Source organism: Ornithinibacillus bavariensis (genome assembly GCF_018333235.1).
Taxonomy (GTDB): domain Bacteria; phylum Bacillota; class Bacilli; order Bacillales; family Amphibacillaceae; genus Ornithinibacillus; species Ornithinibacillus bavariensis.
On the sequence record NZ_BORP01000004.1, the window covers coordinates 57,672 to 173,014 of the forward strand.

The following is a 115,343-nucleotide window of genomic DNA, read 5'->3' on the forward strand; positions in this document are numbered from 1 at the left end:
AACAAATTAAACCAAAACACAAAAAAACAAGCCTTAGCTTGTACAAAATGGTGGCTCGGGACGGAATCGAACCGCCGACACATGGATTTTCAGTCCATTGCTCTACCGACTGAGCTACCGAGCCTTATTGATTTTTAAAATAATAAAATATATATGGAGGAGGTAGAGGGATTCGAACCCCCGCGCGGTTTGACCCGCCTGTCGGTTTTCAAGACCGATCCCTTCAGCCAGACTTGGGTATACCTCCGAGTATAAATGGTGGACCCTGCAGGACTCGAACCTGCGACCGATCGGTTATGAGCCGATAGCTCTAACCAACTGAGCTAAGGGTCCTTACTTAATATGGGGCGATCGGTGGGAATCGAACCCACGAGTGCCGGAGCCACAATCCGGTGCGTTAACCACTTCGCCACGACCGCCATGATGTTATTACTATGATAGAAAATGGTAGCGGCGGAGGGGATCGAACCCACGACCTCACGGGTATGAACCGTACGCTCTCGCCAGCTGAGCTACGCCGCCATTTTGTAATTGGCTCCACAGGTAGGATTCGAACCTACGACCGATCGGTTAACAGCCGATTGCTCTACCACTGAGCTACTGTGGAATATTATTTATCACAGTACCTAAACAGTTTTTGATTCAGTAGAAAGTAGTGATTTCTCATCGTACTACTGATTGATGAGCACCCTCACTCGTCAACATTCTTACACAATGCTAGAGGACTACTTTACCGCTGAACTACTGTGGAATTAAGATAGATTATTTCCACTTTTATGACCACCTATTTCAGTGGCACAAAATATAATTTAACATAATTCGAAGTACATGTCAACAATTAACTTTTACAAGATATGTATTAAAACGACAATAAATAATATAGCATCTTTCTAATTTTTTTTCAACAATTATTTGCAAAAATTTGTTTCTAATCCATGAAATCCTTATCGCACCTTAATCTTTAAATAATGATGGACAACAGCATTTTCATATTCGCCATATATTTCATACATAAATGTCCCAGATGTGGTTGGCGCAGTAAACGTATATGTATTCAAATCAATATCAACTTTATCCAATCTTTCATAATCTTTCAATTGGAAAACAGTTATATGATTAGGTTTTTGGTTGAGGAAATCAAGTGTTACTAGATCTTTCTTTTTGACCTTTAATGTATCAAGCATATTATCTATATCATCCGGAAAAACATCCCCCATCATTATAGTTGTACCATCCTCTTGATCAAAAGTGCTTGTTCCATTTATAACCTTTACCTTTTCTTTTCCAACGACAGCATAGATGCAAGGGAATTTAGTTTCCTTGCATTTTTCTATTGAATGAATAGTTTTTCCTCTATCAAAAACTACAACAGTAGCTACTATGACCACTAATATGATTAAAGGTATAATCCAAATTTTCCTCATCAAGCCTCCCCCTTTTCTCTCCATGCTTCACCTAGATGGTCTCTAAATAACCACATGTTAAATATTTTTTCTTTGAACTGATCTTTCTTTCCAAATATAAGCAATATTATTTGATAAATATTTTAATTTCATCTTTGTATTTCGCCACTAGTTCATTTAATACTTTGTTTCCCTGTTCGTTATATTCATCGATGTCATCAATGTCACCTTGAAATTCACCTATTATTTCTTGTACATATGCATTCATATAGGCCATACTCTCTGAAGTCGCTTCAATATATTTCTTATAATAATCCTCAGGCTCCATTCCAAGCTTTTTAGCTTGTGAATCAGCAAAATTACGAATCACCTCTGCTACTGGAGAAGCATCTTCTTCAGCGGGATAGGTAGCATGCTCCTCAATTATCTCCTGAACTTCCTCCGCGACATCGATTTTCAATTTTTTAGCTTCTTGTATAACCAATACTGCCTTCACTGTACCCTCAATCGCATCCATTATTTTTTCATCAGGATATAGAAAGCGTAAATCACCAATTGTAATTTCTTCTCCCCTAACTATTGCTACTACATCCTCATTTTTGTATCCTGTTGAATTGGAGCATCCAACTAGTATAAAAAACAAAATGAGTAAGGATAACTGACAAAGATTGCGCATTGACTTCCAACTCCATTCAATCACAAAAATGATCATTTATATTGATTATAGTGTTATCGCTACGGAAGCTAAGGCTAGAATAATAGAACTAAAAATATAAATCTCTGTTATCTAGGGGAACCTCCCTCAACCATCATGGAAAATAACAGCAAGACAACGGAACTTTAATCATTAATAATTTCCTACACAAATTTCCCATGAGTGCTACCTTAAACTTTATCACAAAATTCCAAATAATTACAATAGAAATAGTGGTTGCTTTTATTCTCGATTTAGATGCCATTATGGCATCTAATCTTTAACCCACTTATCAAATTTCCATCTATAAATTTCCTTAAAATAATTTTCCGTCCTCAAATTAATAATTACTCAACGGTTTCCATTTACTTTATCTGTTATGGAATCACTTAATGCTTTACTTAAAATCTCCCCTGGTAGACCGTCTATTTCACATAGTTTTTCCGAAATAAAGCCCCTATTCGTTAGGATCATCCTGGAAGGAATATTGTTGGGATCAATGATGGCGGTTAGTCGGGTTAAGGCTGTATTTCTTGCTTGTTCTATAAAATAATCGGCTATTTTGCTACCATAGCTATTTCCCCAAAACTCAGGTAAAAGCATATAACCTAATTCCGCTTCAACAGTATTCTCTTCATTTAAAATCAAACGGCCTAGACCGAGAAAGACATTATCGGTAGTTGACACTTTATATGTACCAAATAGTTCATGTTTTTTATTAAGCTCTAATATTTTCTTATAGTTTGTGTGAGCTTCCTCTAATGGTATAGCTCGCTCAGTTATCATAGCCATTACCGATTCATTTGAAACTAGACTAAAATAATGATCGAAATCATCCGAATGAAACTTCCTAAAATAAAGGTTTGTCATTTAATATCTCCTACTCTCTCTGGTCTATTTTCCCATATATATTTCGTATAAAGTTTGTCATGACCACATCATAATCTGGATAATGATATTCCAACTCAAAAGCTACTTTTTTCGAATATTGTCGAAACATATCACAGCATATCTGAAATGATTGCCATGTCTCTTTATAGCCAACTAATGAAAAAGTACTTAGTAACCTATCAAAAACCTCTTTGGAAATATGCTGATCGATAAATTTGTAATATTTTCCTAAACTAAAATTAAATCCCTTCCTTAATCCAATTTTCCATGACATCATACGTAAAAGCTCTGGGCGAAGTATTTGATTAAAATGATCGATAGCATAAAGTATTTCTTTACGATACAATCCTTTAGCCACATATGTAGATACGCTCCAAAATTCATTACAGCAATCAATAAACTCCCGTTCTGACGGTTTTTTAATCCAATATCTCTCATCACTTGTGACAATCTTATTGGAGATACGATTATCCTTATCAATTAAGAGTTTTACTAAACCATCCGATTCCGAAAAATAGTGCTCGATTTCCTCAAGGGGGATTAATGTTAAATCTATCTTAATGCCATCTTTAAAATACATGAGGTAGCTATACCAACTTCCTAATTCGGATGGATACAACTCCATGTTCTCTGGCTTTTGAAGAAAAAGCAATTCCCCGAATTTATTTAACCAATCATCATTCCTCTTATAAAATTCCATATCTGTTACAAAAAAGGTTATATCATAGTCTTGAAAGTCATCCTTAAGGATATTTTCATTTGTTCTAGAGCCTTCCAATACAGATAATCTGATTAAATCATCTTCTTCTACAATTAAATTAAAAAGATTGAGTATTTCATTTTCGTTACGCAATTTAAATACCCCCAATTCTACCTACATAATATTCTGACATAATCATTCCAGCTCTACAAGTGTATCTTCCAACTATATTTAGGTACGAGTAAGGTTCAATTGTAAAAAATAAAAATATAAACAAAACTAATCGTCTTACGCTATAATCAGAATATCTATATTTTCAAACGGATGATAATAGAGAAAAACTAACATTAACTCTAGGAGAGAAGAAATGAAACAATATATTGGGGACGGAATGCTCCTTATTACTGCTATTGTTTGGGGAAGTGGTTTTGTTATTACAGCAATAGCGCTTGAATATTTAACCGCTTATCAAGTCATGGCTGGACGCTTTGTAATAGCGAGCATTATACTAGTACTTTTATTCGGCAAGAAAATTATAACTTTTACAAAGTCTGTAATTTGGAAAGGAGCAATATTAGGCTCCATCCTATATGTCGGTTTTGCCTTGCAAACGGTTGGACTGGAATATACGACACCATCTAAGAATGCCTTTTTAACTGCAGTAAATGTAGTTATTGTTCCAATTATTGCTTATATGATATATAAACGAAAAGTGGATCGCTATGAAATTTTTGGATCGATAATTGCAATTATAGGAATTGGCTTTCTATCCCTTCAAGGATCAATGACAATTAATTTAGGGGATGCACTTTCACTTGCTTGTGCGGTAGCTTTTGCATTTGATATCTTTTATACGAATCATTTTGTTAAAAAAGAAGATGCACTTTCGCTAACGATTATGCAATTCATTACCGCTTCTATTATTGGCATGGTTGTCCTCCTTATTCAAGGTGATGTCCCAACTACGTTTGAAAAAGAAGCCATATATTCAATTCTATACCTCGCAGTGTTTTCCACGACCATTGCATATGTTTGTCAAAATATAGCTTTTCGATATACTACCGCCACAAAGGGCGCTATCATCCTATCACTGGAATCATTTTTCGGTATGATTCTATCGGTAATCTTTTTACATGAAATCTTAACCGGTCGAATGGTAACAGGTGCAATACTAATTATGGCAGCTATTCTAATCGCAGAACTAAAACCAAATTTTCTAAGAAGGGATCCCTTAAGAAATACATAAAAAGAATCAGCGATAGTCTACTTCATCGAAATGTAGTAGACTATCGCTTTTTTTACAAATATGAAATTTAACATTACTTATTTCAATAACGTCCCCTATTGCCTTCAAAAGAAAAGGTTCGGAATTCCTCAATACATTTAAGCAATAGATTTTTATTATCGAATCCAATTTCTTTAATGTTTCCTGATAAATTTCTTAGTATCAACTGTTAAATGGTAAGAAGAGTATGGTTTTGTTCAAGTCTCATCCTAAAATGATTCATTATTCTTATTTGGTTCTCCGATAGCTTCTCTTTATCCCAGTACATATGCATTAAGCTATATTCAAATACTTCTTTTAAACGGATAAAAAGTGGAAGCTTATCGATCATTTCTGGGGTTAGAGAATTTTCTTCTTGATAACCATCAAGGATTGCTTTTGTAATAGTTTCCCCATATTCAACAATGTTACCTCCACCAACGAATGAATATTCTATGGCACTATATATGGGAACTGCTAAATCAAAGATATAAAAATGCCTTTCACAATCTTGGAAATCAATCATTGTCAAATTTACATTTTCATCAACTAAAATATTTTCTCTGCATAAATCACCGTGTAGTAATCCATAATTCGAATGATTCTTCGGCAAGTTTTTGATTGCTGACAATGTTTGCTCTGCTATATCTCTTATAGCAACTTCCTCTTCCGGTATATATTTTAGAAAGGCATATTCTTCATTATCATACCAATTGTTAATGTATTTCAGTGGATGTAATTCTTCAAATTTCTGAGAAAATTTGTGCAACCTACCTATTTGTCTCCCTAATTCTTTCAGTACACTGGAATTCCACCTATTTCTTGGCAGATGTATTCCTGGAGCTGATTGATATAAAACGGCCATAAACTCTTTGTTGTTCACTGTTATCGTTTCAACAACCTTTTCATTTATCGATGCTATTGGTGGTGATACACATAACCCCTCTTTAGATAAAAAGCTTGTATAATTAACTTCTTCTAATTGTTCATCATAGCTTTTGTAATTCGTCATTCTGAAGTAGTAATATCCATCTTTTGCAATGCACTGAAACATCTCATTTGTTACTGGTTCAATCTTAATAAAATGTAAAGGGTATAATTCATTAAGTGAAGCGAGTATTTGTTCTTCCATTATCATTCTTCTCCTCTTTCATCCTTCATCCCTAAACGTTTGCCGTTGATATAAACGGAGGAGACAAACAACTAGAGTAGCTTTGAATGTAAAGTCTCATCCTTATTGTAATAATACAGCTCACACAGTTCATCATCTTCGAATACTTGAAGCATTTTTTCAAAATCATTCGCAACTTTGTAATCGAATAGTTTTTCCCTGCTTGTCCAAAATACTTCACCCTCGCTTGAGGATTTTAAATTACCTTTAAATAGTTTTGTTTTATAAAGTAAAACAATATATCGTTCATTTTCAGCAGTTTGAAATTGTTTAATGCCACAGAGTTTTGGTGATTCGATGGTTAGCCCAGTTTCTTCATACACCTCTCGAATAACTGATTCGGAGAAAGATTCCTTATCATTTACATGTCCACCAGGAAATGTAATACCTGGCCAATTTGGGTTTAAACGATTTTGGACAAGTACATTACCCTTATCATCGTAGACCATGCACATATTTGTTATGATCACTTTTTCACTTCTGCTCATAAAAACCTTCCTTATTGTAAACTATTTAGTACTATTTCACCTTAACATAAGATTCTGATAGCTTAAATGAAAATATTTATGAAAAACGATAAAAAATCACACAGCAATTTCGCTGTGTGATCATCTTAATGTTCCCCTAAAACACCCTGTGCAATATTTACCGCATGGTCACCGATGCGTTCTAGATTGGAGATAATATCGACGAAAACAATTCCTGCAGATACACTACATATTCCTTCATTCATACGAATAATATGTTTTTTTCGATAGGTTCTTTCCATTTTGTCAATCTTATCTTCCTTCTGCATTACAGCAAGTGCTTCTTCTCTGTCCTCTTTATCTAAAGCACGAATAGCCTGTCTTACAGTTGACATTGTCAGGTCAAACATATTATTTAAATCTTCCTGTGCCTGATCAGTCATAACTACCTTATTCGAAATTTTATAATCAATTAGTTCAATAATATTTTCAAAATGATCACCGATTCTTTCAATATCACGTACCATGTCCATTAATATCGTGTGCTTTTCACTCTCGAATTCCGATAATGAGCCACCCGAAATATCAATTAAATAATCGGTTATACTACGATCCAAGCTATTCAGTGCACCTTCTATTTGCATAGCCATGTCTGAGTGCTTTGCTTGGTTTGTTGTTAAATAATTATTTGTTTCCTCCAGTCCTTGATGGGCGTATTCCCCCATACGAACAATCTCTGCTTTCGCCTGATCCAATGCAAGTGCCGATGATTGCTGAATAAAGATTGGATCTAAATGCTGTGGCTTATATTCAATCATCGTGTCTTGTCCAGGGATAATCTTCGTGACAATCCAAGCCAAACCGCCTATGAACGGAAACTGTATAATTGTATTAAACACATTAAAGCTTCCATGAGCAAATGCTATTGTCATTTTTTCATCGAGTGACAGTGCCCCTTGTAAAAATTCAATATAGTGTGTAAATGGTACAAGTAAGGTTAAGAAAATAGCAGTCCCTACGATATTAAAAATGACGTGTACACCAGCAGCTCTTCTTGCAGCTACAGATGCTCCTAATGCGGCTAAAACAGCTGTTATCGTTGTTCCAATATTATCACCGAACAGAACTGGTAATGCTGCATCTAAATCCATCGCACCTTCTGCATATAACCCTTGAAGAATACCGATGGTTGCACTAGAGCTCTGTACTATAAGTGTGAATAGTGTTCCGACTACAACTCCTAGTAGGGAATGCTCACTCATACTAAGTGTTAAATCCTGGAATGCTTCCAATGTTCGCAAAGGCTTCATCCCACTACTCATTAGTTCAAGTCCAAAGAATAGCGCTCCGAATCCAAATACAGTTTGACCAATAGCAGTAATCTTCTGATTATTAAAGAAGAAGATTAATAAAGCTCCAACAGCAATGATTGGTAGTGCATACTCTCCAATATCAATACCAATGATAAATGCAGTAATCGTTGTTCCGATATTTGCACCCATGATAACTCCGATTGCTTGTCTTAATGTCATAAAACCCGCATTTACAAGCCCGACCGTTAGAACAGTCGTTCCTGAACTACTTTGGATTAACATGGTAACAATCATTCCGGCTAAAACCCCAAGAAATGGGTTACTGGTAAATTTATCTAATATATCCCGTAATCGGTCTCCCGCAGATTTTTGCAGTCCATCCCCCATAAATTTTATTCCGAGGAGGAAAATACCTAATCCACCGATAAATTCAAAAATTAAATTTTGAATATCTATCCCCAATGACAGCCGCTCCTTTAATAAGTATCAAGTTATAATAAATAGGACATCCTCATTATTATTGTAAATACAAAGTTAATTGTAAAGTAATTATGAAAAATCTTTACATAAAATTTACATAAGAATATTCTGCAAATTTACACTTTATTTAACAAATGTAGACAAAAAAATAATTCTTAGACAAATTGTCTAAGAATTATTTTTTGGCTCCACCAATATTTTAGTACCATCAACCTGAGTAATTTTTACTTCAGTACCCTTTTCAATCCATTGGCCATTCGATACCGCACTATAATCTTTCATGCCAACGCGAATTGTCCCAACTGGTCGCATATCGTTTAAGGTAATTGCAGTTTGATTTAATAATTTTTTATATTCCTCATTCATTGAGTTGTATCCTGCTTCACTCGTTAACTGATCCTTCAGTGTAATTTTATTCCACATTTCACGACGCTTAAAAACCTTTAAGAATAGTAGCGATCCCCCAGCACCAAGTAAAACACCTAATACTGCATACAGTCCTGCAGCAAAATTTGGTGCAGGAAGTGCAACTGCTGCGAGCATACTTACTGTTCCAATTGTTGCTAGTGTACCATCATTCAATACTTTTCCATCAATAATAATTAAAAGGATTCCGACAAAATAAATGACAAGCATAAGAATAAGGGAGTTCGTTTCCAAATATACTGAAAAATAAACGGTAATAAAACCAATACCTAAAATGGCGAAGATACCCCGCATATTCACTAATACTTCCCCAACTAAAAATAATGTAGCTAATCCTGTTATGACTAAAGCAATCCAATCTTGAGAAAATATATCCATTCCCTTTCTCCCTTTCAACATGTTCTGTCTCTTTATACGATTAATCGTTCAAAATAGTTTCATTATTGGAGGAATAATACATGAAAAAATTAATTATTACCATTCTCATTATACTATTTATGGTCAGTATATATAAAGACATTTATTACGGGACGGATCTCTCCTCTAAAAATAAGCTTGTTCCAGCTCCAACAGAAAAATTAAATGTGGTGTCATTTGAGGCTGTAAAGGTGAAATTAGGACCTGGCGATACAGTACTTACTGTTGTCGAACGACTAAATCCGGAAAGTTCTGATTTAGATATCGAAAAAGTCCTGAATGATTTTTCCTCTCTAAATCCAAATAGTGATCCAGAGCGATTAAAAATAAACCATTTTTACTTCTTCCCTAAATATTAGCTTGAATCCAAAAAGAAAGAGACTGGCTATTAAGACCAGTCTCCCTATCTAAACAAAGGGTAATATGAACAGTGTTATCAAAATGGATATAGCACCTGCTGCAATAGCGATGTTACCTAGCGTGTTGGCATTTCGGTTTCTCGCAATAAACCCAACAATAATACCTGCTCCACCTAAAAGGATTGGTGCCCAGAAGAATGAAGCAATAGATAACGCTAAGGCAATCCATCCCATAGCAGAACTAGCTTGTTCCGTGTCATCATCGACTGCTACACTTCTGCGATAATCATCAGCAGTTAACTCAGCTGCTGTTTCCTCATCTCTTCTGGAATAATATCCATCCCTATACCTGTCTTCCCCTCGTAATGGAGCATTCTCTACATCTTTTGTACGATTTTTATCGTCCATGATTGACCTCCTTCTTTTTGGTGAGGTGCATCTATAGTTTGTGGAGAATGACGGATTATATAATGCTACTTTTTTCCATCTAAAAAGTTAGGGTAGTTTGCAGGTTATTCTTATAAACAAGTTGAGTTCTTTTATATAATTGCATAAAGTGGAGTGGAAGGAGTTGTTAGCATGTCATTTTTTATTAAACAAATTATTTTAACAAAAATGAGACAAATTACTTCAGAGGATATTTTGAAGTATGCAAAGGAATATGGATTTAACCTAAGCTCTGAACAAGCGAAGGAAATTTCCAAATATGTTCAGGGGAATCGAATTGATCCTTTTGATAAGAAAGAAAGAGATAAAATGCTAAATGATTTAAGTCGGATAACGGATCCACAAACAGCTAAAAAGGCTAATCAGCTATTTCACGAACTAATTAAATCGTATGGCGTTGAGGACCTATTTAATGAAAGAGGCTGAGACAAAAATATTTTATCCACAATTAATCGAATAATCTGCTTCGGTAATAAACTAGCTTCAAGAAATATTTGTCACTTTCACTTCTAGTAAAGGCGTAACCACTACTCAAAAAAGGATTACGTGCCTGACCCCCAAGCGGCTGGTAGGCCACAGACCGACAGAATGTCGGTCATGAAGGAAAGTCAAGGAGGTCATAGGAGGTATTGCCCCTAGCATTACGACCTCCTTTTGAACTTTTGAGGCTCACCGATACCTTTCCACCTGAAGGACGAGAAAAATATCGGAAGCCTTACCTCGAACCCAGTAAGAGTCTTTCCTCTTTCTAGAAGTAACACATGAATTTCTATGCTGAACAGCAAATCTATTCATTTTTTGAGTTAATTACTTTCATTATGTCTCAGCCTATATAAATCATTGATTTTCAATTAGTTCTTTTAAATTTGCATCAAAGTTACCATTTCGAAGCATGTCAATTTCAAATTTATATGGAGGCTTTTTATTTTTCTTATCTTCACCTACATAAGGAGTCTCCAGTATCTTTGGTAATTCTGCTAATTGCGGATGGTTGATGATATAATGTAATGCATCAAATCCGATATGTCCGAAGCCAATATTTTCATGTCTGTCCTTCTGTGCACCGCAAATGTTCTTACTATCATTTACGTGAACAACCTTAATCCGATCGACACCAATGATTTTATCAAATTCATTTAGCACACCATCAAAGTCATTTACAATGTCATATCCGGCATCATGAACATGACATGTATCGAAACAAACGGATAACTTATCATTATGTGTAACACCATCGATAATTTGAGCTATTTCTTCAAATTTCCTACCAACCTCTGAACCTTTTCCAGCCATGGTTTCCAGTGCAATTTGAACCTGTTGATTCTTTTCTAACACTTCATTCAGACCTTGAATAATTTTTTTAATACCGTCTTCTGCACCAGCACCAACATGGGCTCCTGGATGAAGTACAATTTGCTTTGCACCGATAGCTTCAGTTCGTTCAATTTCCATCTTTAAGAAATTCACACCTAACTCAAAGGTTTCAGATTTTACAGAGTTGCCGATATTGATAATATATGGCGCATGAACAACAATATCCACAATACCATTATCCGCCATATGTTTTAGTCCTGCATCAATATTCAGTTCTTCGATTGGTTTTCTTCTCGTATTTTGTGGCGCACCAGTATAAATCATAAATGTATTGGCACCATACGAAACTGCCTCTTTACTTGCCGCTAATAGCATTTCCTTCCCACTCATCGATACATGTGATCCTATTTTAAGCATTCCTTACACCTCTCCTATTACTTTTTTTTCTGTCTACTCTGTTTGGTTAACTTTCTCTTAATTGCTTCCTGCTGCTTTTTCATTTTTTTCTTATATCCTGGTTTGACTTGCTTTGGCTTTTTAACCTGTTTCCATGCTTCTTTTTCAATGGTTGTTGTTGTCTTTGGACGAAGGTTCCGTTCGTTCCATGCTTTTGCATCCTTCCATTCACCATTACCTACATCATAAAAAACAAATTGTAAGCCTTTTTGCTCCAATTTTTCTATGAGTTTAATGTCCTCTTCGCGATATAAGCTTACTGCAGTACCTTCCATACCAGCTCTTGCCGTTCTACCAACTCGGTGGATATAAAACTCTTCTTCCTTAGGAAGCTGTGCATTTATCACATGACTAACACCTTTGATATCAATTCCCCTCGATGCCAAATCAGTTGCAACAATATATTGATAACGTAAGTCCTGAATTTCCTTTAATGCCCGCTTTCTTTCTCTTGGGGTAAGACCACCATGAATCAGCCCAACATTTAATCCTTTCTCTAATAAATCAGCATGTAATGAATTTGCATTTTCTTTTCCATTGGTAAAGATAATAGCTAAATATGGATTAATGGTTTGTGATATCTCGTAGATAATCGATGCCTCATCTCTATGTTTAACTGCAATAAGCCGATGCTCCATCGATTCAGGAGAAAGCTCATTAGCAATCTTCACATGTAATGGATTTTCAAGATACTTCTTAAAGAAATGCTCTAAACGCTGGGGAATAGTTGCAGAAAATACCATTAACTGAATTTCTGGCTTACATCGAACAAGTAATTGATCTACATCATCAATAAAGCCGAGGTCTAACATTAAATCAGCCTCATCAATAACAAAGGCTTTTGATGAAAAAATGGACAATGCTTCATTTTTCACTAAATCTAGTATCCGTCCAGGTGTACCAACAATGAAATGTGGCGGTTCCTTTAATTTTTCCATCATTTTTTGTTTGTCTGTTCCACCAACTAATAGCTTTGCCTTCCATACCTGTTCTTTATTTGCAAGCTTTATGATTTTCTTTACTTCATTGTATAGCTGGGTAGCTAACTCACGAGTTGGTGCGGTAATAACATATTGAACCTCATGTAAATTTTCATCTAATTGGTTAAACAACGGGAGCAAGAATGCATGAGTCTTCCCTGAGCCTGTTTGTGATTGTCCAATTACACTTTTCCCCTTCAAAACAGAAGGGATAACTTTTTGTTGTATTTCCGTTGGTTTTTGAAATTCTAATTTCTTAATCACATCTAACATAAGCGGATGTAACATCATATTTCCAAATGAATTATTCATGAAATTTCTCCTTTAATACTTGCCGTAAGAACCTTTGTAGTCTTATTGATACTGAAATGGATCCGTATTAACTTCGGAAAGTCTAATCTCTATTTCTTGGGATATCGAACCCATTTCCCTAAGCTTTCTATCTAAATAGGTTTTGGTACCAGCCTTCATGACATGCTCGATGTAATGTCCTGCATCAATTACCGCTAGCCCCATTTCCAGAGCTTCTTGTGCCTGGTGAAAGGTCATATCACCTGTTATATATACATCGGCTTTCTTTTGCACAGCTGGATAGAGATATTTTTCCCCACTTCCACCGAGAACTGCAACTCTTTTAACCTTCTTGGTTAATTCACCTATAACTCGTACATGACTCATGTTATAGGCACCTTTCACCTTTTTAGCAAAATCTCGTAAAGTTAATGCTTCCGGTAAAGATCCAACTCTTCCTATTCCGTATTTTTTACCAGGATTTTGTAACGGATAAACATCATATGCTACTTCTTCATATGGATGAGCAGTAATCATAGAATTGATGACTTTTTGAAGGATTGATTCTGAAACAATGGTTTCAATCTTCGTTTCATTGACTCTCTCTAGTTGATTTTGCTGACCAATGAATGGGGTTGTCCCTTCAAGAGGCATGAAGGTTCCGGTGCCAATTGATTGAAAGGTACAATGACTATATTTCCCAATATGCCCTGCTCCTTCTTTACTAATTGCATCTACTACATTCTCTACATGGGTTTCGGGTGTAAAAACAGCAATTTTAAATAGTGATTCTTGATTTACATCGGTTAGGATCTCTTTATCCACTAACCCCAATAAATCAGACAACATATCATTAACACCACCCTCTGCAACATCCAAATTGGTGTGTGCTGCATAAACACTAATATCATGTTGAATGAGCTTTTTAATAATTCTTCCACGCCAGTGATCAATATTTAATAGCTTTAATGGTTTAAATAATAGAGGGTGGTGGGCAATGATTAAATCAACCCCGTTGGCAATAGCTTCGTCCACAACTGGCTCTAACACATCCAATGTAATCATTATTTTCTTCACTGGCTTGTTATAAGAACCGACCTGTAATCCAATGTTGTCCCAGTCATAGGCATAGTTTTTAGGTGCCCAGCTCTCAATAAGCTTAAAAATATCCTTATTGGTGATTGTTTTTTGCATCCTCTAGCACCTCCTCTATCCATTCCAATTGTATCTTAAATTTGGCCATTTTAGTATGATCCTTTGTTTTTGCTTGGCCCATTTGTTTAAGCACTCGAGATAATTTGTCCTTCTCAATCTGCCACTTTTTATAAAATAGAGGTAATCTTTCCTTTAATAATATAGGTCCAAAAAAGATTTCTCTATCTGTTAACGGTTTTAAATTAGTTGATTTCTTACCAACTATGATTTCGTAAATATGTCCATTCTCTTCTAGTATGACTTCATCTTGTATCTGATAATCGTTTTCCATATACCATTTACGTACATTTTTTTCATCCACATTAGGTTGAGCGATTATAAGTTCAACCCTACCCAGTTTATCCTGACCTTGTTCTAAAATTGTTCGAATAAGGGAACCACCCATACCAGCAATGACAACTTGCTCGACTTCATTTTCCTTTAATACTTGAAGACCATCTCCAAGACGTACATCAACGACATGAGTCAAATTGTACTTAGAAACCGTTTCCCTGGCACTAGATAATGGACCTACCCTTACATCTCCTGCTATTGCCCGTGCTGTTTCATCATTCATACATACATAGCACGGTAAATATGCATGATCTGAGCCTATATCAGCAAAATTAGCTCCTATTGGCAAGAAAGAAGCTACCGTTATTAAACGCTCTGACAGTTTAACATCTTCCGTCATAACTAACCTCCGCAATTAAGTAAAACTTCAATCAATAGGGTTATGGTTTCCCCACTGAAGAAAGAACAATGGCTAAATTCGTGACGTCCTGATACATGCCTTTTTGACCTACAGCCTATAGGCCAGAAAAAATCGGACGATTACAGACAGCTTACCATTACTTTACGTATCGACTATTTAATAGCAAGGATAAAATCCCCGTTAAACAATGCGATTCAATAAAAGAAAAGCTTTCTGATTGTGGACAGAAAGCTTACTTTTTAGCTATTTATTTTTTCTCACTTAAATACTTCGCAATAATGGAAATCTCATCATCAGATAGTTTTCCCTTTTGTGCAGGCATACCACCATCAGTTCCATTGGTGATTATATCTTGAATTTCATCTAAGGATAACTCTGCCCCAATTTTATTAAGTGCTGGACCTGCCGCACCAGAGAGATCCTGTCCATGACAAGCCAAGCAGCTTGCAGCATTAAGGATTTCTTCTGGATCTTCCATAGGTGCTCCATCGGTTTGTTCTTGTTCTTCACCACCTGACGCAATCTGATCCCTTTGGCCAATACCTACTGCTGAGATAATAATTACAGCTAGTATCCCAATAATAGCAATTATTGCGTATGGGATTACTGGGTTTCGTTTCATCAGTATTTCCTCCTTATGTATCCCCGGAATACTTAGTATTCCTCATAGCTATATCTATTCTATATTAAAATCTTAATAGTTAAAAGAAAAAAGATGTGAAAAGTTTACGAACAAAGTGATAACCATAGCCAAAATGCCAGTATATATCAAATATTTGTTACGCAATTTTTGACCTAAGAAAAACCACCCAACAAAATTAAGTATCGTAATTGCAATAATCATATATTGATTAAACTTTAATAAGTTAGCAATTAAGACAGTCGCAATAAATAGTTGAACTAAGAGTAAAATTAGTGCGATATGAATTAATTGACTTTTCTTCTTATAATTATGGCTATATACCCAAATTGCATACCCAATAGAAAGAAGTAAAATACTCAGTTGCAAAATAAAATTATATTGAGTAAAATAAACTACAAGAAATGAAAACGGTACCATCATAACAAGTAAAATTATCTGGAGATACAGTAAAAGCATTCCTTTTGATTTCTTTTCAAGCAGTGTAGATTCTTCCTCCCCTTGTGTATATAGGGCAAGTAAAAAATCACATTGTACTTCCGGAAGTAATTTATGTTCCTTCCAGTATTTAATTTCTTTCACGATGGTAGCTATCCGTTCATCTGCCATTATTATCACCCCACTGCAGATAAAAAGATAAAAGAAGGAAAGTCATTGCCCTCCTCTCTCGGCCAATGACCAACCAATTATTAATCTAAAAAGTCTTTTAACCGTTTACTACGACTAGGGTGTCTTAGCTTTCGAAGTGCTTTCGCCTCAATTTGACGGATTCTCTCACGAGTAACGCCAAATACTTTACCTACTTCTTCCAATGTTCTTGTACGCCCGTCATCTAGACCGAAGCGTAGTCGAAGCACATTTTCTTCTCGATCGGTTAAGGTATCTAGAACGTCTTCTAGCTGTTCTTTTAATAACTCATATGCTGCATGATCGGAGGGAGAAATAGCTTCCTGGTCTTCAATGAAGTCACCTAAATGGGAATCATCTTCTTCACCAATAGGAGTTTCCAACGAGACTGGCTCCTGTGCAATCTTTAATATTTCGCGAACCTTATCTGGTGTTAAATCCATTTCTTCACCAATTTCTTCTGGTGTTGGTTCCCGACCTAAATCCTGAAGCAATTGTCTTTGCACGCGAATAAGTTTATTAATGGTTTCAACCATATGAACAGGAATACGGATTGTTCTTGCCTGATCTGCAATCGCTCTTGTAATCGCTTGACGAATCCACCAGGTTGCATACGTACTAAATTTAAAACCTTTACGATAGTCAAACTTTTCAACCGCTTTAATTAGTCCCATGTTTCCTTCTTGGATAAGATCAAGGAATAGCATTCCCCTACCAACATAGCGCTTGGCAATACTAACTACTAAGCGAAGGTTTGCTTCTGCAAGTCTCTTTTTAGCCTCTTCGTCACCTTGCTCAATGCGCGTAGCTAGTTCAATCTCTTCAGAAGCAGATAACAAATCTACCCGACCAATTTCCTTTAAGTACATCCTTACAGGGTCATTAATCTTAATGCCTAAAGGTACACTTAAGTCATTAACATCAAATTCCTCTTCACTTTCAATTTCCTTCATTTTAGGGTCATCATCTGATTCACCTATCACATCTATACCTTGATCACCTAAATGTTCATAAAATTCATCCATTTGATCCGGTTCAATTTCAAAATTAGATAAGCGATCTGCAATCTCTTCGTAAGCAAGAACACCTCGTTTTTTTCCAATTTCAATCAGCTGTTCTTTAGCTTTTTCTAATGTTAACTCTGGCTCATTTTCTTTTGTTTGTGAAGGTTTGTTGTCAGCCATGAGTCCCCCTCCTTCCTAACTACTTCAATCAATTTAAGTGTTTAACTTGTCTTTGTAACTCTATAATTTTTAGAGCAATTTGAGCTGCCTTTATTGGGTCTTTCTGTTGTTCGGCTAATCTCTGCTCGGCTTTAAGCTGTTTTAAATTTACCCCAGTACTACTTTCATTTTGAATAATTCGGATGTAGTCACTGACTGCTTTATCACTGATATCTGATTGGGCATCATCTAGCGCCAATTCAATAACTAATTTTCTAATTTTCTCGTCAACTAAACGCTCAATAAATATGCTAACATCCTCGTTGTTACCTTCTTCATAAAAAGCATATAAATAGGTTGCGATAATCTTATGCTCGTCAATATTAAAGGAGGCACCTATTTCTTCTTGTACCCTTTCTGCAATAGACTGGTTTTGAAGCATATAGGATAATAGCTTTCTCTCCGCATTATGGAATGCTGGAAGTAATTTACTTGACTTTTGTACATTATTAGTATATCTGTCTTTTTCCCGCTTATCCTTTTGGATACCCGTTTTTTGCCGATACTGGTTTATTTCATGCTGTAATGATTCAACTGTAATATTATATTCATTACTTAGTTCCTTAATATAAAATTCTCGCTCAACCGGGCTTTCAATTTTGGCTAATTCCTGTAAGATTTCAGTTACATATTGAATTCGGTCGCCTTCAAGACTTAAATTAAAGTCCTTCTTCTTATATTGCATATAGAAGCTCATAAAGGTTTGACTAGCCTCAAGAACTTCTCGTTTAAATGCATCCCCACCATATTCCTTAATAAAGCTATCTGGATCTAGTCCATCCTTGATACTAGCAATTTTCACTAGGCAACCGACTTGTTCCAGTAGCTGTGCCGCTCGATAAGTTGCTTCGATTCCAGCTTTATCACCGTCATAACAAATGATGACAGTATCTACATAGCGCTTAAGCAATTTTGCCTGTATTTCTGTTAATGCTGTTCCCATTGTTGCTACAGCATTTTGAACTCCTGATTGATAGGCAGAGATGACATCAAAATATCCTTCAAATAATACAACTTCATTCGATTTTCGAATATGTTTCTTCGCTAGGTCAAAGTTGTAAAGGATTTTCCCCTTTTGGAATAGCTCTGTTTCTGGGCTATTTAAGTATTTTGGTTCACCGCCTTGAAGTGCCCTAGCCCCAAATGCGATTGTTTTTCCTAAGTGGTTGCGAATTGGGAAGATAACCCTTCCCCTAAATCGGTCAGATATTGATCCATCTTCACTACTTCTACTTAAAAGGCCAAATTTTACAAGCATCTGCTGATGAAAGCCTTTTTTCTCTAAAAAGGTTGCAGTAAAATTCTTTGTATTCGGAGCAAAGCCAAGCTGAAACGTATCAATCGTTTCATCAGTAATACCCCTCTCTTGGAGATATTGATAGCCAGCTTTACCATCCTTTGTAAATCGGATCAAATGATGAAATAGTTTTGTTAACCACTCATGTGCAGAAAGTATTTGTTGGTTTTCACTTGAAATCGGAGATTCTCTACTCGTCGCATCAACTGGCAAATCGATATTAGCTCTTTCTGCTAAATACTTAATAGCTTCAAAAAAGGAGAAGTTCTCCATCTCCATCAGAAATGTTACTACATTTCCACCTTTTCCACATCCAAAGCAATGAAAAATCTGTTTTTCCTGTGTTACGGAAAAAGAGGCCGTCTTTTCCCCGTGGAACGGGCATAGTCCAAAATAATTTCTACCTTGTTTCTTTAACTGTACGTATTCGCCAATAACATCAACGATATCATTTGATGTGCGAACCTGTTCAATTAATTCCTCCGGTATTTGATTTGCCATATTTACCACCATGCTTATAAAGTAATAAAGATTACTGTATTACTATAATTTCGATAAGCTATGCATAAAATCCTTCAAATTTCGACAAGTTTTTTATATTGGTCGAAAAAAATTCCTTCTATGCATGTAAAACATTATTAGAAGGATAAGAAGTAATCATAAATTAAGTCTTGTATAATCAAAAATCCTTATACCTTATAACTAGACTATTTATGTATAAATTAAACATATAAAATTAGTCTATTAATACTATTCTACAAAAAATTTCAGATTCCTTCTTAAAAATGAATGTTTTATTTTTCTGAATATCTATACTTCACACATACTGTACTATTCTATACAATATCATCTATTTTTACACAAAAAATTATTATAATACATTTTATAAAAAAATACTATACCTTTATGATTTTTTTTTGCGATTTCTTTCTTTGGTGTAGCCAAAAGCTTATTCTAACGAAGAAACCCACAAAGATAGGAGCATTCTCCTCTGAACTTCTGCAACCTGTTAAGTAGATAGTGGCGCGTTCAACGAGTCATGCTCCTAACGTATTTTTATTCATTTATTAATCGTAATATTTGGTTCGCTGTTTCCTCTACTGCCTTATTAGAAACATCAATTACTCTGCAGCCGATTCTTTCCATTACTTTATGAAAGTAATCCAACTCTTCTTGAATTCTTTCTATATTAGCATAGGAAGCTTGATCCCCAAGACCTAATGCTTTTAGTCGCTCTTTCCGAATATCGTTTAACTTTTCAGGCTCGATTTTTAGACCGATACATTTCTTCGGGTCTACTAAAAATAATTCTTCAGGTGGCTCTACTTCAGGGACAATCGGAATGTTCGCAACCTTATAGCGTTTATGTGCCAAAAACTGTGATAGTGGCGTTTTTGACGTTCTTGATACGCCAATAAGTATAATATCTGCTCTACCAATCCCTCTTGGATCACGACCATCATCATACTTAACAGCAAACTCAATTGCTTCTACTTTCTTAAAATAATCCTCATCTAATTTATGGACCAAGCCCGGCTCCATTCTTGGCTTCTTTCCAAAAGCCCTTTCCATCGCTTGTAACATCGGCCCCATAATATCGATTGCTTCGATATGTAAACTAGTTGCTTTTTTTTGTAAATAATCTCGAAAACTTGGATCAACTAGTGTAAAGCCAATAATACCATTTTCTTCTTTTGCTAGATTTAAGGTTTCATCAATTGTCTTGATGTCTTCCACGTATGGTATACGTAGAATTTCATAATCATTACTGAATTGACTTAATCCCGCTTTAATGACCAATTCGGCTGTTTCGCCAACTGAATCCGATAAAATAAAAACTGATTTTTTACGATTCACAGGCATCCATCCCCCTAAGGTTAGATATGATTATCTGAAATTAGTTCTACAAAAACTTTGGTAATGGTGGTTTTTGTAACCCTACCAACTACTTCTAAGCCTTGTGCAGTATCTTTAACAACTGGAAGACCATCTATTTGTTTCGAAATTAACTTGTTGGCAACATCAATAAGAAGGTCTTCCTTTCTGCATACTGTAATATTCGGCATTCTTGTCATAATAATATGAACGGGAACAGTGTTTAAATCCTGTTTTCCAATTGCTGCCCGTAGCAAATCCTTACGTGACACTACTCCTGTTAAGCATGAGTTTTTATCTACAATAAAGAGTGTGCCAACATCCTCTAAGAACATCGTAGAAATAGCATCATACACGGATGCACTTTCATTTACTACAATTGGCACGGATTGATATTCGTATACTTTGAACTTTTTAATCTTCTCTGTTAACAATTCAGAGCCTGTTTTTCCGGTGTAAAAATAGCCTACACGTGGTCTAGCATCCAAAAAACCCGCCATTGTAAGGATAGCAAGATCTGGTCTTAATGTTGCCCTTGTCAGGTTTAATTTATCTGCAATATGCTCACCTGTAATAGGTCCATTATTTTTTACAATTTCTATTATTTTTTCTTGTCGATTGGATAACTCCACGATTTCACCACCCAACAATTTAGAAAAGCATCGGGCACCTACTAGTCGAATAGAAAGATGAGTAATTCTTGAGTAGGATTTACCCTATTCGAGACTCTATCATTATTCACTACCGCCCAAAACTAGACATCTATTAAAAATAGACATACTATTAACCAAAATTATAGCCTATTTACACAGGAAATGGAAATTAGTATAGCAACATTTCAAAAGATTGTTGAAAATAACTGATAACCTTATAGCCATTAATGACCCATCAATTCTTTCAATTGAATTAAAAATGCTGCTTCCACTCAATAGCATTCAAATCTGCAAAGCTGTTTAGTACCAGAGCTATTCGGTTTAGTAATGCTAAGCGATTATTCTTTAATTTTTCATCATCTGCCATGACCATATTATGATCAAAGAATTCATGAATAGGATCTGTTAATGTTTCTAATTCATGAAATGCACCTTCAAGATCCCCTTTTTCAATAAGCATCCTATAATTAGATGCAACTTTTTCATAAACAGCAAATAATTCCTTTTCAGAATCCGTTTCAAAATACTGAGGCTGAACCTCTACCTCCTCCGTTTTTTCAGCTAAGTTTAGAACTCTTCCTAGTGCTTCTTGAACAGGTTTGAAGGATTCCTCATTACGTTTTGCAGATAAAATACTTGCCTTTTTCAAAATAGTTGCAATAACACCTATTTCACCGCTAGTTACAGCCTGTATGATATCTTGCTCTATACCGCTTTCCTTAAGAACAAAAGCAACTCGCTGCTGGATAAAGCCACGTAAATCATCAACTACAGTCTCTTTGTTAAAGTGTTCAAGATTTAAATTTCTATATAGTTCAATCGCAATTCCAAATAAATCAGCAACGGAAATATCCCATTTTCTTTCCGTTAATATTCGTAGAACACCTATTGCTTGTCTCCGTAGTCCATATGGATCTTGAGAACCAGTAGGTCGTAAACCAACTCCAATACAGCCTACAATCGTATCTAGCTTATCAGCTACACTTACGATGGAACCTACCAACGTTCCAGGAATCTCTCCATTAGCACTAGTTGGCATATAATGTTCTCTAATCGCAACAGCAACTGCTTCATCCTCGCCAAAAATTCTTGCATATTTTTCGCCCATAACACCCTGTAATTCAGTAAATTCATTAACCATATTCGTCATTAAATCGAATTTGCTCAATTCAGCAGCTCGAGCCACCAATACCGTAGTATTGGAATCAGTTGCTAATTTTTCCGCAATTTCTTTCGATAAACGAACCACTCGGTTTACTTTATCACGTATCGTACCTAGTTTTTCTTGGAAAACCACATTCGATAATTTATTAATATAAAATTCAATTGAATTCTTTTGATCCTCTTCAAAGAAGAATTGCGCATCTGATAGCCTTGCCCGTAATACTTTCTCATTTCCTTTTCTTACGGTTTCAATCGCATGGGCATCACCATTTCTAACTGCTACAAAGTAAGGAAGTAGCTTCCCATCTCCTGATTTTACTGGAAAATATCGTTGATGCTCCTTCATCGATGTAATCAGCACTTCTTCAGGAAGGGTTAAGAACTCCTCTTCGTATGCCCCTAAGAAAGCGGTTGGATATTCCACTAAATTACGGACCTCATCCAATAATTCTGGATCGATTGGAACTTGATAGCCATTCTTTTCCTCAATTAATTTAATACCATCAATAATCATCTTTTCGCGTTCCTGATGGTCGACAATCACGTAACTTTTCCGTAATTGTACTTTATAATCTAACGGATTTTCAATTGTCAGTTCGCTTCCCAAAAAACGATGTCCATAAGAAATATTTCCAGTTGTTACTCCTGCAATCTCAAAAGGAATAACTTGATTACCATAAAGTGCTACGATCCAGCGAATAGGTCTTGCATAGCGTAATGTCTGCTCTCCCCAACGCATATTTTTTGCAAATTGAATCGATGTAATAATTTCGTCAAATCCAGGTAGAAGTGATTCTGTAGGCTTACCCTCGATTACTTTATTGACAAAGATATACGTAACTCCTTTGATTTCCTTTGTATATATGTCATCAACTGTTTTTCCTTGACCTTTTGTAAAACCAATAGCAGCCTTTGTCCAATTGCCATTCTCGTCTTGAGCAATTTTAATCGCCGGACCTTTTGCTTCCTCTTCAATCGTTGCTTGATTTTCAGCAATATCGTGGATTAAAACGGTTAGTCTTCTCGGTGAAGAGAATGTTTCAATCGAAGCATAATTAATACGGAGTTCTTCTAACCAATTTTTTGTTTTCTCTGCCAATTGAAGTTCTGCACCATCAATAAATCGTGCCGGTAACTCTTCTAATCCTATTTCAAAAAGTACATTCTTAGCCATTATTTAGCCTCCTTTTTTAGCATTGGAAAGCCTAGTTTTTCTCTTTCAGCCACATAGGATTTAGCAATACTTCTTGCTAAATTACGGATTCTTGCAATATAGCCTGTTCTTTCTGTTACAGAAATTACTCCCCTTGCATCTAAAAGATTAAAGGTGTGTGAACATTTCAAGACATAATCATATGCCGGGAAAATTAATCCTTTATCCATCGTTTTTTTAGCCTCGGTTTCATACTTGGCAAATAATTCAAATAACATTTCCACATTAGATTCTTCAAATGTATACTTGGAATGCTCATATTCTGGTTGTTTAAAAATATCATGCACCGTAAATCCATCTGTCCACTCTAATTCAAAAACATTTTCTTTGTCTTGAATATAAGAGGCTAGTCGTTCAATCCCATATGTTAATTCGACAGCTACTGGATTTGCTTCAAGTCCTCCGATTTGTTGGAAGTAGGTGAATTGCGTTATCTCCATACCATCTAACCATACTTCCCAGCCTAGTCCTGCAGCTCCTAATGTAGGGTTTTCCCAGTTATCCTCAACAAAACGGATATCATGCTCTAAAGGATTAATTCCCAAGGCCTTAAGAGACTCTAAGTAAAGCTCTTGAATATTATCAGGAGAGGGCTTAATGACAACCTGGAACTGATGATGTTGATATAGCCTGTTTGGATTCTCTCCGTATCTACCATCTGCAGGTCTTCTAGATGGCTCTACATAAGCGACTCGCCACGGTTCTGGACCAAGACTTCTTAGTAATGTCATAGGGGACATTGTTCCTGCACCCTTTTCGACATCGTAAGCTTGCATTAAAATACAGTTTTGTTCAGACCAATACTTTTGTAAGGTTAAAATCATGTTTTGTATATTCATACTTTATTTCCCTCCATTTTATTTTTACTTTAATTGAGAACTATGCACTCTTTTATCCATGAATAAGACGATATTTGGAAAGATGTTACCTTGAGAACATGATCTCTAACTCGATAAGTAAGTGTCCACTTATCCAAATAACTAAATAATCATAAGACCTTTTTATTGGTGGAAATTTTTCAGAAAGTTTAAAAACCCGTCCCTATGTCTACAAATCAATTCATAGACATAGGGACGGGTTACATTTCCGCGGTTCCACCCTATTTGCTCTATTACAAAAATAAAGCCACTTGTATGTTGGTGATGCTCCAGAGTGCCTTCCCTACTGCTCTATTATCCAGCTTTCACCCCCCTGGACTCGCTCTAAATAGATAATCAGTACGTACTCTTCTCTTTCGTCACATCGCATATGAAATATATATCATATTACTTTAATAAGGCCTATATTGTCAATATTTATGCTAAGCTATTGTAGCTTATCCAACTGATTCAGGAATTTTCTAGATTTCAAAAAATATCCGCCGTAACGGTCATAATACGTGTCCAATATTTTTCGGATTAAGTCACGATTTTCTTTTTTAACTGAAATTGTTCCAACACGCTCGAGTCCATATGTAGAAAAAATATAGAGAAGCTTTACAACAGGTTGTGGCAATGGAACAGCATCTGAATCTACAGCTGTGCAGTTCGGGCATAAAATCCCACCTTCCACAAACGAAAAAGAGAATGGACCATTCTTACTACCACAATTCGTACATCGATCAACTATAGGAGCAAATCCACCTGCACGATATAGCTTTATTTCATACATCATTATGGGAATCTCAACATCAGCTTCTTCACTAATCCACTCAAAGGTTTGCATTAATTGGTCAAAAATCTCCCCGTTTGGTGTCTTGTCATCTAGAAGCTTGTCAGTCATTTCCATCAAATAAGCCGCATAGGCAGTCTTCACAATATCTTCCCTTATTGCACGAAAAGAGTTTATAATCTCTCCTTGTTGGATATTGCTTAAATCTTTACTGACATAGACAAAAAATTGACCATAAATGAACGGCTGCGTAACAGCAGCCATTCTACTCTTTGGTTTTTTTGCTCCCTTAGCAATTGCCGAGAATTTACCAAGTCTTTTACTAAATATCGTAACTATTTTATGTGTTTCACCATATTCTCTCGTTTTTATAATTAATCCATCAATTTTTTCTAGCATACAGATTCCCCTTCTTTATTGCATGCTATAAGTTAGTGTCCACCGGTAAATTATCCAGATTTGCAGCAGAGCTTCCCTCGTCTGGTAGCTCATTATAATCATTTTCTAACTCTTTCATAAGTAAATAGGTCTCAATATTTCCTGTTTGACTAAATAATTTCCATACAAAGTCGATCACAAGAAAACACACCTTTCTTTGTACTTCTCTTTTGAAGTATCTTTTTGAAGTTAGAACAAAGTTTACTTGCATGTATTTCTGGACATCTTTCAATGATCCAGTATGTTTAGCCTTTCCATACAGTCATGAATCATTAGTTATAATTTTTTCCAACTTTAATATTCGTCATCACGGAACCCATATTCATATAGCTGGCTTTGTTTATTTCGCCAGTCCTTCTGAACCTTAACCCAAAGCTCTAAATAAACCTTTGATCCCAGTAGTGCTTCAATATCCTTTCGGGCGTTTTTACCAACATTTTTTAGCATACTACCTTGTTTACCTATCAATATTCCTTTTTGCGATTTTCGTTCCGTCACAATGACAGCCTGAATGAAAATAGCGTTGGATTCTCTTTTTTCAATATTTTCAATAACTACCGCTATGGAATGCGGAATCTCTTCTCTTGTAAGATGCAATACTTTTTCCCGAATTAGTTCACTAATAATAAATCTTTCCGGATGGTCAGTTACTTGGTCAGCCGGATAGAATTGTGGTCCTTCTGGCAGATACCCTTTTAAAACGTCCAAAAGTCGATTTATATTATTCCCCTCAAGGGCAGATATTGGAATAATTTCTTCAAAATCATACTTTTCACGATATAGCTCTATTAACGGTAGTAGTTTATCTGGATGTACAAGGTCTATCTTATTGACTACTAAGAAGACTGGACTGTTAACACGTTGAAGTCGGTCAATAATAAATTGATCACCTCTACCATAACCTTCTTCTGCATTGATCATGAAGAGCACTGCGTCAACTTCATTTAAAGTATTCTCAGCTATTTTTACCATAAAATCACCAAGACGGTGTTTAGGCTTATGTATTCCCGGCGTATCAATAAATACGAATTGTGCATCAGATTGAGTTAAGACACCTTGTATTTTGTTTCTTGTTGTTTGTGGCTTGTCACTCATTATAGCAATTTTTTGTCCAATGACTTTGTTCATAAAGGTTGATTTACCAACATTTGGTCTTCCAATTATAGCGATGAAACCTGATTTGTAATTTGTTTCCATGTAGTTCCTCCAAGAAGTATAGCTTTTTTAATATAGAATCGTTCTTTGTTTGGTCTATTATACTATAAAATCTTTCAGGTTTCATGCTATCGACAAAACCTTTGAAAAGATTTAATGCTTCGATAAAAAATGAGTATGCTTAAAATTTTTATTCGACAATTATAAAGCACTCTATTATATGCAAAAAAACATAAAAAAACACCGCTTTTGCGGTGATTAAAATAATTTCGGCAAAAATAATAATAAACCTACAACAAATGCAGTTACAGCCGCGATAAATACTCCAGCAGCTGCCAAATCTTTAATTTTTTTTGCTGCTGGATGTATCTCTGGCCTGAGATAGTTAATAATTTCCTCTATTGCTGTGTTCAAAATTTCTGCGGTCATTACTAATCCAATGACAGTTATCGCTATCATCCATTCTATGAGACCAAATCCTAATAAGAATCCAGCAATAATAACTAGAATGGCTGAAATAATATGGAATCGAAAATTACGTTCTGATTTAAAAACTTCCTTTAAACCGCTAAATGCATAAGTAAATCCAATGGATTTCTTTTTATCTGCCAAGATTGTACTCCCCTAAAATCTCTTCTTGCTTACCAAACATGATTTTCTCATCCTCTTTTGTCATGTGGTCATACCCTAGCAAATGTAAAAATCCATGAACTGCTAAAAAGCCTAGTTCTCTTTCAAATGAATGATTATAATCCTTTGCTTGTTCCTCTGCTCGTTCTACAGATATGATAATATCTCCTAAGACTACTGGAAGATCTTCACCGATAATCGCCATTTCCCCTTCCACGGATTCTTCAAGGGCAAATGAGATAACATCTGTTGGTTTATCTAAATTTCGATAGTCTCGATTAATTTCCTGAATTTCTTCATTCGTAACAAAAGTAACAGAGACCTCAGCATCATCTGATATATTTTCTTTCTTTGCTGCTAGCTTTAATATGCCTTGAACTAGTTCAAGATGATTTTCTGTAACAGTACTCGTATTATCTTGAAAATCTATTTGCACTTAATTTGCCTCCTTTGTTGGATACTGAATTCTTGAGTGAAAGATTCCTTTTAATGTTTCACAAATCGTTTGATGGATAATTTTAATTTCTTTAAATGTAAGTGGACAATCATCCAGCTGACCATCCATTAATCGATCATTAACTATACTAGAAACTATTTCTTCTATTTTCTCTTCCGTTGGTTCCTTCAACGAACGGACAGCCGCTTCGACCGAGTCACAAATTGAAATTATCGCAGTTTCCTTCGTTTGTGGTTTTGGACCTGGATAACGAAAATTTTCCTCACGGGCATCCTTATTATTTTCTTTCTCTTTAAAATAAAAATACTTGAGTAATGTCGTACCATGATGCTGCATGGCAACATCAATGATTTCCTTTGGCATGCGATTTTTCTTTAATAGTTCAGCACCATCATAGGGATGCCTAATAATGATTTCTGCACTTTGTATCGGTGAGATGACATCGTGTGGGTTTTTAATAGACAATTGGTTTTCAATAAAATAATGGGGTCTTACTGTCTTTCCAATGTCGTGATAATACGCTGCCACACGCGCTAACAACCCATTTGCACCAATTGCATCGCAGGCTGTTTCACTCAGATTGGCGACCATGATGGAATGATGATACGTTCCTGGTGCTTCCGTAAGAATTTTCTTTAGTAATGGTTGATTCGGACTCGAGAGCTGCAGTAATTTTATATCGGATAATATACCAAGCCCAGTCTCAAAGAATGGTAGTAGGCCGATCGTTAAAACTGCTGATAAAAATGCAGAAGCAATACCAAAGCCACCCAAGATAATTACATCACCCAATGAATATTTTTCAAAGGACAAGAATACAAATAGTAATATAGCAATAATATTAACAATAGTCATGCCTATTCCAGAACGAACTATAGCGAGACGATCCTTTACATTCATTAAGAAGATGTTCGCACCAAATTGAGAGAATAAGAAATAAATGACTGCTTCGATATTTAAAGAACCTGGTATTTGACCATTAAAGATAATTCCACCTAATAATGCATATAATATGGACAAGACAATCGCCAAACGATCCGTAATTAATTGTTTTACTAATAGGACACCAGTCGCTATTGGAACAATAAAGAAAAGCTGGTTAGCCTGCGTCGTAAAAATACTGATAACCTTCATGATAGAAACAACAAAAAAACTTATTAAAATAATGGAAGCAATCTTGCCTTTATCCAGTCTTTTTTGATTATCGATCCGATTCATTTCAAAACCAATAATCGAGCAAATTAGTAGTATAAATAATCCTAGTCCTATTACCGGAAATACATTTCGGTCCTCATTTAATAAGCCGACAAGCTGAAGTTTCTCATACACTTCATTTGTAATCGCTTCTCCTTCTCTAACGATTACTTCTCCAGCATTAATCATGACTGGTTCAACATTACTGACCGCTTGATTGCGCGCCTCTGCAGTTTTCTCTTGATCATAAAACGAGTTTTCAACAATAGCAAATTCGCTTAATTCTGTCAGTGCATCAATCATATTATTATCTAGTGGTGAATACTTGATATTTTCTTTTACATTTTCAATGGCACTAGTTTTATTTTTTGTGCGAACGCCAATATGGTATTCATCCTGTAAGTACGAGATAAAAATATCCATTCCTCGTTTACGTTCGACTGCAGGAACATCGATTAAACGCAAGAATACACTGTCATCAACCTTTTCAGTGATAGAATTAGATAATAGTTCCTTTAGTCGTAAAACCTTTTCCTGGTTAGATAATTTTACTGGTCCATCAGAAGACTTCGCTAGCTCTTTCGTCTCAGTTTCCAGTTTGTTAATTGCGGTAAAAATCTCTTCTACATATCCAATTTGTTCTTTCGCAACATCCTCTGAAATATCAAATCGATCTTCTACGGATTCAGATGCTTCTCTTGTCTTTCTTAAAGTTTCTTGTTTATTCTCTATCGTAATTGGAGACCGTATTGTCTCTCGTGCATTTGTTAGTGGCTCAATATCATATGTTTCAGTATGGACATTATTAAAGGTTAGAAAAAAGAAATATACAGCTAAACCTAGCACAGGTATGAATATTCGTATCCACTTTGTTCGAACATTAAGTAAAGAATCAAATAAGTTTTTAAACATTTTCATTTTTCACCCCTCTACCATGTTGTTCTGATTGTAAAAATAAAGAAATAAGACCCTCCCCTTGGGTCTTATGTTATCTCATGATTGCTGCTTTTCATATGCATCAATTATTTTTTGAACTAATGGGTGTCTCACAACATCTGTTTGGGTAAGATGTATAAAGGAAATACCTTTAATATTTGCAAGTAATTTATCCACTACTTGTAAACCCGACTTAATTCCTTTAGGTAAATCGATTTGTGTAAGATCCCCTGTGATAACCATTTTAGATCCAAATCCTAAACGCGTTAAGAACATCTTCATTTGTTCAGGTGTCGTATTTTGTGCTTCATCTAATATAACAAACGCGTCATCTAATGTTCTACCACGCATATAGGCAAGTGGTGCGATTTCAATTGTCTCTCTTTCCATTAACCGTAGAGTATGCTCAGCACCCAAAATATCATTTAACGCATCGTATAACGGTCTTAAATATGGATCAACCTTTTCCTTTAAATCCCCTGGTAAAAAACCTAAACTTTCACCAGCTTCTACAGCTGGTCTTGTTAATATAATTCGCTTTACATAACCATTCTTTAGTGCTTGAACTGCCATGACAACAGCTAAATAAGTCTTACCAGTACCTGCTGGCCCTATACCGAAGACTAAATCATTTGCTTTAATAGCTGCAACATAGCTTTTTTGACCAAGCGTTTTTACTCGAATGGATTTTCCTTTAACATTCTTCGTGATTACATCTTCGAATAAGGTTTCAAATTGATTTATTTTACCATCCTTAGCTAGCTCAATTGCATAGACAATATCTCGTTCTGAAATGGTAATTCCTTTTCTGACAACCTGGAGAAGTGTTAACAGTACATCCTGTACGACCGCTATATCAACATCCGTTCCAGAGACACTAACTTTCTCTCCACGTGTCACGATTGAGACATTTAGTTTATCCTCCATATGTTTTAAGTATCTGTCATTGTTTCCAAAAAGCTCAAGCGCTTCTTCTGGATTAGTTAGTTCAATATCAATAGCGTTTAAATTTTCTGGCATAATCAATCTCCTTGAGTGATGGGTTGTGCTTTAGCAATATTTTCTTCAACTGTCATATATAAGTATAGTTTTACTTTACCATTCTCAACCGATTCATGCAAAATTTTTTCCGATACTATCTTCGCCTCTGGTCCCAATTGAAGCTGTAGCTCCTCCTTGGCTTGTTTGATACCTGCTTCCACTGCTTCCTCATGTGTCCGTACAATTTCGTGGTATTGTTTTTCGCTTAAGGTTGTCTCTTTAATGAATATAGGTAGTTCCCATCTTAAGAACTTAATCGGTGTTTGATTAGAATCATAATGTATTGCTTCAAATTCAGGTTTACCAAAGCCCCAAACTGGAAAAGTAAAATTATTGAATCCCAAAAAATACTTCTTTTCTTTTTTACCTGTAAGAAGTTCATAATTTTTCTTCAGAGGAATGGTAACATCGACCTCATACCACGTACTAGCAATAATTTCACCCTCGGCTGCAACCTTAACAGGCTTCTTTTTATCCTTCCCATCTTCGTTTCCTGCATTATTATCTACTTCATTTAATATTCCTGAAACTAATACCTTACCAGGCTCCACATAATCATTAATAGAAACTATTGGGAGACCTTTAGAGACGTACATTCGTTTAATAACACCTTTCTTAGCTGCCACAATATTCCTCGGACCCTCTACCTTGTCCTCTTTTACGACAATCTTTTCTACGCCCTCTAAATGATATGTTGTCCCTTTCTGATGAACACCCACCCATAATAACTCTGGTATATCCTCGGTCAACTTTTGCTGAATCTTTCCAGGAGGATCTAATGTAAAAATCCATGCTCCAGGGTGAACACCATATTCATTTAGTTGTTTGGATATCTTTTCTTCAATTTCCTTTGGAAGCTCGCCAGTAATTTCAACCTTCCAAATAATATTCGACATGAATAAAATGAAAAATATACTAGCAATAAACGAGAGTACAAATTCTTTTCTTCTAAAAAAACGAGAAAATAAAAACGGAAAACCTTTTCGTTCACGAAACGAAATTTTATACTGAAATTCACGTCTAATTCGTTTGACCTCGCGTAAATCGGATAATTTTACGTTTCCACTACAGGTTTTTTTGTTTTCTCTCTTAATATTCCAAACAGTTATGCCCCTACGAACACATTCCTGAAAGAACATTTCTGGCATGTGTCCTGATACAACAATTGTTACAAATCCCCTAATAAATGACCCTTGTATTTGCTTCATCTCATCCTCCTGGTTAGTAATATGATCAGGATTTATGATTCATCATGATGACTTGTAGGAGGTCATTTCATTCTACGCGGGAATGAATTTAACCTCCGTAATTTTACCCTCTAATAAAATTTCTTCAGGGAGCATCATTTTTAGCACAAATGATGAGCCTTTTATTTGAATATATCCCTTTGTAGTCTTTAATCGTAATTCATTATCTGTAAAGACAGAAAGGCCTTTATGGTTTTCAATATATACATGTAACTGGCCAATTATCGTCATTCTAGGTAATTCCATGACAACATCGGAAGGCAAGGAAAGATACTTAACTAGCCAGGGTCGTAATCGTTGTTGTAGTTTACTCACAAAAAGAGCCCCCCCTCACATACATATTTATGAAAAATAACATAAGATAAGAACCAAAAAACCCAAAAGCATTATGATATGCTTTTGGGTTTTTTAGTTTAGGATGACTGCTTTTTTCTTTCTGAAACCACACTGCGATAAGGTTTTCTAGCACGTGGTGATCCTAGAACCTCTGACATAATGATTCCATTAATTAAGCCTTCTCGATTAAGCCCTGATTTTACATCTCTTTTAAATTGCATTTTATTTTTATTACCTGATGAAGATGCACTATGCTTAATCTCATCCTGTATTTCAGTTCCTAATGAAATATCCATTTGATTAATTTCAGCAAGTGAGACATCTTCACTAATATTCATGCGATTTTTTAATTGTTCCATTTGGTTTTGCTCTTCCATGTAAATATTAGTTGTAGAAGTCGTATATACGGTGGATCTCGGTTCCTCTTCTATCTGTTCTTTTTCAACATAAACTTTCTCACCAGAGGATTGATAAACCGTTTGTTTTGGCTTATGTTGACCTTCTGAAGGGGAAGGCACTGGTGCTTGTCTTGCTGGTTGTGTTGGATTCTGTTGTCTTGTTGGTTGCTGTTTGTTTTGTTGGCTTTTATTTGCACCTGTTAATACTCTGATAATTCCCATCACAATAATAGCAACAACAACAATATTACCCATTAAAAATTCAATTAAATCTTCCATGTGTTTCCCCCCTTCAAGGTATGGTAGGCCAGATTATTTTTACTTATTATCTTCATTGTTTTCTTTTGAAAGTCTTCCGATAGAATCACGCATGTCTGTATCTGCATTTATATTTTCATAATTTAAGTAGTCCATGACACCTAACTTACCGGAACGTAAAGCTTCAGCAAGTGCAAGTGGTACATCTGCTTCTGCCTCAACAACCTTAGCACGCATTTCTTGTACACGCGCAACCATTTCTTGTTCTTGAGCTACTGCCATAGCACGACGCTCTTCGGCTTTAGCTTGGGCAATCTTTTTATCTGCCTCCGCTTGGTCTGTTTGTAAAATAGCACCAATGTTTTTACCGATATCTACGTCTGCAATATCAATCGACAGAATTTCGAAAGCAGTACCTGCATCTAATCCTTTAGCTAGTACAGTGTGTGAAATCATATCTGGATTTTCTAATACTTTTGCATGTGTTTCAGAACTACCAATTGTACTTACAACACCTTCCCCAACACGAGCGATGATGGTTTCTTCACCAGCACCCCCAACAAGTCGGTCAATATTAGCTCTTACGGTAATTCTAGCTTTTGCTTTAACTTCAATACCATCCATCGCAATACCAGCAATAAATGGTGTTTCAATCACTTCTGGGTTTACACTCATTTGCACTGCTTCTAGTACATCACGACCAGCAAGGTCAATTGCTGCAGCACGTTCAAAGGATAGTTCAATATTAGCACGGTGGGCAGCGATTAAGGCATTTACTACCCTGTCCACATTACCTCCAGCCAAGTAGTGGCTTTCTAATTGATTTGTTTTCACATCTAGACCTGCTTTATGTGCTTTGATTAATGGATTAATAACTCTGCTTGGTACAACACGACGTAAACGCATACCTACTAATTGTAAGATGCCAACGCGTACGCCTGCAGCTAATGCACTAATCCACAAAGTTACTGGAATAAAAGTAAATAAGATTGCAACGGCAATTAAAATAACTGCTATTAGAATTACCGGCATAATCAATGATGCTGTTGCTTGATCCATAATATTTGTCCTCCTAATAATGTATTTATTCTTATAGGTTAGTAAATAACCTTATAATTCTCTTACAACTACTCGAACCCCTTCAACCTTAACAACCTTAATTGGTCGATTAATTGGAATGAAACTCCCATCAGAGACAACATCGACTCTTTCTTCACGAATAAGGGCTACTCCCGAAGGTCTTAATGCTGTAGCACTAATTCCTTCCATTCCGATAAGGTCTAAACGATTTTGGTTCGAAACATAGCCTAATTCGGTAGTCGTCCGTTCGCGTAAAATGACGTGACGGAAAATACCTTTATCAAGGCCAATTCTTCTAAATAATATAACAGTAGCAATAATTGCTACTAAAAAGGCGATAGCAACACTCATTACCATTTCTGATATATTGGCCCCTGACATAAATAACGATCCGATGATCGCACCTACACCGAGAATGCCCAATATACCACCTGGAACAAAGAACTCTGCAATAATCATTGCAACACCTATTAGTAGTAAAATGATAGCTTCCATACCAGCTAAGCCGGCTACAACATGCCCGTAGAAAAATAATACTAATGAAATAAGGCCAATCGTTCCCGGGACACCGAATCCTGGTGAGTAAATTTCCACTATTAAACCTAAGCTAGCTAAGGATAAAAGAATAGGAACAACAATTGGATTCGTGATAAATCTAGCAAGTCCTTCTGCAAACGAAACTTTATTCTCTACAACCCTTGCATTAGAAAGTCCAAGTTCATAAAGTAGTTCGGTTCGATCATCAACGATTCCCTCTGCATAGCCAACCTGAACCGCCTCTTTTGGAGTTAAGGTTAGAAATTCACCCTTGGGTGCATTTAGTTCTGGTAAATCAATACTGGAATCAGCCATCGCTCGGGCATAAAGTGGGTCCCTGCCGCCAGCTTCTGCAGCACTCGTCATCGCTTTTAGCCATGCTGATTGAGCCTTCTTATCAGCTGCTGTGCCATCACTATTAATAATCCCGCTAGCACCCATGGTTGCCCTTGGCGTCATATAAATAGTATCCGTATGTAAAGCAATATACGAACCGGCAGATAATGCCTGACTAATAATAAAGGAAGTAGTTGGTACTTCTAAATCAGCGATTAGGGTTCCAATATTATCAGCAGCTTCTACACTACCACCCGGTGTATTAATTTCAAAAATAATATGGTCTGCTCCGTCTTCTATTGCTTCTTTCGTTGTACGAGCTAAGAAGGCCTCTAAACCACGTTCGACATTATGTTCAATTGGTATAACATAAACTAATTTCCCTCCACCTTCCGTATCTGCATGGACGAAAATATTTCCTTGATTCAGTAATAAAGACAGAACTACCATGATGAACAGAAGATAAATTGTCAAACGTTTCCTTGGCAATATATACACCCCCTTTATTCTGTTATTTATACGATTAATATTGGTTTTAGGTTTCATAAATTTTCATTAATAAACTCTATAAATAAATAGTATCATAGAATACGCTAGCAAGATAGGGAATTAAGCGACAAGTCCAAAGAGAAGAATATTTTTTTTGCACGGATAAACTAAAAAACCCTTGCGAAATCGCAAGGGTTGGTCGGGAATAATTTAATTCAATAGCTCTTGAACTAATTTATTAATTTTTGAGCCGTCTGCCTTACCTTTTACCTTTGGCATAACTTGACTCATTACTTTACCCATTTCTTTTTTTGAAGATGCACCAGTTTCTTGAATCGTCTCTAAAACAATTGCCTTAAGCTCCTCATCAGAAAGCTGTTCTGGCATATATTCTTGAATAATTTTGATTTCCATTTCAAGTTTTTCAACAAGATCATCGCGTCCAGCTGATTTAAATTCTTGGAGGGAATCTTTTCTTTGTTTTAACTCTCTTGATAAAATTGTCAAATCTTCGTCTTCGGATAATTCACTTTTACCAAGTTTTATCGATTCGTTCTGTATTGAAGCTTTTACCATGCGAATAACACTAAGTCTTTCTTTGTCTTTATTCTTCATTGCTTGCTTCATATCGTTGTTTAACCGTGATAATAATGACATCTTCTAGCACCTACTTTAGAATTTACGCTTTCTAGCAGCTTCAGATTTCTTTTTACGACGAACGCTAGGTTTTTCATAGTGTTCACGCTTACGATATTCTTGTAGTGTTCCACTTTTAGCTACACTACGTTTAAAGCGACGAAGAGCATCTTCAAGAGACTCGTTTTTACGAACGCGAGTTGTATTTGACATGCTAATTTCCCTCCCTCCGAAGCAAAAAACAGATTATAAAGGCATATGAGTGCCATATGCCTTTTGTAATTATAATATATTCATCTATCATCGGTCAACTGATTATTTTTTTCTTTTTTAATTCAATAGTCCGATGAACCTTGACTGCCGTTTACAATTGCAATACCAGAGCTAGCACCAATACGTGTTGCACCAGCGTTTATCATTGCCTCAGCTGACTCAACTCCTCTTACGCCTCCCGAAGCTTTAACTCCCATTTCAGGTCCAACGGTTTTGCGCATTAAAGCAATATCCTCCACTGTTGCTCCACCACCCGAAAATCCAGTGGAAGTCTTTACAAAATCAGCACCTGCTTCTTTCGCTAATTTACATGCCCTTACTTTTTCATCCTCTGTTAAAAGTGAGGTTTCTATAATCACCTTTGTTAATGCTTGTCCTTTTGCTGCATCAACCACTGCCTGTATGTCCTGCTTAACAAACTCATCATTATTGGACTTTAATTCGCCAATGTTAATAACCATATCTACCTCTGTGGCCCCGTCAACAATTGCCTGTTTTGTTTCAAAAACTTTGGTCGCTGTTGATGTTGCTCCTAATGGAAAACCAATCACCGTACACACCTTAACAGGAGTATCCTTTAATTCACTGTAACATAATGAAACCCAATGGGGATTGACACAAACAGAAGCAAATTCATATTGCTTTGCCTCATTAACAATCTCCAAAATGCTTTCCTTAGTAGCGTCAGGTTTTAATAAAGTGTGATCAATATATTTCGCTATGTCTTTAATCATTTTTTACTTCCTTTCGTAAGATGTACGTACCTCTTTTCGTATCATAGCATTTTCAAGTAGAAAATGCTAATTTAGGACTATGAAATTTTTGTCTAATTACTCATAGCAGCACAGAAATTAGGAGCAGTAGGATAATGATGTTTGATGTAAAGTGCATAGTTTTTCTTCGGGCATATTCCGAGAAAGCTAGTATGGTTTTGCCTATCGGGCTTATTTTCCGCATACACAAGCTTCAATTAGGAAACAGTGCTTTAATATAAATTAACAGATCTTCGTTTTCTTAAAACAAAAAAGCAAAGGGACATATCTCATCCCTTTGCCATAGCTAGTTATCTAGTTATGCATTTGCCTTCATTCTTCCATGAGTTGCATAATCCATAATTCTAACAAATGTTCCTTCATTATATGGATAACCAGTCTTTGTTAGCTTAACACGTACGATTTTACCGATCATATCATGTGTACCTTCAAACTGAACCTTCAAGTAGTTGTCTGTATAACCAACTAACATATTTGGATTATCTTTATCTAGTACACGTTCTTCTGGAATCACTTCAAGTACTTCATTTTCATATCGTGCTGCATACTGTCTTGCTAACTCATCGTTTAAATCGATTAGTCGTTGCACACGTTCATTCTTAACGTCTTCATCTACTTGATCTTCCATCCTTGCTGCTGGAGTTCCAGTTCTTCTAGAGAATGGGAAAACGTGAAGCTCTGAATAGCCAACTTTTTTAATAAAGTTGTATGTTTCCATAAACTCTTCCTCTGTTTCACCTGGGAAGCCAACAATTACATCAGATGTAATTGCTAAATCTGGTAGTGCTTTACGGATTTTTTCAACCTTTTGATAGTAGAAGCTTGTAGAGTACTTTCTTCTCATACGAGCTAGAACAGAATCAGAACCAGATTGTAATGGAATATGCAGATGACGGACGATTTTTTCAGATTGATCCAATACCTCAATTACTTCATCTGTAATTTGACTTGCCTCAATCGAAGAAATTCGAATACGCTCAAGTCCATCTACCTTTGATTCTAAGTCTCGTAGAAGCATAGCAAAATTATAATCATTTAAGTCCTCACCATATCCAGCAGTATGAATTCCAGTAAGAACAATTTCTTTGTATCCAGCATCAACTAATTTCTGTGCTTGTGTTAATACACTCTCTGGATCCCTAGAACGAAGAAGGCCTCTAGACCAAGGAATAATACAGAAAGTACAGAAGTTATTGCAGCCTTCTTGTATCTTTAAGGAAGCACGGGTTCTATCGGAAAATTCCGGAACATCCATTTCTTCAAATACGCGGTTTTTCATGATGTTGGACACACCATTAATTGGTTCTCTTGTTTTCTTGTGCTCTTCAATGTACTGAATCATATTCTTACGGTCTTGTGTTCCAACCACAACATCAACACCTGGGATTTCTAGAATTTCACCTGGTGAGGTCTGTGCATAACATCCTGTTACACAGACAATAGCCTCTGGGTTATTACGTATAGCTCGACGGATAACCTGTCTGCTTTTTTTATCACCAGAGTTTGTAACGGTACATGTATTTATAACATAGACATCAGAATCATGATCAAAGTCTACGCGTTCATAGCCTTGTTCCATAAACATCCGCCAGATTCCTTCTGTCTCATAATGATTTACTTTACAACCTAATGTATGAAAAGCTACTGTTGGCATGATGTGCCCCCCAATTCTTCTAAATGATAGGATATACTTGATAGTGCATATAATGCTGCTGTTTCCGTTCGTAGGATTCTTGGTCCTAACCGAACAGGGATAAAGTCATGTTGCTTGAGTGATGTAACTTCCTCCTGTGAAAACCCACCCTCAGGACCGATACAAATCAGAATATGATCATCATTTTTCACCTGATTGATAACCGAGCTAAATGAATGAAATTCATTCGTTTTTGCCTCTTCTTCATATGCAAACAATTTTATATCGTATCGTTGACCCTCTTGGATTAGCTGTGATAAATTCATGGCTTGTCTTATTTCTGGAATTCGATTGCGATGGCTTTGTTCACTAGCTTCTTTTACAATTTTTGAAAAGCGAATTAATTTCTTATCGGTTTTTCTAGCATCCCATTTTACTACAGATCGCTCAGCCTGAAAAGGAATAAATGCATAGGCTCCTAGTTCTGTTCCCTTCTGCAGGACTAGCTCTATCTTATCACCCTTTGGCAATCCTTGAGCAATTGTCACATTAACTGGCAATTCCGTATTAGACTCTAGCCATTCTAAAACCTCTGCAGTCACACTGTCCGTATTTAACTCTGTTATTTCGCAAATTGCAGCACTTGCATCAAGCTTATTACAAATTATCTTATCCCCAGCTTGCATCCGCATAACTCGGATAATATGATGGGCATCATCGCCCTCTATGCTAATTGTATTATTTTGCCAGTTTGCTTTCGGAATAAAATACCTTTGCATATGTAGCACCTACTTCTTTTGTGCAATAATTGACACCCAGTCTTCCAGCTCATTTATTTCCACTATGGTAAATCCTTGGTTTTCTAAATCATCGATAACCATTTGCTTTTTTGCTTGAATGATTCCAGAGGTAATAAAATAACCACCAGGTACTAAATTTTCTTTGGCATCTTTTGTAAATTTAACGATTATTTCAGCTAATATATTGGAAACAATTACATTCGCTTTTCTATTTACACCATTTAATAAGTTGTTTTGCTTTGTATGAACAACTTGATCAACCTTATTAAGCTTAGTATTTAATTCAGTACTATTTACGGCTACCTCGTCTAAATCATAGGCATATACTTCATTCGCTCCTAGAAGTGCTGCAGCTATACTTAGAACCCCAGAACCACACCCAACATCAATCACTAGATCATTTTTTCGAATGTATTTTTCTAATGCTTGTATGCTTAGAATCGTAGTAGGATGAGTTCCTGTTCCAAATGCCATTCCAGGATCTAATTCAATAATAACTTCCTCACTAGATTTCGGTGTATATTCTTCCCAGCTTGGTGTAATAGTAATCTTATCTGTTATTTTTGCAGGCTTATAGTATTTTTTCCAAGCCGTTGCCCAGTTTTCTTCATCTACCTCATTAATAGTAACGGAATTGGAACCAAGGTCAATACCATAACTGCTTAAATTAGTTATTTCTTGCTTAATTTCCTCAACAGTTTCATGTAAAAAACTATTAGATGGCAAATATGCTTTCACATAAACCCCTTCTGGCGGATAATCTTCAATACTTAGTTCAAAAATTTCTCCAAATACCGATTCTCTTTCCGTACTTAAATCTAATGGGTTTTCGATTACAACACCATTTGCACCCGATTCATGCAGAATATTAGAAATAGGTTCTATTGCTTCATTCGTTGTGTGTATACAGATTTCTGACCACTTCAAATGAATCACGCTCATTTCTTATAATTTTCATATTTTTTATGTATGGGGGGTGTTATAATTAACACCCTTATTCCCCTTTAAAAGCCTTTTTGAAACGTTTAAATAGTGAATCCTCTTGTTCTTCTGTTGCTTCATTTCCGGCAATTTCATTAAATTCTCTTAAAATATCCTTTTGTCGTTCAGTTAGGTTTGTTGGCGTAACAATTCTAACTTTAATATGTTGATCACCTTGGCCATAGCCTCTTACATTAGGAGCACCTTTTCCTTTTAAACGAAAAGTCTTTCCTGTTTGTGTACCAGCAGGAATCTTAAGTTTTACTTTACCATGTACTGTCGGAACTTCTACTTCATCTCCTAGTGCAGCTTGAGCAAAGGTTAATGGAAGCTCACAGAAAATGTTGTCACCTTCGCGAGTAAAGAAATCATGGTTTCTAACTTGGATAACCACGTACAAGTCACCGGCAGGTCCACCGTTTTTACCTGGCTCACCCTTGCCTGCTATGCGGATTTGTTGACCATCATCAATACCAGCAGGAATTTTAATATGGATTTTTTTATTCTTTTTGACAGTTCCATTCCCGCCACATGTTGCACATTTTTCAGGAATAATCTTACCAGTTCCATTGCAATAATGACATACTCGACGATTGACTACTCGCCCAAAAGGCGTATTCTGCTCGGTGTTTAGTTGACCAGAACCATGACAATGGGAACAGGTTTCCGCTTTGGTTCCCGGTTTAGCACCTGAGCCATGACAAGTATCACATTTCTCTTCTTTTGGTACGGAAATATCGGTTTCCTTTCCAAAAATTGCTTCTTCAAAATCTAAAATCATTGTATATTGTAAGTCTGCTCCTTGCTGTGGTGCATTCGGGTCTCTTCTACGTCCGCCACCACCAAAGAACATGTCAAATATATCACCGAATCCTCCAAAATCTGCAGAACCACCAAATCCACCAAAACCTTGGCCACCATTCATGCCCGCATGACCGAATTGATCATATTGAGCACGTTTTTGATCATTTGACAGGGTTTCGTATGCTTCTTTTACTTCTTTAAATTTATCTGCAGCATCCGCCTCTTTATTTACATCTGGGTGATATTGTCTTGCAAGCTTACGGTAAGCTTTTTTAATTTCTTCTTTTGAGGCACTCTTTTCCAAGCCTAAAACTTCATAATAGTCACGTTTTGCCACTATAAATCACTCTCCCGAATCACTTTCACATAAAGGTAATCATAACATTAATAATATTATGATGGCAAATGGTCAAGCTTTTGTTGCTATAGGTTATGCCTTGAGGCTCTATCTCGCTTCCCGTTAACTATTTGTTCTCCTGTCCTCTAAACACTTAGTCACAAGCAGGATAGTCTCATTATAATTCTTTTTTCGAGTGGCACTTAGCAACGTTGGATTACACTCAACGGGGTTTCCGCGTTTGAGACTACAAATATCGCCAAAAATTATCTATCAATATTCCCGCGAGTTCACATACATTCAAATCGCTAGAAACCACTCATCAACTATTTAACAAACTATAAAATATTCTCGAGAAAAAAAGCCAAAGCCAAGAAGGTCCTGACTTTGACTTTTTCACTTTTCATATAAATTTATTTATTATCATCGTCTACTTCTTGATAGTCCGCATCTACTACGTCATCAGAAGCCTTTTGATTTGGTTGATCTTCTGCTGCTTGATTTTGTTGTGCCATTTGCTCATAAAGCTTCACAGACAATTGTTGAACTTGCTCAGATAATGCTTCTTTTTTCGCTCTAATCTGCTCAATATCATTGGATTCTAGTGCTTTCTTCAATTCGTCTTTTGCAGCTTCAGCCTTCTTCTTTTCATCTTCAGAAACTTTATCAGCAAGGTCTTTCAATGTTTTTTCGGTCGTGAAAATCAATTGATCAGATTCATTACGTAAATCAACTTCTTCTCGACGCTTCTTATCTGCTTCAGCATTTTCCTCTGCTTCTCGAACCATGCGGTCTACTTCTTCATCAGATAAACCTGAGGATGACTTAATAGTAATAGATTGTTCTTTATTTGTTCCCATATCTTTTGCACGAACATTTACAATACCATTCGCATCAATATCAAAGCTAACTTCGATTTGCGGAATTCCCCTTGGTGCTGGCGGGATATCTGTTAATTGGAAACGACCAAGCGTTTTATTATCCGCAGCCATTTCGCGTTCCCCTTGAAGCACATGAATGTCTACAGCTGTTTGGTTATCAGCTGCCGTTGAGAAGATTTGTGAATGACTTGTTGGTATAGTTGTATTACGTTCAATTAGTTTTGTAAATACACCGCCCATTGTTTCGATACCTAATGAAAGTGGTGTAACGTCTAGTAATACAACATCCTTAACGTCCCCTTGGAGAACTCCACCTTGTATGGCAGCACCTAATGCTACAACTTCATCAGGGTTAACTCCTTTTGATGGTTCTTTTCCAATCTCACGTTTAATTGCTTCTTGAACTGCTGGAATTCGAGTTGAACCACCAACAAGTAATACTTTGTCGATATCGTTAGCAGTTAAATCAGCATCACGTAATGCTTTACGAGTAGGAATCATTGTACGTTCTACTAATTCTGCTGATAGCTCTTCAAATTTCGCACGAGATAAACTCATTTCCAAATGTAAAGGTCCTGCTTCTCCAGCAGTAATAAATGGAAGAGAAATTTGTGTTTGAGATACCCCTGATAAGTCTTTCTTTGCTTTCTCAGCAGCATCTTTTAGACGTTGCATTGCCATTTTATCCTTAGAAAGATCAATACCATTTTCTTTTTTGAACTCTTGTACTAAGTAATTCATGATTACATCATCAAAATCATCGCCACCAAGCTTATTGTCACCAGCAGTAGCAATAACTTCAAATGTACCATCACCAATATCAAGGATTGATACGTCAAACGTACCGCCACCGAGGTCATATACTAAAATTGTTTGGTCTTGATCTGCTTTTTCAATACCATATGCTAGTGCTGCAGCTGTTGGTTCATTGATTATACGTTCTACCTCAAGGCCAGCAATTCTACCTGCATCTTTAGTTGCTTGACGCTGAGCATCATTGAAATATGCTGGAACAGTAATAACAGCTTTATCTACTTTTTCTCCAATATAATCTTCTGCATATGATTTTAAGTATTGAAGAATAATAGCTGAGAGTTCTTGTGGTGTATAGTCTTTATCTTCCACTCTTTCTTTGTAATCAGTTCCCATATGACGTTTAATGGAAAGTATCGTATTAGGGTTTGTTATTGCTTGACGCTTTGCAACTTCCCCTACTTGACGTTCACCATTTTTAAATGCTACAGCTGATGGAGTAGTTCGGTTTCCTTCCGGGTTAGGGATGACTACTGCTTCCCCACCTTCCATCACTGCAACACATGAGTTTGTAGTTCCTAAGTCAATTCCGATAATTTTACCCATAGTCTATTTCCTCCTTGATACATACAAAAAACGTTTATTTATTAACCTTGACCATTGCTGGTCGGATTACGCGATCTTTTATGAGATAGCCTTTTTGTAAATCCTCTACTACGATATTGGATTCAAAATTATCATCCTCCACCTGCATGACTGCTTGATGAAGATTTGGATCAAATTCCTTTCCAACCGCTTCAATGATTTCTACGCCCTGTGATTTTAGAGCCTCTACCAATTGTCTGTATACCATCGAAATCCCATCTAGTAGATTTTTATTTTCGTCAGTTACTTCAACCTGTAACGCTCGCTCAAAGTTATCAATAGCAGGTAATAATTCAGTCACAAGATCCTGTGCCTTGTATTTCCGATCTGCTTCCTTTTCTTTTTGTGAGCGTTTCTTAAAATTATCAAATTCTGCTTGTGTTCTTAGAAATCGTTGATACAATTCTTCCTTTTCCTGCTTCAAATTTTCTATCTCTTGAACGAGATCATTCATCTCTTCCTCTGAAGATTCTTCTATAGGAGCATCGGATGTATCTGTTGCTTCCTCTTCATCTATTTGCTTCTCTTCTGTCAGATTTTCTTCTTCCATTTGAGTGATATCTTTTTCCGCCACGCTTTAGCACCTCCAACATCCATCATAATCATACAGTTGCTGTATGATCTTATCAATTATTTACTTACCGTTGTTTTTATACCATAAGTACAATACATCTGTCATTTCATTTGATAATGCATTTAACAATGTTATAACCTTACGATATTCCATCCTCGTTGGTCCAATTAATGCAATGGTCCCCATTTGTTCATCACGTAATTGATAAGAAGCTGTTATTAAACTAAAGTCTTGAATAGCCTCTAATTCATTTTCCCTACCAATAGTAACCCTTATTCCCTGTTGTGGTACCTTTAATAAGTTGACCACTTCATCCTCATTTTCCATCATACGATAAAAAGAACGGATTTTGTTAATATCATTAAATTCTGGCTGTGTTAATAGATTGGTTCTCCCACCAATATAAAGCTTAACAGGTTGTTCGCTAAAAGCCGATTTTAAATAGTGATATGATTTTTCAAAATCCTGTACGTACTTTTTCATCAGAGAAACCACTTCTGTATTTAATAGCTCTGGTAATTTCGCAAGGGATACCCCTTTCAATCGTTCATTCAAAATGTTTACCATTTTTTCTAAATCTGATGCACTTATCTCATTCGGAATACTGAAGGAATGATGCTCCACATGACCTGAATCAGTAATTAGAATAGCAACCGCAGTATTTTCAGACAATGGTATGATTTGCATCTGCTTAACTCTCGTTTCAAAAATCTCAGGGCCAAGTATTATCGAAGTATAGTTCGTTAAGTCGGATAGCACCTCTGCTGATTTTTGTACAAGCTTCTCAAAGTCAATAAACTCTCCTTGTAGCATACCCTTTATGATGTTTAAATTAGTTTTATCAACTGATGGTGCAATTACATGGTCCACATAATAACGATAACCTTTTTCAGAAGGAATACGTCCTGAGGAGGAATGGGTTTTTTCAATATATCCCATTTCTTCCAAATCAGCCATCACATTCCGAATGGTTGCAGCACTGTAGGAAATCTCATCTTTTTTCGAGATAGCACGTGAGCCAACTGGGTGAGCTGATTCAATAAAATCATCTATAATAACTTGCAAAATTAGTAATTGCCTATCTGTTAACATAAATGATCACCCCTGTTAGCACTCTCTTCCTCCGAGTGCTAATTATAATAATAAATTACCAAATCCTTATTTTTTTGTCAATGCACATGCTCGAGGTCTAGCTTGTCTAAAAGAAAATAGGAAAATACCTCATTTCCAAATAATAGTCCCTGGTCTGTCAAATGGATGTTATCCCCCTCTTTTACTAACCAGCCTTTCTGTTCAAGCTCTAGGATTTGCTGTTTGTATAATCTTTCATATGAAAAACCATACTTTTGATGGAAGTCATTCTTATTTACACCTTCAAGCTTCCGTAGCCCAAGGAACAATTCCTCCTCAATTTGTTCCTTTAACGAGATATGATCTATTTTTAGGATCGGATTCCCATCCTCCATAGCTTGCTTTATATATGCCGGTAATGGCCGAATATTCAATGTACGCTTACCGGGGAGATAACCACTCGCACCAGCACCAAATCCATAATAATAATCATTGTTCCAATACGTTAAATTATGCTTACTTTCAAACCCTGGCTCGGCAAAGTTACTAATTTCATATTGTGCTTTTCCGTTTTCATGCATTTTTGTCTTTAAAACTTCATACATTAGAACTTCTTCTTCCTGTGTAGGACGATGGAGTTGTCCCTTCTTATACCGATTATAGAAAATTGTTTTCGGTTCAATCTGCAGGGAGTAAGCTGAATAATGTGGTAAATCAAATGAGATTGCTTCCGTCACTGTATTTTCAAAATGCCGGGCAGTTTGTTTTGGTAAGGCGTATATTAAATCTAAGCTTATATTAGTTAAATCATGTTGCTTTAAAATATCTATGGTTTTATAAACATCTTTAATACGGTGTACCCTGCCTAATTCAGCAAGCATCGCATCATCAAAAACCTGGACACCTAAAGATACTCGGTTTACCCCATAGTCCATTAATAGCTTTGCTTTTTCTTTATCAAAGTCTCCTGGATTTGCTTCAATAGTATACTCTTCACATGCCGAAATATTAAATTTTTCCTGAACAAGCTCCAAAAGACGCTTTAATTGTTGATGACTTAATGCCGTTGGCGTACCCCCACCGATAAAAATAGTTTTAACAGGATTATTTTTCCCAGGCAATTGCGTATTTATTTCCTTTGCTAAGGCAGTTAGATAATCATCAGCGGATTTCTCATTATAAAAGAACTTCGTAAAATCACAATAATGACAAATATGCTGGCAAAACGGAATATGGATATATACAGAATTAATCATTTTAAATTCTCCTAACAGTAGGTTTAGAAAAAAGAAAAGGAAAAACTTATAAAAGTTCTCCCATTTCCTTTCTATTCTTCATTCATTTTTAGAACAGCCATAAATGCTTCCTGTGGTACTTCGACAGATCCAACCATTTTCATGCGCTTTTTACCTTCTTTTTGTTTCTCTAGTAATTTACGCTTACGCGATATGTCACCACCGTAGCACTTCGCTAAAACGTTTTTTCGCATTGCCTTGATTGTAGACCTGGCAACAATTTTATTTCCTATTGCCGCTTGGACTGGCACCTCGAATTGCTGTCTTGGAATGAGTTCTTTCAGCTTTTCTACGATCATCTTTCCTCTATCATAAGCAAAATCTTTATGTACGATAAAGGATAGTGCATCAATAGTCTCTCCATTAAGAAGAATATCCATTTTTACCAATTTTGATGGTTGATAACCAATCAATTCATAGTCAAATGAAGCATAGCCCTTCGTATTTGATTTCAATTGGTCAAAAAAGTCATAAACAATTTCTGACAGTGGAATATGATAAATGACATTAACGCGAACATCATCTAAATACTCCATGTCAATAAACTGACCACGTTTACGTTGTGAAATTTCCATCACTGCTCCAACATACTCATTTGGCACCATAATGGAAGCTTTCACATATGGCTCAAGGATTTCCTGAATCTTTTGCGGATCAGGCATCATTGACGGGTTATCAATTTTTAACATTTCACCATCTGTTTGCTCTACCTCATAAATTACACTCGGTGCAGTAGTGATTAAATCAATCTTAAATTCCCGTTCAATACGCTCCTGAATAATTTCCATATGTAATAAGCCTAAAAATCCACAACGGAACCCAAAACCTAACGCCTGAGAGGTTTCAGCTTCGTATTGAAGTGCAGAATCATTAAGCTCTAAGCGCTCCAACGCTTCACGAAGGTCATTATATTTATTAGAGTCTACGGGATATAATCCGCAATATACCATCGGATTTAATCGTCTGTACCCTGGAAGTGGTTCATCAGCTGGGTTAGTTGATAATGTAATGGTATCACCAACATGGGTATCACTAACGTTCTTAATCGATGCTGTTAAATAACCAACATCCCCCACAGATAGCTCTTTAAGTGGTAAAGCCTTAGGTGTAAATACTCCCACCTCGTTCACTTCAAATTCCTTACCAGTTGCCATCATCTTAATCCGGTCGCCAACCTTAACAGAACCCTCTTTAACACAAACATACGCTACTACGCCGCGATAAGAATCATATAAGGAATCAAAGATAAGCGCTTTTAAAGGTGCCTCCGGGTCCCCTTCTGGCGGCGGAACCGCTTCAGTAATACGCTCTAATATTTCCTCTATACCAATATTTGCTTTAGCAGAAGCTAAAATACAATCATCAGGATTTATTCCGATAACTTCTTCTAATTCTTTTTTTACACGCTCAGGATCAGCACTTGGCAAATCAATTTTATTAATAACCGGAATTATTTCTAGGTCATTATCTAATGCCAAGTAAACATTTGCTAATGTTTGTGCTTCGATTCCCTGTGCGGCATCTACTACTAGAATTGCCCCTTCACAGGCTGCTAAGCTTCTAGATACTTCATATGTAAAATCGACATGTCCTGGGGTATCTATTAAATGAAACGTAAAATCTTCTCCGCTCTTACTTGTATAATGTAATTGAACGGCATTTAATTTAATGGTAATACCACGTTCTCTTTCCAAATCCATCGCATCAAGAATTTGGTCCTTCATTTCCCGCTTGGTAACCGTCTGGGTATTTTCCAAAATTCGATCCGCTAGCGTTGATTTGCCGTGATCAATATGAGCAATAATAGAAAAGTTTCGCACATTTGCTTGTTTTCTCGCCATACTTGATGTTCACTCCTATTGCCTTTTACCTAATGTAAAAAACAAAAATTCGCCGTACTTTAATCCATAAAAATTGGAGAATAATACGATAATTGCTAGGATGATTATAGCAATTGCTATCTTTACTTTCAAGAAAGAGTTATTTAATTAATAGAAAGAGCTACTATCCAGTAAGATAATAGCCCTTAATTCAATATAATACACATCTTCGTTAACCCTAAAAGAACAGCTGTGAAATCGAATACAAAATTTCAACAATTGTATCATAGAAGCCTTTTACAATGGTCTCTAGAAAAGATGCAGTTTTCTGACTGAGATGATTATCATTGGACTCGGAAAGTTCTTGAGCAATGGTTTGTTGATTTACATTTTCTGTCTCACTTGGTTGTTTCGTTGATGTATGTCCCACTTCTTTAGCAGCTTCTTGAACTCCTGTTTTGACAGGCTGAACAGAGTCACCTGCTCCGGTATAATCAATGCCCACAATTGCTCCGATTAGAAAACACACTACCAGTAATAATGAGACAGATATAAATCTAAACATAAATACGAACCTCCCTTATTCCGAATTCACTTTCTCCGCATCCCAGTAGTATTCACTAAACACATCTGCTAGCGCATCCGCTGAACGATATAATTCTTCTAGGCTATTATCGACTCCACCGATTTCTACTGTTAATGCATTTTCATGAAGATCTTGATTGAAGACCCCATCTGTTCCTGCACCTTTTTTAGGCGGTAACACACCTCGACTTAATCCTGGATACTTTTTCTCCATAATTTTATAAAGTTTACTCGCTATTTCTAAATTCTTTTCATAATCCTTATTTTCCCCACCGATAACAAATGCTATCTTTGCATAAGACTCACCATTAATAACTTTCGTAGTTTCCTTTTTTCGCTGAGAGTCTCTATGAATGTCAAAGATATACTGAATATCTTTATTGCTGGCGAATGCCTCTTGAACATTACTGCGAATCGCATCATAGGATTGCCAATATTCCATTTTTTTCTCATCTAATAATTTCATTGTATCGGTTTTCTCTACCGTATTACCTATACCAAGGTTAGACAGCGCACTAGCAAATCGATCACTTACCTTCGTAACATTTACTTCCCTATGCTGTGCATAATTAGGGTTTGTCACACCAGGTAAATGTGGTAAAAACGATTCATAATTATGTGTGTTATAAATGTAAACTACTTTCTTATCTCCAGTCGTTGGATGCCCATCTGGAGCTTTTTCTGGCTTTTCATCATCGATGTCCTCATCGACAACTGCATCTCGATCTCGCAAAACCTCTTCAAGCGGTGGCGATGACTCCACTGAGAGATTCGTATAATTTGTTCCTTCCCCCGCTATAAAAATCTCACTATCATATATAGAGAATCCTGGAAGCTCATTACCAAGAAGACTTCTTGGATCATCCGGTTTTATACTTGTTGCAATTTGGAAAATTGTCGATGATAGATTTGGTATCTCTGCTTCAGGTGGTACCGCTTCTTCAAACAAGCGATTCTCCATTCCAAATAAATATAAGAAGGTAGTTCCCTCAATTTCGCTTGTCCAGTTTGTCAATGTATTAGTAGGTATTTTTAGTGCGGGAGAAATGGTTGTAAATAATCCGATTAATGCAAATAAGCATAGTACACTAATTAAATATAAAATACTCTTTTTAACAACTTGAAATCGATTTGTAGCATTTGGACCAAGCATCATGTTCCACCTTCCTTGTTGGTCTATAGTTAAAATCTATGACGAAACAATGGAAGGTAGAACCAAAAACTCTCTTAAATTTATAGGAAATACTAGAATATAATTTATCGCGAGTAGGAAGCAAAGTTTGTTACATCAACAGCTTCATGTAATGCTGCATTTATACCATTTGCAATTAAATGAGACATATCAATCATAAAACCATCCACTTCCTTAGGAGTAACCATCATATTATAGCCGGATGGGGTAAGAACCTCAGAAATAAGACGACGCTTTTCTTCTTCTGAAAGGGTCCCAACAATTCCCAAAAACGTCTGTCGTTTATCTTGTTCTGGCAGATCCTCATCTGTATATTTCTTCCTACCAAAACTCATATTAGTTGGTGCCAGTGCTTTCGATGGACGATCCTTCTCACGCCACTCTCTACCGAAATGCTTTAAAATATAATCAATCGTGTCGCTTGTTATTGTGACAGCATCAACTACTGTGGGTACTCCTATAGCAATAACTGGAACCCCTAATGTTTCTTTACTTAATTCCTTTCGTTTATTTCCAACTCCTGAACCAGGATGGATTCCTGAATCGGATAGCTGAATGGTTTCATTAACACGTTCAATCGATCTTGAAGCAAGCGCATCAATGGCAATAACAAAATCCGGCTGAAACTTCTCTACTATTCCATATATAATATTACTTGTCTCAATCCCTGTTACCCCCATTACACCAGGTGTTACTGCACCGACTGGACGATATCCTTCCGAGACGGATTCATGCTCCAGCCTGAATAAATGACTTGTTACAAGAACCTTTTCAATGGTCATAGGCCCTAGAGCATCAGGGGTAACATTCCAGTTACCAAGTCCTACTACAAGCCCTGTGCCATCTTTAGGAATATTGTTTTTTTCTAGTAGATTCTCTAGTTCGCGAGCCAATATTTTTGCCGCATTTTCTTGGCTCTTCGTGTCTTGCTTTTTAACTCCATCAGCATAAATAGTAATGTAGGAACCAGGTTTCTTCCCTAATAATTCTGCACCACTTGGATCAATATCCACATATGTTATTCTTATACCGTTTTCCTCACGATTTTTATGGTGAACACCGTTTATCTGGTCTGATTTTGCCTTTTCTTTTTCAACATACATATCTTTCGCTTCCACTGCTAAATCTGTACGAACCTGAAGTGTATAATCATTTTTCTCCATCAAAATTTCATCCTTTCAACATATAACCATTATTGCTCATACTAGCTATAGCATTATCGTTCACAATTTCGCTTTAAAACATACAGGTAGGACAGAGACATAAAGATATTTATTGAAAACAGGCTCTAACTTTGGTAAAATGACTCTTGTTCAATATTTATGAACGCCGATGTGTTTTTAGGAGGTGAAACAATGGCTAATATTAAATCTTCAATTAAACGTGTTGATGTAAACAATAAAAAACGTGCGCAGAACCAATCTGATAAATCAGAAATGCGTTCACAAATAAAACTTGTTGAAAAATTTATTGAAGCAAACGATGTTGAAAATGCAAAAACTGCATTAACTGCTACAATCAAAAAAATTGATAAAGCAGTATCAAAAGGACTTATCCATAAAAACGCTGGAAATCGTCAAAAGGCTCGTTTAACTAAAAAAGTTAACGGTCTTGGTGCGTAACGTAATCTGGACGTAAAAAAGAGGATGCTTGGAGGGATTAACCCAACCGAACATCCTCTTTTTTTTGAACGAGGTGATACAATAATAATTCAAATGCTATATCCTTTTCCATCCTTCCTTGTTTCATCATAGCGTCCGTTTCTGCTAGCTGGTCCATAATAAATTGTAGTCTATTAACCGTGAATTTCCCTTCTCTACTCTGTGCAACCTTTATTACATAAGGATGTACGCCTAATTGTTTTTGCATTTGTGCTTGGCTATATCCTTTTTGCTTTAATAGCTTAACACGAAAAATCGTTCGGAATTGAAATGCTAATAGGGCAATTAATGCTATTGGCTCTTCCTTCATTTTCTCTAAATCCTTGTATATTCGTATTGCCTTAGCTAAATCACCATCTATTACTGCGTCAACTAAACGAAGACCCGAACTGTTTACTGTATGGGATATTAGTTCTTCTGCAATTTCTTTTGTTACCGTTCCTCGTTCTCCAACATATAGGGCAAGCTTTTCCAATTCATTTTCAATAATATTCAAATCGGTCGAAAGCTCTCGTTCAATAACTTCAATCGCATCTTTTTCAACTTGGATAACTAGTTGCCTTGCCAAATTCATTATCCATTCTGCTAATTCATATTCCTTTACAGGATTACATTCTGCTACTAATGCTTTCTTTTTTAAAGCTTTTGTGACCTTTTTCCGTTCGTCGAGTTTTTCGTATGGTACAATAAGAACTAATGTAGAATAATCAACTGGCATTTCCAAATACTTCTCCAGATATTCTACTTGATGCTCAAAAGGAAGCTTGTCTGATTTCGCAGTTAAGAAATTTGCGTTCGTTGCGATAACTAATTTATGCTCTCCAAAAAAAGGATATGTCTCTGCATCCGCTACAACCTCTTGAATGGATGTTTCCAATAAATCATAAATCGCTATGTTCTCTTCATGTATATCTTTTTCCAATAAATCCTTAATTTTTTGGATAAAATAATTTTCAGTGCCATATAATAAAATGACTTCTGGAATATTTTTCTGCTTTATTTGTTTAATTGCTTCTCCATATGTATTAGCCATTGCTATTCACTCCATAAGATTATATACTTTATGGTAATGGCTATGGTTTCGAATAGCAAGAAAAACCTGAGAGGGAAATTTGGGATATAAATTTCCCTCCCTATCTATATAAACGTTTAACATAATGCCCTAGGAACATGATGTTAAACGATGTTTTTCTTTCATTTATAGCATGGCCTTCTACCCAAGAAGTATAGTTGTTAACTCTTTCTAATTTTGGGTATGCATACTGAAAAATGACTTTTTTGTATCATTTGTGGATTTTTTTATGTAATTAATTTATACTAAAGGGTGAAATGGGAGGGTTAGCTATGAATGAATTTGAAAAGGATCCACAATCTAAAAACAACGATGTTGTCGATTCCATCAAAGGGTTCGGGTTTTCTTTAATATTCTTTCTAATCATATTTTTTATTGGTGTAACCATAAGTGTAATTGGTTCCTAATACATAGTTTTACGAAACAAAAGAGACTTGGTTTGTTACCGGTCTCTTTTGTCTTTTATTGAATCCTTTTTATTCTATGGCTTGAACCGATAAAAGGTTCCTGTGTCTTCAGTAAATTGGTAAATAATCGCACCTTCTAAGTCTGTACGGAAAACATGAATATTTTCTTTTTCCAATAGTGATATAATTTCATTTGAAGGGTGACCATAGCGATTATTTTCACCTACTGAAATCAGGGCATATGTTGGGTTTATTGCGCTGATATAAAACGGGTCAGATGAGGTGTTACTGCCATGGTGAGCAATTTTTAAAACCTCTACCTTTAAATTGGGGTAGTTTCTGATTATTTCTCTTTCTACATCTTTATCAATATCACCAGTGAACAGCCAGCTTTTATTCCCAAGCTCCGTAAATATAACAAGCGAGTTTTCATTGGTGCCCTTTTTATCTACCCATGGCGAGAGAATTGTAAACGTACTTCCACTTAATTCAAAGGAGTTTCCTGCTTTTAATCGCAAAATATCTGTTCCATTCCGTTGCCATTTTTTTTCAGTGCCTTCTTCAATTTGATAATATTCACTGATTATAATCGTGTTTACATCAAAATCCTCTAAAAGATAGTTCACACTACCTGCGTGATCGATATCCTCGTGGCTAATAACGATACCATCAATTTCTCGTATTCCCTTATATTGCAAAAATGGTTTGATTATTCTCGTATAATTGGTTTTAGAGGGCTCCATTGTTTCAAAAGTAAAACCTGATCCAGCATCAACTATTAAAACCCCTTTTCGATAAGGTAGCTCAATAACAAATGCATCACCTTGCCCAATATCTAGCATGGTCACCGTTCCATAAGGGGATATATATGGACGGAATGCAACGAAAAATAAAACAAGTGTAACCAGTATTCCATAAAAAAATGCAAGTCGATGGACCCCTTTTTGAACAAAATACATCATCATTAAGTATAATCCATAATATAAAACAACAAGAATAGCAGGAAGAGAACCTGTCCACCAAGGAAAATAAGCTAACTGATTGACGACTTCAAGTGGTAACAAAAATAGATATTGGTGGATCATCGTAAATAACCAATCTAGTGAAGTTGCTACGAAGGGTATAGGGGAAATTATAAATAAAATAAACATGAATGGTATGACAAAGAAGGAGAAATAAGGTACGACAAAAACATTAAGTAGTATAGAAAGAGGATTAAACGCATAAAAATACATCAGCTGTAGTGGAACAATAATCATTTGTGAAACAAAACTAAGCCTTACCAACTGCATAAAAAGAGACTGATCCTTCCCAATCCATTTTCTTGAGAGGATAATACCGAAAGAGACTAGAAAAGAAAATTGAAAACCAACATGATAAATCAAATATTTATCCAACAGTAATAATATTAAAAATGTAATACTTATAATATCAGTTACTGAAAAACGAATCTTAATCTTTTGTATAATAACAACAAATAAAACCATTAACGTTGCTCTCCATACAGAAGGTTCCCCTCCTGCTAGTACAGCATAGATGGGCAAAAAAATGAATATCAAGAGCTGTGCTTTCTCCTTCGTCAGAACACTCAGCCTGAACGTCAAAAAGTAATAAAAACCAACTACTAAACCGATGTGTAATCCTGATATTGCTAATATATGGGATAAACCCCAGCTTTGAAAATGTTCCGTAGTCTCCTCAGGAATTTGACTATCATCACCTAAAACCAATGCATTAATCCAAGCACTCGTCTTATCCGAATATGCTTCAGTTATATAATTCTTCAAATTTTCCCGTAAGGAATAAAGAAAAGTTTTACTAGCTTTTCCTTGGCAAATCATATCTTGACTAGAATTAATTTTCATTTCATACTGGATTCCATTTGCAGCGAGATATTTTTGATAATTAAATTGACCTGGATTAGTGTTCCCCACAGGAAGACTTACTTCCCCTGACAGATGGCATGAAGCACCCAGTTGTACATCGAAAAAGTCTGATTCATTTTCATTTTGCTTAAAATAAATAATTTTAATTAGTTGATTTGTTTTATCTTCACGAACATTAAATTGAATCACTTTTTCTGAATTTGATATTGGGGTAATTATTTGACCTGTAATACTCATTTCTAAGGGTTCAAAAGGAGATGAAACGATTTCAATCGGAGGAAAATAAACGGTAAAAAATAGAAAGGCGGTTAGGGATAGGGTTAAAGGAATCTTCCCTAACCGCCTCGTAACATTCAAATACAATAGCCATAGCAAAAGAACTATACTAAAAACAATGGAGTCAAAAATCACAGTAAATGCACTAAATAGTACAGAAATTGCAGGTATATGCCAATAACCTTTCATACTTAACGATACCTTTTTATGATAGATGAAATAATTCTTGGGCTTTTTCCTTGAGGGCAGTAGCTTTTGAAGTATCTGATTCCACTAGTTCTAGCAGTTCTTTTACAACCGATGATTTCTCTTTATAAAGCATATCTAAGGCAAGATAGTCTAACTCAACCTTTTCCGTTTCTACTCCTGCTTCCTTAAATAGCTGTACAGCATAAGGATGGTTTTTATAGTCCTCAGCATAATAAACCTTTTTAATGCCACTTTGAATAAGTTGCTTACAACATTGCAAGCAAGGAAAATGTGTTACATATATATCTGCATTTTCGGTAGGAACACCGAACTTAGCACATTGAAGGAGAGCATTAGCCTCGGCATGTACCGTCCTGACACAATGACCATCAATCACATAGCAGCCTTCATCCACGCAATGTACATCACCAGATACACTTCCATTGTAACCCCCAGCAATAATCCTTTTGTCACGAACGATGGTTGCTCCTACCATTAATCTTGTACAGGTACTACGTAACGAAAGTAAATGACTTTGTGCCATAAAATATTGATTCCATGAGATTCTTTCCATCATAAATTATCCCCTCTCTATTAAATCTAGTTTACCTTGCTTGGATTTAAATCGTCAATCTACTAAGGAATTTGAATTTCCTCCTTTAAAGCATCTAATGTTTTCTCACCAATACCAGAAACCTCTAATAAGTCTTCTACTTGCTTAAAATACCCAAATTCTTCTCGATATTGAATAATTGCCCTTGCTTTTGATGGACCTATTCCAGGTAATTGTTGTATTTCTTCTTCTGAAGCATAATTTATTCTTACTTTTCCTTGTTTTGACTGTTCAGAAGTACCATCCGATTCCATTTCCCCATGCTTTGGAATAATGATAATCATTTCATCTAACACCTTTTGTGCCAAATTAATCATCTGCTGATCGGCATCTTTTGTAAATCCACCTGCAGCGTCAACAACATCTTTTACTCTGGCATCGGAAGGCATATCGTATACACCAGGTGACATAACCTCACCTTTAATGTCTACCATTAATTGGCTTTCGTTAGATTCCAAATTCGTTTCATTTGGCAAAGAAGTTTCCTGTTCTAATGGGATAATTGTTGTGGATGGCTTTTCTCGATTAATCATAAAAAATAAGACAATTAAAGCAGTAATACCAATACCGATTGCAAACAGATTTTTACGAAGCAAATGTATCATTTCTATCACATCCCAGTTATCTAGTCCTATCATCATACCGAATGGAATAGATCCTGGCAAAAATACAAAAGGACGAGAAATGGCACTATCTCATCCTTTTTTGAGCTACTATAAAAATTCTCTCTGCTTCTTCTTCAGAAAAATCATTTTCTAATATAAAGTCTCCGCAAATATCTAAAATTTCAAATCCGCATTTTTTTAATAATTCCTCATACACAGATATAGGAAAAGTTTGTTCGTGGTGTGTTTCATCAAAACGTTGATAACTACCCCCATTCGAACTAAAGAATGTGAGATCATGATACATCTCACCTTCCTCTTCTCCTTCATAACAGAACCATATATAAGCACCTTCATCTGTCACATCTGCAAAAGTTTTCCCTACTAGGTTCTCTTCTACATGTACTAGGGAATGAACATCAAAGACGAACAACCCGTTATCTCCTAGCAATTCAGCAATATTATTAAAAACGATTTGAATATCTGACTTGGAGGTTATATAGTTGATAACATCACAGTAGCTAATTGCAAGATCAAAGTTTGACAAGCCTTGTAGTTCCCTTAAATCTTGATGTATCCATTGTACCCTTTGATGATTATCACTTGCCTTTTGTTCGGCTATGGTTAACATATCCGTTGAAGCATCCACTCCAGTAATTTCGAAGCCTTTACTTTTTAGCTTTACGGTAATTTCACCTGTACCACAGCCAAGATCCACTATTCTTGGATTTTGCAATTGATAACGGCTAATGATTTTTTCGGTCAGTTCTACCCATTTATCATAAGGGGCAGCTGTCATAAATTGATCATATAGCCTTGCCATAAGTTGATACGTCATTCCTGCCCGACCTCAAGGGAAACAGTCTGGGCGTCTCCCCATAAGCGCTCAAGATTATAATACGCTCTTTCTTCCTTATGAAAAATGTGACAAACCACATCACCTAAATCAACAAGTACCCATCTAGCTTGCTCGAAACCTTCTAGACGTTTCACTGGAATATTATTTTCTTCCATCTTTTCTTTTACTTCTCTAGCAATAGACTGTACCTGACGCTCATTTGTACCATGACAAATAAGAAAGTAATCGGCTACTAATGAAACCTGTGCCAGATCAAGAGCAATAATATCCTCTGCTCTCTTATCATCGCACGCTTCTGCTGCTAGATTTAAAATATCCAACGAATTATAACTCAAATTTTTTCCCTCCATCTAAACGTTTCGTTAAATCATTATATGCATGAAATGTATCAGGATAAATACGACTTTTTTTCCTCATTAAAAATTGTATAGTATTCCGAGATACCATCCAAGTCGTTCGAATTAATTCTTTTTCTGCCATCTCCCGAACCTCATCAAGCCCTTCAAAGCTTCTACCAGGTTCAATATAATCCGCTACAAAAACAACCATTTCCATTTTAGACATATTTGCTCTTCCGGTCGTATGATAGTAAATGGCGTTTTTAATATCTTGATCCTCAATACCATATTCCTGTTCAATCAAAAGTGAAGCTACTGGTCCATGCCATAACTCATGATGATATTCAAGTAGATCCTTTGGGAGAGAGCTAGCTTCAATTATTCTTGCCATCACTTCTAGGGAACGGTACTTACAATAATCATGAAAAATTGCAGCAAGCTCCGCTTTTTCAACGGAAACATCATATTTACTAGCGAGCTTAACAGCGGTTTCGGCAACTCGTAAAGTATGTTCGAATCTAGGCTTTGTTAAATAAGGTTCAATGATTGCAATTGCTTCATCTTTTTTCATAGAGACCATGCTCCTTAATATAATGATGTACAGAGTCCGGAACTAGGTACTTAATAGACTTCATTTCCTGTAGACGCCCTCGAATTAAACTAGAGGAAATATCGACCATTGGAATATCTACCTTTTTAACCGGATAATCCGTATCCATTGAGTAGCCAGAGCGTTTTACTCCTACAAAGTTCACTTGTTTGATTAACTCGTCAATCCTATACCAATTTGGTAGGTACTCGACCATGTCCGCTCCAATGATAAAATAAAAATCTACCTCTGGGTAAGCTTTTTTTAAATCGATAATGGTGTTAATGGTATAGGATTTTCCTGTTCTGTCAATTTCTATCGTATCCAAAGAAAATTTTTCATTATCAGCAATCGCTAGTTTCAGCATGTCAATTCGGTGATCTGCTTGTACAAATGCATCATGTTTGTGCGGTGGCTCGTACGTCGGAATAAACCAGACTTGGTCCAGTTTTAAGGCACAAAGTACTTCTTGAGCTATAATTAAATGTCCCATATGTGGCGGGTCAAATGTTCCACCTAAAATTCCGATCCGTTTCATCATGAACTCCTTTACTCATTTACGGCAGCTGTATTTGTTTATTTTCTTCTGATTCTTTATATAATACGATATTATTTCCGATAATTTGAACAATTTCAGCATGAGTTCCTTCTTGTAATTGCTCTGCGATCGTATCCTTATCTTCCATGCAATTCTGTAAGATACTTACTTTAATTAGCTCTCTTTTCTCCAATGCCTCATTAATTTGAACAATCATGTTGTCATTGACACCAATTTTCCCTACCTGAAAGATAGGTTTTAAATGGTGAGCTTTGGAACGTAGAAATCTTTTTTGTTTTCCTGTTAGCATCTGATCACCCTTCGAGTAAAAGTTTTAAATCACGATTCATATTTTCTAGACTTGGCCTTATACCTGTCCATATTTCAAAAGCATATTGTGCTTGATATAGCAACATCGTATGTCCATGATGAATATTGGCACCTTTATCATTAGCTTCTTTTAAAAACTTGGTCCAAAATGGTTGATATATGATATCACTAACATTTACCTTTTTAGGTAAATGGTGAAGCTGTATTGGTACCATATCCTGATTCGGCAGCATTCCAACACTGGTAGTCTGCACAATCAGCGAATAGTTTCCGATGTGTTCTTCTGCTTGTTTTAAACCAATAACTTCAGTCGTTGTCGATTTTTTACGAAGTTTCGCTATAGCTTCTGCCTTTTCCTTCGTACGATTAGCGATATCAATGAACTGAAAACCGCATTGATTTAAAGCTACATATATACCCCTTGCTGCACCACCAGCTCCAAGGATAAGAATTTTAGACTTCTTTTTCTCCATAATCTCTGGAAAGGACGACTCTAATGAGCGTACATACCCAATACCATCTGTATTATACCCAATTAAACGCCCTTCTACATTTATTACAGTATTTACTGAACCTATTTTAGCAGCATTTTCATCTAACTCGTCCAGGTAAGAAATTATTTTTTGCTTATATGGTACTGTTACATTAAACCCATCATAGCTGTCGATGATTCTTGTGATGAGCTGTTCAAATTCATCAGGAAGAACCTCTACTATTCTATAGGTTCCTTCGATATTTGTTTGCTGCATAAACCTTTTGTGTATCCAAGGAGAAAGGGAGTGCTTAATCGGATAACCAATTAATCCAAGCCGAAGTTCCATTATACCCCTCCTTAGATTAACGATTTTCGTACAGAAACTGCTACTTCCTTTGGACTATGAACCACTATTGTTGTATTGCTACCATTAACGGTTACCCAGCCTAAGCCCGGAAAGACAATATCGGTTTTCTCATTTTCTAGTTTAAATGACTGTTGAGTAAATGGCGGTAACGTTTGTAACGACTCTTCATCTGGAGGTGATAATAACTCGCCAAGATGATTATGATATAATTCATCTGCCTTTTCTAATTTCGTACGATGAATCGGCAGCTGATTTGCAAAGTAACAAACAAAGGATTGTCTCTCCCCTTTAATAAAATCAAGTCGAGCTAATCCACCAAAAAATAATGTCTGTTTGGCATTTAATTGATATACTCTAGGCTTTATTTCTTTCGTTGGTGTTATTATTTTTAAATCATGGTCAGAAATATAATGCGCCATTTGTTCTGAATTCACAATTCCTGGTGTATCAATTAACGATGTCTGATCATCTAAGGGAATCTCGATAAATCCTAGTGTTGTTCCTGGAAAATAGGATGTAGTTATTACATCACTTTCTCCAACAGTCTGCTTAATCAATCGATTTATGAACGTTGATTTACCAACATTTGTTGTTCCTACGATGTACACATCCTGTTTTTTACGGTAGGCGTCTATTTGCTCTGTTAACTCATCAATCCCATAGCCTTTGACTGACGAAATGAGAAATACATCTTCAACTTTAAGTCCAATATCTTTTGCAGATGTGCGCAACCATTGTATAAGTTTACGCTGGTTAGTAGACTTTGGCAATAAATCCATTTTATTACCAACTAAAATGATTGGATTGTTTCCAACAATTCTTGGTAAGCTTTTTATCATCGTCCCGTTCACATCAAAAATATCAATAATATGAACAACAAGACCTTTCTTTTCGCGAATGGAACTAACCATTTTAAGAAAATCGTCGTCTTCAATGGATATGTCTTGTATTTCATTATAATGCTTTAACCTGAAGCACCGCTTACAAAGTATATTTTCTTTTTCCAATGATGATTTTGGTATATATCCTAGGCCGTTTGGATCTTCTGTTTGAATTTCCACGCCACAACCCATGCAATGAATAACTTCCAAGCACTATTCCTCCCAACGTATCATGCCTTTTTTACGAAAATAATTCATGATTTTACGTTCTATTTTTCGGTTAAATTGCGTGATCTTTTCATCTGTTTGTACAATCGGAACTACTAGAATGGTGTAAAGGCCTGCTGAATTACCACCTAGCACATCTGTTAGTAACTGGTCCCCAACTACAACAATTTCCTCTTTTTTCAGTTCCATTTGTCTTGAAGCTGTTTTAAATGCCCTTGATAATGGTTTTCTGGCACTAAATACAAACGGTGTTCCAAGAGGTTCTGAAAACATTTTAACTCTTTCTTCCTTATTATTGGAAATGATAGTTACTTTAATGCCATTATCCTTCATTTGTTTAAACCAATTTATAACTTCTGGAGTTGCCTCCTTCACATCCCAAGGAACTAGTGTATTATCTAGATCCGTAATGATACCTTTTATCCCTTTCTCTTTTAGGGTTAAAGGATCAATCTCGTAAATACTTTTAACATGTTCATTCGGTAAAAAACGTTTTAACAATTAACGACACCTCTCCAATGTATCAAATTACAACCTCGTTGTATGAAAAATCCTTTTCATTTGGTTTATCTGCCTATTTTCTTTCATTGGTATTTTTTATAACCGAACAGCATCTCTATTATATTAACCTATCTTATGTTTAAGAAATAGTATTTTCGGTTAATATGTTTAATAAGATTTCATAAGCGACTATTATACAAAATAGCATATTTATGCTGGATTAGATAGAAATATGTAGATTCAACATTTATATTGCAAAAATCGTTCGACAAATTCCTTCATAACTCGTCTTGTGGATAAGTATATTCACATTATCAACAGCATTATTCCAAGGTTTTTTACCATTAATTGCAAGTTATTCACAAGTTATCTACAATCACCTGTAGATAACTGACACCTTGTCCTAGCAACTATTTCGTGTTACGTTATAAATATCTTTAATCTAGTTCAGTGAAAAAAACAGTTCATTATAGGAGGGCTAAAATTTATGAAACATTTGTCAGATGAATTATTGATTGAATCGTACTATAAAGCAAATGAACTAAAACTAAGCCCTGATTTTGTTTCACTTATAAAAGCTGAAATATATCGCCGAGGTTTGAGTCACAAGATAAAGTATACAAGCTAACAGCATTCGACATACATCAAAAATTGCACGATACTATTTTAACTCTTACTATCTTATAGGATAGTAAGAGTTTTTCTTTTTAATAGCCCGATATAGAAAAAATAAAATGCCTACTAGATAAATATTAGTATATTACTTTATAACTTCCCCTCATTTATATTAAAATGATTATATGAAATTATTAAAAAGAAATAAATTATTACAAATAATTTCCCTCAATCTTTTTACCTGTAATACATGCTAAATTAAACAATCTGAACCACCTTAATTGTCACCGTGCAAGTCTACCTATTCTATTATTTTTTCTCTTTTTAATTGAAAGGTCTTGTATTATGAAGTATTCTATCAGTTAATGGAAAAAATGTTACTAGATTCGTCTTTTATACATATATCATTTAGGCGCTATATTATTTAGGAGGTTTTTAAATAGATGTTAACTGCTGTTTTAATTCCGCTTATATTTGCATTTTTTGTTCCATTTATAAGCAAATATAAGCAAAAAGTACATACTGGTGTATTTGTTTTGATAATACCGTTAGGGATTTTCCTGTATTTTATTCAATTTATAGGAAAAGATTTTGCTCCTTTTATTCATGAATATAGTTGGATACCCTCATTAGGTATTAATTTTGATTTCTATTTAGACGGACTTAGCTTACTTTTTGTCCTCTTGATTAGCGGAATCGGTACGTTAGTGGTCCTATATTCCATCTTTTATTTAGATACATCTGAAAAATTAAGCCACTTTTATGTATATCTACTTATGTTCATGTCTGCGATGCTTGGGGTAATATTGTCCGATAATGTGTTTGTTCTTTATACATTCTGGGAGTTAACTTCCATATCGTCCTTCCTATTGATAGGATATTGGCATCACCGGGAGCGCTCCCGTTATGGTGCACAAAAATCCATGCTTATCACCATTTTTGGTGGATTAAGTATGTTGGGTGGGCTTATTTTCTTATCCGTTATTACGAATACGACTAGTATTCGTGCAATGATAAATAGTATGGATGAGATTTTAAATAGTAATTATTTACCGCTTATCATGGTGTTAATTTTATTAGGCGCATTCACAAAGTCAGCACAGTTTCCATTTCATATTTGGTTACCAGATGCAATGGAGGCTCCTACACCTGTTAGTGCCTATTTGCACTCTGCAACGATGGTTAAGGCTGGCATTTACCTAGTAGCCCGGTTCTCACCTATTTTTCATGCGTATGAATGGTTCTTTATTACCGTTAGCTTAATTGGAATTGTAACACTTGTCTGGGCTTCTTACATGGCGGTAAGACAAACTGACTTAAAGGCAATCCTTGCATTTTCAACAGTTAGCCAATTAGGTATGATAATGGCCATGTTGGGCTTCGGTACAGAAGCAGCGGTATTTGCAGCAGTATTCCACATCCTGAACCATGCAACATTTAAGGGTAGTCTATTTATGATTGCTGGTATTATTGATCATGAAACAGGAACAAGAGATATTCGTAAACTAGGTGGTTTATTAACCTTTATGCCGATGTCCGCAACACTGGCACTCTTTGGAACATTTTCTATGGCAGGGGTTCCACTTCCATTCTTAAACGGATTCTATAGTAAAGAACTATTTTTTGAATCAACAACTCATTTAAACATAACTAGTAATACTTTTGCGGCAACTTTTGCAGACATCATCCCATATCTAGCTGTTTTCGGTAGTATCTTTACCTTTGTGTATTCTATGTACTTTTTCTTTGGAGTATTTATGGGACAGAAAAAACTCGACCTATTACCGAAGAAGCCACATGAGGCACCTCTTGGGATGTTACTATCACCAATCGTACTAGTTCTTGGAGTCATCATTATTGGATTATTCCCTAATATAGTAAATGGAACATTATTAACACACGCAGCAAAATCTATCAATGGTAATGTAGACTATCATGCTATTCAATTCTGGCATGGATTAAAGCCTGCATTCTTGATGTCGTTAGCAGTTGTTGGGATTGGAACTATCTTGTTTCTTACCATTAAAAAATGGCGCAAGATTTATTCGGTAATACCAGGTAAATTAAGTTTTAATGAGTTATATGATAAAACAATTGATATCACAGATCGATATGCTAAAAGGATTACTAATTTCTATATGACAGGCTCCCTTAAGTTGTATATGTCAATTATCCTAGGTGCAATTATCGCTTTTTCATTTCTCATCATGGTAACTACTGATGGATTTAGTCATATTACATTTAATGACCTGGCAGATGTAGAATGGATTGATATCACTGTTATAATCGTAATGGCATTGGCAGCTATTTGTACAATTTTTGTAAATAACAAGCTAAGCCTAATTATTATTACAGGAATTGTCGGGTTCGGTATATCCATATTGTTTGTAATTTTCCGTGCTCCTGACTTAGCCTTAACACAGCTAGTAGTAGAAACTGTCTCTATGGCTCTATTCCTGCTTGCATACTATCATTTACCAGAGCTACGAAAAAGAAACGAAACAATTACCACGTCAGCTTCCAATGCTATACTCTCGCTTGGAATTGGTACAATTATTACGATGGTTGGTATTGCGGCACATAGCTCGGATTGGTTTGAAACCATTTCAGATTATTTTGTTGAAACTGCCTATTCATTAGGTGGTGGACATAATATCGTTAACGTAATTCTTGTAGATATGCGGGGACTTGATACTTTATTTGAGATTACTGTGTTGGGAATAGCAGCTCTAGCCATTTATGCCCTTATAAAGGTGAGAAAGAATAAGGAGGCAGAATAGTGGAGTATATTGTATTAATACTTTCTGGAATTCTATTTGCGACTGCCATTTATAATATTTTACAAAAACAATTACTGCGAATCATTATTGGAACGGTTCTAATCTCACATGGTGCCCATCTAGTTATTTTGACAATGGGTAAGTTAAAGAGGGGACAACCACCAATATTAGATGAATCTGTGACGAGTTATACAGATCCGCTTCCACAAGCGTTAATCTTAACATCAATTGTTATTAGTTTTGGAATTACGAGCTTATTACTTGTTCTAAGCTATCGCACTGCAAAAGAGAATAATACTGATAATATGGAAGAAATGAGGGGTGAATCGAATGAGTAATTTAGCAATTTTGCCGATTATCATCCCTATGTTATCCGGTATCATCGTTGCTTTTACGAATAAAAATGTGAAACGAACACGTATACTAACAAAGCTCTTTGTGATCATTAGTTTAATAGTAACAAGCTATGTTACCTATGTTGTTTTCACTGAGGGATCAATTATATTAGAAACTGGGGACTGGGTTGCACCATATGGAATTATTATGGTAGCCGATGAACTATCCATTATCCTGATTCTAACGACAAATATCATTGCAGCAACTGCAGCGTTTTATGCACCACATTCCTTATCTTTAAAACAAGAAAACCATTATTTTTACACTTTCTTTTTCCTGTTAATTACCGGCGTATCTGGTGCATTTTTAACTGGGGATTTATTTAACTTATTCGTATTCTTTGAAGTATTGTTAATGGCTTCATATGCACTAATCGTACTAGGTGGAGAACGGGTACAGCTTCGAGAGTCGATAAAATATGTATTAATTAATCTATTTTCCTCGATGCTATTTGTCACAGCAGTTGCACTTCTATATGGGGTAGTTGGAACTGTTAATATGGCACAAATAGCAGAACGGGTTGCAGAAGTTGATCAAAAAGGTATACTAACAACAATTGGTGTGTTATTATTCTTTGTTTTTGGGACAAAAGCTGCTCTATTTCCATTATATTACTGGCTACCAAGGCCATATATTGTACCAAATCCAGTTGTTTCTGCTTTATTTGGGGCTCTTTTAACAAAGGTCGGTATATACTCGATCCTTCGGGTGTTTACACTAATTTTTACACATCGTCCAGATATTACTCATGAAGCCTTTATATGGATTGCAGGTTTATCAATGTTATTTGGTGTAATCGGTGCTCTGTCTACGAATAATATCAAACTAATCATTGCTTATAATATTATTCCTGCCATTGGATTCATCATTATGGGTATTGGAATTTTTAATAAAGATGCTCTTAGTGGTTCTATCTATTATTTCGTACACGACATGATTATAAAGTCTGCCTTATTCTTATTGGTTGGCGTTATTTCTTATGTAGCAGGTACTTCCGATTTACGGAAAATGAAAGGGCTAATCCATTATTATCCTGTTTTAGGTTGGTTACTCTTTATCAGTGCCTTTGTCTTAGCAGGAATTCCACCATTCAGTGGGTTTATTGGGAAATTACTTCTACTAAAAGGTGCTCTATCCAATGATGAGGTTGCGATTACCATTATTGCATTACTTTCAAGCCTTTTAATCCTCTACTCTGTAATGAAAATATTTATTCGTGGCTTTTGGGGTGAAAAGGATGCAACCTTTAGTTTGACAAAGAAACCGGCACAAGGGCAAATCATCCCTATCGTTTGTTTATTAGCAGTATCTGTGTTTCTCGGTATAGGTGCTGAATATGTGTATCCTGCCATTGATGGTATCGCAGAATATTTACTTGATCCCGAAATCTATATAGATTCTGTGTTAAAGGAGTAATCGACTATGGCGTTTCAAATCGTAATTAATATTATTATTGCAATAATGTGGATGTTTTTAAGTGAATCCTATACCTTTCCAAGCTTCATTGCCGGGTTTATTTGGGGATTTTTGTTAGTACTCTTATTAAACCGATTTTTTTCAGCTAATTTTTACGGAAGACGTGTTATGAAAATTATTAAACTAATGCTGATTTTCATAAGAGAATTACTCCTATCCAATTTAAGTATTTTAAAGCTTGTTTATACGCCAAAGCCAGAAATTGAACCAGGAATATTCGCTTTACCGCTTGAAGTGAAGAGCAATTGGGAAATAACCTTATTGGCACATCTTATTACGCTTACACCTGGGACGCTTTCTGTTGCTATATCCGATGATAGTAAGACTTTATATATTCATGCAATGGATATTGACGAAGTAAATAAATCTGTTAAAGACATAAAGGATAGCTTTGAAAAAGCAATCCTGGAGGTGACTAGATAGATGAAGGCTGCAATTCAGTTAACTGAAAATATAATTGAAATTACCGTTATCGGCTGTTCGATAATTATAGCAATATCCCTTGTACTACTTTTATATCGAATTTTAAAAGGACCGACAAATCCAGATCGTGCCGTAGGCCTTGACACAATTGGTATTAATTTAATGGCCTTGACCGGATTAATAGCTATTTACCTCTCAACACCGTATTTAAATGATATCGTCTTATTAGTAGGTATAATAGGGTTTTTAGGGACACTAGCAACAGCAAAATATGTGGAAAAGGGTGTTATCATTGACCGGGACATGGATTGATCTAGTAATAAATATAATTATTATATTATTTTTGGTTATTGGCGCTTTCATTACACTGTCAGCTTCCATTGGTATTATTCGCTTTCCCGATATTTATACAAGATTACATGCAGCAACCAAGGCTTCTACATTAGGTGTTGCCTTTATATTAATAGGTGCATTTATCTATCTATACGCAAAAGAAGGTATCATAAGTGGAAAACTACTAATTGGAATTATTTTCATAATGATAACAGCTCCAGTATCCGCCCATATGATTGGAAGAGCGGCACATCACAGTGGTATAAAGCCGATTACGAAAAATCGCACAGATGCTTATGAGGAAGCAATACAAGAACGTAATTAGATCATAAAATTTAGGATAATATACTCGTCATCTAACTTTCAAGAGGTGGCGAGTATTTCTTTATTTTGATGCTCGTATTTGTTTTTCATGGACAGACACAAGACACGCTTCGACGACATAGTGTGTTTATATAGGCTAAAGCCCAGCCTAGGCAGGAGGTGTATGTGTTTGTCCGGAATCATGAGTGTCCTTGCATTGCTAATCAAGGAAGCGCTATTCTTTGTCTCTTACGTAAAAAATCACGCATTCCCACAGCCCCTCTCATCACAGGAGGAAGCAAAATATATTGAGGAAATGCAAAACGGGAGTGAAGAAGCAAGAAATAAGCTAATTGAGCATAACTTAAGACTTGTCGCACACATAGTTAAGAAATTTGAAAATACAGGGGAAGATATGGAAGACTTAATCTCTATTGGTACCATAGGATTGATAAAAGGAATCGAGAGCTTCTCTGTTGGAAAAGGAACGAAACTTGCTACTTATGCAGCACGCTGTATCGAAAATGAAATATTGATGCATTTACGGGCTCTAAAAAAAGTTAAAAAGGATGTTTCTTTACATGACCCTATAGGGCAAGACAAAGAGGGAAATGAGATAAGTTTAATCGATATTTTAGAAGCTGAGAATGAAAATGTTATTGAGTACATCCAATTAAATATGGAAATCGAAAAAATGCAGGATTATTTTTCCATTCTAGATAAACGCGAAAAGGAAGTAATTATTTATCGTTATGGATTGAATAATAAGAAAGAATTAACCCAGCGAGAAATCGCTAAAAAACTAAATATTTCCAGAAGCTATGTTTCCAGAATAGAAAAGCGGGCTTTAATGAAAGTCTTTCATGAGTATTACCGTAAGGAACGTAAAGGATATCAAAATTAGCCAATAGTTAGCACATGGCATTCGCATAGATTGAGCGAGTGCCATAATTATAAAAATTATAAAAAAGAGATATAAGGGCAACCCTTACATCTCTTTTAACATATGCATAATCATTTCTGAGGCATTTTTAGCAGCTTTTTCTAAAAAGGCATCAAAGGATATTGACGATTCCTTTCCTGCTATATCCGAAAGTGCACGAATAACTACAAATGGGCAACCATATTGGTGACATACTTGTGCAATCGCAGCTGCTTCCATTTCTGATGCTATCATGTTCGGAAATTTGCTACGAACATCCTTGACGCGTTCTGGATCCTCCATAAAGGAATCACCTGTTGCGATTAAGCCAATTTCACCGTTTATGTCTATCGTTTCAATTGAATGAATGGCACTTTTTACTAAATCTGGATCTGACTTAAATGTTGGAGGCATTCCTGGTACTTGTCCATATGCATAGTCAAAGGCAGTCACATCAACATCATGGTGAACAACCTCAGAGGATACTACAACATCTCCGACCTCTAAGTTTGAGGAAAAACCACCTGCGGAGCCTGTATTAATAATACAGACTGGTGAAAATCGTTCTAATAAAATGGTAGTGCTCATCGCTGCATTTACTTTTCCAATACCTGATTTAAGTAATACAACATCCTTGTTGTTTAATTTGCCTTTAATAAATAGACTATTTGCTATCGTTGTTTCCTCTTTATCTGTCATTTCATTTTTTAATAGCTCAATTTCTTCATCCATTGCTCCGATGAGTCCAATTGTCATGATGATTTCCTCCCGAAATAGTACTATACGTCTTATTTTTTATCGTTATTCTTTAGTCGTTCAACTAATGTAGGCTGCCATCCTTGATTATCAATCCAGCTTATATATACACGATATATCTCTGATTCGGCTTTATTAGTTACGGTTCCTATTGCCTTTTGGTCTCCGCCATTTCCTATGAACCAGGTAATCATATCCCCTTCTGCAAGTCCTGTAGCTAATCGAATAGCCTGCTCCATTTCCTTCCAATCTTGAGAGTCATCATCAAATTGGGTGGTATGTGGTCCTGTTTGATTGGTACCGATTGGGGACCAGTTTGCTGTATATGCCTCTATGACATTATCACTACTATCTATTGGATTTGCTGGTTCTGTTTCTACATTTTCATTTGCAAAACTTTCATCAGTTTTATCTGTATCATTTTCATTGGATTGCGATGATTCTTCTTGGTTTTGAGAGGAGTTTTGTTCTGTATCCTCAGTTTCATCATCCGTAGTACCTGCGTCGTTATCTGCTGTCTTATCGTCTACAGTTGTTTTAGGTGCTGCAATATCATCTTTTGGTTCTTTGTCAGGTCCAAAAATCCATAAACCAATGAGAAATACAACAAGAAAACTAGCAACAATGATTAATGTAGAGATTAGCTTTGTATTTTTTCGTCTTTTTTCAAATTTATTAACTCGACTATTTCTATCAAAACTACTCATTTCCTCTTCCCTCCCTATGTATACCTTATTATAGTACCATAAATTATATGCTACTAATTATATCAAATACGTTACCATCTATGCTTAAGAAGATATTCTTGCAAGACGTGGTAGAGAAAATTGAAAAGCGGGGTATTCCCCCGCTTCTAGTGTGTTATTCAACATTTACTATTTTTACCTGAATCTCTCCACCAGGAGTTGCAACCGATACTTCTTCACCAACCTCATGGCCTAATAAGCTTTTAGCCATTGGAGAGTCATTGGAAATTTTCCCTTCAAATGGATCTGCTTCTGCACTACCTACGATTGTATATGTTTCTTCTTCACCGTCTGGTAATTCCTTAAAGGTAACAGCTTTACCTAGTGACACCATATTAGGATTTAAATTATCATTTTCAATAATAACGGCATTGCGGATCATTTTTTCTACCTGAGCAATACGAGACTCAACAAATGCTTGTTCATCCTTTGCTGCATCATATTCAGAGTTCTCAGAGAGGTCACCAAAACCACGCGCGACTTTAATTCTTTCTACTACCTCTTGTCTGCGTTCTGTTTTTAAATAGAGAAGCTCTTGTTCTAATTTCTCTTTCCCCTCTTGTGTCATATAATAACTTTTTTCTACAGCCATTAAAAACAACTCCTTTTTCTATCTACTGCTAGATCAAGCTATTTATTAGCTTGGCAATATAAGTACTAAAAAATATAGCCATTTTAAAAGTATACTATCCATAACTATGGCAGAAATCACCTTAATTTTCAATACTTTTCTTCAAACTATTTTCATTATTTTTTGACAATATCTTTTCGATTTTTGTCGCCATGATATCAATTGCTACATGATTTTCTCCGCCTTCAGGAATAATGATATCCGCATAGCGCTTTGTCGGTTCAACAAATTGGAGATGCATTGGACGTACCGCATTTAAATATTGATCGATTACAGAATCTAAGGTTCTTCCTCTCTCTTTAATGTCTCTCAGTAATCGCCGGATAATGCGCAGATCAGCGTCCGTATCCACAAATACCTTTATATCCATTAAATCGACTAATCGCGGATCCTCTAAGATAAGGATTCCTTCTAGTATAATAACGTCCTTTGGTTCTACTAATATAGTCTCTTTTGATCGATTATGGACTTTGTAATCATATACCGGCTTTTCGATTTGCTGACGATTTAATAATTTATGTACATGTTTAATTAATAAATCATTATCAAATGCCAATGGATGATCATAATTTGTCTTTAATCTTTCTTCAAAGGGTAAATGACTCTGATCTTTATAATAATAATCTTGTTCAATTACAAGAATTGTTTTGTCACTAAATTGCTGGCAGATGGATCTTGTTACAGATGTTTTACCACTTCCACTTCCACCTGCAACACCTATTACTACTGGTTTATTTTGCATTCCTATTCCCCTTCCTGATTATTTTCTATAACTAATTGCTACTCCATCACCAATAGGTAGTATTGTTGTTATAAACATTGGATGATTTGCCAGCCATTCATTATACACTCTTATTTTTTCAACCATTTTGGTATAGCGAGGATGCTCAAATGCTGGATCCATTACATACCCTCTAAATAGTACATTATCAGTAATAATAAATCCATTTTTTGCGAGTAGTGGTGCTGCTAATTCAAAAAAATTTTTGTATTGTCCTTTTGCTGCATCAATAAAAATACATTCAAAAGTTTGCTCAGCATCTGCCAATTCGACTAACTTATCAAGTGCATCCCCGTAAAGCACATGAATACTATCTTGTTTACCTAATTTCGTTATATTTTCAATTGCTTCCTGGTAACGTACATCATCTCGTTCTATTGTGGTAATGGTTGCTTCAGGGCAAGCCTCATTCATTCGTAAGGCGGAATAACCGATTGCTGTACCGATTTCCAATATCCGTTGTGGTTTATTTAATCGAATTAATTGCATAAGAAAGTTAATTCCGATTGGATCCATAATCGGAATACGGTCTAATTTAGCCTTCTCTTCAAGTTCTTTCACCCATTTATCAGACTCTGGTAGATGTCTTAGTAAATATTCCTTTGAATGTTCTTCCATATTATAACCCTCATTCGTACTTATCCTTATAGGATGTATAGTTTATGCAAAAATTACACTATCTAATTATAAGCCACTGTGCTTTTACCAAAAAAACGGGAAATGTGAATATTACTTCACACTTCCTCCAAGTTTATTTAATGTATTCAGCTTTATAAGCATTATGCTCCTCTAGTGTCTTTGAATAGTAAATATTGCCTTGTCCATCATGCAAGAAATAATAGTAATCGGTTTCTTCTGGGTTGATTGCCGCTTCTAATGCATTCTCAGAGAAATTAGAAATTGGTCCAATTGGTAATCCATTAATTCGATACGTGTTAAATGGCGACTCTACTTTTGTATCAGAAATTAATACCTTGGCCTTATGTCCACCAATTGCATATAAAACAGTCGGATCCGTTTGTAGTCGCATTCCAACCTTTAAGCGATTATAGAAGATACCTGAAATTTTCTTACGTTGATCCTCCGTAACTGCTTCTTTCTCTACTACAGATGCCATCGTAACTGCTTCATGAATAGATAAGTCTTTTTCATCAATAGCATTTAAGTACTTGCCAACCACTTCTTGAGATTTATCCAGCATATTTTCTATAATTAATTCTATTGGAGGATTTTCTTCGTAGAAATCATATGTTGCTGCGAATAAATAACCTTCTAAGGAATACCTTAATTCTGGGTTTAAAATATCCTCCGTTAATATTGGGTATTTCTGCATTAATTGCTTAATGTACTCTGGATCACTTGCTTTATCAATAAAGTCCTTTTCCTTCATTGGTAATTTCTTAGCATATATAGCTGCAATCTCTTCAATCGTTAAACCTTCAGGAATGGTCACCCGGTAAACAGGTTCCTTAATAATACGTCCATTTTTTAATGATTCAATAATTTGGTCATAGGTCATGGATTTCGTAAACGTATACTTTCCTGCCTGAAACCCCGATTCATTTTTAAACTTTATATAAAAGCGAAATATAAGTCCATTTTTAATGATATCATTCTTCTCTAATATATCCGCAATATTAGAAGTCGAGGATCCCATAGGAATTTCAATCTGAACCCCTTTTTCATTTCCTGGGTCTACTGGCTTGAGAGCAGATTTAACGTATAAAAAGCCAGAAATTCCACCAATTATTAGGATAATTAAAAGACATGAAATCACAATTGCTACTACCTTTCGTACGGTACGAGCTTCTTCTCCCCTAGCAATTAAATTATCTTTAAAACTACCCTTATCTTTTCTATTAGACATAGTCATACCCCTCTCATCCGCTATATTATACTAAAAAAAGACATGATGTGCTAGGAGTTTATAGTAGCTAGTGATAAGGAAGGTAGAAAATAAATAGCAGTGCTCTTCTGAGTATTTCTCAATAGTTCTCAAAAAAATAGTAAGTGCAAGCTTACTGCACCTACTATTCCCATTTCTATAATTTTTATTATTCGCTTAGCTCTTCCTCTTCAGCTAGCGTATTAAGCATTTCTTCAACGATTTCCCATTCTTCATCTGACTCTATAGCAAATAGGGACAAATCATCGTCATCTTTTTCCTCATAACGGAAGGCATACACTTCTACTTCTTCATCATTGACTTGTTCTGCCGGTACTACTGCAATATAGGAGCTCCCGGTATCTTCGACGTCAAAGGTAAACAATACTTCAAATAAATTTTCAACACCATTTTCGTCTGGAATGATGATGCGCTCTTTTTCTTCAATAGCCATTAAAATCATTCTCCTTTTCATTTTTGGTCTAGATATCCCTGTAAAATCATCATAGCGGCCATTTTGTCAATTACCTTTTTTCGTTTTTTTCGACTTACATCCGCTTCAAGTAATACTCGTTCTGCTGCCATGGTTGTCAGCCGCTCATCCCATAATACAGTAGGTAGTTGATGTACCTTTTCAATATGATCTGCATATCGCATGGAAGCTTCTCCACGTTCCCCTATGGTACCATTCATATTTTTAGGTAGCCCTACAATAACCTTCTCTATTTTATGTTCTTCGATGATTTCTTTCAATGGTATATCTGCAGACTCTATACTATTTTCATCCCATTTAATCGTAGTTAATCCCTGGGCTGTCCATCCCAGTTCGTCACTTACGGCGACTCCGATTGTTTTGGAGCCAACATCCAACCCTAATATCTTCATCTATCGATCCATGGATTGCTTTTCTAGATAGTATTTAACAAGCTCTTCGATTACCTCATCACGTTCAATTTTTCGGATTAAATTACGTGCATCGTTATATCTTGGAATATAAGCCGGATCGCCCGATAGTAAATATCCAACAATCTGGTTGATCGGATTATAACCTTTCTCTTGAAGTGCCTCATGGACAGTAAGTAGTACTTCTTTTATATCTCGATTAAATGGCTCTTCCGAAAAGTTGAATTTCATTGTTTTATCGATTGAACTCATCACGACACCCCATTCCACATTTTACCTCTAGTTCTATTCTAACATGTTTGGAAGATATATTATAATATTTTATTTGATAGAATGAAGACTATTCTCTATAAAATCATTAAGTGCGGTGATTTATTTATTGTTGCTACGTGTGCTATTGGGAAAAATATGTCTTAGTTAATTAATTTCATACAACTTTGTCTAAAAATATTTGTCAATGCGATGCGATGTGAACCCCTACCGAAAAACGTCTACTTAGACAGTACATATTTTTTTCAAAAACACTCTATTTAACAGATTCATTCACATAGTCTTTTACATATGCTAGTGCAGCTGGAATTTTAGTTGCATCTTTTCCACCAGCTTGAGCCATATCAGGACGTCCACCACCGCCACCACCACAAAGCTGGGCTGCTTGTTTAATTAAGTTTCCTGCATGTAAGCCTTTGGCCATTAAATCTTTGGAAACCCCTGCTGCTAGCTGCACTTTTTGATCATTATCGGTTGCTAATAAAATGATAGCAGAACCTAGCTTTTGCTTCAGATCATCAACCATAGCGCGCAATTGATTCATATCTTTCACATTGACCTTTTGTGCTAAGACCTGAATTCCATTTACTTCTTCTACTTGGTCAAGAATTGAAGAAGCTTCTAGATTAGATAGCTTTGCACTTAAAGAGTCATTTTCCTTTTGCAATGCTTTCATTTCATGGAAAAGTGATTCCACACGGTCGACTACCCTTTCTTCATTGGTTTTTAATAACTGGGCGGTTGAATGTAATACTGCTAGTTTTCCAGAAAGGAATTCAAAAGCATATTTGCTAGTTACTGCTTCAATGCGACGAGTGCCTGCCCCGATACCCCCTTCTGAAACGATCTTAAACAAACCAATTTCAGACGTATTACGAACATGACAACCACCGCAAAGCTCTAAGCTGTACTCACCAATGCGAACAACACGAACGATTTCTCCATACTTTTCACCAAATAGAGCCATCGCACCCATTTCTTTTGCTTCCTGCAGATTTTTATAGGAAATATCCAGTGATATTGAGTTCCATATTTTTTCATTAACAATATGCTCAATTTGTTCTAGTTCTTCTTTTGTTACAGCATTAAAATGAGAGAAGTCAAAGCGTAATCGTTCGGGTGTAACTAGTGATCCTGCCTGATTGACATGTTTACCTAATACATCCTTTAATGCTTGATGTAGTAAATGTGTTGCTGTATGATTTTTTATCGTTAAGTTGCGTAGTTCTTCCTCTACTTCAGCCTGTACAGTGTCCCCAACATGTAATTCACCATTGTCAATAATTGCAAAATGGATATTTTGTTGCTTCGGTGACTTTTGAACATTGTTCACCAATGCCTTTCCTGTGTGGGAGGAAATTATGCCGTGATCTGCAATTTGTCCACCGCTTTCCGCATAGAAAGGAGTTTCTTCTAAAAAGATTAGCACCTCATCCCCAGCACCTGCAACGTCTACGAACTCACCATCTTTTATCATTGCAGCAATCTTTGTTTCTATACGTAATGTATCATACCCAACAAATTCGCTCTTCATGTCCAACTTTCCTAAAACTTCATCTTGTACATGCATGGAATCTACTTTTTGTCTTGCGTTTCTTGCACGTTCCCGTTGTTTTTCCATTTCAGCTTCATAGCCAGCTTCATCTACAGTAAACCCGAGCTGTTCTACATATTCTGTAGTCAATTCTTTTGGGAATCCATACGTATCGTAAAGGCGAAACACTTCTTTTCCAGGAAAAATGGTGGAACCTTTTTCCTTTTCCTTCTCGATAATAGCCGTTAAAATATCCAGTCCCTCATGTAATGTCTCATGGAAACGTTCTTCCTCTACTTTTATAATGCTAGATATAAAATCAGCTTGATTTAATACGGTTGGGTAAAAATCCTTCATGATTGTTCCAACCGTTTCAACCAACTCATACATAAATGGCTTTTCAATACCAATTTCTTTCGCAAAACGAACAGCACGACGAATTAATCTTCGTAGGACATAACCTCTTCCATCATTAGAAGGAAGTGCACCATCACTAATTGCAAAGCTAACTGTTCGGATATGGTCAGCAATAACTTTATATGCTGTGTCACTTGCTTTATCAACACCATACTTAACATTTGCTAATTCTTCTGTCTTCTGAATAATAGGCATAAATAAATCTGTCTCAAAATTAGTTGGGACATCTTGAATAACCGATACAATACGTTCTAGCCCCATACCTGTATCAATATTTTTCTTTGGTAGAGGGGTATAAGTGTCATCTGGGTTATGGTTGAATTGAGAAAATACTAGATTCCAAACCTCCAAATAACGGTCATTTTCTCCACCCGGATAAAGCTCTGGATCGTCAGGATTATTTCCGTATTCTACACCACGATCATAGAAGATTTCAGTATTCGGACCACTAGGGCCTTCACCAATATCCCAAAAGTTCTCCTCTAGACGAATAATCCTATCCTTTGGAATGTTTATATCATTTAACCACATATCATATGCTTCATCATCCTCTGGATGGACCGTTACAGATAGTCGTTCAGGATCCAGTCCCAACCATTTGTCACTTGTTAAAAATTCCCAAGCCCATTCAATCGCTTCTTTTTTAAAGTAATCACCAATAGAAAAGTTACCTAACATTTCAAAGAAAGTATGGTGTCTTGCGGTATACCCAACATTCTCAATATCATTGGTGCGGATTGACTTTTGTGCATTCACAATGCGGGGATTTTCTGGAATCACTCGTCCATCAAAATATTTCTTTAATGTTGCCACACCACTATTAATCCATAGTAATGTTGGATCATCCTGTGGAACTAATGACGCACTAGGCTCAACCTTATGTCCTTTTTCCTGAAAAAAATCAAGATACATTTGTCTGATCTGAGCAGATGTTAATTGTTTCATTACATTTTCCTCCTTTTTATGTAAACCGTAGTATGGCTATTAGTCGCTACCTGAGTATCCATAATCCTCAGGAAAAATAAAAAATCCCCTCTCTGCTCTAATGCAGGGACGAGATTATTCGCGGTACCACCCTAATTATGAACCATTAAAATGTTCATCACTCCAGCATGATAACGGTATGAGACCGACGGGGATTAGCCCGTACTCTGGTTTAGCTTTCCATGGTTCTTATTTAGAATTTCTTTCAGCCTAAGGAAATTCCTCTCTTTAAATCGAGTGCCATGTACTCATAACCTTCAACGTGATAATTCATATAGATAGCGATATTATAGTTAACTTTTAATCAAAAGTCAATGTTCACGAATCATGATATAACTATGCTTTATTACTACCTTTAAAACAGTTAAAGCAGGAACAGCAAGTATCATACCTAATACGCCACCAATTTTTCCGCCTAGCAATAAAACAAATATAATCACAACAGGATGGATACGCGTGCTCTTCCCCATAATATATGGTGATAGGAAGTTGCTTTCAATTAATTGAATAGCAAAAACACTTATTAGAACAAAGACAACCATTTTCCCGGATACGGTTATGGCAAGTAAGACAGCGGGAACTGCACCAATAATTGGGCCAAAGTAAGGAACCATATTCATTAGCCCCATAAAGATAGCCAGTAAAAGTGCATAGTTTAACCCAAGTAATTGGAAAATAATATAAGTGGTTATTGCGACAAAAAGACAAATTAACAGCTGACCACGAATATAGTTACCTAATCCTTCATCGACAGCATGCACTAGATTACTTGAGGCTTCTTGGTATTTTCTCGGAATGAATCGCTTTGTATATTCTTTTATTTTCTCATAGTCCTTTAAAAAATAAAAAACCAAAACTGGTATTACAGTCAATATAATGATAAAATCAAATATTTTTGTAATACCACCAATTAACTTTCCAATCGTTGAATCGATCGACTGCTCAACAGCTTGAATCGTTTCATCCATTTTGTCGTGTACGGTCTCAGGTAAAAAAGAGGTTGATTCATATACTTGATAAATTGCATCTTGGTACATTGCAACTAATTGTGGCAAGTATTCATTTAAGTCCCTTAATTGTAAGACAAATGTAGGGTATACACGATAAATGAGATAACCGAACCCTCCAAAAAACAATAGATAAATAAATAATATAGCAATACTTCTCGGAATATTGTAAGCGTTAATTTTTTGAACAATTGGATATAACAAGTAGGCGATTAGGCATGCGATGAGAAACGGTGCCAGTAAATGCCAGATAAAAGAAAAAAAAGCTTTATAATAAGGAAAAAGCTTTACTAAAAGAAAAATAAAGAGAAATACAAAGATTCCCGTAATAATCCAGTAGAGAAAATTAGTTGGTTTTTTTTGTAAAAACATATGGTACACCCCTTAGCATGAGTTTCTAGTTCGAACTAAAGGATTACCATTCTACCTTTCTCTCTTCCTCCGTAAATAAATCATTCAAGGAGCTTAGGCTTCCATCTGCTTCTACTTGATGAACCGTTAATTCATTACCTGTAACAGACATTTCTACAAAACAATTCCAACAATAGAATTGCTGGGTACCAATTTTTCCGATATCTTTACTACTACAATTTGGGCATTGCATTAACATAATATCTCTCCTAGTAAATATGATAGGTATTATGTTATGCTTTCCCGTTTTTCCCAAAATATACCTAATCACATGAAATCATATGGAGAAATATCTTCTTCTTCAATCTTATTATTATTTTGGGAGATTGGCATCTCTAGTAATCTTTCAGAAAGTTGTTCTTTAAGCGATGTAAAGCGTTTATTTGTATCTAATTTTTTAATACCGTGTAGAAATGCTTGTTTTTCACCACAAATTATTAAGGATTGCTTTCCCCTAGTAATTGCTGTATACAGAAGGTTTTTCCGAAGCATTCGGTGATAAGTCGATACGACTGGCAGAATGACAATAGGAAATTCACTGCCTTGTGATTTATGAATAGAGATACAGTAGGCATGCATTAAATTAATATAATCTTTACGTTCGTACACTACCTCTCGATCATCAAACGATACGACAAGCTGTTCGACATGGTCTGTGTTCTCATCTTCTTCAAAAATCGCTACAACCTCGCCGATATCACCATTGAATACTTGATCCTCTGGTTGATTAACAAGCTGGATAACTTTATCACCAACTCTTAAAACAATATCATTTACTTTTACTTCTCTTTTTCCTTTACTTTTTGGATTAATTAGATCCTGTAGAGCTTTATTAATTAATGTAATACCTGCCTCTGTTTTATACATTGGAGCAAGCACCTGAATATCTCGTACATCTAGACCTTTTTGTATCGCTTTTTCAAAAACTTGGGTGATTACCTTGACAACATGGTTCTCACGACAGGCAATAAAGCTAAAATCCTTGTCATTTTGCAATAGGTCAATATTACAACTATCATTTTTTATTGCATGTGCTAGTTGAATAATTTTAGAGCCTTCCTTTTGCCGATATACTTCGTGTAGACTAACCTTAGGTATTCGATTATTTTCAAGCAAATCACTTAGGACCTGCCCAGGGCCAACTGATGGAAGCTGATCTTCATCACCAACAATTAGAACCTGCATATCGTTTGGGATAGCTTTAAATAATTGGTTGGCCAGCCATATATCCACCATTGAAAACTCATCAATTATTAAGAACTTCCCATCGAGTTGATCATGCTCATCCTTCTCAAAACTCTCACTACCATTCCATCCTAAAAGTCGATGAATTGTCAGTGCAGGAAGGCCTGTAGATTCGTGGAGTCGTTTTGCTGCTCTTCCAGTTGGTGCAGCTAACACAAATGGAAAATCTGCCCGATGTTCATAGGAAGTTGGATCAATAGATACACGGTGAATTTTAGCATATGCCTGAATAATACCTTTTATAACAGTGGTCTTTCCCGTCCCAGGTCCACCAGTTAGAATCATCAGCTTCGATTTTAATGCTTGTTCAATGGCATGAAACTGCTCTTTTCCATAGCTTAAAACCTCTTCTTCTTCAATATCACCGATGATTTTCATAAGGTCGGCTAGTGTTGTCTCCTCTTCGATTTGATTAGAGACTAGACGCTGAACACTAGATGCAAACCCGTCCTCAGCATAATATAAGGAAGGTAAATAGACGTTTCCATGTTGAAGGATAACCTTCTTTTCTTTATTTAATTCGGAAAGCACATCCGTTATTTGCTCTTCAGATATTGCTTGTTCTGGGTTCCTTAGTATTACTCCAACCTCTTGGAGGCACTGTGCTAAAGGCAAATAGACATGTCCATCTTGTACACTACGTTGCAGGATATAGATACATCCTGCTCCAATCCGGTTTGGGTTAGATAACGATTGTCCATTCTTCTTCGCAATCATATCTGCTGTTTGGAACCCGAAACCCTCGATATCGAACACAAAACAATAAGGATCTTTTTGTAACAAGTCTATTGTTTCGTCTTTATATTTATCATAAATCTTTTGAGCCATTCTTAATCCGATATTATACTTAGCTAGATAAACCACTACATGTTCAAAGCCTTGATTTTCCTGTAAAGTTTTTACGATGGTCTCTCGTGCCTCTTTTTTTAATCCCGGTACTTCCGATAGAATGTTAGGGTTATTTAAGATTTTGGAAACTGCTGTTTCCCCCAAATGCTCGACTATTTTTTTTGCTGTTTTTTTTCCGATTCCATAGAACATATCACTAGATAAATAGGAAATAAGTCCTTCTTTTGTATCAGGAATAACCGTATGATAGGATGCTACACTAAACTGTATCCCAAATTTAGCATGTCGTTCCAGTTTTCCAAAAAATTGATAAACTGTTCCTTCCTGCAAACTTGAAAAATAACCCTTCACCACAACTTCCTTCTCGTTGTATTCTAAATTGGTCCCATGTACTTTAACCTTCGCAATGGAGAAATGCTCGATATCATTTTGGAAAATAGTATAAAGGAGCTCTCCTTTTATGAACTCCGAATCTATATTTTGATTATCCTCCATTTTCTATCCCTCACATTCCAGTCTCCTTGGAATTTAATGCTTCTTCGGCTATTCGTTTCCCATTCGCAGCAAGCACATGCGTAGGTTCATTTTCTAATGCCTGGTTAAAATATTCTAATGCTTTTATCACATCTTCTTCAAATAGAGAAATTACTCCTAAATTATATAAAGCATCACAATGTTCACTATTGATATTTAGCACAGTGTGAAACACTTCTTTTGCATCCCCTAATAACTCACTCTGAGCTAATGCAAGTCCGTATTGGAATAAGACTTCTTCATCCTCAGGGGATAACTCTTTTGCTCTAAGTAAATATGGGAGTGCAAGTTTGAATTGTTGCTGATTTTGATGAGACATACCAAGCATAAAAAATACATCCGCTTCCTCAAGACCATTTTTAATTGCATGTAAAAAGTTCTGCTGTGACTTTGGATAATCTTCTAGCTCATAGTAAAGGTTACCCAGTCCATAGTAAGCTGTTGCAGACTTTTCATCTAGCGAAAGAGCCTTTTCGAAAAAGCTCTTCGCATGATCCATATCACCTAGATGTAAAAGTAAATTCCCGAAATTGATAAATCCTAAAGGATCAGCTGGATTTTCTTCAATGTAATCATTAAATAATCTTGCAGCTTCCTCGTATTTGTGTTCCTTCATTAAAGCTACTGCACTTGCAATCTTGCTCATTTTTTTACTCCTTTATTAACACGATTAATAAAAAATTGCGATAGACTATGGGTTTATACTGTTTAGCAATAACTCAGGGTAGTCTAATCGCAATTTAAGAATTCATTTAACCGACATAATCCAATTCTTTACCTTGTTTCAACACTTTATCTATTGTTCCTCCACCGAGGCAAACTTCTCCATCATAAAAGACTACTGCTTGACCAGGGGTTATGGCACGTTGACTTTCATCGAAGACTACACGTACATTGCCATCTTCTAATACATGCACGGATACACCACTGTCTTCTTGACGATAACGGAACTTCGCTGTACATGAAAATGTTTCTTTCACATCATTCGGATTAATCCAATTTAAATCTGTTGCGATAAGTTCATCAGAATATAGGTTTTCATTATGATAGCCTTGCTCAACATATAACACATTTTCTGTTAAGTTTTTTCCTACTACAAACCAAGGATCTCCTGAACCACCAATTCCTAGACCTTGCCTTTGACCAATTGTATAATACATTAGTCCATCATGCTTCCCTTTTATAACCCCATCCAGTGTCATCATTTCACCTGGCTGAGCTGGTAAATATTCACTCAAAAATTCCTTAAAGTTTCGTTCGCCAATAAAGCATATGCCTGTACTATCCTTTTTAGTTGCGGTTGCAAGGCCATGTTCACTAGCAATCTCACGTACCTTTGATTTTGGTAAATGCCCTAATGGGAACATTACTTTTTCTAAAATGTCACTAGACAATTGATTTAAAAAATAGGTTTGATCCTTATTAGAATCCACTCCGCGAAGCATTTCATATTTTCCGTTATGCTCTCTAACTTGTGCATAATGTCCTGTTGCTAGGTAGTCAGCACCTAAATCGAGTGCGTAATCAAGAAATGCTTTAAATTTAATTTCTTTATTACACATGACATCTGGATTTGGAGTTCTTCCCGCTTTATATTCGTCCAAGAAATACGTAAACACTTTGTCCCAGTATTGTTTTTCAAAATTAACCGAGTAATACGGAATATCCAATTGATTACAAACCCGAACGACATCTTCAAAATCCTCTGTTGCCGTACAAACTCCAAATTCATCCGTATCATCCCAGTTTTTCATAAAAATACCTACAACATCATATCCTTGTTCCTTTAAAAGAAGTGCTGCTACAGATGAGTCGACACCTCCACTCATTCCGACAACAACACGTATATCCTTATTATTTTTCATGGTAACCACCTTACTTTAATAGACGTCTAACAATTTTTGCAACGCGATGAGCAGCTTCTTCTACATTCTCCGTCGTATTGGCAGCACCAAAACTAAAACGAATCGAATTCGTTGTACAGGCATTATTTTCACCATAAATAGCTGACAATACATGAGACGGTTCAACAGAACCAGCAGTACAAGCACTACCACTTGAAGCTGCCACTCCCGATAAGTCAAAGTTTGTTAGTAATTTTTCAACATTTGTACCTGGAAAACTAATATTAACAATAGAGGCTATCGTGCTCTCAATATCCCCATTAACCTGAAACTCTATTTCTTCCTCTTTTAAAATATTTAAAAATTGCTGTTTAAATCCTTCGTATGCCTTATTACGATATTCTCTCTCTTCAAGCATAATTTCAACAGCGGTCATAAATCCTACTACACCTACTACATTTTCAGTTCCAGGGCGACGTTTACGCTCTTGTTCTCCTCCAAATTGTAGGGCGTTTAGTTTGATACCTTCTCTTGCATATAGAAAGCCAATTCCTTTTGGTCCATTTATTTTATGGGCAGAGGTTGACAATAAATCTACACCTAAATTATTTACGTCAATATCGAGAAGGCCATAAGCCTGTACTGCATCCGTATGAAGATATGCTTGATGGTCTTTGAGAATCTCACCAATATCTTTGATTGGTTGAACAATTCCCGTTTCATTATTAACGTACATGATGGAAACAAGTATTGTTTCATCTGTTAGTGCATTTTTCAGATCCTCGACTGATATTTTACCATCCTTATATACAGGTAGATACGTAACCTTAAAGCCTTCTTTTTCTAAATACTCAGCAGTATGAAGTGTAGCGTGGTGCTCCTGAACGGTTGTTATAATATGATTTCCTTTTTCTCGATTAGCCATTGCTGTACCGATTAACGCTAGATTATCTGCTTCTGTTCCACCACTAGTAAAGATGATTTCTTTTTCTCCAGCATGAATACTACTTGCAATAACACGTCTTGCACTATCAAGTAATTGACGCGCTTTTCGTCCAAAAGCATGTATACTGGAGGGGTTTCCGAATACCTCTTGATATATTGGCATCATCGCATGAATAACTTTTTCATGCATTGGAGTAGTTGCAGCATGGTCTAAATAAATATGTTCCAATTTTTTTCGTCCTTTCTAACTCATCTAGGCTATAGCTTATCCCACGGCCTAAATATAAAACATATATCCTTTTAATGAATCATCAGAATCATGGTTGATTAGGTCTTCAAGTGTTGTTGTATCTAACACTTCCTTAACCGCTTCTGTTACTCGTCTCCATAATGCTTGTTTTGCTGGCTCCTCATCCTCGATTCCCTCCACTAATACGATAGGTCCTTCTAAAACCCGGATGATATCTCCTGCACTTATTTCCTTAGGCTCCTTTGGTAGAACATAACCTCCATAAGCACCACGGATACTCTTAATTAGCCCTGCATTGCGAAGTGGTGCAGCCAATTGCTCTAAATAATGCTCTGATAAATCATTTTCCCGAGCAATCGTCTTTAGGGGAATTGGACCTTCGCCATAAGATCGAGCTAATTCAATCATTATTGTCAAGCCATAACGGCCTTTCGTTGATATTTTCATATCGGTAACTCCTCTATCCTTACGTAACTACGTATATTTTATCTATTATTACTATACCATTATCACCAAAAACATGAAAACAGATGATATGATATCATATAGATTGCAAATTACAAATTTCGCAATTACGATATGAATACTAAGCTACTATTTTAAACAAAGGACGAGAAAAATGAAACAAAAACCACTTGCCTTTCGAATGCGACCAACAAATATATCGGAAATAATTGGACAAGAGCACCTAGTAGGTGAAGGAAAAATTTTAAATCGAATGGTTCAAGCGGAGAAGCTTGCATCAATGATCCTCTATGGACCTCCTGGCACAGGAAAAACTTCTCTGGCTACCGCTTTAGCAAAGAGCTTACAATTACAAGTTCGAATGCTGAATGCTGTCGTTGATAAGAAAAAAGATATGGAGATTGTGGTAGAAGAAGCAAAGATGTCTGGAAATATGGTCTTAATATTAGATGAGGTACATCGACTGGACAAAGCAAAACAAGACTTTTTACTTCCACATTTAGAAAGTGACCTAATTACGTTAATTGGTTGTACGACAAGTAACCCATATCATGCAATCAATCCTGCCATTCGAAGTCGGTGTCATATCTTTGAATTGCATGCATTAACTCCGGATGATGTAAAAAAAGCGATTATGAGAGCACTTTCCGATAAAGATAAAGGTTATGGGGCTTTTTCAATTCATATTACGGACGATGCACTCGAACATTTTTCAAGAAGTTCTGGAGGAGATATGCGTGCTGCCTTGAATGGATTAGAGTTAGCAGTAGCATCAACCCCTAAAAAAGAAGATGGAGAAATTATCATTGATTTAGCAATAGCAGAAGAATGTATGCAGCGGAAGAGCTTCTCCCATGACAGGGATGGTGATGCACATTACGACGTATTATCAGCCTTTCAAAAGTCCATACGTGGTAGCGATGTTGATGCCGCTCTTCACTATTTAGGTAGATTAATTGAAGCTGGAGATTTAGATTCTATCGCTAGAAGGATGATTGTCATCGCATATGAGGACATAGGTTTAGCTAATCCACAAGCTGGTCCACGAGCCGTTGCTGCTGTTGAAGCTGCGGAGCGATTGGGATTTCCGGAAGCACGTATACCATTAGCAGTCGCCATTGTCGAACTATGCTTATCACCTAAATCCAATTCTGCATATCAAGCGCTTGATGCTGCTCTAGCTGATATTCGAACAGGTAGATCTGGAGAGATTCCAAACCATTTAAAGGATTCCCATTATGTGGGGGCAAAGAGCCTAGGAAGAGGAATTGATTATAAATATCCTCATGACTACCCTAACGGATGGGTTTACCAGCAATATTTACCTGACGCCATCAAGAGCAAGCAATATTATCATCCAAAAGAAACAGGAAAATTCGAAAAGGCTATGAAACAAGTGTACGAAAAAATAGTGAAAGAGAAAAAGAATCATAACTAAAGAGGTATAAAAAAATCTTCTCCAGTCCAAACTATAGGAAAAGGAAACAATGGTTAAAAAGTCGGGTTCATGAAACTTTCTATCTAACGAACTGACTTTTTTGGTACACATTTTACTAGTTAAAATCTATTGTTTTAATTCTGGTAGCTATTGGAAAAGGAGATGAAACAATTATGACAAAGGTAAGACAAGATGCATGGTCACATGAAGATGACCTATTACTTGCAGAAACTGTTTTACGTCATATTCGTGAAGGTAGTACACAATTAAACGCTTTTGAGGAAGTTGGAGACAAACTAAATCGAACCTCTGCAGCATGCGGATTTAGATGGAATGCAGAAATAAGGAAAAAATATATCAATGCCATTGATTTAGCGAAGAGACAACGAAAAGAAAAGAAGCGAGCATTGGAAAAGGCAAGAAAAGCAAGCAGATCAACTATCGTGAGTTTTCAGCCAAACTATGAATCAAGATCAGACCAAGAGGAAGGCATAGTTCCAGTTGCGGCTGAATCTACAATCACATTAGAAACTGTTATACAGTTCCTAAATCAATTAAAGAAAGACTATTATGCTTCCAATCAATCAAAAGTATCCTATGAACAAGCACAGCGTGAGAATGTCATGTTGAAAGAAAAAATTGCGAAGCTTGAGAAACAGCTTTCTGACACAGAAAGAGAGCTAGAGACGATTCAAGAAGATTATAAAGTATTCGTTCAAATCATGGATCGCGCAAGAAAAATGACGGTACTAGAAGACCAAGGAACGTTTAAAGCTCCAGCATTTCGTATGGACAAGAATGGAAATCTAGAACAAATTGCACAAGGATCGAATTAACATTTAGAAAAAGGATGCCAACGCATCCTTTTTCTGCTTTTATGGATATAGAGCTAGTCCCATTGTATTATTCATTTTCCTATGGTGGTATAGTTCTTCTGTAAATTTCATTTAGTTCTGGAATTATGGTTGGAATGATGTTTAGAGCACTTGTAAAGTTCATTTTGTTCCGAAAATATGGGTGAAATGATGTTTAGTGCCCTTGTAAAGTTCATTTTGCTCTGGAATTATGGTTAAAATGATGTTTAGAGCCTCTGTAAAGTTCATTTTGCTCTAGAATTACGGTTGAAATGATGTTTAGAGCCCTTGTAAAATTCATTTTGCTCAGAAATTACAGTTGAAATGACGTTTAGAGTCTTTGTGAAATTCATTTTGCTCCGGTATTACGCTTGAAATGATGTTTAGAGCCTTTGTAAAATTCATTTTGCTCAGAAATTATTTTAGTGCTTCTATAGAATTCACTTTTCCCAGGAAATATGGTTCGAATGATTTATAGTGCCACTTCAAAATTCAATTGCCGAACAACTAAAAAATGATTTACTACCCCTAGAAAAAACAAGTTTTCATCTTTACAGACGAAAACTTGTTTTTTCTTATGTATGGTATCAATCCCAATGATGCCGTCTATGCCTAAGTTTTGATCCCGCTTCTTCGCAGGTGGGTGCCTTGCTTCATATTTTATACGTCCCCATTTCCCAATAAGTACGAGGCATGTATGCCATATGAAAACAATCAGGCTCCTATATCTAAAACTGTTCGGTCAAAACGTATTTGATAGACTAACATCTTAGGATTGATTATGTCGTAATGCATTACGTTTGTAGAATAATCTTACCACAGCATACAATCTGTATTCAACAACCGTTTTATGAAGTGTTCGTTACAACTGTTACATTTTTTCAACATCTAATTAGTTTAGTCATAATTAGCTATTCAGGTGAATAGATAATTCTGTTAGCTGTGCTTCACTCACTTCACTCGGTGCATCTGTTAGTGGATCTGAAGCAGAGGCTGTTTTCGGGAAAAGGATTGTATCCCGTAAGTTACTGCGACCTGTTAGTAACATAACGATTCGGTCAAGTCCTAAGGCAATACCACCATGAGGAGGTGCTCCATACTCTAATGCATCGAGGAGGAATCCGAATTGTTCTTCTGCCTCTTCTCGGGTAAATCCGAGTACCTTAAACATCTCATCCTGTTGTTCACGTTTATAGATTCGTAATGATCCCCCGCCAAGTTCATAGCCATTTAAGACTAAGTCATATGCGTTTGCACGTACACTAGCAGGATCCGTTTCTAGCTTTTCGATATCTTCTTCAAATGGCATGGTAAATGGGTGATGTGCTGCAAAATATCGGCCAAGCTCTTCATCGTATTCCAGTAATGGCCAATCTGTAATCCATAGGAAATTATATTTACTTTCATCAATCAGACCTAGCTCTTTTCCAAGCTTTAGGCGTAAAGCACCGAGACTATCATATACGACAGATGTTTTATCTGCTACGAAAAGTAATAAATCTCCCTCTTCTGCTGCAGCACTTTCTAAAATGCCTTTCTTTTCCTCTTCGGTAATAAATTTAGCTATAGGACCTTTTAATTCGTTAGCTTCAACTTTTAACCATGCTAAGCCTTTTGCACCATACACATTCACAAATTCTGTTAGTTTATCAATGTCTTTACGAGAGAAGTTTGCCGCTTCCCCTTTTACATTTAATAAGCATACCTTCCCACCGCTAGCAATTGCACCTTGAAATACCTTGAAATCAGAATTTGCTAGAACTGTAGAGACTTCGATTAGTTCAAGGCCAAAGCGAGTATCCGGCTTATCTGAACCGAAACGTTCCATTGCTTCTTGATATTTCATTCGAGGTAGTGGTAACTCAATATCGACATTGTTAACCTCTTTCAAGACTTTTTGCATCATTCGTTCAGTCATTGTCATAATTTCATCACTAGTTAAGAATGATGTCTCAATATCAATTTGTGTAAATTCAGGCTGTCGATCTGCACGAAGGTCCTCATCACGGAAGCAGCGAGCAATTTGATAATATTTTTCGAAACCACTCATCATAATTAACTGCTTAAATAATTGCGGTGATTGAGGCAATGCATAAAACTCACCCGGATGAACACGACTAGGTACTAAATAATCACGTGCTCCCTCTGGCGTACTCTTTGTTAAAATAGGAGTTTCCATTTCTAGGAAGCCTTCATCATTTAAAAAGTTACGTACAACCTGTGTAATTTGATGACGTTTTTTAAAAGTTTCTTGTAATGGACTTCGTCGTAAATCGAGATAACGATATTTTAAGCGTAGGTCCTCTGCGACATCTGTCTCATCCTGTATGAGAAACGGTGGGTTATTCGATTTATTAAGAACACTTACTTCTGTAGCAATAACTTCTACTTTTCCTGTTTCCATTAACGGATTGATTGTATTTTCATCGCGTAAAATTACTTGACCCTTTACTTCAATGACATATTCACTACGTACTGTTTCTGCTACAGCTAATGCCTCTTCATGATTCGGATTAAATACCACTTGTACTACCCCTGATCTATCACGTAAATCTATAAAGATTAAACCGCCTAAATCGCGTCGTTTTTGTACCCAGCCTTTTAGCAGTATACTTTTTTCAACATCAGTTTCTCTTATTGTTCCCGCGAGCACTCTTTCACTCATGTCCTACTCCTCCTAGAAGATTTTCTTTCATGGTGGTTACTAACTGATCCAGAGGCACTTCTGTCTGTTCACCAGTTGCCATATTCTTAACGTTAACCACTCTATTCTTTAATTCATCTTCACCTAATACCAATACAAATTTAGCTTTATATCTGTCAGCCGCTTTAAATTGTGCCTTGAATTTTCGTCCTTGATAATCTTGATCGACTTGAATACCATTCTTACGTAATTCATGAACAATGCGAACTGCCTCTTTTTTGACATTTTCACCCATGGCTACAAGGTAACAATCCAGTTGATCATCAAGAGGTATCTCAACATTTTCCGCTTCAAGCGCTAATAATAAACGCTCCATTCCCATTCCAAAGCCCATTCCTGGTGTGTTTGGTCCACCTAGCTGTTCAACAAGCCCATTATAGCGTCCTCCACCAGCAAGTGTTGTAATAGCTCCAAAGCCCTCTGCCTCACTCATGATCTCAAATGCCGTATGATTATAATAGTCTAAACCACGTACTAAATTAGGATCAACGACATATTCAATTCCCATAACATCTAAATAGGCCTTTACTTGTTCAAAATATTCCTTGGATTCATCATTCAAATACTCAAGAATAGATGGAGCTGTCTTCATTGCAGGATGTTCTCTATCGACCTTACAATCTAAGATGCGTAATGGGTTTTGTTCTAGTCGGGATTGACAGTCCTTACATAGTTCTTCTTTATGTGGTGTAAAGTGCTTAATTAATGCGTCTCGATAGTTTTTTCTACTCTCTTTGTCTCCAAGAGAATTAATAACTAGCTTTAAAGAAGAAAGTCCAAGCTCCCGATAAACAGTCATTGCTAAATCAATAACCTCTGCGTCTACAGCAGGATCTTCGCTACCCATAACCTCCACACCAAATTGATTTAACTGACGCATTCTTCCATGCTGTGGACGTTCATAGCGAAACATTTGCATAAAATAATATAATTTTACTGGTTGGTTGGGATCACCAAATAATTTATTTTGGACAAATGCTCTTGTTACAGCTGCTGTTCCTTCTGGACGAAGTGTTAGACTTCTGCCACCTCGATCAAGAAAAGTATACATTTCCTTTTGGACAATGTCCGTTGATTCTCCAACTCCACGTGCAAATACTTCTGTATGTTCAAACAAAGGAGTACGTATTTCGTCAAAATGATACGTTTCGCAAATTCCCTTTATTTTATTTTCAACGTACTGCCACTTTTGGGATTCCTTTGGTAGGATATCGGCCGTACCTCTTGGCGCATTAATATTCATTATTCATGCCTCCTCAATCTATGTATTCATTTAAAAAATGGTATAAAAAAACTCCCATCCCCTAAAAAAGGGACGAGAGTTTACCCGCGTTGCCACCCTAGTTAATGCAATAAATGTGCATTCTCTTTTCACAGTTAACGCCTGCAAAACGTCTATACCTACTTGCAATTTTACGTTCGATACAGATCCTCTGGAATGTCTTTCACTAGGTTGTCATGCAAAATGCTTTCAGCCTAAGGCATTTTGTCTCTTATCATGCAAATAACTAGCTACTCTTTCCTTCATTGGAAATTTATTAATGTTTGAATGAATATTATCATAATGTTTCAAGAGGCACTTGTCAAGTGCGATTAATCTTTTTCTTTAAAGCTTTCACTTCTCCTAATGAGATTCCTAACTCTTGGGCAATCTCCATATGTCCTGCAGAACCCTCTAATTCCAAAAAACGATGTAGATTAACGCCTAATATATCCCGGCTATTAGTTGCATTCCAATGTTTTTCATGAAATCGCATTGACTCTTTTCCTCCTTTTTACTATCACTAGCTTTGCCTATTTCGACTTTATTTATTAAAATAGAAAACGAAACATTGAACGGCTAGGAGGAAAATTTTTGCGCATACATAAATTTATCGCACTTACACTTTGTTTAATATTACTAACAATACACTCATCAGTAATTGCACAAGGCACTACCGCTATCGTTACACAGGATAATTTAAATGTTCGAAGTGGACCAGGGACAAACTATGATAAAATTGGACAGCTAAATACGAATGAAACCTATCCCATTCTTACACAGCAAGATGGCTGGGTAGAGCTGCAATTAGACGGTTTTTCAGGTTGGGTAAGTACAGACTATATAAGCATACAAGGTCATAATGCAAATCAATCGGAAGAAGCGATGGCGGAATCAGACAACCGTACCATAGTCATTAGTCAGGATAAGACTCAAATTAGAAATGGACCTTCTACCGAAAATGACATTGTTTCCCTAGCAAACAAAGGACAAGCCTTCGATGTGATCGGAGAGACAGATGAATGGTTAAAGGTAAAATCAGAAGAAGTAGAAGGCTATGTATATAAAAAGTTAATTGATGAAACAAAAGGCAGAACTTTTGCAGGTCTAAAAGGAAAAACAATCGTACTGGATCCTGGTCATGGTGGTGATGACTCGGGTGCTATTGGTGCCAATGACACCTTAGAAAAGAACATCACATATAAAACAGCCGAGGGCTTAGCAGAAGAGTTAACAATGCTTGGTGCAGAGGTTATTCTGACACGTGACCAAGAAACATTCGTATCCTTATCCAGTCGTGCTAATATGGCCAACGTTTTTGATACAGATGCATTTATTAGTCTGCATTATAACAGTGTCCCAGATATTCCAGATGCAACTGGAATCAGTACCTATTATTTTCATGAACAATTCAAACCGCTTGCCAATTACATTCAACAAGAGCTGATTAAAGAGACTGGAGATCGGGATCGTTTAGCAGAATACGGTGACTTTCAAGTAATTAGACAAAATTTAAAACCAGGTGTACTTATCGAACTTGGATTTATTTCCAACCCTGAAATCGAACAACTATTACTAACAAATGCCTATCAAAAAAAGTTGGTTAGTGGTATTGTAAATGGTTTACAGCGGTATTTTGCGGGGCAGTAGCATGTCCCGTTTTTCTTTTTCCTTCTAAAGGAATATCCAGAAACTTTATATATTTTTCTGATTCAAATTCTTTATATACGCTTATGAAATTGACTTCAAAAGATGGATAAGGATTAAACTCTTCTTTTACTTTTGTCCCCATGTCTCTCAGCTCTTTCAGCGTCATTTCCATAAGCTGTTTTTCCTAGTGTCATATATATTTTATCTCAGAGCTAATAGACTTTAATCGAGGTTTTTTGAAATTATGTCCATTAGACCCCAGCTATTTGACTCAAATCGAGATTTTTTTGAGTTATTGTCCATTAGACCCACGCTATTAGACTCAAATCGAGGTTTTTTTGATTTTATGTCCATTAGACCCTGGCTATTAGACTCAAATCGAGGTTTTTTTGATTTTATGTCCATTAGACCTTGGCTATTAGACTCTAATCGGCGTTCTTTTGATTTTATGTCCATTAGACCCTGGCTATTAGACTCTAATCGGCGTTCTTTTGATTTTATGTCCATTAGACCCTGGCTATTAGACTCTAATCGAGGTTTTTTTGAATTTCAGTCCATTAGACATCAGCTATTAGACTCTAATCGAGATTTTCATGAATTTAAGTCTATTAGACTCTAATCGAGATTTTCATGAATTTAAGTCCATTAGACACCGGCTATTAGACAAATATAATGATTTTCATAAAAAATTGTCCATTAGACCGGCAATCTAATGAACAAAGAGAATATCACTTTATTTTTATTTTTCTTTACTGTCTATAATCAATGTAACTGGGCCTACATTTGTCAACTGTACATCCATCATTGCTCCAAATGAACCAGTTTCTATGGTTATTCCTTCATCGGCTATTAATTGATTAAACTGCTCATATAGGGTATTTGCCTGATCTGGTTTGGCGGCCTGCATAAAGTTCGGTCTTCTGCCTTTACGTGTATCTCCATATAGGGTGAACTGGGAAATTGACAAGATTTCGCCATCAACATCCTTTAAGGATAAGTTCATTTTTTCATTTTCATCCTCGAACACTCTTAAATTCACAATTTTATTTACTAAATATTTTGCATCCTCGATTGTATCTTCGTGTGTTACTCCAAGTAATACGACAAAACCATTTTCGATTTGACCAACTATTTCCTGATTCACGGTTACCTTCGCATCACGTGCTCGTTGAATTACTGCTTTCACCTATTCCGACTCCTTTTTCGGTTTTTTTATAAGAAAAAAGAGGTTGTCCCCTATTTGAGAGTTTACTTTATTGTAAACATCTTCATATTGTGGCAGCCTCTTAATTTATCGTACGTGTTACAGCATAGACATCTTTTATTTGTTTAATTCTTTCAACAATTTTCCGTAAATGGTTCGTATTGTTAATCAGGATGGTAATTTGAATAATTGCCATCTTGTTACGATCAGAACGTCCTGTTACGTGAGTGATATTTGTTTTTGTTTCATTTACTGCCTGTAATACTTCGTTAAGTAAACCTCTTCGGTCATATCCGGAAATTTCCAAATCAACATGATATTGTTTTTGAGATTGATCACTTTCCCATTCCACATGTAGAAGTCGATCTTTCGCTTCTTCACTTTGAACATTAGGGCAATCGGTACGATGAACAGAGACACCACGACCCTTCGTAATATAACCGACAATATCGTCACCAGGAACCGGACTACAGCATTTGGATAATCTTACGAGAAGGTTGTCTACGCCTTCTACGATAACTCCTGAATCCTTCTTATGTCTCTTCGTTTCTTTATATTCCGTTTTAGTTCCTTCTAATGTCTGGGCAAGATCTTGTTCCATTTGCCGTTTTTGTCGAATTTTATCTGTCAACCTTGTTGCAACAAGGGCGGCTGTGATCCCTTGATAACCTACCGCAGCATATAAATCATCTTCTGATGTAAAATTAAACCGCTCATAGACTCGCTTAAGATTTTCTTCTGTTAGGGCTTCCTTTGGTTCAATATTTAGTCCTCGTATTTCTTTTTCAACTAAATCCTTACCTTTAACAATATTTTCATCACGACGTTGTTTCTTGAAGAATGCTTTTATTTTATTTTTTGCCTGTGATGTTTGTGTAATTTTCAACCAATCCTGGGATGGCCCATAGGAATGTTTAGAAGTTAATACATCCACGATATCGCCATTTTTCAACTCATAATCTAATGGCTCCATCTTACCATTTATCTTTGCACCAATCGTTTGGTTACCTATCTCTGTATGAATTCGGTAGGCAAAGTCTAGAGGAACCGACCCAGAAGGAAGCTCAATCACATCCCCTTTTGGTGTAAATACATAAACCATATCAGAGAATAAATCAATTTTTAATGATTCTACAAATTCTTCAGCATCATGTGTCTCATTTTGCCATTCTAGGATTTCACGAAACCAGGTTAACTTTTCTTCAAAGGATTTTTTATCTTTATTAACAGGTTTTCCTTCTTTATAAGCCCAGTGTGCGGCAATCCCATATTCTGCAATTTCATGCATTTCCTTTGTACGAATTTGTACCTCTAATGGATCACCCTTTGGACCAATTACCGTTGTATGCAAGGACTGATATAGATTTTGCTTTGGCATAGCGATATAATCTTTAAATCTGCCGGGCATCGGCTTCCAACACGTATGAATAATTCCAAGAACCGCATAACAATCCTTAATACTATTAACAATAATCCGGACCGCGAGCAAATCATAAATCTCATTAAACTGCTTGTTTTGTTTCACCATTTTTTGGTAAATACTGTATAGATGCTTTGGACGGCCAGAAATTTCAGCATCTATATGGACTTCTTTTACTTGCTTAGTAACCTCACCAATTACTTCTTCTATATAGGATTCCCTCTCATTGCGCTTCTGCTTCATGAGCTGAACAATACGATAATATTGTTGAGGATTTAAATAGCGTAAAGCCGTATCCTCCAGTTCCCATTTTATAGTTGATATTCCAAGACGATGTGCTAATGGGGCAAAAATTTCTAATGTTTCATTTGCTTTTTCGCGTTGTTTTTCAGGCGGTAAATGCTTTAATGTTCGCATATTATGCAATCGGTCTGCTAATTTAATTAGGATAACTCGTATATCTCTTGCCATTGCAACGAACATTTTTCGATGATTTTCAGCTTGCTGGGCTTCTCTTGATTTATATTTAATTTTTCCTAATTTTGTTACTCCATCTACTAGCATGGCTACTTCTTGATTAAATTCTTCTTCAATCATTTCGGTAGTTACATCAGTATCCTCAACTACGTCATGCAAAAAGCCACCTGCTATGGTTTCAGGGTCCATTTTTAAGTCAACCAATATTCCCGCTACCTGAATAGGGTGAATAATATATTCTTCACCTGATTTACGATATTGATCTTTGTGGGCTACTTTTGCATATTCGTATGCTCGCATGATAAAACTGATATCTTCCTCTGAAAGATACTGCCGAGCTTTCTCTATAATTGAATCGATTGTTATATTGTCACTTTTTCCCATATTATCACCTTTGACCTGAAGAGGATACTTTCTTTCTAGTATCGAAAAAATATTACAAAAAGTAAAGTAAAACTTATTACAATAGGTCTGATGAAAGCACTATTTCACCAGACCCTATGTCGCATTAATATTTCATTAAGGTTAAAACATCATAGTCTTTTAGTTTTGCTAGACCGTCTAAATATGATAGCTCTATTAAGAATGCACATCCAACAACGATACCGCCTAATTCCTCAACAAGCTGAATGGTGGCTTCAATCGTACCACCTGTTGCAAGTAAGTCATCCGTTATTAACACACGCTGTCCTGGTTTAATGGCATCCTTATGAATGGTTAATACATTCTTCCCATATTCTAAACCATAATCCACTTTAATAACCTCTCGTGGTAGCTTGCCTTCCTTTCGTACTGGTGCAAAACCTACCCCAAGTGCATAGGATACTGGACACCCAACAATAAATCCTCGTGCCTCTGGCCCTACAACAAGATCAATATCCTTTTCTTTGGCAAATTCTACAATTTCATCTACAGCTGATTTAAATGCCATGCCATTGTCCATTAAAGGAGTTATATCCTTAAATTCAATGCCTTTCTTTGGCCAATCATTTACAATTTTAATATATTTCTTATAATCCATGGGTTACTTCCTCCTTGAGATAATCCGTTTGTCCCATACATTCATTAAACCAGTTTACTAATTCGTCATAGGTTGCATAATACAGTGCCTTTTCAACCTTTCCTTGCTTGACACGATTTTGATAAACTATTGCTTCTTGAAGATCCTTTTTTTGAGGTGATTTATTAAGGTGAATAATTCCATCTTTAATCTTAACAAATTCAAGCTCTGAAAACACGTTTAACATAAAGAGTAAAGAATCCCTTGACCAGCCTTTTGCTTGTAAAATTTTCTGTTGTTCTTGCCCTAAATCGAGCTTTTCTCTCTTCCAAATCAATGAATATAACCATTTGAAGTCTTCACGGGAAGGAAAATGAGATAGGTAAACACTATGTTCCACATAAAAGCATACATGTATACATAAAGGCTTTACCTTATGTATGATAGTTTTTAAGTCATCGAGGTCACTTGGTAAATCAGTTAGATAGAGAACCTCAACTTGTTCACTTACTTTTATTGCTTGCTCATAGGACAATTGAGTAATTCCAGTAGGAGCTTTATCGTGTTCCTGATGCGTATACAATAACAAATGCTTTTCAAATTGATTCATATAGATAGAGAAATCAATTTGTTTTTTTCCACGATGATCGAACAGCTGCCAGTCATCAATTCGCATATCTTCAATTATTATCTGTGGTTTTCGAATCCCGTTCCACTCATTGATTCCCAGCTCACCTACTACTGATAATTTAGCGCTAGGTGAAATATGGGCAGCTAAATCACCCATGCCAAAAGCAATACCCTCTACTGAGCTAGCTTGATTTTTGAACATCAACTTTAAGTGCTTCTTCATATTTCCTAGCTGACGAATTTCTGTTGGTTGATGTTTAATATGAAACTTCGGCTTTGGATTTGCCATACCAAATGGGGCTAAGTGCTTCATTTCCTCAATTAATGCTTCATTAATATCTTCAATTTCAAGTGATTTACTAATATATATTTCCTGTTTAAATTCATCTGGTGTCAATTGCTCTTGAATGATAGCGTCCAATGCTTGCTCCAATTTACTGACATTTTCAACTTGTAATGTCATACCTGCTGCTTGTGAGTGGCCACCAAAATGGGTGAACAACTCCTTCACATTCATACAGTTTTGAAATAAATCGAATGCGGGTATACTTCGAGCAGATCCTTTGGCAGTACCATTTTCTTCATTAATACGAAGGACGATAGCTGGACGATCATACTTGCGAACAAGGCTAGATGCTACAATTCCAAGCACACCTTCATTCCAACCTTCTTTTGCTACAACAATTACACCTTTATTTGTATCGATTTGCACCGTTTCTTCTACTTCTTTTACAATTGTAGCAACAATCTTTTGCCGCTCCTGATTTAGTGACTCTACTATTTTGGCAAGCTCTTCAGCTTCATCCTTATCAGCAGTCATGAGCAGTTGAACAGCTAAATCAGCATCTTGAAGCCTTCCAACAGCATTCAATCTTGGGCCTATTAAAAATCCAACATCTTCTTCTGTAGTATTTCCTTCCATATTACATAGCTTTTTTAATGCGACTAAGCCAGCTCTTTTTGTAACACTTATTTGTCGCAGGCCATAATAGGCTAATATTCTATTTTCGCTTTCCAAGGGAACTAAATCTGCAATCGTCCCTATTGCAACTAAATCTAAAAATTGCTCTGGAAAATATCCGAGTAGGCTTTGGGCGAACTTAAAAGCAACTCCCACACCAGCAAGCTCCTTAAATGGATAATTTGGTGAGCATTTTGGATGAATTATAGCAACTGCATCTGGTAATTCTTCCTGTGGCTCATGGTGATCAGTAATAATTAAGTCAATCCCAAGCTCTTTTGCTACTGCGGCTTCATGAACAGAAGCAATCCCAGTATCAACTGTAATAATTAGAGTGTATCCATTTTCATAAGCAGCTCTAAATGCTAATTCATTAGGACCATAACCTTCTGTAAAACGGTTAGGAATATAGAAATCACAATCTGCTCCAAGCTCTTGTAATGCTTGTATTAAAACCGTTGTAGAGCTGACACCATCAGCATCGTAATCACCAAATACTAGTATTTTTTCATTCGCTTTAATTGCTTGATGTACACGTTCTGTAGCTATGTCTATTGCTGACAATTGGAGTGGATCAATCAAGTTTTCGATGGAAGGGTTAAGAAATGAATGTGCCTCTTCCATAGTCTGTATTCCTCGTTGTAATAACAGCTCTTGTATCACGGGGGATAATTCTGTTCCATCATCCAACCACTGTTGCGTAGTACCATTTTGTTTGGCAAATTTCCAATTTGCTTTACTTCGTAACATAATTTCACCCCTGACTAATCTATTATACACAAAATCTGCTAAGTGGGGCAATTAGAATTATTATGTTTGATTTTCTTGAATGAATTACTCTTTTAAAAGGATCACATATTTTTGGTAATGACAAATAGAAATACCCCTTGACGTTTAGCCAAGGGGTATTTCTATTTTCATATTAATCCTTAAACTTGTGGACCTTCAACACGCTTTTTCTTTCTAAAATCAAGTGGTTTTTCTTTTAATGATTTGCCACGCCATACTAACCATAATTGTGTAGCTAGGAATAAGGAAGAATACAATCCGGCTAATAGCCCTACTGTTAAGGCAATACCAAATCCACGAATAGATTCCGCACCTAGGAATAGGAATGCAAGAACTGCAACTAGTGTAGTGATAGTTGTATTCAATGTTCTGGTCATGGTTTGAACAATACTTGTGTTGATGATACTTGCTAACTCATCAAACGCCCGTATTGGTTTTTTCCTTCGCTGGATGTTTTCCCGAATTCGGTCAAATGTTACAATAACAGCGTTTATCGAGTATCCAATTATTGTCAGAATTGCTGCAACAATCGTAACATCAAATTCGATTCTAAATATGCTAAACACCGTGAGCATGATAAAGACGTCGTGTAATAAAGTTAGAATAGCGATGACTGCAAAATAAAACTCAAATCGGAATGCTACATATATAATCATACCAATCGAAGCGATTGCAAGTGCATAAATCGCATTTTTCACAAGCTCTTGTCCTACAATTGGTGAAACAACACTAATACTTGGATCTACACCATATTTATCATGGACGAATGCTTTTATATCGGAGACTTCTTTATCAGTTAAAACCTCTTGAAAACGAATTGCAGCAATTTCATTATCATCTCCTGAAACTACTACAGATTTAGCCTGTAAACCAAGTTCATCCAAGTCTGACTCGATGTGTTCTTGGTTTAAACTTTCCTCTGCCAATATCTGTACCCTAGTTCCTGCTGTAAAGTCAACCCCAGGATTTAGACGGAAGAAGATAAGTGCAATTGCACCAATTATAAGTAGTATAGAAGTGAGCATAAAGAATAGCTTACGATGACTTACAACATTCCACTCACGATTTAAAAATTTAGCTGGTGCTTCTGATTTATCTCGAAGATCGCGAATTTCAGATTTTTTGACAGCAAACCAACCTGGATGCTTCTTGAAAAATTTCACTTTAATCCAAAATTGTAGTAATAATCTTGTACCAAATACCGCTGTTAAGAAACTGACTAAAATACTAATGATTAACATCGTTGCAAACCCTTTTACTGAGCTTGTACCAAAAATGAATAAGACAGCAGCAGCCAAAATGGTTGTGATATTGGAGTCTAGAATAGCACGGAAAGAGTTTGCTGTTCCCGCTTTAAAGGCAGATTGTAAGGATTTTCCTTCTCGTAACTCCTCTTTGATTCGTTCAAATGTAATAACATTTGCATCAACCGCCATACCTACCCCTAAAATTAAGGCAGCAATACCCGGTAAGGTTAAAACTCCATTTAGTAAATCAAACACAAGTAAAACTAAGAAAATGTATACACTTAAGTTAATGATAGATATAAAACCTGGAAAACGGTAAACCACTAGCATGAATAAATAGATAATCGCAATACCGATTACTCCAGCAAAGATGGTTTGATTTAACGCTTGTTCACCAAACTGTGCTCCGACAGATGTTGAAAACATTTCGTCCATATTAACAGGTAATGAACCAGAATTGATAATATCTGCAAGATATTTTGCTGATTCTACCGTAAAATTACCTGTAATCATAACATTTCCGCCTGGAATTGGATCAGAAACACCAGGAGCTGAAACATATTTAGGGTCTTCTTTTAAAGCCTCTGCCTTATAAGAATCTCCTTCCTCATAATCCATCCAGATAACAAGTAAATTTTCACCAACGCTTTTTTGGGCAAGATCAGCTGTAACTTGTGCAAATTTATCTGGATCTTTTAATGATAACGTAACAATTGGTGCATTTGTTGTTGGATGGAAGTCCTGTTTGGCACTTCCCGCTTTAACATCAGAACCATCCAATAGAACAGTGTCATTCACGTCACGGAATGTAAGCCTTGCAGAAGTTGCTAGCATTTCGCGTGCTTGCTCTTGATTTTTAACGCCTGCCAATTGAACACGAATCCGATCATTTCCTTCAATGTCAATTACAGACTCACTAATACCTAATTTGTTTACGCGGTCATTTAATAATTGAACAGTGGATTCCATTAAATCCCTTGTAACCTCTTGTTTTTTATCAATAGGTTCGACCTTATACAATACTTCAAATCCACCCTGAAGATCTAATCCTAAATTAATCCCTTTTGCAATATTCGGGGTAAAAAGACCAATAATGAGTCCCATTATGATAACAATTAAGAAAAAGGATGTAATACGTCCTTTATTTTTCATATTAAAATTTCCTCCCTACTCTGTTTCCAAGGCAATATGTATATTCATTTCGGAGTTTACGTTTTATTCCCCATCAATGCTTGAATGGACGCCATTAAATCCTCATCTTGGAAGGACTGATAGGCATCAACGGTAATATAACTCATATAAATACTAGAACGTAGGTGAAATATATCCTGAATTACCTCGTAGAGACGCTTTTCTGGATTACCCTTCCATACTTTTTTTACAAGGCAGTCCCATATATTTTCTTCTGTTGCCTCTTTATATCCCATCATATGGAATTCATCTGCTTTACTCCTTAAGGCAGATCCTAGTTCTTTCTTCCAATCATTTACTGTTTTTATTACTTCCAAGTTATCACCTCTTCAGGAAAGAATCTAAAGTTCTTGTACAAGTTGTCATGCTTGGCCACATCAATTGCATATATATCATTGTATATGAAAATTTATTTTTTGAGAAGGCAGGTCGTCAATGTTGTCGAAACAAACATTTTTACAGGGCACCCTTATCTTAATATTAGCTGGATTAATCACTCGCTTCTTAGGTTTCATTAACCGTTTAGTTGTTGCTAGGTTAATGGGTGAAGAAGGTGTTGGATTATATATGATGGCGCTCCCAACACTTTTCTTAGTCATGACGATTACTCAGCTTGGTTTACCTGTTGCTATCTCAAAGCGTGTAGCAGAAGCAGACGCACAAAATGATCGAGCAAAAATTAAACGAATTCTAGTAGTTTCCATTATTATTACAACCGTTACAAGTGTCATTTTTACATTCATTATGATATTCACAGCACCATTTATCGCAAAAACACTATTAACTGATGACCGAACACTTTATCCATTGATTGCTGTTAGTCCGATTATTCCAATTGTTGCCGTATCATCCGTATTACGTGGATATTTTCAGGGTAAGCAAAACATGACCCCACAGAGTATTTCACAGGTCATTGAACAGGTAGTCCGAATAAGCTGTGTCGCATTCTTCGTTCACCTACTTCTCCCTTATGGAATCGAATTCGCTGCCGCAGGAGCAATGTTCAGTGTCATCTTAGGGGAGTTTATTTCCCTTTTGTATATGATTTACCAATTTAAACAAAAGAAAACCATACGATTAAGACACCGTTTTTTCTCTTACTTAAAATCGAGTAAACAAACCGTAAAGGAACTATTCTCCATCGCACTTCCTAGTACAGGAAGTAAGATGATTAGTTCGTTCTCCTACTTCTTAGAACCGATTATAGTTGCTCATAGCTTAGCTTTAGCTGGACTTACCAGTGTAGTAGCAACGAAGCAATACGGAGAATTATCGGGTTTTGTCTTGCCACTGTTAATGTTACCTACTTTTATAACACAATCACTTTCGATTGCACTTGTACCAAATATTTCCGAAGCAGAAGCAGTATCGAATAAAAAACTTATCCATTATCGAATTCATCAAGCGATACGGATATCATTTGCATCTGGTGCAATTTCTACAGTCGTCTTGACCATTTTTGCGGTACCGATTCTTACATTTATGTACGGCACAGCCAATGCAAGTACAATTCTTGTATTTATGGCACCTTTTTACATTTTACTCTATATTCAATCCCCTTTACAAGCGACACTTCAAGCACTAGATTTAGCTAAGCCAGCGATGTGGAATAGTCTAATTGGTGCTGTAGTAAAATTCATTGTCCTGTTTATACTCGCCTCCAACGAAAGCTTTGGCATAATGGGCGTAGCCATTGCCATGTCAGTATCTGTCATCTTAATTACATTACTACATTTAGCAGCATTACGAAAAGAAATTCATTTCTATATTCCTATTAAAGATGTTAGTAAGATGATAGCTCTTATTCTTATAACATGGATTATTGGTAAGTATATTTATAATTTCTACATTATCCATGATCCAAATTTAATTCTCTTTCTGCTTGCATTAATCGTATTAGCGATAATTTACATTGTCTTTCTTTTCATTCTCAAATTCATTACAAAGGATGAATTAGAACAACTTCCATTCCTTCAAAAATGGTTCCGCTAAAATAAATCAAAAAACTCGTCTACTTTTGGATGGACGAGAATATGATTACTATAAAAGTACTTACTGGTTAGGGGGAAAAAAATGCGCAATCAACAATTTGTTGCTTTACTTTATGGTTGGATAGTTGTATTAGGATTAATTCTTGTTTCAGGTATGGCGATAGCATTATTATTACGGTTTTCTAGTTTTAGCGAACCTGCAGTAGATTGGGTAACATTGGTTATAGGATTAATTTCTTTATTCATCGGCGGAGCGGTAGCCGGGGCAAAGGGAAGAAAAAAAGGATGGATCATTGGTGCTTTTACTGGCCTAGGATTTACCGTTTTTACATTTCTCGTGCAATACCTTGGATATCACGTGGGATTCTCATTGCAGCAAACTGTTTATCATTTATTCTACATATTAGCCGCTTTATTTGGTGGTGTTATAGGAGTCAATATTGCTTCTAATCATGAATAACTAAAAAGAGAAGAGCATAAGAAATCTCTATCTATTTTTTGAAATTTAAAAGAGGCTACCATAATGGTTAGCCTCTAATGTGATTTATACAGATTTCACATCGCGAATCGCAGAACGATCGTATGTAAGTTTTGAACCGTCACCAGCTTGTAGGACAACTGTGCTCTCATCCAGTGCATGGATAACACCATGAAATCCACCAATCGTTACAACAGCATCGCCTTTTTTCAGTTCAGACTGCATTAGTCGTACCTGCTTTTGACGTTTCTGTTGTGGACGGATTAGTAAAAAGTAAAAAATCACAAACATTGCAATCAAAGGTATAAATGTTGCTAATTGTTCCATAGTACTTGTCCCTCCCTTCTAGACAAATTGCTTAAAAACGCATATCGCTTTTTAAACATGTTAAAAATTCTTTGCATCCGGTTTATTCAATCCGTACTGCTCAAAGAACTCTTCTTTAAAGTCACCAAGTCGATCTTCGCGAATAGCTTGTCGTACTTGCTCCATTAATTTTAACAGAAAATGCAGATTATGATAAGTAGTAAGTCTAAAACCAAACGTTTCATTGCATCGAATCAAATGTCTTATATATGCTCTTGTATAATTTTTACATACATGGCAATCACAATTTTCATCAATTGGTCCAAAGTCACGGGCATATTTAGCATTACGAACTACTAATCGCCCTGTTGACGTCATACAGGTTCCGTTTCTGGCAATTCTCGTTGGTAAAACACAATCAAACATATCAATTCCACGAATAGCTCCATCAATCAATGAGTCTGGAGAGCCAACTCCCATTAAATAACGAGGCTTATTGCTAGGCATTAAAGGAGTTGTAAACTCTAACACTCGATTCATTACATCTTTGGGCTCACCTACTGATAATCCTCCAACTGCATATCCAGGTAAATCAAGTGACACTAAATCACTCGCACTAAGTCTACGTAAATCTTCAAACTCTCCTCCCTGAATAATACCAAATAAGCCTTGAACATCAGGTCTTTCATGTGCATTTAAGCATCTTTCTGCCCATCGAGAAGTTCTTTCTACAGAAGCCTTCATATATTCATGTGTAGCAGGATATGGTGGACACTCGTCAAAGGCCATCATAATATCTGAACCAAGTGCATTCTGAATTTGTATCGCCTTCTCTGGTGATAGGAATAGTTTGTCTCCATTTAAATGATTACGAAAATGTACACCTTCCTCGGTAATTTCTCGCATATCACTCAAACTAAAAACTTGGAACCCGCCGGAATCGGTTAATATTGCCCCATCCCAGTTCATAAACTTATGAAGCCCTCCTGCTTCACGAATAATATCCTCTCCAGGCCGAAGCCATAAATGGTATGTGTTAGAAAGAATTATTTTAGCATCCATGGAGTGTAAGTCTTCTGGGCTCATGGTTTTTACAGTTGCAAGTGTACCAACAGGCATGAACATTGGCGTTTCAAAGGTGCCATGTGGTGTATGAACTCGTCCGAGCCTTGCCCCTGTTTGTTTATCTGTTTTAATTAATTCATATGTTATTGGTGATGTCATGCTATCTTTCCTCTTCTATATAATGAACATCGCATCTCCAAAACTAAAGAAGCGATATTTTTCCTTTACTGCTTCGTTGTAAGCCTTCAATATAAACTCGCGATTAGAGAAAGCACTAACTAGCATAATTAATGTTGATTTAGGTAGATGGAAGTTAGTTATTAACCCATCAATTGCTTTAAACTCAAATCCTGGATAAATAAAGATATCGGTCCAACCACTTGATTCTACTAATTTCCCGTTGTTATCACGTGCAATCGTTTCAAGGGTTCGTGTGGAAGTTGTTCCAACAGAAATAATTCTACCGCCATTTTCTTTAGTTTTCTTTAGCGTTTTTGCTGTTTCTTTTGTCATCACGTAAAATTCTGAGTGCATTTTATGCTCATCAATATTCTCTACACTTACTGGACGAAATGTACCGAGTCCAACATGTAGCGTTATAAAAGCAACTGTCACACCCATTTCTTCTATTTCCGCTAGTAATTGCTCTGTAAAATGAAGTCCGGCAGTAGGTGCTGCAGCTGATCCTTCTTCCTTTGCATAAACTGTCTGATATCGATCCTTTTCAGGAAGCTGCTCCTTAATATACGGAGGTAGTGGCATCTCTCCTAGTTCATCCAGCACTTCATAAAATATGCCATCATAGGCAAAATCTAAAAGACGTCCACCATGCTCCAAGGTCTCTGTACAAGTAGCCGTTAATTTTCCTTCACCAAAAATTAACTTGGTCCCTTCTTTCAACCTTTTGGCTGGTTTTGCCAAGACCTCCCATGTATCGCCTTCTACCTGCTTCAGTAATAGGACCTCGACCTTAGCACCAGTATCTTCTTTAATACCGTATAATCTTGCAGGTAACACCTTTGTATTATTTAATACTAAACAGTCTCCTCTTTTCAAAAAGCTCTTAATATCGGTAAAATGCTTATGTTCAATTTCCTCAACATCACGATGTAACACCATCAATTTGGAAGCACTTCGGTCTTTTAACGGGGTCTGGGCAATTAATACTTCTGGTAAATCAAAATCAAAATCCTCGATATTCATGCTGTAATACTCCTTTAAATCAGTTTAACGAAATCTTCCTAGTATATAGAATATAAGAGATAATATGATGCTAACGACAATAGAAGTCATGATTGGAAAATAAAAAGTGACATTACCCTTCTTAAATGTAATATCACCAGGTAATCTCCCAATGAATGTCCATATAATACCAATGATAAGAAAAATTATTCCGATTATAATTAACAGCTTACCTATATTCATTCCACTTCATTCACTTTCACCCCAAAATGGTTGTATGCTTTATGCGTAACTACTCTTCCCCGAGGTGTTCGTTGGATAAATCCTATCTGTAGCAAATATGGTTCGTATACATCCTCAATCGTTTGCGACTCTTCCCCAATTGTTGCTGCAATCGTATCTAAGCCCACAGGACCACCTTTAAACCCATCAATAATTCCCTTTAAGAGCTTATGATCAATATGGTCAAGTCCAGCTTCATCTACTTGCAGCATGTTTAACGCTGTCTTCGTTGTTTCTATACTAATTTCATTTTCACCCTTCACTTGCGAAATATCACGAATACGGCGAAGCAATCGATTGGCAATTCTCGGAGTTCCTCTCGAGCGGCGTGCTATTTCTACTGCAGCTTCTAGAGATATTTTTGTTTCAAATATCTCTGCAGTCCGCTCAACAATTGCACACAAGTCCTTTGTCTCATAATATTCTAGTCGACTCAATACACCGAAACGATCACGTAAAGGTGCGGAAAGCAGGCCTGCCCTAGTTGTCGCCCCTACCAGTGTAAACGGAGGTAAATCAATTCGAACAGATCTTGCACTTGGACCGGTTCCAATGACAATATCGATAAAAAAATCTTCCATAGCTGAGTATAACACTTCTTCGACAGAACGGGGTAATCGATGAATTTCATCAATAAATAATACATCCCCTGCCTCTAAGGAAGTAAGAATGGCAGCTAGATCCCCAGCTCTATCTATTGCAGGTCCAGATGTAGATCGAAACTGTACTTCCATTTCATTTGCAATAATAGCTGCTAAGGTTGTTTTACCAAGCCCTGGTGGTCCATACAATAATACATGATCAAGCGGTTCATTTCGCATTTTAGCTGCTTGAATAAATATCTTTAGGTTTTCCTTTACCTTGTCTTGTCCGATATATTGACGTAATGTTGAGGGGCGCAAACTAAGTTCGACTACGGACTCTTCACTATGTAATTCACTAGTAACCATTCGTTCATCCATCATTTTGCCCCCTTGTTACTTTTTCATTAATAAGCTTAATGCTTTACGAATAATCTCATCTGTATTAGCTGATTGTTCGATTCCCTTCTTTAATTGAGGGAGAATGGACTTAATCTCTCTATCCATATACCCCAATGCTTTTAAGGCTTCCAACGCTTCTTTTAATTCCACTCGCTCTGTAGTCGGTGAAGCATAGTTTTCTTCTGCATCTACAGAAACAGTAAATGTATTAGTTAATTTACCTTTTAAATCTAAAATAATCTGTCTTGCGGTCTTCTTTCCAACACCTGGAAAGCTTGTGAGGAATTTATCGTCTTCTCTTTCTACTGCTGCAACAAATTCCGGGATATTTACCCCTGCCAAAATGGCTAGTGCTCCCTTTGGCCCTATTCCTGAAACAGATAATAACCTTGTAAATAAATATTTTTGGTCTTCATTTTTAAAACCATACAGTAGTTGAGCATCCTCACGAACATGAAAATATGTATGTATAAGCAATTCCTTGTTTAAGGAATCCTGATATATAAAAGGATTTGGACAAATTACTTCATACCCTAATCCATTTACATCCATCACAATCGATTCATCTTGAATGGAGACCAACTGTCCCCTGATATATGCAAACATCTTCTTCTCTCCCATTTAATCCTTTTACTATTGTAACATAATACCATAAGAAAAGCCCGGTAGGTACTAGTTAAGCCTTTGTAAGGAGAGGGTACGTTATTTCCTTTGCTTACCCATCTTTATTATAAGTAATCACATCATAAAAAGCCTTTGCAAAGATACAAAGGCTTAATCATTACCAAAAAAATCATTCAATTTTTCCTGGATATCGCGATTCATGTTACTAGGACGGCTATTCATATTCCTCATTTGATTCCAATATATTTTATCTACATAGACAACGATATCCTTGTTTGGTTCTACCCGTCGTACATCTTTTTCGATTTCTTTGTGCAGATTAGGATTTTCATTTTGATTCGGATTGGGAGTAATAACTCCAACGATAATCCGATCATCAGTCTCACTTACCTGTGCCTGCACAATGTCTTTTCTTTCTTTCAAATATTTCGATATTAAACGGGTCTTTTCATTGGAATAGCGGTCTTCATTTGTATGGGATGTGTTCTCATCACCAACATTAATTCCAGGCTGCTCGCTCTGTGGGTAACCACCACGTTCACCTATCGTTTTATCATTATCCGAACGATTCTTTTGTTCTCTTGGTGTTTCATAATTCACAGACTGAAACTGTTTTATTTCTTTCGGATCGCTTGTTCCTTGTTCTGTATTGTTATTTCCGCAAGCTGAAGTTAATCCAGTACATAGTAAGATAACCATTAATTTTCCTCGCATATATTAAACCTCCCTTAAAGCTAGTTTGCTTAAAGAGAGGTTATTTAAACAGGATATATTAACCTTTCCGTTTAAAATGTGGAAGAGGGTTTCGTTTATGCTCTGACCTTCGATGCAATTTCTCAATAATTGCTTTATCTTGTTCAGGGATTGTTTCACCCTTCAAGTAAGCATCAATTGTATTATAGGAAGTGCCCATTTCCGCCTCATCCGTTTGCCCTGCCCATAAGTCAGCACTAGGTTTCTTCTGAATTACTTCTTTAGGTACTTCAAGATATGCCGCCATTTCGCGAACCTCGGTCTTGGTAAACTCAACTAACGGTAAGATGTCAACTCCTCCATCACCGTATTTTGTAAAATAACCTGTATACCATTCTGCAGCATTATCTGTACCAACTACTAAATAATTATAATTGGTAGCTATCGTATAAAGTGTACTCATTCTAAGTCTTGCTCTTAGATTAGCATCTGCTAAACGACCATTCTCCTCATGAAAATTATCGCCTAATTGTTCTTTAATTGAAGAGAATAATATGGTATGTGTATTCGTCAAGTCAACAGTAAGACCATTCATTCCACATGTATCAATAACCTTCTCCGCATGCTTCATTCCTTCTGGATCACTATTCAGTGGCATAATAACACCTAATGAATTTTCTGGAAAAGCTCTTTTTATTAAGTTTGCCACAACCGCAGAATCAATACCACCACTAACACCTACTAATAATCCTTTTGCACCAGCTGCTTTAACTTGTTGCTGTAACCATTCCACTATCTCTGATACCGTCTGTTCCACAATAATCGCTCCTTTATCAAATCTACACTTTATTTTAGCATGACCTTGGAGGTATTTAAAAATTCTTTACGCTTTATCCATTCCTCTTCCATTGTTTGTAAATAGGAGCTGACACTAAGTCTTCGTTTGCTTTTCAAATAATGCATCCATTCCCTTAACACATCACTTGGGATAAATACTGAATATAAAAATTTCGCTAATTCCCTTTCTGACGCCATATTGTACTGTAATAAACGGTCAAGCTTCCAATTTATATTCGGCAGAAATCGTTGTCCCAATTGAATAAAATCATAAAGCTGTGTCGTACAATGCAGTAAATCAAAATCAATTAGAACTGTCCGCTCATTATGAATAAAATTATGGGATGCAACATCCCCATGAACCCATCTTCCCTCTATTTCAGCTTCCATTTGATCGTGATTCCAAGAATAGGTTGATAAAATATCTAAATAACGGTTCATCATCCATACAATATCTCGAAATAAATTCTCATAGCCATACTTTTGAAAAATATACTCTGTTTCCAAAAATTTATTTAACCTTAGATGCCATCTTCTATAAAATAGTTGCTTTTTAATCGGATTCTTAACGGTTATATTTTTTGCATCATGATGAAATTTTTTTATAGTAGAAACAGCTAACAGTCGGTCTCCAGGATGCTGATAGTTTAATTTTCTTCCATTGATATACGGAGATATTGTCCAACTATAATTCGTACCTGTTAAAATTTCTTTTTTTCCATTTGGAAAGCGAACAAAAGGCACGATTGATTTTGATTTAACCTTGTTAAAAAAATCCCATTGTTGCCTCATATTCAATAAATTTGAATGCCCTTTTAGAATATATTGTTTTCCTGTATTAGCTTCCAAATAATATATGTTTCGCTTAATTTGGTGAAGCTTCTTTATTTCTAAGTTTCCCTCCCAAAGTAAAAAAGAAGAGAGACGATCGTAGTGATTATCGTCTCTGCTTAACTGTTTCCTCAATCGGATGATTCTTCCTTCTCTTCATCCCTAAATCCACCAAATCCAGGAGGGGTAGGATAGCCACCCATCTGCCAATCAGGCATGTATGGGAACATCGTATTGGCTTGTGTAGGAATATTTTGCATACCCTCTACTTGTGTCGGAAAGTTCATCTCTGTACCGGTACCCATAGGGGGCATAGTTGTTAACATTGGTGGATAATCAGCTGCTCCTCCTCCACATCCACAATCTGCTTCAGCCCCATACATCATAGGTGCTGGATAGCCCATACCTAGATGAGCAAGATGTGGATGATACATCGGGAAGAGATGATGTGAAAAGTGCATTCCTCCACAGCAAGGATTTACCGGGAAACATGGTATCATATGCATTGGATATGCCATATGATGAAATACAGGTTGCTGCATTGGTTGATGTTTAGGTTTATGCTTCTTCGGTTTTTCTTTATGTTTTACATGCTTTGGAGAATGACTTTCTTCAGATGATGATTCTTCAAAATTAAAAGTCATATACGTGTTTAATTCAGTTGTTTCCAAGGTAGGTTGTTGGATAATTGGAGGCAAGGTCATTTGCGGTACTTGTGGCATTTGTGGTAGTGGCATTACAGGCTGTACTTGTACTTCTTTCTTTACATGATCCTCTTTTATTACTGGTAGAGGCTTTGGTGAAATATTCATATACGGGTGTTCCACATGTTCTTTTTTTACTTCTTTAACCATGCCTTCCTTTTTTACGGCTTTAGCTGTAGTTGGAATACGAATTTTCATACCTGGCATTAACATATCCGGAGCAGATAGGTGCGAGTTAACCTGTTTTAATTCCCCAAAATCTACCCCATACTTCTTAGACAGTTCCCACAATGTATCTCCTTTTTGTACTACATGAATCTTCAACGTTTATTCGAACTCCTTTCACTTCAAAATTCTAGGCTAGAATCACTCTTTACCAAGATATGCAAAACTGTTCTAAATGTTGAACCATAATATTAGAAAACTTGTATGGAGATAAAACAATGGGGAGTGATGTTTGTCAGTTTACGACCTTTTTAAAATTACTAGGTATTGATAAGAGCTATCTGTTATTACCTACTGTAGTTTGAGGCAGTTTAGACTAGAAGAATAAATTGCCCTAAACACAAAAAAGACCGTTTTCCAATAGGAAACGGCTCTTTTATATATAACTATTCAACAAACTCAAATTCAAATTGTAAAATACGGATTGTATCCCCGTCTTCTGCTCCTCGTTTACGGAGTTCATCATCTACACCCATCGTACGCATCTGTCTAGCAAAACGTCGAACGGCTTCATCACGATTAAAGTCGGTCATTTTGAACAATTTCTCGATACGTGGACCTGTTAGTACAAATGCACCGTCATCATCTCGACTAATTTCAAAGCCTTTGTCTTCTTTTTGATATCGATAAACTACGGTTTCATCTGTATCCTCTATCTCATCTGTGTTCTTTGGAATTTTTTCCAATAGGTCTGCCACTGTATAAAGTAAATCTCGAAGTCCAGATTTGGTTAATGTTGAAATCGGAAATACTGGTATATCATCTTCTATTTGTTCCTTAAACTTTTTTAGATTCTCTTCTGCATCAGGCATATCCATTTTATTTGCTGCAATCACCTGTGGTCTATTCATAAGCTTCTCATCATATTCTCTTAATTCATTATTAATCTTTTGATAATCCTCAAAAGGGGCACGACCTTCTGTTCCTGCCATATCAATTACATGGATAATTACCCTTGTTCGTTCAACATGCCTTAAAAATTGATGTCCCAGTCCGACTCCCTCGTGAGCGCCCTCTATTAGACCTGGTAAATCAGCTAAAACAAAGCTTCGACCATCTCCAGTATCAACCACGCCTAAGTTTGGAGCTAAAGTAGTGAAATGGTAGTCAGCAATCTTTGGCTTTGCTGCACTAACTACGGATAAAAACGTTGATTTCCCAACACTAGGAAAGCCGACTAATCCTACATCAGCGATTAATTTTAATTCTACCTTTATATTGCGTTCTTCACCTGGTTCTCCATTTTCAGCAAAATCAGGTGCTGGATTTCTCGGGGTCGCAAAGCGTGAATTACCTCTACCCCCTCGACCACCTCTTGCAATTACAGCCTCTTGACCATGGACAGTTAAATCTGCAATTACTTGATTGGTATCCTCATCGATAACAGTAGTTCCAGGTGGTACTGAAACGGTTAGCGGGGAAGCATTTCTACCATGCTGATTTTTACTCATCCCGTTTTCCCCACGTTTTGCTTTAAAGTGTCGGTTATAGCGGAAGTCCATTAACGTATTAAGACCCTCATCCACTTTAAAAACAACATCTCCGCCGTCTCCACCATCTCCTCCGGCAGGACCACCTAAAGGGACATATTTTTCACGACGGTAAGCAACAAGCCCATTCCCTCCGTCACCAGCCTTCACATACACACTGACTTGATCGACAAACATATTTTTCACCTCATATCATTATGCAGGAAATGTAAATGTACAGATAATCGTTTCATTCGTGTTATCCTCATAGATAGAAACATTATCTATTTTGTTATTAATTCCTACTTTAAATGCATTCTTATTTATTACACCCTCTTTAACGGTTATCACCAGTTCGATGGATGAACTAATCTCATTTATCTCAATAGTCCCTTCTACAAGTTCCTCATGATTACTG

Annotated in this window: 117 protein-coding genes, 6 tRNA genes, 1 other RNA gene and 2 other annotated features (1 of these 126 only partly in view); of the genes, 18 read left to right on the forward strand and 106 right to left on the reverse strand. The window is 36.2% G+C overall.

Translation table 11 applies throughout. The features are described 5' to 3' along the window. Positions 1–48: 48 nt before the first annotated feature. From KI338_RS10870 to ant(6), 10 genes are all read right to left on the reverse strand, one after another. Positions 49–124 (reverse strand) — tRNA-Phe (locus tag KI338_RS10870). Positions 125–154: 30 nt separating this feature from the next. Then, positions 155–247, reverse strand: a tRNA-Ser gene (locus tag KI338_RS10875). A 9-nt stretch (positions 248–256) separates the two neighbouring features. Then, a tRNA-Ile gene (locus KI338_RS10880) sits at positions 257–333 on the reverse strand. Positions 334–343: 10 nt separating this feature from the next. Beyond that, positions 344–419, reverse strand: a tRNA-His gene (locus tag KI338_RS10885). Positions 420–445: 26 nt separating this feature from the next. Further along, positions 446–522: transfer RNA gene (locus KI338_RS10890), tRNA-Met, on the reverse strand. Positions 523–532: 10 nt separating this feature from the next. Beyond that, positions 533–607 (reverse strand) — tRNA-Asn (locus tag KI338_RS10895). A gap of 337 nt (positions 608–944) precedes the next feature. Continuing rightward, a complete protein-coding gene (locus tag KI338_RS10900) occupies positions 945–1,424 on the reverse strand; it encodes a hypothetical protein (RefSeq protein WP_212921035.1) in 480 nt (159 codons plus the stop codon). 106 nt (positions 1,425–1,530) lie between these two features. Beyond that, on the reverse strand, positions 1,531–2,079 hold the full coding sequence (locus KI338_RS10905) for a hypothetical protein (RefSeq protein ID WP_212921036.1): 549 nt from the start codon (positions 2,077–2,079) through the stop codon (positions 1,531–1,533). 369 nt (positions 2,080–2,448) lie between these two features. Next, positions 2,449–2,967 carry a GNAT family N-acetyltransferase gene (locus KI338_RS10910; protein WP_212921037.1) on the reverse strand — a complete coding sequence of 173 codons (519 nt, stop codon included), beginning with the start codon at positions 2,965–2,967 and terminating at the stop codon, positions 2,449–2,451. Positions 2,968–2,977: 10 nt separating this feature from the next. Further along, on the reverse strand, positions 2,978–3,841 hold the full coding sequence (ant(6), locus tag KI338_RS10915) for an aminoglycoside 6-adenylyltransferase (RefSeq protein WP_212921038.1): 864 nt from the start codon (positions 3,839–3,841) through the stop codon (positions 2,978–2,980). A gap of 214 nt (positions 3,842–4,055) precedes the next feature. Here ant(6) and KI338_RS10920 point away from each other — a divergent pair, with 214 nt between their 5' ends. Further along, entirely contained in the window at positions 4,056–4,934 is an 879-nt protein-coding gene (locus KI338_RS10920; RefSeq protein WP_212921039.1) for a DMT family transporter, read from the forward strand. Between the two features lie 208 nt (positions 4,935–5,142). Here the strand turns inward: KI338_RS10920 and KI338_RS10925 are convergent, their stop codons facing one another. The 4 genes from KI338_RS10925 to KI338_RS10940 all read right to left on the reverse strand — a co-directional run bounded on the left by KI338_RS10925 (position 5,143) and on the right by KI338_RS10940 (position 9,187). Further along, positions 5,143–6,090 carry a phosphotransferase enzyme family protein gene (locus tag KI338_RS10925; RefSeq protein ID WP_212921040.1) on the reverse strand — a complete coding sequence of 316 codons (948 nt, stop codon included), beginning with the start codon at positions 6,088–6,090 and terminating at the stop codon, positions 5,143–5,145. A 65-nt stretch (positions 6,091–6,155) separates the two neighbouring features. Continuing rightward, positions 6,156–6,611 (reverse strand): 8-oxo-dGTP diphosphatase, encoded by a 456-nt coding sequence (locus KI338_RS10930; protein ID WP_212921041.1) that lies wholly within the window; start codon positions 6,609–6,611, stop codon positions 6,156–6,158. A gap of 125 nt (positions 6,612–6,736) precedes the next feature. Further along, complete coding sequence (locus tag KI338_RS10935; RefSeq protein WP_212921042.1) at positions 6,737–8,365, reverse strand: Na/Pi cotransporter family protein; 1,629 nt, start codon at positions 8,363–8,365, stop codon at positions 6,737–6,739. A gap of 186 nt (positions 8,366–8,551) precedes the next feature. After that, positions 8,552–9,187: an NfeD family protein gene (locus KI338_RS10940; protein WP_212921043.1), complete on the reverse strand. Its 636-nt coding sequence runs from the start codon at positions 9,185–9,187 to the stop codon at positions 8,552–8,554. 80 nt (positions 9,188–9,267) lie between these two features. Here KI338_RS10940 and yqfZ point away from each other — a divergent pair, with 80 nt between their 5' ends. Further along, positions 9,268–9,585, forward strand: coding sequence for a protein YqfZ (yqfZ, locus tag KI338_RS10945; RefSeq protein WP_212921044.1), 318 nt, complete (start codon positions 9,268–9,270; stop codon positions 9,583–9,585). 48 nt (positions 9,586–9,633) lie between these two features. On the opposite strand, the gene KI338_RS10950 is transcribed toward yqfZ, so the two are convergent. Continuing rightward, positions 9,634–9,993, reverse strand: a complete 360-nt coding sequence (locus KI338_RS10950) for a hypothetical protein (RefSeq protein WP_212921045.1) — start codon at positions 9,991–9,993, stop codon at positions 9,634–9,636. Between the two features lie 171 nt (positions 9,994–10,164). Between KI338_RS10950 and KI338_RS10955 the strand changes: the two genes are divergently transcribed. Then, positions 10,165–10,458: a DUF2624 domain-containing protein gene (locus KI338_RS10955; protein ID WP_212921046.1), complete on the forward strand. Its 294-nt coding sequence runs from the start codon at positions 10,165–10,167 to the stop codon at positions 10,456–10,458. Between the two features lie 411 nt (positions 10,459–10,869). On the opposite strand, the gene KI338_RS10960 is transcribed toward KI338_RS10955, so the two are convergent. From KI338_RS10960 to gpr, 39 genes are all read right to left on the reverse strand, one after another. Further along, positions 10,870–11,763: a deoxyribonuclease IV gene (locus KI338_RS10960; RefSeq protein WP_212921047.1), complete on the reverse strand. Its 894-nt coding sequence runs from the start codon at positions 11,761–11,763 to the stop codon at positions 10,870–10,872. A 17-nt stretch (positions 11,764–11,780) separates the two neighbouring features. Continuing rightward, positions 11,781–13,094: a DEAD/DEAH box helicase gene (locus tag KI338_RS10965; protein WP_212921048.1), complete on the reverse strand. Its 1,314-nt coding sequence runs from the start codon at positions 13,092–13,094 to the stop codon at positions 11,781–11,783. Positions 13,095–13,136: 42 nt separating this feature from the next. Continuing rightward, a complete protein-coding gene (locus KI338_RS10970) occupies positions 13,137–14,267 on the reverse strand; it encodes a Nif3-like dinuclear metal center hexameric protein (RefSeq protein ID WP_212921049.1) in 1,131 nt (376 codons plus the stop codon). After that, positions 14,245–14,961, reverse strand: a complete 717-nt coding sequence (locus KI338_RS10975; RefSeq protein WP_212921050.1) for a tRNA (adenine(22)-N(1))-methyltransferase — start codon at positions 14,959–14,961, stop codon at positions 14,245–14,247. The genes KI338_RS10970 and KI338_RS10975 overlap by 23 nt, the downstream gene beginning before the upstream one ends. Before the next feature lie 268 nt (positions 14,962–15,229). Next, positions 15,230–15,604 (reverse strand): cytochrome c550, encoded by a 375-nt coding sequence (gene cccA / locus KI338_RS10980; RefSeq protein ID WP_212921051.1) that lies wholly within the window; start codon positions 15,602–15,604, stop codon positions 15,230–15,232. A gap of 72 nt (positions 15,605–15,676) precedes the next feature. Further along, complete coding sequence (locus KI338_RS10985; protein ID WP_212921052.1) at positions 15,677–16,231, reverse strand: hypothetical protein; 555 nt, start codon at positions 16,229–16,231, stop codon at positions 15,677–15,679. Positions 16,232–16,311: 80 nt separating this feature from the next. Then, positions 16,312–17,433 carry an RNA polymerase sigma factor RpoD gene (gene rpoD / locus KI338_RS10990; protein ID WP_212921053.1) on the reverse strand — a complete coding sequence of 374 codons (1,122 nt, stop codon included), beginning with the start codon at positions 17,431–17,433 and terminating at the stop codon, positions 16,312–16,314. Positions 17,434–17,461: 28 nt separating this feature from the next. Continuing rightward, positions 17,462–19,270 carry a DNA primase gene (gene dnaG, locus KI338_RS10995; RefSeq protein WP_212921054.1) on the reverse strand — a complete coding sequence of 603 codons (1,809 nt, stop codon included), beginning with the start codon at positions 19,268–19,270 and terminating at the stop codon, positions 17,462–17,464. 555 nt (positions 19,271–19,825) lie between these two features. Then, positions 19,826–20,626 (reverse strand): pyruvate, water dikinase regulatory protein, encoded by an 801-nt coding sequence (locus tag KI338_RS11000; RefSeq protein ID WP_244853557.1) that lies wholly within the window; start codon positions 20,624–20,626, stop codon positions 19,826–19,828. A gap of 20 nt (positions 20,627–20,646) precedes the next feature. After that, complete coding sequence (gene ccpN / locus KI338_RS11005) at positions 20,647–21,276, reverse strand: transcriptional regulator CcpN (RefSeq protein ID WP_212921056.1); 630 nt, start codon at positions 21,274–21,276, stop codon at positions 20,647–20,649. A 274-nt stretch (positions 21,277–21,550) separates the two neighbouring features. Then, the gene (glyS, locus tag KI338_RS11010; protein ID WP_212921057.1) at positions 21,551–23,635 is read right to left on the reverse strand and encodes a glycine--tRNA ligase subunit beta; all 2,085 of its coding nucleotides are present in this window, start codon (positions 23,633–23,635) and stop codon (positions 21,551–21,553) included. Then, on the reverse strand, positions 23,635–24,513 hold the full coding sequence (gene glyQ, locus KI338_RS11015; RefSeq protein ID WP_212921058.1) for a glycine--tRNA ligase subunit alpha: 879 nt from the start codon (positions 24,511–24,513) through the stop codon (positions 23,635–23,637). The genes glyS and glyQ overlap by 1 nt, the downstream gene beginning before the upstream one ends. Positions 24,514–24,979: 466 nt before the next feature. Beyond that, positions 24,980–25,723 carry a DNA repair protein RecO gene (gene recO, locus KI338_RS11020; protein WP_212921059.1) on the reverse strand — a complete coding sequence of 248 codons (744 nt, stop codon included), beginning with the start codon at positions 25,721–25,723 and terminating at the stop codon, positions 24,980–24,982. Positions 25,724–25,748: 25 nt separating this feature from the next. After that, entirely contained in the window at positions 25,749–25,901 is a 153-nt protein-coding gene (locus KI338_RS11025) for a YqzL family protein (RefSeq protein WP_212921060.1), read from the reverse strand. Between the two features lie 155 nt (positions 25,902–26,056). After that, positions 26,057–26,959, reverse strand: a complete 903-nt coding sequence (gene era / locus KI338_RS11030; RefSeq protein ID WP_212921061.1) for a GTPase Era — start codon at positions 26,957–26,959, stop codon at positions 26,057–26,059. Positions 26,960–27,175: 216 nt separating this feature from the next. Then, entirely contained in the window at positions 27,176–27,529 is a 354-nt protein-coding gene (locus KI338_RS11035; RefSeq protein ID WP_212921062.1) for a diacylglycerol kinase family protein, read from the reverse strand. Further along, entirely contained in the window at positions 27,519–27,983 is a 465-nt protein-coding gene (gene ybeY / locus KI338_RS11040) for an rRNA maturation RNase YbeY (protein WP_212921063.1), read from the reverse strand. Before ybeY ends, KI338_RS11035 begins: the two co-directional genes overlap by 11 nt. Then, positions 27,984–30,116 carry an HD family phosphohydrolase gene (locus tag KI338_RS11045; protein ID WP_212921064.1) on the reverse strand — a complete coding sequence of 711 codons (2,133 nt, stop codon included), beginning with the start codon at positions 30,114–30,116 and terminating at the stop codon, positions 27,984–27,986. Between the two features lie 75 nt (positions 30,117–30,191). Further along, positions 30,192–31,154, reverse strand: coding sequence for a PhoH family protein (locus KI338_RS11050; protein ID WP_212921065.1), 963 nt, complete (start codon positions 31,152–31,154; stop codon positions 30,192–30,194). A 2-nt stretch (positions 31,155–31,156) separates the two neighbouring features. Then, entirely contained in the window at positions 31,157–32,383 is a 1,227-nt protein-coding gene (yqfD, locus tag KI338_RS11055; RefSeq protein WP_212921066.1) for a sporulation protein YqfD, read from the reverse strand. 72 nt (positions 32,384–32,455) lie between these two features. Next, the gene (yqfC, locus tag KI338_RS11060; RefSeq protein WP_212921067.1) at positions 32,456–32,737 is read right to left on the reverse strand and encodes a sporulation protein YqfC; all 282 of its coding nucleotides are present in this window, start codon (positions 32,735–32,737) and stop codon (positions 32,456–32,458) included. A gap of 98 nt (positions 32,738–32,835) precedes the next feature. Beyond that, the gene (locus KI338_RS11065; RefSeq protein ID WP_212921068.1) at positions 32,836–33,435 is read right to left on the reverse strand and encodes a YqfB family membrane protein; all 600 of its coding nucleotides are present in this window, start codon (positions 33,433–33,435) and stop codon (positions 32,836–32,838) included. Between the two features lie 39 nt (positions 33,436–33,474). After that, positions 33,475–34,473 (reverse strand): flotillin-like protein FloA, encoded by a 999-nt coding sequence (gene floA, locus KI338_RS11070; RefSeq protein ID WP_212921069.1) that lies wholly within the window; start codon positions 34,471–34,473, stop codon positions 33,475–33,477. Between the two features lie 51 nt (positions 34,474–34,524). After that, the gene (locus tag KI338_RS11075) at positions 34,525–35,856 is read right to left on the reverse strand and encodes an NfeD family protein (RefSeq protein WP_244853559.1); all 1,332 of its coding nucleotides are present in this window, start codon (positions 35,854–35,856) and stop codon (positions 34,525–34,527) included. A gap of 210 nt (positions 35,857–36,066) precedes the next feature. After that, on the reverse strand, positions 36,067–36,513 hold the full coding sequence (locus KI338_RS11080) for a GatB/YqeY domain-containing protein (protein WP_212921071.1): 447 nt from the start codon (positions 36,511–36,513) through the stop codon (positions 36,067–36,069). 15 nt (positions 36,514–36,528) lie between these two features. After that, the gene (rpsU, locus tag KI338_RS11085; protein ID WP_042145999.1) at positions 36,529–36,705 is read right to left on the reverse strand and encodes a 30S ribosomal protein S21; all 177 of its coding nucleotides are present in this window, start codon (positions 36,703–36,705) and stop codon (positions 36,529–36,531) included. A 122-nt stretch (positions 36,706–36,827) separates the two neighbouring features. Beyond that, the gene (gene deoC / locus KI338_RS11090) at positions 36,828–37,499 is read right to left on the reverse strand and encodes a deoxyribose-phosphate aldolase (RefSeq protein ID WP_212921072.1); all 672 of its coding nucleotides are present in this window, start codon (positions 37,497–37,499) and stop codon (positions 36,828–36,830) included. Positions 37,500–37,836: 337 nt separating this feature from the next. Continuing rightward, positions 37,837–39,192 (reverse strand): tRNA (N(6)-L-threonylcarbamoyladenosine(37)-C(2))-methylthiotransferase MtaB, encoded by a 1,356-nt coding sequence (mtaB, locus tag KI338_RS11095; RefSeq protein ID WP_212921073.1) that lies wholly within the window; start codon positions 39,190–39,192, stop codon positions 37,837–37,839. Further along, on the reverse strand, positions 39,180–39,950 hold the full coding sequence (locus KI338_RS11100) for a 16S rRNA (uracil(1498)-N(3))-methyltransferase (RefSeq protein ID WP_212921074.1): 771 nt from the start codon (positions 39,948–39,950) through the stop codon (positions 39,180–39,182). Before KI338_RS11100 ends, mtaB begins: the two co-directional genes overlap by 13 nt. Positions 39,951–39,959: 9 nt before the next feature. Beyond that, positions 39,960–40,898 carry a 50S ribosomal protein L11 methyltransferase gene (gene prmA, locus KI338_RS11105; RefSeq protein ID WP_212921075.1) on the reverse strand — a complete coding sequence of 313 codons (939 nt, stop codon included), beginning with the start codon at positions 40,896–40,898 and terminating at the stop codon, positions 39,960–39,962. Between the two features lie 67 nt (positions 40,899–40,965). Beyond that, positions 40,966–42,093, reverse strand: coding sequence for a molecular chaperone DnaJ (dnaJ, locus tag KI338_RS11110; protein ID WP_212921076.1), 1,128 nt, complete (start codon positions 42,091–42,093; stop codon positions 40,966–40,968). Between the two features lie 413 nt (positions 42,094–42,506). Continuing rightward, positions 42,507–44,333: a molecular chaperone DnaK gene (dnaK, locus tag KI338_RS11115; RefSeq protein WP_212921077.1), complete on the reverse strand. Its 1,827-nt coding sequence runs from the start codon at positions 44,331–44,333 to the stop codon at positions 42,507–42,509. A 34-nt stretch (positions 44,334–44,367) separates the two neighbouring features. Further along, positions 44,368–44,922 carry a nucleotide exchange factor GrpE gene (gene grpE / locus KI338_RS11120; RefSeq protein ID WP_212921295.1) on the reverse strand — a complete coding sequence of 185 codons (555 nt, stop codon included), beginning with the start codon at positions 44,920–44,922 and terminating at the stop codon, positions 44,368–44,370. Positions 44,923–45,006: 84 nt separating this feature from the next. Further along, on the reverse strand, positions 45,007–46,038 hold the full coding sequence (gene hrcA / locus KI338_RS11125) for a heat-inducible transcriptional repressor HrcA (RefSeq protein WP_212921078.1): 1,032 nt from the start codon (positions 46,036–46,038) through the stop codon (positions 45,007–45,009). A 77-nt stretch (positions 46,039–46,115) separates the two neighbouring features. Then, positions 46,116–47,273: a radical SAM family heme chaperone HemW gene (gene hemW / locus KI338_RS11130; protein WP_212921079.1), complete on the reverse strand. Its 1,158-nt coding sequence runs from the start codon at positions 47,271–47,273 to the stop codon at positions 46,116–46,118. A 71-nt stretch (positions 47,274–47,344) separates the two neighbouring features. After that, complete coding sequence (gene lepA / locus KI338_RS11135; protein WP_212921080.1) at positions 47,345–49,153, reverse strand: translation elongation factor 4; 1,809 nt, start codon at positions 49,151–49,153, stop codon at positions 47,345–47,347. A 217-nt stretch (positions 49,154–49,370) separates the two neighbouring features. Next, positions 49,371–49,697 carry a hypothetical protein gene (locus tag KI338_RS11140; RefSeq protein WP_212921081.1) on the reverse strand — a complete coding sequence of 109 codons (327 nt, stop codon included), beginning with the start codon at positions 49,695–49,697 and terminating at the stop codon, positions 49,371–49,373. Positions 49,698–49,712: 15 nt separating this feature from the next. Next, entirely contained in the window at positions 49,713–50,870 is a 1,158-nt protein-coding gene (gene spoIIP, locus KI338_RS11145; protein WP_212921296.1) for a stage II sporulation protein P, read from the reverse strand. Between the two features lie 104 nt (positions 50,871–50,974). Next, positions 50,975–52,072, reverse strand: coding sequence for a GPR endopeptidase (gene gpr / locus KI338_RS11150; RefSeq protein WP_212921082.1), 1,098 nt, complete (start codon positions 52,070–52,072; stop codon positions 50,975–50,977). A 192-nt stretch (positions 52,073–52,264) separates the two neighbouring features. Between gpr and rpsT the strand changes: the two genes are divergently transcribed. Next, entirely contained in the window at positions 52,265–52,531 is a 267-nt protein-coding gene (rpsT, locus tag KI338_RS11155; RefSeq protein WP_212921083.1) for a 30S ribosomal protein S20, read from the forward strand. 37 nt (positions 52,532–52,568) lie between these two features. Here the strand turns inward: rpsT and holA are convergent, their stop codons facing one another. Then, on the reverse strand, positions 52,569–53,603 hold the full coding sequence (gene holA, locus KI338_RS11160; protein WP_212921084.1) for a DNA polymerase III subunit delta: 1,035 nt from the start codon (positions 53,601–53,603) through the stop codon (positions 52,569–52,571). A 311-nt stretch (positions 53,604–53,914) separates the two neighbouring features. Between holA and KI338_RS11165 the strand changes: the two genes are divergently transcribed. Continuing rightward, positions 53,915–54,049 carry a YqzM family protein gene (locus KI338_RS11165; RefSeq protein WP_212921085.1) on the forward strand — a complete coding sequence of 45 codons (135 nt, stop codon included), beginning with the start codon at positions 53,915–53,917 and terminating at the stop codon, positions 54,047–54,049. A 74-nt stretch (positions 54,050–54,123) separates the two neighbouring features. On the opposite strand, the gene KI338_RS11170 is transcribed toward KI338_RS11165, so the two are convergent. The 11 genes from KI338_RS11170 to KI338_RS11220 all read right to left on the reverse strand — a co-directional run bounded on the left by KI338_RS11170 (position 54,124) and on the right by KI338_RS11220 (position 62,724). Next, a complete protein-coding gene (locus KI338_RS11170) occupies positions 54,124–56,400 on the reverse strand; it encodes a DNA internalization-related competence protein ComEC/Rec2 (protein ID WP_212921086.1) in 2,277 nt (758 codons plus the stop codon). A gap of 16 nt (positions 56,401–56,416) precedes the next feature. Continuing rightward, a complete protein-coding gene (locus KI338_RS11175) occupies positions 56,417–56,974 on the reverse strand; it encodes a ComE operon protein 2 (RefSeq protein ID WP_212921297.1) in 558 nt (185 codons plus the stop codon). A 62-nt stretch (positions 56,975–57,036) separates the two neighbouring features. Further along, positions 57,037–57,618: a helix-hairpin-helix domain-containing protein gene (locus KI338_RS11180; protein ID WP_212921087.1), complete on the reverse strand. Its 582-nt coding sequence runs from the start codon at positions 57,616–57,618 to the stop codon at positions 57,037–57,039. A gap of 85 nt (positions 57,619–57,703) precedes the next feature. Continuing rightward, positions 57,704–58,456 (reverse strand): class I SAM-dependent DNA methyltransferase, encoded by a 753-nt coding sequence (locus KI338_RS11185; RefSeq protein WP_212921088.1) that lies wholly within the window; start codon positions 58,454–58,456, stop codon positions 57,704–57,706. After that, a complete protein-coding gene (rsfS, locus tag KI338_RS11190; RefSeq protein WP_244853564.1) occupies positions 58,453–58,812 on the reverse strand; it encodes a ribosome silencing factor in 360 nt (119 codons plus the stop codon). The genes KI338_RS11185 and rsfS overlap by 4 nt, the downstream gene beginning before the upstream one ends. Further along, positions 58,802–59,386 (reverse strand): bis(5'-nucleosyl)-tetraphosphatase (symmetrical) YqeK, encoded by a 585-nt coding sequence (yqeK, locus tag KI338_RS11195; RefSeq protein WP_212921090.1) that lies wholly within the window; start codon positions 59,384–59,386, stop codon positions 58,802–58,804. The genes rsfS and yqeK overlap by 11 nt, the downstream gene beginning before the upstream one ends. Continuing rightward, positions 59,373–59,942 (reverse strand): nicotinate-nucleotide adenylyltransferase, encoded by a 570-nt coding sequence (locus tag KI338_RS11200; protein ID WP_212921298.1) that lies wholly within the window; start codon positions 59,940–59,942, stop codon positions 59,373–59,375. Before KI338_RS11200 ends, yqeK begins: the two co-directional genes overlap by 14 nt. A gap of 19 nt (positions 59,943–59,961) precedes the next feature. Then, the gene (gene yhbY, locus KI338_RS11205; RefSeq protein WP_212921091.1) at positions 59,962–60,252 is read right to left on the reverse strand and encodes a ribosome assembly RNA-binding protein YhbY; all 291 of its coding nucleotides are present in this window, start codon (positions 60,250–60,252) and stop codon (positions 59,962–59,964) included. Between the two features lie 4 nt (positions 60,253–60,256). Continuing rightward, entirely contained in the window at positions 60,257–61,093 is an 837-nt protein-coding gene (gene aroE, locus KI338_RS11210) for a shikimate dehydrogenase (RefSeq protein ID WP_212921092.1), read from the reverse strand. Positions 61,094–61,104: 11 nt separating this feature from the next. Beyond that, positions 61,105–62,205: a ribosome biogenesis GTPase YqeH gene (yqeH, locus tag KI338_RS11215; protein WP_212921093.1), complete on the reverse strand. Its 1,101-nt coding sequence runs from the start codon at positions 62,203–62,205 to the stop codon at positions 61,105–61,107. Between the two features lie 3 nt (positions 62,206–62,208). Further along, positions 62,209–62,724 (reverse strand): YqeG family HAD IIIA-type phosphatase, encoded by a 516-nt coding sequence (locus tag KI338_RS11220; protein ID WP_212921094.1) that lies wholly within the window; start codon positions 62,722–62,724, stop codon positions 62,209–62,211. A 487-nt stretch (positions 62,725–63,211) separates the two neighbouring features. Between KI338_RS11220 and KI338_RS11225 the strand changes: the two genes are divergently transcribed. From KI338_RS11225 to sigK, 8 genes are all read left to right on the forward strand, one after another. Beyond that, entirely contained in the window at positions 63,212–63,352 is a 141-nt protein-coding gene (locus KI338_RS11225; RefSeq protein ID WP_212921095.1) for a sporulation histidine kinase inhibitor Sda, read from the forward strand. 430 nt (positions 63,353–63,782) lie between these two features. Further along, positions 63,783–66,119, forward strand: coding sequence for a Na+/H+ antiporter subunit A (locus KI338_RS11230; RefSeq protein WP_212921096.1), 2,337 nt, complete (start codon positions 63,783–63,785; stop codon positions 66,117–66,119). Next, positions 66,119–66,457: a Na(+)/H(+) antiporter subunit C gene (locus KI338_RS11235; RefSeq protein ID WP_212921097.1), complete on the forward strand. Its 339-nt coding sequence runs from the start codon at positions 66,119–66,121 to the stop codon at positions 66,455–66,457. Before KI338_RS11230 ends, KI338_RS11235 begins: the two co-directional genes overlap by 1 nt. Continuing rightward, entirely contained in the window at positions 66,450–67,931 is a 1,482-nt protein-coding gene (locus KI338_RS11240) for a Na+/H+ antiporter subunit D (protein WP_212921098.1), read from the forward strand. Before KI338_RS11235 ends, KI338_RS11240 begins: the two co-directional genes overlap by 8 nt. 6 nt (positions 67,932–67,937) lie before the next feature. After that, a complete protein-coding gene (locus tag KI338_RS11245) occupies positions 67,938–68,414 on the forward strand; it encodes a Na+/H+ antiporter subunit E (protein WP_212921099.1) in 477 nt (158 codons plus the stop codon). Next, positions 68,415–68,726: a Na(+)/H(+) antiporter subunit F1 gene (locus tag KI338_RS11250; protein ID WP_212921100.1), complete on the forward strand. Its 312-nt coding sequence runs from the start codon at positions 68,415–68,417 to the stop codon at positions 68,724–68,726. It begins immediately after the preceding gene. After that, positions 68,707–69,072, forward strand: a complete 366-nt coding sequence (gene mnhG / locus KI338_RS11255; protein WP_212921101.1) for a monovalent cation/H(+) antiporter subunit G — start codon at positions 68,707–68,709, stop codon at positions 69,070–69,072. Before KI338_RS11250 ends, mnhG begins: the two co-directional genes overlap by 20 nt. Before the next feature lie 168 nt (positions 69,073–69,240). Beyond that, on the forward strand, positions 69,241–69,954 hold the full coding sequence (gene sigK / locus KI338_RS11260) for an RNA polymerase sporulation sigma factor SigK (RefSeq protein ID WP_212921102.1): 714 nt from the start codon (positions 69,241–69,243) through the stop codon (positions 69,952–69,954). Between the two features lie 84 nt (positions 69,955–70,038). Here the strand turns inward: sigK and mtnN are convergent, their stop codons facing one another. The 17 genes from mtnN to cymR form a co-directional block, all read right to left on the reverse strand. Further along, a complete protein-coding gene (gene mtnN / locus KI338_RS11265) occupies positions 70,039–70,728 on the reverse strand; it encodes a 5'-methylthioadenosine/S-adenosylhomocysteine nucleosidase (protein WP_212921103.1) in 690 nt (229 codons plus the stop codon). A 32-nt stretch (positions 70,729–70,760) separates the two neighbouring features. Then, positions 70,761–71,435: a YrrS family protein gene (locus tag KI338_RS11270; RefSeq protein WP_212921104.1), complete on the reverse strand. Its 675-nt coding sequence runs from the start codon at positions 71,433–71,435 to the stop codon at positions 70,761–70,763. A gap of 154 nt (positions 71,436–71,589) precedes the next feature. Beyond that, on the reverse strand, positions 71,590–72,066 hold the full coding sequence (gene greA, locus KI338_RS11275; protein ID WP_212921105.1) for a transcription elongation factor GreA: 477 nt from the start codon (positions 72,064–72,066) through the stop codon (positions 71,590–71,592). Positions 72,067–72,187: 121 nt separating this feature from the next. Then, positions 72,188–72,847 carry a uridine kinase gene (udk, locus tag KI338_RS11280; RefSeq protein WP_212921106.1) on the reverse strand — a complete coding sequence of 220 codons (660 nt, stop codon included), beginning with the start codon at positions 72,845–72,847 and terminating at the stop codon, positions 72,188–72,190. Positions 72,848–72,865: 18 nt separating this feature from the next. After that, positions 72,866–73,504, reverse strand: a complete 639-nt coding sequence (locus tag KI338_RS11285; protein ID WP_212921107.1) for an O-methyltransferase — start codon at positions 73,502–73,504, stop codon at positions 72,866–72,868. A 133-nt stretch (positions 73,505–73,637) separates the two neighbouring features. Then, the gene (gene mltG, locus KI338_RS11290; RefSeq protein ID WP_212921108.1) at positions 73,638–74,753 is read right to left on the reverse strand and encodes an endolytic transglycosylase MltG; all 1,116 of its coding nucleotides are present in this window, start codon (positions 74,751–74,753) and stop codon (positions 73,638–73,640) included. A gap of 187 nt (positions 74,754–74,940) precedes the next feature. Then, positions 74,941–75,225 carry a DUF1292 domain-containing protein gene (locus tag KI338_RS11295; protein WP_212921109.1) on the reverse strand — a complete coding sequence of 95 codons (285 nt, stop codon included), beginning with the start codon at positions 75,223–75,225 and terminating at the stop codon, positions 74,941–74,943. 17 nt (positions 75,226–75,242) lie between these two features. Next, complete coding sequence (ruvX, locus tag KI338_RS11300) at positions 75,243–75,656, reverse strand: Holliday junction resolvase RuvX (protein ID WP_212921110.1); 414 nt, start codon at positions 75,654–75,656, stop codon at positions 75,243–75,245. Further along, a complete protein-coding gene (locus KI338_RS11305) occupies positions 75,657–75,926 on the reverse strand; it encodes an IreB family regulatory phosphoprotein (RefSeq protein WP_212921111.1) in 270 nt (89 codons plus the stop codon). Between the two features lie 274 nt (positions 75,927–76,200). After that, positions 76,201–78,840, reverse strand: a complete 2,640-nt coding sequence (gene alaS, locus KI338_RS11310; RefSeq protein ID WP_212921112.1) for an alanine--tRNA ligase — start codon at positions 78,838–78,840, stop codon at positions 76,201–76,203. A gap of 101 nt (positions 78,841–78,941) precedes the next feature. Then, positions 78,942–79,149 (reverse strand) — a binding site (T-box leader). A 41-nt stretch (positions 79,150–79,190) separates the two neighbouring features. Next, positions 79,191–80,258, reverse strand: coding sequence for an AI-2E family transporter (locus tag KI338_RS11315; RefSeq protein ID WP_212921113.1), 1,068 nt, complete (start codon positions 80,256–80,258; stop codon positions 79,191–79,193). Between the two features lie 43 nt (positions 80,259–80,301). Next, positions 80,302–80,490 carry a YrzR-like zinc ribbon domain gene (locus tag KI338_RS11320; protein ID WP_212921299.1) on the reverse strand — a complete coding sequence of 63 codons (189 nt, stop codon included), beginning with the start codon at positions 80,488–80,490 and terminating at the stop codon, positions 80,302–80,304. Positions 80,491–80,564: 74 nt separating this feature from the next. Beyond that, the gene (gene recD2 / locus KI338_RS11325; RefSeq protein WP_212921114.1) at positions 80,565–82,886 is read right to left on the reverse strand and encodes an SF1B family DNA helicase RecD2; all 2,322 of its coding nucleotides are present in this window, start codon (positions 82,884–82,886) and stop codon (positions 80,565–80,567) included. Positions 82,887–82,896: 10 nt separating this feature from the next. After that, the gene (locus KI338_RS11330; protein WP_212921115.1) at positions 82,897–83,571 is read right to left on the reverse strand and encodes a tetratricopeptide repeat protein; all 675 of its coding nucleotides are present in this window, start codon (positions 83,569–83,571) and stop codon (positions 82,897–82,899) included. Between the two features lie 106 nt (positions 83,572–83,677). Beyond that, positions 83,678–84,790, reverse strand: coding sequence for a tRNA 2-thiouridine(34) synthase MnmA (gene mnmA / locus KI338_RS11335; RefSeq protein ID WP_212921116.1), 1,113 nt, complete (start codon positions 84,788–84,790; stop codon positions 83,678–83,680). 10 nt (positions 84,791–84,800) lie between these two features. After that, complete coding sequence (locus KI338_RS11340; protein ID WP_212921117.1) at positions 84,801–85,943, reverse strand: cysteine desulfurase family protein; 1,143 nt, start codon at positions 85,941–85,943, stop codon at positions 84,801–84,803. Between the two features lie 48 nt (positions 85,944–85,991). Then, on the reverse strand, positions 85,992–86,411 hold the full coding sequence (cymR, locus tag KI338_RS11345; protein ID WP_212921118.1) for a cysteine metabolism transcriptional regulator CymR: 420 nt from the start codon (positions 86,409–86,411) through the stop codon (positions 85,992–85,994). A gap of 172 nt (positions 86,412–86,583) precedes the next feature. Here cymR and KI338_RS11350 point away from each other — a divergent pair, with 172 nt between their 5' ends. Both KI338_RS11350 and KI338_RS11355 read left to right on the forward strand, forming a co-directional pair. Next, a complete protein-coding gene (locus KI338_RS11350; protein ID WP_212921119.1) occupies positions 86,584–87,867 on the forward strand; it encodes a replication-associated recombination protein A in 1,284 nt (427 codons plus the stop codon). 173 nt (positions 87,868–88,040) lie between these two features. Next, entirely contained in the window at positions 88,041–88,703 is a 663-nt protein-coding gene (locus KI338_RS11355; RefSeq protein WP_212921120.1) for an RsfA family transcriptional regulator, read from the forward strand. Between the two features lie 604 nt (positions 88,704–89,307). On the opposite strand, the gene ssrS is transcribed toward KI338_RS11355, so the two are convergent. The 4 genes from ssrS to KI338_RS11375 all read right to left on the reverse strand — a co-directional run bounded on the left by ssrS (position 89,308) and on the right by KI338_RS11375 (position 93,182). Further along, a non-coding RNA gene (ssrS, locus tag KI338_RS11360) (6S RNA) lies at positions 89,308–89,500 on the reverse strand. A 128-nt stretch (positions 89,501–89,628) separates the two neighbouring features. Beyond that, the gene (gene aspS / locus KI338_RS11365; protein ID WP_212921121.1) at positions 89,629–91,386 is read right to left on the reverse strand and encodes an aspartate--tRNA ligase; all 1,758 of its coding nucleotides are present in this window, start codon (positions 91,384–91,386) and stop codon (positions 89,629–89,631) included. Next, on the reverse strand, positions 91,379–92,668 hold the full coding sequence (gene hisS / locus KI338_RS11370; RefSeq protein WP_212921122.1) for a histidine--tRNA ligase: 1,290 nt from the start codon (positions 92,666–92,668) through the stop codon (positions 91,379–91,381). Before hisS ends, aspS begins: the two co-directional genes overlap by 8 nt. 65 nt (positions 92,669–92,733) lie before the next feature. Continuing rightward, positions 92,734–92,962, reverse strand: a binding site (T-box leader). A 46-nt stretch (positions 92,963–93,008) separates the two neighbouring features. Then, positions 93,009–93,182, reverse strand: a complete 174-nt coding sequence (locus KI338_RS11375; RefSeq protein WP_212921123.1) for a hypothetical protein — start codon at positions 93,180–93,182, stop codon at positions 93,009–93,011. 98 nt (positions 93,183–93,280) lie between these two features. Between KI338_RS11375 and KI338_RS11380 the strand changes: the two genes are divergently transcribed. Further along, the gene (locus KI338_RS11380; RefSeq protein ID WP_212921124.1) at positions 93,281–94,336 is read left to right on the forward strand and encodes an N-acetylmuramoyl-L-alanine amidase family protein; all 1,056 of its coding nucleotides are present in this window, start codon (positions 93,281–93,283) and stop codon (positions 94,334–94,336) included. Here the strand turns inward: KI338_RS11380 and KI338_RS11385 are convergent. The 7 genes from KI338_RS11385 to KI338_RS11415 all read right to left on the reverse strand — a co-directional run bounded on the left by KI338_RS11385 (position 94,290) and on the right by KI338_RS11415 (position 103,572). Beyond that, positions 94,290–94,508, reverse strand: coding sequence for a hypothetical protein (locus KI338_RS11385; protein WP_212921125.1), 219 nt, complete (start codon positions 94,506–94,508; stop codon positions 94,290–94,292). The genes KI338_RS11380 and KI338_RS11385 overlap by 47 nt on opposite strands. A 567-nt stretch (positions 94,509–95,075) precedes the next feature. Next, a complete protein-coding gene (dtd, locus tag KI338_RS11390) occupies positions 95,076–95,522 on the reverse strand; it encodes a D-aminoacyl-tRNA deacylase (RefSeq protein WP_212921126.1) in 447 nt (148 codons plus the stop codon). 100 nt (positions 95,523–95,622) lie between these two features. After that, positions 95,623–97,821, reverse strand: a complete 2,199-nt coding sequence (locus KI338_RS11395; protein ID WP_212921127.1) for a RelA/SpoT family protein — start codon at positions 97,819–97,821, stop codon at positions 95,623–95,625. Positions 97,822–97,945: 124 nt separating this feature from the next. After that, positions 97,946–98,458 (reverse strand): adenine phosphoribosyltransferase, encoded by a 513-nt coding sequence (locus tag KI338_RS11400; protein WP_212921128.1) that lies wholly within the window; start codon positions 98,456–98,458, stop codon positions 97,946–97,948. Further along, positions 98,448–100,778 (reverse strand): single-stranded-DNA-specific exonuclease RecJ, encoded by a 2,331-nt coding sequence (gene recJ / locus KI338_RS11405; RefSeq protein ID WP_212921129.1) that lies wholly within the window; start codon positions 100,776–100,778, stop codon positions 98,448–98,450. Before recJ ends, KI338_RS11400 begins: the two co-directional genes overlap by 11 nt. A 179-nt stretch (positions 100,779–100,957) precedes the next feature. Continuing rightward, on the reverse strand, positions 100,958–103,216 hold the full coding sequence (gene secDF / locus KI338_RS11410) for a protein translocase subunit SecDF (RefSeq protein WP_212921130.1): 2,259 nt from the start codon (positions 103,214–103,216) through the stop codon (positions 100,958–100,960). 56 nt (positions 103,217–103,272) lie between these two features. Further along, positions 103,273–103,572 (reverse strand): post-transcriptional regulator, encoded by a 300-nt coding sequence (locus KI338_RS11415; protein WP_212921131.1) that lies wholly within the window; start codon positions 103,570–103,572, stop codon positions 103,273–103,275. A gap of 118 nt (positions 103,573–103,690) precedes the next feature. Between KI338_RS11415 and spoVB the strand changes: the two genes are divergently transcribed. Next, positions 103,691–105,247 (forward strand): stage V sporulation protein B, encoded by a 1,557-nt coding sequence (gene spoVB, locus KI338_RS11420; protein WP_244853566.1) that lies wholly within the window; start codon positions 103,691–103,693, stop codon positions 105,245–105,247. Between the two features lie 81 nt (positions 105,248–105,328). After that, positions 105,329–105,706 (forward strand): TIGR04086 family membrane protein, encoded by a 378-nt coding sequence (locus KI338_RS11425; RefSeq protein WP_212921132.1) that lies wholly within the window; start codon positions 105,329–105,331, stop codon positions 105,704–105,706. An 84-nt stretch (positions 105,707–105,790) separates the two neighbouring features. Here the strand turns inward: KI338_RS11425 and yajC are convergent, their stop codons facing one another. The 12 genes from yajC to KI338_RS11485 form a co-directional block, all read right to left on the reverse strand. Then, the gene (yajC, locus tag KI338_RS11430; protein WP_212921133.1) at positions 105,791–106,051 is read right to left on the reverse strand and encodes a preprotein translocase subunit YajC; all 261 of its coding nucleotides are present in this window, start codon (positions 106,049–106,051) and stop codon (positions 105,791–105,793) included. Between the two features lie 60 nt (positions 106,052–106,111). Continuing rightward, on the reverse strand, positions 106,112–107,254 hold the full coding sequence (gene tgt, locus KI338_RS11435; RefSeq protein ID WP_212921134.1) for a tRNA guanosine(34) transglycosylase Tgt: 1,143 nt from the start codon (positions 107,252–107,254) through the stop codon (positions 106,112–106,114). 15 nt (positions 107,255–107,269) lie between these two features. After that, on the reverse strand, positions 107,270–108,298 hold the full coding sequence (gene queA, locus KI338_RS11440) for a tRNA preQ1(34) S-adenosylmethionine ribosyltransferase-isomerase QueA (RefSeq protein WP_212921135.1): 1,029 nt from the start codon (positions 108,296–108,298) through the stop codon (positions 107,270–107,272). A gap of 24 nt (positions 108,299–108,322) precedes the next feature. After that, positions 108,323–108,520 (reverse strand): DUF2905 domain-containing protein, encoded by a 198-nt coding sequence (locus KI338_RS11445; protein WP_212921136.1) that lies wholly within the window; start codon positions 108,518–108,520, stop codon positions 108,323–108,325. Further along, complete coding sequence (gene ruvB, locus KI338_RS11450) at positions 108,517–109,521, reverse strand: Holliday junction branch migration DNA helicase RuvB (RefSeq protein WP_212921301.1); 1,005 nt, start codon at positions 109,519–109,521, stop codon at positions 108,517–108,519. The genes KI338_RS11445 and ruvB overlap by 4 nt, the downstream gene beginning before the upstream one ends. 15 nt (positions 109,522–109,536) lie before the next feature. Next, positions 109,537–110,148: a Holliday junction branch migration protein RuvA gene (gene ruvA, locus KI338_RS11455; RefSeq protein WP_212921137.1), complete on the reverse strand. Its 612-nt coding sequence runs from the start codon at positions 110,146–110,148 to the stop codon at positions 109,537–109,539. Between the two features lie 168 nt (positions 110,149–110,316). Continuing rightward, positions 110,317–110,880 carry a YhcN/YlaJ family sporulation lipoprotein gene (locus KI338_RS11460; RefSeq protein ID WP_212921138.1) on the reverse strand — a complete coding sequence of 188 codons (564 nt, stop codon included), beginning with the start codon at positions 110,878–110,880 and terminating at the stop codon, positions 110,317–110,319. A 58-nt stretch (positions 110,881–110,938) separates the two neighbouring features. Further along, positions 110,939–111,676: an NAD(+) synthase gene (gene nadE / locus KI338_RS11465; RefSeq protein ID WP_212921139.1), complete on the reverse strand. Its 738-nt coding sequence runs from the start codon at positions 111,674–111,676 to the stop codon at positions 110,939–110,941. A 29-nt stretch (positions 111,677–111,705) separates the two neighbouring features. After that, positions 111,706–112,662, reverse strand: a complete 957-nt coding sequence (locus tag KI338_RS11470; protein WP_212921140.1) for a phosphotransferase — start codon at positions 112,660–112,662, stop codon at positions 111,706–111,708. Beyond that, a complete protein-coding gene (gene safA / locus KI338_RS11475) occupies positions 112,659–113,555 on the reverse strand; it encodes a SafA/ExsA family spore coat assembly protein (RefSeq protein ID WP_212921141.1) in 897 nt (298 codons plus the stop codon). The genes KI338_RS11470 and safA overlap by 4 nt, the downstream gene beginning before the upstream one ends. A gap of 287 nt (positions 113,556–113,842) precedes the next feature. Beyond that, positions 113,843–115,123, reverse strand: coding sequence for a GTPase ObgE (obgE, locus tag KI338_RS11480; RefSeq protein ID WP_212921142.1), 1,281 nt, complete (start codon positions 115,121–115,123; stop codon positions 113,843–113,845). An 18-nt stretch (positions 115,124–115,141) separates the two neighbouring features. Beyond that, positions 115,142–115,343, reverse strand: the 3' portion of a protein-coding gene (locus KI338_RS11485; protein ID WP_212921143.1) for a Spo0B domain-containing protein. It continues 329 nt past the right edge of the window; the window shows 202 of its 531 coding nt (coding positions 330–531); the start codon falls outside the window, past its right edge; it ends in the stop codon at positions 115,142–115,144.

What these genes read in the sequence shown, in the direction of transcription:
- KI338_RS10900 (WP_212921035.1), bottom strand. Translation starts at nt 1,424, where the DNA reads ATGAGGAAAATTTGGATTATACCTTTAATCATATTAGTGGTCATAGTA.
- KI338_RS10905 (WP_212921036.1), bottom strand. Translation starts at nt 2,079, where the DNA reads ATGCGCAATCTTTGTCAGTTATCCTTACTCATTTTGTTTTTTATACTA.
- KI338_RS10910 (WP_212921037.1), bottom strand. Translation starts at nt 2,967, where the DNA reads ATGACAAACCTTTATTTTAGGAAGTTTCATTCGGATGATTTCGATCAT.
- KI338_RS10920 (WP_212921039.1), top strand. Translation starts at nt 4,056, where the DNA reads ATGAAACAATATATTGGGGACGGAATGCTCCTTATTACTGCTATTGTT.
- KI338_RS10925 (WP_212921040.1), bottom strand. Translation starts at nt 6,090, where the DNA reads ATGATAATGGAAGAACAAATACTCGCTTCACTTAATGAATTATACCCT.
- KI338_RS10930 (WP_212921041.1), bottom strand. Translation starts at nt 6,611, where the DNA reads ATGAGCAGAAGTGAAAAAGTGATCATAACAAATATGTGCATGGTCTAC.
- KI338_RS10940 (WP_212921043.1), bottom strand. Translation starts at nt 9,187, where the DNA reads ATGGATATATTTTCTCAAGATTGGATTGCTTTAGTCATAACAGGATTA.
- yqfZ (WP_212921044.1), top strand. Translation starts at nt 9,268, where the DNA reads ATGAAAAAATTAATTATTACCATTCTCATTATACTATTTATGGTCAGT.
- KI338_RS10950 (WP_212921045.1), bottom strand. Translation starts at nt 9,993, where the DNA reads ATGGACGATAAAAATCGTACAAAAGATGTAGAGAATGCTCCATTACGA.
- KI338_RS10955 (WP_212921046.1), top strand. Translation starts at nt 10,165, where the DNA reads ATGTCATTTTTTATTAAACAAATTATTTTAACAAAAATGAGACAAATT.
- KI338_RS10960 (WP_212921047.1), bottom strand. Translation starts at nt 11,763, where the DNA reads ATGCTTAAAATAGGATCACATGTATCGATGAGTGGGAAGGAAATGCTA.
- KI338_RS10965 (WP_212921048.1), bottom strand. Translation starts at nt 13,094, where the DNA reads ATGAATAATTCATTTGGAAATATGATGTTACATCCGCTTATGTTAGAT.
- KI338_RS10970 (WP_212921049.1), bottom strand. Translation starts at nt 14,267, where the DNA reads ATGCAAAAAACAATCACCAATAAGGATATTTTTAAGCTTATTGAGAGC.
- KI338_RS10975 (WP_212921050.1), bottom strand. Translation starts at nt 14,961, where the DNA reads ATGACGGAAGATGTTAAACTGTCAGAGCGTTTAATAACGGTAGCTTCT.
- cccA (WP_212921051.1), bottom strand. Translation starts at nt 15,604, where the DNA reads ATGAAACGAAACCCAGTAATCCCATACGCAATAATTGCTATTATTGGG.
- KI338_RS10985 (WP_212921052.1), bottom strand. Translation starts at nt 16,231, where the DNA reads ATGGCAGATGAACGGATAGCTACCATCGTGAAAGAAATTAAATACTGG.
- rpoD (WP_212921053.1), bottom strand. Translation starts at nt 17,433, where the DNA reads ATGGCTGACAACAAACCTTCACAAACAAAAGAAAATGAGCCAGAGTTA.
- dnaG (WP_212921054.1), bottom strand. Translation starts at nt 19,270, where the DNA reads ATGGCAAATCAAATACCGGAGGAATTAATTGAACAGGTTCGCACATCA.
- glyS (WP_212921057.1), bottom strand. Translation starts at nt 23,635, where the DNA reads ATGGCTAAGAATGTACTTTTTGAAATAGGATTAGAAGAGTTACCGGCA.
- glyQ (WP_212921058.1), bottom strand. Translation starts at nt 24,513, where the DNA reads ATGAATATACAAAACATGATTTTAACCTTACAAAAGTATTGGTCTGAA.
- recO (WP_212921059.1), bottom strand. Translation starts at nt 25,723, where the DNA reads ATGCTAGAAAAAATTGATGGATTAATTATAAAAACGAGAGAATATGGT.
- era (WP_212921061.1), bottom strand. Translation starts at nt 26,959, where the DNA reads ATGGAAACAAATTACAAATCAGGTTTCATCGCTATAATTGGAAGACCA.
- KI338_RS11045 (WP_212921064.1), bottom strand. Translation starts at nt 30,116, where the DNA reads ATGAAAATGTTTAAAAACTTATTTGATTCTTTACTTAATGTTCGAACA.
- KI338_RS11050 (WP_212921065.1), bottom strand. Translation starts at nt 31,154, where the DNA reads ATGCCAGAAAATTTAAACGCTATTGATATTGAACTAACTAATCCAGAA.
- yqfD (WP_212921066.1), bottom strand. Translation starts at nt 32,383, where the DNA reads ATGAAGCAAATACAAGGGTCATTTATTAGGGGATTTGTAACAATTGTT.
- KI338_RS11065 (WP_212921068.1), bottom strand. Translation starts at nt 33,435, where the DNA reads ATGGAAGATTTAATTGAATTTTTAATGGGTAATATTGTTGTTGTTGCT.
- floA (WP_212921069.1), bottom strand. Translation starts at nt 34,473, where the DNA reads ATGGATCAAGCAACAGCATCATTGATTATGCCGGTAATTCTAATAGCA.
- KI338_RS11080 (WP_212921071.1), bottom strand. Translation starts at nt 36,513, where the DNA reads ATGTCATTATTATCACGGTTAAACAACGATATGAAGCAAGCAATGAAG.
- rpsU (WP_042145999.1), bottom strand. Translation starts at nt 36,705, where the DNA reads ATGTCAAATACAACTCGCGTTCGTAAAAACGAGTCTCTTGAAGATGCT.
- deoC (WP_212921072.1), bottom strand. Translation starts at nt 37,499, where the DNA reads ATGATTAAAGACATAGCGAAATATATTGATCACACTTTATTAAAACCT.
- mtaB (WP_212921073.1), bottom strand. Translation starts at nt 39,192, where the DNA reads ATGCCAACAGTAGCTTTTCATACATTAGGTTGTAAAGTAAATCATTAT.
- KI338_RS11100 (WP_212921074.1), bottom strand. Translation starts at nt 39,950, where the DNA reads ATGCAAAGGTATTTTATTCCGAAAGCAAACTGGCAAAATAATACAATT.
- dnaK (WP_212921077.1), bottom strand. Translation starts at nt 44,333, where the DNA reads ATGGGTAAAATTATCGGAATTGACTTAGGAACTACAAACTCATGTGTT.
- grpE (WP_212921295.1), bottom strand. Translation starts at nt 44,922, where the DNA reads ATGGAAGAAGAAAATCTGACAGAAGAGAAGCAAATAGATGAAGAGGAA.
- hrcA (WP_212921078.1), bottom strand. Translation starts at nt 46,038, where the DNA reads ATGTTAACAGATAGGCAATTACTAATTTTGCAAGTTATTATAGATGAT.
- hemW (WP_212921079.1), bottom strand. Translation starts at nt 47,273, where the DNA reads ATGATTAATTCTGTATATATCCATATTCCGTTTTGCCAGCATATTTGT.
- lepA (WP_212921080.1), bottom strand. Translation starts at nt 49,153, where the DNA reads ATGGCGAGAAAACAAGCAAATGTGCGAAACTTTTCTATTATTGCTCAT.
- KI338_RS11140 (WP_212921081.1), bottom strand. Translation starts at nt 49,697, where the DNA reads ATGTTTAGATTTATATCTGTCTCATTATTACTGGTAGTGTGTTTTCTA.
- spoIIP (WP_212921296.1), bottom strand. Translation starts at nt 50,870, where the DNA reads ATGCTTGGTCCAAATGCTACAAATCGATTTCAAGTTGTTAAAAAGAGT.
- gpr (WP_212921082.1), bottom strand. Translation starts at nt 52,072, where the DNA reads ATGGAGAAAAATGATTATACACTTCAGGTTCGTACAGATTTAGCAGTG.
- rpsT (WP_212921083.1), top strand. Translation starts at nt 52,265, where the DNA reads ATGGCTAATATTAAATCTTCAATTAAACGTGTTGATGTAAACAATAAA.
- holA (WP_212921084.1), bottom strand. Translation starts at nt 53,603, where the DNA reads ATGGCTAATACATATGGAGAAGCAATTAAACAAATAAAGCAGAAAAAT.
- KI338_RS11165 (WP_212921085.1), top strand. Translation starts at nt 53,915, where the DNA reads ATGAATGAATTTGAAAAGGATCCACAATCTAAAAACAACGATGTTGTC.
- KI338_RS11170 (WP_212921086.1), bottom strand. Translation starts at nt 56,400, where the DNA reads ATGAAAGGTTATTGGCATATACCTGCAATTTCTGTACTATTTAGTGCA.
- KI338_RS11175 (WP_212921297.1), bottom strand. Translation starts at nt 56,974, where the DNA reads ATGGAAAGAATCTCATGGAATCAATATTTTATGGCACAAAGTCATTTA.
- KI338_RS11180 (WP_212921087.1), bottom strand. Translation starts at nt 57,618, where the DNA reads ATGATACATTTGCTTCGTAAAAATCTGTTTGCAATCGGTATTGGTATT.
- KI338_RS11185 (WP_212921088.1), bottom strand. Translation starts at nt 58,456, where the DNA reads ATGACGTATCAACTTATGGCAAGGCTATATGATCAATTTATGACAGCT.
- yqeK (WP_212921090.1), bottom strand. Translation starts at nt 59,386, where the DNA reads ATGAAAAAAGATGAAGCAATTGCAATCATTGAACCTTATTTAACAAAG.
- KI338_RS11200 (WP_212921298.1), bottom strand. Translation starts at nt 59,942, where the DNA reads ATGAAACGGATCGGAATTTTAGGTGGAACATTTGACCCGCCACATATG.
- yhbY (WP_212921091.1), bottom strand. Translation starts at nt 60,252, where the DNA reads ATGCTAACAGGAAAACAAAAAAGATTTCTACGTTCCAAAGCTCACCAT.
- aroE (WP_212921092.1), bottom strand. Translation starts at nt 61,093, where the DNA reads ATGGAACTTCGGCTTGGATTAATTGGTTATCCGATTAAGCACTCCCTT.
- KI338_RS11225 (WP_212921095.1), top strand. Translation starts at nt 63,212, where the DNA reads ATGAAACATTTGTCAGATGAATTATTGATTGAATCGTACTATAAAGCA.
- KI338_RS11230 (WP_212921096.1), top strand. Translation starts at nt 63,783, where the DNA reads ATGTTAACTGCTGTTTTAATTCCGCTTATATTTGCATTTTTTGTTCCA.
- KI338_RS11240 (WP_212921098.1), top strand. Translation starts at nt 66,450, where the DNA reads ATGAGTAATTTAGCAATTTTGCCGATTATCATCCCTATGTTATCCGGT.
- KI338_RS11245 (WP_212921099.1), top strand. Translation starts at nt 67,938, where the DNA reads ATGGCGTTTCAAATCGTAATTAATATTATTATTGCAATAATGTGGATG.
- KI338_RS11250 (WP_212921100.1), top strand. Translation starts at nt 68,415, where the DNA reads ATGAAGGCTGCAATTCAGTTAACTGAAAATATAATTGAAATTACCGTT.
- mtnN (WP_212921103.1), bottom strand. Translation starts at nt 70,728, where the DNA reads ATGACAATTGGACTCATCGGAGCAATGGATGAAGAAATTGAGCTATTA.
- KI338_RS11270 (WP_212921104.1), bottom strand. Translation starts at nt 71,435, where the DNA reads ATGAGTAGTTTTGATAGAAATAGTCGAGTTAATAAATTTGAAAAAAGA.
- greA (WP_212921105.1), bottom strand. Translation starts at nt 72,066, where the DNA reads ATGGCTGTAGAAAAAAGTTATTATATGACACAAGAGGGGAAAGAGAAA.
- udk (WP_212921106.1), bottom strand. Translation starts at nt 72,847, where the DNA reads ATGCAAAATAAACCAGTAGTAATAGGTGTTGCAGGTGGAAGTGGAAGT.
- KI338_RS11285 (WP_212921107.1), bottom strand. Translation starts at nt 73,504, where the DNA reads ATGGAAGAACATTCAAAGGAATATTTACTAAGACATCTACCAGAGTCT.
- mltG (WP_212921108.1), bottom strand. Translation starts at nt 74,753, where the DNA reads ATGTCTAATAGAAAAGATAAGGGTAGTTTTAAAGATAATTTAATTGCT.
- KI338_RS11295 (WP_212921109.1), bottom strand. Translation starts at nt 75,225, where the DNA reads ATGGCTATTGAAGAAAAAGAGCGCATCATCATTCCAGACGAAAATGGT.
- ruvX (WP_212921110.1), bottom strand. Translation starts at nt 75,656, where the DNA reads ATGAAGATATTAGGGTTGGATGTTGGCTCCAAAACAATCGGAGTCGCC.
- KI338_RS11305 (WP_212921111.1), bottom strand. Translation starts at nt 75,926, where the DNA reads ATGAGTTCAATCGATAAAACAATGAAATTCAACTTTTCGGAAGAGCCA.
- alaS (WP_212921112.1), bottom strand. Translation starts at nt 78,840, where the DNA reads ATGAAACAATTAACATCTGCTCAGATCAGACAAATGTATCTTGATTTT.
- KI338_RS11315 (WP_212921113.1), bottom strand. Translation starts at nt 80,258, where the DNA reads ATGTTTTTACAAAAAAAACCAACTAATTTTCTCTACTGGATTATTACG.
- KI338_RS11320 (WP_212921299.1), bottom strand. Translation starts at nt 80,490, where the DNA reads ATGCAATGCCCAAATTGTAGTAGTAAAGATATCGGAAAAATTGGTACC.
- recD2 (WP_212921114.1), bottom strand. Translation starts at nt 82,886, where the DNA reads ATGGAGGATAATCAAAATATAGATTCGGAGTTCATAAAAGGAGAGCTC.
- KI338_RS11330 (WP_212921115.1), bottom strand. Translation starts at nt 83,571, where the DNA reads ATGAGCAAGATTGCAAGTGCAGTAGCTTTAATGAAGGAACACAAATAC.
- mnmA (WP_212921116.1), bottom strand. Translation starts at nt 84,790, where the DNA reads ATGAAAAATAATAAGGATATACGTGTTGTTGTCGGAATGAGTGGAGGT.
- cymR (WP_212921118.1), bottom strand. Translation starts at nt 86,411, where the DNA reads ATGAAAATATCAACGAAAGGCCGTTATGGCTTGACAATAATGATTGAA.
- KI338_RS11350 (WP_212921119.1), top strand. Translation starts at nt 86,584, where the DNA reads ATGAAACAAAAACCACTTGCCTTTCGAATGCGACCAACAAATATATCG.
- KI338_RS11355 (WP_212921120.1), top strand. Translation starts at nt 88,041, where the DNA reads ATGACAAAGGTAAGACAAGATGCATGGTCACATGAAGATGACCTATTA.
- aspS (WP_212921121.1), bottom strand. Translation starts at nt 91,386, where the DNA reads ATGAGTGAAAGAGTGCTCGCGGGAACAATAAGAGAAACTGATGTTGAA.
- hisS (WP_212921122.1), bottom strand. Translation starts at nt 92,668, where the DNA reads ATGAATATTAATGCGCCAAGAGGTACGGCCGATATCCTACCAAAGGAA.
- KI338_RS11375 (WP_212921123.1), bottom strand. Translation starts at nt 93,182, where the DNA reads ATGCGATTTCATGAAAAACATTGGAATGCAACTAATAGCCGGGATATA.
- KI338_RS11385 (WP_212921125.1), bottom strand. Translation starts at nt 94,508, where the DNA reads ATGGAAATGACGCTGAAAGAGCTGAGAGACATGGGGACAAAAGTAAAA.
- KI338_RS11395 (WP_212921127.1), bottom strand. Translation starts at nt 97,821, where the DNA reads ATGGGAAAAAGTGACAATATAACAATCGATTCAATTATAGAGAAAGCT.
- KI338_RS11400 (WP_212921128.1), bottom strand. Translation starts at nt 98,458, where the DNA reads ATGGATTATAAGAAATATATTAAAATTGTAAATGATTGGCCAAAGAAA.
- recJ (WP_212921129.1), bottom strand. Translation starts at nt 100,778, where the DNA reads ATGTTACGAAGTAAAGCAAATTGGAAATTTGCCAAACAAAATGGTACT.
- secDF (WP_212921130.1), bottom strand. Translation starts at nt 103,216, where the DNA reads ATGAAAAATAAAGGACGTATTACATCCTTTTTCTTAATTGTTATCATA.
- spoVB (WP_244853566.1), top strand. Translation starts at nt 103,691, where the DNA reads ATGTTGTCGAAACAAACATTTTTACAGGGCACCCTTATCTTAATATTA.
- KI338_RS11425 (WP_212921132.1), top strand. Translation starts at nt 105,329, where the DNA reads ATGCGCAATCAACAATTTGTTGCTTTACTTTATGGTTGGATAGTTGTA.
- yajC (WP_212921133.1), bottom strand. Translation starts at nt 106,051, where the DNA reads ATGGAACAATTAGCAACATTTATACCTTTGATTGCAATGTTTGTGATT.
- tgt (WP_212921134.1), bottom strand. Translation starts at nt 107,254, where the DNA reads ATGACATCACCAATAACATATGAATTAATTAAAACAGATAAACAAACA.
- queA (WP_212921135.1), bottom strand. Translation starts at nt 108,298, where the DNA reads ATGAATATCGAGGATTTTGATTTTGATTTACCAGAAGTATTAATTGCC.
- KI338_RS11445 (WP_212921136.1), bottom strand. Translation starts at nt 108,520, where the DNA reads ATGAATATAGGTAAGCTGTTAATTATAATCGGAATAATTTTTCTTATC.
- ruvB (WP_212921301.1), bottom strand. Translation starts at nt 109,521, where the DNA reads ATGGATGAACGAATGGTTACTAGTGAATTACATAGTGAAGAGTCCGTA.
- ruvA (WP_212921137.1), bottom strand. Translation starts at nt 110,148, where the DNA reads ATGTTTGCATATATCAGGGGACAGTTGGTCTCCATTCAAGATGAATCG.
- KI338_RS11460 (WP_212921138.1), bottom strand. Translation starts at nt 110,880, where the DNA reads ATGCGAGGAAAATTAATGGTTATCTTACTATGTACTGGATTAACTTCA.
- obgE (WP_212921142.1), bottom strand. Translation starts at nt 115,123, where the DNA reads ATGTTTGTCGATCAAGTCAGTGTGTATGTGAAGGCTGGTGACGGAGGG.